This window comes from Bacteroidota bacterium, from assembly GCA_017303975.1.
Lineage (GTDB): Bacteria > Bacteroidota > Bacteroidia > JAFLBG01 > JAFLBG01 > JAFLBG01.
Genome location: JAFLBG010000008.1, coordinates 1 through 104,598, shown reverse-complemented (window position 1 = coordinate 104,598; position 104,598 = coordinate 1). Strand labels below are relative to the sequence as shown.

The window sequence follows — 104,598 nt, the reverse complement described above, 5'->3', positions numbered from 1 at the left end:
AACAGCACCTACAAAAAATTGGCGGTTCAGTGGTTAAATGAAGCTTTGTGCTTCGTATCAAGTTCATTGCTGGCAGACAGTTTAGTACTTCGAAATCGCCAACTTCTTGTAGCTGCAAAACGTTAGCAGTAAGCGGTATAAAGACCGAAACCGAGAAAAGATTTATTGGGAATTATTTGGAGTATATACTTTTAATATATACCTTTGTGCAAAGACCTTAAATCATGAAGACCTTATCTTTAAAACTTGACGATCATATATTTGACGAAACAGAAAAGTTGACCTCTAAGCTAAAAACAGCAAGAAACAGGTATATTAACGAAGCGCTAAGTATATACAATCTGTTCAATAAAAGACGCTTGCTTAAAAAACAACTTACTAAAGAAGCAAAGGCAATTAAAGCGGACTCTTTAGAGGTGTTATCTGAATTTGAAAAGCTAATCGATGAAGATTAAGCAATTTGACATCTGGCTTGCCGACCTAAATCCAAGCCGAGGTACGGAACCTGGAAAAACAAGGCCAGTTGTAATCATTCAAACAAACCTTTTAAATGACGAACACTCATCGACCATAATTTGCCCTGTGACAACCAATGTTAAGACGGACATTGAAATATTACGCGTACACTTAAAAAAAGGACAGTTGGAAAAACCGAGCGACATCCTTGTTGATCAAATTCGTGCAATTGACAATCGCAGACTCATAAAAAAAGTTGGACAACTGACAAAAGACCAAAAAACAAAACTGAAAGAAAATATTAAGGTGGTGTTAGACCTGTTATAGGTAACGCCTGTGGCTAACAACAAACAGCTCCAATAAATTTTGTATATTGACAATTAGACAGCTTGGTAAAATTTACTGGGGCTGTTTGCAAACCGTTAGGTGCAAGACTGTAAGCTTCCCCAACGTTCAGCCAGTTAAAAACACAAAAAAACCAATTGCAACACACAACCAACAAACCATAAAACACTAACTAACAACAACTTAACAGCAATTAGAAACAATTTGCCAAATTACTAACAGTCAATTTTGTTAATTTCTTAAAAAGCCTTATCTTTGCGTTCCTAATAATAAATAGAAATAGATATAAACATGTATTTAACAGCAGACGTAAAGAAGGATATCTTTAAAAAACACGGCAAATCAGAAAAAGACACAGGTACTCCTGAATCTCAAATTGCTTTGTTTACCCACAGAATAGACCATTTAACAGGTCATTTATCTAAGGCGCGTAAAGACGTAAACACACAAAAATCTCTTATAAATTTAGTAAGCAAAAGAAAAAGACTTTTGAATTATCTAAAAGCTAACGATATTGAAAGATACCGTGCTATCCTTAAAAAATTAGACATTAGAAAATAATTATTTTCTACTATTGATTTTGAAAGGGCAATTTTACAAAAGTTGCCCTTTCGTATTAAAAAGCAAATACACAAAATAAATTATACAAACGGTATAATTTGGTTAAGACAGAGAATAAATAAAAACAAGTTAAAAATTAAGTACAATGAAAGGAATTACAAAAACATTTGACATAGGAGACGGCAGAACCATTACTCTGGAAACAGGTAAGCTGGCTAAACAAGCAGATGGATCGGTAGTTGTAAAACATGGCAACACCATGTTGTTAGCAACTGTAGTATCTAGCCCAAAAGCAAAAGAAGGAGTTGATTTTTTACCTCTTTCTGTAGATTACCAAGAAAAATTTGCAGCTACAGGTCGCTTCCCAGGTGGATTTTTTAAACGTGAAGCAAAATTATCGGATTACGAAGTATTAATAAGCCGTTTAGTAGATAGAGCGCTACGTCCGCAATTTCCTGAAGATTACCACGCAGATACACAAGTAATGATTTCCTTAATATCTGCCGACAGAAATATTATGCCCGATGCATTGGCTTGTTTAGCAGCCTGTGCTGCACTAACGGTATCAGATATTCCATTTAATGGTCCGGTATCGGAAGTAAGAGTTGGTAGAATTGATGGCAAATTCAAAATAAATCCTACCATATCCGACATGGAAAAATCAGACATGGATATGATTGTTGCCGCTTCTCCTACAGATATTGTAATGGTTGAAGGAGAAATGAAAGAAGTATCGGAAGCTGATATGCTTGCTGCAATTAAATTTGCACACGAAGCTATAAAGGTTCAATGTAAGGCACTTGTTGAGTTTGCTGAACAAGTAGGCAAAAAACCGGTACGTGCATACGAAAAAACAATAGTAAACGAAGAACTTAAAGAGCGTGTTCGCAAGGCAACTTACGATAAAATATATAAAGTTGCTGCACAAGGAAACCCAAACAAAAACGAACGTAAAGTTGCATTTACAGCTGTTTTAGACGAATTTATGGCTTCACTTTCTGAAGAAGAAAAAGAAGAAATAGGTGGAACATGCGAAAAATATTTTTACGATTTGCAATGGGAAGCTGTTCGCAGAGCTATTTTAGATGAAGGAAAACGTTTAGATGGTCGTAAAACCGTTGATATTAGACCTATTTGGAGCGAAGTAGATTATTTACCTGCTGCACACGGATCGGCTATTTTTACACGTGGCGAAACGCAATCGCTTACTACCGTTACATTAGGAACTAAACTAGATTCACAAACTATTGATGGTGCTATATTTCAAGGCAACACCAACTTTTTGTTACACTACAATTTCCCTGGATTCTCTACTGGCGAAGTAAAGCCAAACAGAGGTGTAGGTCGTAGAGAAGTAGGACACGGAAATTTAGCATTGCGTGCATTAAAAAATATTTTGCCAAAAGAGTCGCCTTATACCATACGTATTGTTTCTGATATTTTAGAATCAAACGGATCATCTTCTATGGCTACGGTATGTGCCGGAACATTGGCATTGATGGATGCAGGTATAAAAATAAGCAAACCGGTTGCAGGTATTGCAATGGGATTGATTACCGACAACAAAGGAAAAAACGCTGTATTGTCTGATATCCTAGGTGATGAAGATCATTTGGGTGATATGGATTTTAAAGTAACCGGAACTACCGATGGTATTACAGCTTGCCAAATGGATTTAAAAGTATATGGCTTACCATACGAAGTTATGGAGCAAGCTCTAGAACAAGCGCGCAAAGGACGTTTACATATTTTAGGAGAAATGGCAAAAACTATTACTGCTCCTAAATCAGAATTCAAGGCACACGCTCCTCGTGTAGAACAAATTATTGTAGCTAAAGAATTTATTGGTGCTATAATTGGTCCGGGAGGAAAAATTATCCAAGAAATGCAACGTGAAACCGGTGCTACTATTACCATAGAAGAAGTAAATGGCACAGGTGTAGTTGATATTTTCTGTGATAACGCAGAAGGCTTAGAAAAAGCAAAATCAAAAATCAAAGGAATTGTTGCTATACCTGAAATTGGAGAAACATACCATGGCACCGTAAAATCAATTCAAGCGTATGGTGCTTTTGTTGAGTTTATGCCTGGTAAAGACGCACTATTGCATATTTCCGAGATTGATTGGAAGCGTGTAGATAATGTTTCAGAATATTTGAAAGAGGGAGATAAATTACACGTAAAACTAATTGGTGTAGATGAAAAAACCGGAAAATTCAAATTATCTCGCAGAGCGTTGATTTCAAAGCCACAAGAAGCGTAAAAGTTAAAATAGTAATAAAAAAGGCGAGAGGAAAATTTTCTTCTCGCCTTTTTTTATTGGGATTCTTTGGCTTGCCGTTTGCTTAGTTCATTGATTACCTCATCGTAAACTGCCACCATTTCGACTGGATGTTGCGCATAGTAGGCCAATGCATCTTCGTAATATTTCTTTGTTATTCCGTTCTTTTTGTAAATATTTTCAACTTGGTTAGAATCGCCTTCCTGCTTAAGTAAACCCAATGTTAACTGAGCTTCTAAAATATGAATATCAACCATTGTGTTAACAATTGTATCCTTACTAAAAGTAGGTTTTTGTTCGTTCACTGTATCGGAATTGCTGCACGCAATTAAAACAACCGAAAGAATTCCTACAAAAAATAATTTATGCACTATTTTCATCAGTTTTATTTTACGTAAATGGTCTTTATACCTGATTCAAAATTAATATATTTGAGCTACTAATCATATTTATAGGAATATAACCTACAAAGCATCTAACAAATTTGAAATCTAGTTTTAAAAATAAAGTTGTTTGGATAACCGGTGCGTCATCAGGCATTGGAGAGGCACTGGCAAAGGAATTAGCAACTCGTGGAGCAAAACTGGTACTTTCTGCCAGAAATACTCAAACATTAAATGCAATTAAAAAACAATTGCAGTTAGACGACTCGCGATGTATTGTTCTTAAAATCGATTTAGAACACGAAAGTAATTTTTCTAATCATGTACTAACTGTTGTAAATAATTTAGGTGCAATAGATATTCTAATAAACAATGCAGGTATTAGTCAACGCTCATTTGCCGTAGAAACGTCAATTGAGGTAGATAAAAAAATAATGCAAGTAAATTATTTTGGTACAGTTACCCTAACCAAAGCAATTTTACCTCACATGATAAAAAACAACTCGGGGCATATTGTTGCAATTAGTAGTATTGCCGGAAAAATCGGGTACTTTTTACGCACCTCCTACTCTGCTTCAAAACATGCGCTACACGGATTCTTCGATTCGTTACGCATGGAAGTTTATAAAAACAACGTAAAAGTATTACTAGTTTGCCCGGGCAAAATAAAAACAAATATTTCTGTTAATGCGCTTACCGGCACAGGCGAAAAGCACAATATAATGGATGATTCGCATTTACGAAAAGGTGTGATTTCTGCGGAAGATTGTGCAAATCAAATTTTGGCTGCTATTGAAAAAGGGAAAGAAGAAATTTATATTGGAGATGCTCGAGGCAAATTAGGTTTACTCTTAAAAAGACTTATACCAGCTACATTTTCGAAAATAATTCGCAAGCAAAAAATTGAATAGCGGAACTAATTTCTAATTTTTGCACCAAATTTTTCCTCGTACACTTTCATCAATTTTGACATTACAGCCTCTGTTTTAGCATCGGTAAGAGTTGCCTCTTCATCTTGTAATACAAAATTTAGTGCATACGATTTTTTTCCTTCTTCTATATTCTTTCCCTTGTACACATCAAATATATTCACACTTTTGAGCATCTTTTTCTCTACTTGAAAAGCAGCCTCTTTCAATTGATTAAACAACACATGTTCATCAACCACCAATGCTAAATCTCTTTTCACTTCCGGGAATTTAGGTAAGTCTTTAAAAAATTCTGTTTTAGTTGGAATGTTTTTCAACAACTCATCTACATGAATTGTTGCGTAAAAAACAGACTGCTTAATATCAAATTTCTTCAACATTTCAGCCGGCACAGAGATTACTGACGCAACCTCCTTTGATTTTACCGTATATGCAATTTTATCTACACCGGAATCCGTTTGCTGTACATGCTTAGAATAGGTAACCCTAAGTGAAGCGATAAGTTTCTCGAGCACTCCTACCAAATGAAAAAAAGTAACCTGCTTTGAAGGAGAATTCCAATTTACTTCAGCCACATTACCACACATAAAAAAGGAAAGATGCTCTTCTTCTACATACGCCCACTTTTCGGAGGATGATTTTTGATATATTTTTCCCAACTCAAATAGTTTCAAATCCGTATTCTTTCTGTTTTGATTATATGCTATAGTCTCTAAGCCACTATACAATAAATTATTTCTCAATATGTCTAAATCCGCACTCATTGGATTAGCAAGCTTTACAGCTTTTTCTAAATCGCTTGCTGAATAATACTTGGAAGATGTTAATGAGGTGCACATAATTTCCGAAAAGCCCCACCCTACCAATAAATCGTTTATTTTAGATACCAGTTGCTGCTTATTCGGTTTCACAGAAAACGAAACGGAAGAATTTAATTTTGTAGGCAATTCAATATTATTAATTCCATAAATACGGATTACTTCTTCTATCAAATCTATTTCTCTTGTTACATCGGCTTTGTTGGTTGGGGCTGTAACTAACAAGGCATCTGTTCCCTCCGAAAGTATTGCCACACCAATACTTTTAAAAATATTTTTTATTGTGCTTCGTTCTAATTCTTTCCCCAATTTTGCATCGCAGCTTTTGTAAGAAAAGCCAATTTTTATTGGCTCTATTATTGAAGGGTACACATCTGTAATAGTATCTACAACAGTTCCTTCTGCCAATTCCGAAAGTAGAAATGCTGCACGTTGTAATGCTTTAACAGTTATATTAGGATCGGCACCACGTTCGTATCTAAATGCAGCATCTGTTTTTAAGTTGTGCTGCTTTGCTGTTTTACGAATTGATACCGGATTAAAATACGCGCTCTCCAAAAATAAATTTTTTGTTTCGGTTGTAATTCCTGAATGCAATCCTCCAAACACACCGGCTATACACATAGGCTCAGATTCATTACATATAAGCAACTCTTCTCCACTTAGCGTACGCTCTACACTATCCAGAGTGGTAAACTTAGAACTTACATTTGCTCTTTTTACAACAATTTTATTTCCGCTTATTTTATCAGCATCAAAAGCGTGCAATGGTTGCCCATATTCAAACAGCACATAATTAGTAATATCTACAATATTATTTATAGGCTTTAAACCAATAGATTTCAAGCTATTTTTAAGCCATTCGGGGGATTCTTTAACTTGAATATTTCTTACATACAATCCACTGTATCTAGGACAAAGCTCGGTATCGGCTATTTCTATTTCAATTGGGAGAACTCCTTTGTTTACCGGAATATTTAATAACTGAGGCTCTGTAATTTCAAAATTACCTAAGCCTCTACAACTAATTGCAGCCGCTAAATCCCTTGCTACGCCCATATGCGAAGTTGCATCCGATCTGTTTGCGGTAAGTCCAATTTCAAATACAAAATCACTTTCTAACTTAAAGTAAGAAGCTGCAGGAGTACCAATGGCCACTTCATTAGGCAACACCATAATACCATCGTGTGAGTTTCCTAATCCAATTTCATCTTCAGCACAAATCATTCCTTCGGAATTTTGACCACGAATTTTTGATTTTTTTATTTTAAAGGGCTCGCCACTAACGGGATACAACGTAGCGCCAATAGTAGCTACCACAACTTTTTGTCCTGCAGCAACATTAGATGCTCCACATACAATTTGCAGTAATTCCGATCCACCAACATCAACGGTTGTAATACTAAGTTTATCGGCATCCGGGTGTTTCTCTTTTGTTTTAACCTCACCAATTACAATTCCTTGTAAGCCTCCAGGTACTGTTTCAAATTTCTCTACACTTTCTACTTCCAAGCCAATATCGGTAAGTAACTCCGATATCTGTTGTACCGATAATGAGGTGTTTATATATTTTCTAAGCCAGTTGTACGAAATACGCATAAATAGTATGTTCTAAGTAAATAAGAGAAGATGAATATAAATTTAAAAATGGAAATAGGCAAAATTGAACTTGCTATTTCCCGGCTACGGTAGCCTCTACATCAAATGCAAAATTCTCGGGAATTTTAGCCTGACTCGGATTGTAAAATGTTGCTATTTCTTGCAAATCTGCTTTCATATTTCCGCTTGGGTAAATAAGCTTGTGAATAGTAGTTCTTTTATTCTTGTAATCGCAAACACCAACAGCTATAGGAACTTTAGCTTTTACGGCAATATGGTAAAACCCTGTTTTCCATTTAGGATTGCGGCTTCTTGTTCCTTCCGGAGTAATGCAAATAATTAGCTCTTCGTGTTTGTTATACAGCTCCACAATTGAATCAACTAAACTTACCTTCTTTAACTTATTTTTTCCTCTATCCACACCAATAGCTCCTACACTGAGCATCATTTTTTTAAATGGAAATTTAAGCCAATCGTTTTTTATTGCAAATCGAACAGGTACTTTCATCATATAAAACGAAGTAAGGGCATAATACATATCCCAATTACTAGTGTGGGGCACTGCTATTAACAAATACTTTTTGGCCTCTTTTGGCAGTTTATTTTCAAATGTCCACCCTCCTAATTTAAAAGAAAGAAAAGTGAAAAATTTTATCAGTAATTTAATCATTGTATTTCAAGATAAATTTATTCCCCGTTCAACTGCGATTCAAGAATTTCATACGTCCAACGTTTAGCATTTTCCTTATCAAACACCTCAATCTTAACAACTCGTTTTTTATCTGCATTGCTATAAACACTAATTTTTCCATAATTCTGATCTGAAACCAATGTGTTTTCAATGCGTCCAGGTTTATTAAGTTCAGGTCCGCCTTTTATATTATACGCCCCTGAAGATACAGGAGAGCAGGTAAATTCATAAAAAGATTTACCGGTAAATGTTTTTATTTTCAATAGTTCTGTCAAATGTCTATCCCCGGAAATAAAAACCAAGCCTTTAATATTTTTTTCGGAAATAAAATTTATGAATTCGTTGTAATCATTTTCATACATGCCCAAACATTCCTTTTTAGCCATACCAATCGTATCAAGCATTTGACCTCCGGCAATGATAAACTTAAATTTAGAAGTAGAGGATGCTATATTATTCTTTAACCAATTAAGTTGCTCCTTACCCAATTGAGTAGTGGCCAATTTGTTTTTTTCAGGAGTACGATAATACCTGTTATCTACAAGAAAAAAATCTGCATCGGCATACGAAAATTTTGAATAAACACCTTTGTTGTCCGCTTCTCCATAGGTTTGGTTTCCCCAAAAATCCTTAAACAACTCCAACGAAGCTTCTTTCAAAGGAAATTCTCTATTGGCATCATTCGGACCAAAATCATGGTCATCCCAAATGGCGTAATTAGGTCTAGCATAAAATATTTTTTTCATCAACGGATGTTTGCGAGCATGAATGTATCTATATTCCATACCACTATTGGAACTATAGTCAACCTCGCGCAAATAAATATTATCACCAGTCCAAATCATAAAGTCTGCGGGCTGTTCAGCTATATGATCAAAAATTGCACTTTCAACACCGTAAGGTCTTCCCGGACGATCATATATAGAATCATTTAAATAAAAACAGGATGCAACAATAAAAGAAAAGTCGGGAGCAGGTTTTCGCCACTCCCACAAATCCTTTGTTGTAAGGCTATATACACCAGTCACAGTCTCCTTATCTATATTCAACTTGTAATTATACGTAGTGTTCATATCCAATAAAGGAAGGATAAACTTCACGGATATCGTTGTTCTATAAGGATTAAAAAATGCTGGTTGTTGATTTACTATACAAACTACAGTGGAAGTGTCCTTGGCTCCGGGCTTCCAATAACGAATAATGGCTTTCTCTGCCCTTCTATCCACCAAAAGCCACACACAAGCCTCTCTATGCTGTACATATCCAAGCATTGGTCCGGCTATATATTTTGATGGTGCTTTCTTTTTTTGAGCAGCAATTGAATTAGAAAAAAGAAAAAGTGTAGCTAGAAAAAAAAGGATTATTCTCACAAAATAAATTTTTAAAAGTTAAAGCCCACAAAGCTACACAGATATTATTAGTATGAAAAACGGCATTGCATTATTTCTATATTATTTTATCTCTTGACACAACTCCACCAATATTCCGTTGGTAGTTTTTGGGTGCAAAAAGCAAATAATCTTATTGTCTGCCCCGATTAATGGTTCTTTCGATAGAAGCTGAAAACCTAATGATTCTAAGCGCTTCATTTCACTTCTAATATCTGCCACTTCAAAAGCAAGATGATGAATCCCTTCGCCTTTTTTTTCAATAAACTTTGAAATAGCACTATCGTTTTTTGTGGCTTCTAACAACTCGATTTTAGTTTCTCCAATTTGAAAAAAAGAAGTGGTAACGCTCTCCCGCTCAACCGACTCTTGCTTATAAAAATTTTTATCAAACAGCTTTGCTATTAAGGTATTTGCTTCATTCAAATTTTTTACCGCTATACCAATGTGTTCCACTTTTAAAAACATAACATTCTTTATTAAAAAATTAGATTTTGTTTAGAAGGCAAGGCATTCACAGGCACAGCCATCGCCATTAATACAAAAGGAATTTCAATTAAATCCTTAATTAATTCTTTCTCGTTTTCCTTGGACATCGAACCTTTTACAAGCAAAAAAAAGTCCATTTGCTTTTGCTCCGGAATTAAATTCTTTCTTCCACACTTATTGCGAACCAAAAAAAACTCTTTATAATTCAACTCATCTACAAACGAAAACAGTGAAAAATGAAATACAGAATTTGACTTGGTATGAATTTCGATATCCTTATCTTTTACAAGTTGTAAATTAAATTTCTTATTGATAGCCCAAGAAATCCTGTAATCAGGCTCATGACATACAATCCCCGCCAAAAAAAAATCGTAATCGTAATCTATTTCAAGTTTGAATTTATTCATGGAAGAATTACAACGTACAAGTTACAATATTGATAATAGTTAAAACTTAACGGCATAATACATTGTACCTATTACATTGTACATATATTTAAATTTCCAATTTAAAGGAAGCAATCTCCGCAGCAAGTTGTTCTGCTTTTTTCTTGGATCTATTCATGGTTTCAGCCATCACTTGGTTGTCTACTTTTACTCGTATATAGAATAATTTATCCAATCCTTGTCCTTCCTCTCTTACCAACTCAAACAATACTTGTCTTTTGTTCTTTTGACCCCATTCAATAATTCTGCTTTTGTAATTATCCTCTGTAGTTACAACTTCATTAATATCGATATGCTTATCAACTAAATTTTTGAGAATAAAATCTCTTGACTTCACAAAACCCCTATCCAAATAAACAGCGCCTACCAATGCTTCTAGTGCATTTCCGTAAATATCCACACTTTCTTCCCTACGCACACTCACTTCTACCAATTCACTCAATCCAATGGTGGTAGACAACTGGTTTAACGAATTTCTACTCACAATGCGGGAGCGCATTTTACTCAAAAAACCTTCATCTTTATCAGGAAAAAGTTTGAACAAATGATCGGCAATTATCGAGCCTAAAATAGCATCGCCCAAAAACTCCAGGCGTTCGTTGCTATCTCGCTGTCCTTTTTGCGATTCTCTTTTTCCGGCAGTTGAAATATGTTTAAGTGCAGATTGATATATAGAAATATCATTAGGGGAAAAACCTAAAATTTTTTTCAGCTTTTCTCTAAGTATTTTTTCGTTTGCAGATGTTTTTGAAAATAAACGTTTAAACAAAACCTATCAATATTTTTTTACAATAATGGATGCATTGTGTCCGCCAAATCCAAAAGTATTACTTAAGGCAGCGCGAACGGTGCGTTTCTGGGTTTTGTTAAAGGTTAAGTTTAATTGATTATTTAATTCAGGATCGTCTGTAAAATGATTAATTGTAGGAGGAATGGCATCGTTCTTTACCGCCAACACACTAGCAATAGCCTCTATTGCACCTGCAGCTCCCAACAAATGACCTGTCATGGATTTGGTGCTGCTTATGTTTAGTTTATAGGCATGCTCTCCAAACACAGTTACAATTGCTTTTGTTTCGGCAATATCGCCTAGAGGAGTGGATGTACCATGAACATTGATATAGTCAATTTGGTCAGCAGACATTTCGGCATCTTGTAATGCTTGTTTCATCACATTAATCGCACCTAATCCTTCTGGATGAGGAGCCGTAAGATGATGCGCATCTGCAGTCATTCCACCACCTACAATTTCTGCATATATTTTTGCACCGCGTTTTAAAGCATGCTCCAACTCCTCTACAATCAACGCTCCCGCACCTTCTCCCAATACAAAACCATCGCGGTCTTTATCAAATGGGCGTGAAGCTGTTTCCGGAGAGTCGTTTCGCTCGGATAGTGCGTGCATAGCATTAAATCCACCAATGCCGGCTTCATTAACTGCTGCTTCTGAACCACCAGCCACAATTATATCAGCTTTACCCAAACGAATATAGTTAAAAGCATCTATAAGCGCGTTGGTTGAAGATGCGCATGCCGAAACGGTAGTAAAATTAGGCCCTCTAAAGCCAAATCGCATAGATATATGCCCTGAGCAAATATCTGCAATCATTTTAGGAATAAAGAAAGGATTAAATCTTGGGGTACCGTCTCCTTTTGCAAATCCAATACTTTCGGTAAGAAAAGTATCCAACCCACCAATTCCCGAGCCCCAAATAACACCCACTCTATCGTGATTAAAATTAGTAAGGTCTAAGCCACAATCTACAACTGCTTGATGAGCTGCTGCAATGCCGTATTGAGAATACGCATCTAACTTTCGCACATCCTTTCGCTCGAAATAATCCTCTGGCTTAAAACCTTTTACTTCGCATGCAAAGCGAGTTTTAAACTTGGATGCATCAAATCGAGTTATGGGCGCTGCTCCACTTTTGCCGGATAACAAAGACTCCCAAAATTCTGTTACAGAATTTCCTAATGGAGTAATTGCACCAAGCCCAGTAACGACTGCTCGTTTTAAGATCATGTGGCTAATTTTCTTTGAGAAAAATTACTTGATATTTGCTTCAATGTAGCTAATTGCTTCACCTACTGTACTGATTTTCTCAGCTTGATCGTCTGGTATCGCAATGTTGAATTCTTTTTCAAATTCCATGATTAGCTCAACAGTATCTAAAGAATCTGCTCCTAAATCGTTAGTAAAGCTTGCTTGTGGAGTAACTTCTTTTGCATCAACACCTAATTTGTCTACTATGATAGATGTAACTTTTGTTGAGATTTCTGCTGTTTTCATTATTTTAGTTTATATAATTTAGACTGCAAATATATATTTATAAAGCAAATTGAAAAAATTAAATTATCAACCTTTTAAACAACTGAAAAACAATTAATTATGGGTTAAAAAGTTGAATAGTTAATCTACAATTACTTCATTTTAACAATAATAAACTCTGTACGTCTGTTCAATTGATGCTCTTCTTCAGAGCATGTAGATTTAACAGCACCCTCACAAGCACAACCATTTATCAATTTACTTTCGCCATATCCTTTTCCGTAAATTCGACTTTGCTCAATACCCTTTGATACAATGTATGCAGCAGAAGATTTAGCACGTCTGTCGGATAGCGACATATTGTATTGCTTAGTAGCGCGACAATCTGTGTGAGATCCTAACTCAATAACCATTCCCGGATATTCTTTCATGGCCGCAACAATCTTATCTAATTCTAATGCAGCATCCGGACGAATGTTAGATTTATTTAAGTCGAAATAAATTGGTTTAATATCTATCATTTTTCCTAAATCGAGACCAACTTCAGGCTTTCCAAGCAACTCGATAAATTTATTATCGCCACCAACAAATTTATTTTCAAGCACGGATGTTTTAGGTAAATAATCTTTTTTTACCATATCTACTTTGTAGCTGTAGGCATCTCCAACCTTCGCAGTTGGAATTGATTTTCTTACTTGGCCATTTTCATCCGTTGTATCGTTTAAAATAATTAATCCGGAGTTTTTATCGTGTACAGTTACTTCCACATCTTTAAGTGGCGCACCGGTTTTTAAATCTTTTACTGTTCCTACTAATGCTATTGCATAATCTAAGTACAAGTCTTTTTTAATTTCCTCTCCGTCTTTTAAAGTATTGGTATTAAAAGGATTCTTTTGAGTTAAATAATCTGCTTTAGAACCTTCCAATTCATATTCTTTCTTAGGTTCAATATCAAAAGTATAATCGCCATTTTCTTTGGTAACAACTTCTCCAAGATTCACACCTGCTTTATCTTTTAATTGAACTTTTGTATTTGCCAACGGCTTTTTTGTAGCGTTATCGTATGCCACACCTTTAAGAATACAAGCTGGTTGTATCGGACGTAACGGAAGAATTGAATATATATCGTCATTCCCTTTTCCGCCATCTCTGTTGGAAGAAACGTATCCGTTGTCTTCGCTTCTAGATAACACAAAAGCAAAATCATCAGCCCCTGAATTGATTGGAATACCAAGATTGATAAGCTTTCTGAATCCACCTTTTCTATTAAACGGAGCCATGAAGATATCCATTTGTCCTAATCCGGCATGACCATTGGAAGAAAAATACAAGTTTCCATCTTCGTCCATGTACGGAAACATTTCGTTACCCTCTGTATTTATCCCGTTACCTAAATTTTCAGGAGTACCGATTGTCCCATCTTCTTTCAGCTCTGCTTTATAAATGTCTGTCCCGCCTTGTCCACCCGGCATATCCGAAATGAAATAAATAACCTTTTCATTATTGCTTAAGGTGGCATGCCCAACACTGTATTCGTTGCTATTTATTGCCAATTTCTCTTCTTTCCAATTTCCATCTACCATCTTGGCTCTATACAACTGCAAATTATTTACACCTTCGGTCGATTTTTTTGATTTCTTTTTATAATAATTATTTCTGGTGAAATACATGGTTTGACCATCGTTGGTAAAACACACCGGACCTTCGTGAAATTTAGAATTAATTTTTCCTTTTACTTTAACCGGATCAACTAAATTAAGCTTATCGTCTTTTGAAGACATGTATAAATCAAGGAAAGGACGCTCATTCCAAACATAGGTATTTTTTACGGTTGGATTCGGACTTCTGTTGGAAGAGAAAAACACTTTGTCGTTATAAAAAACAGCACCAAAATCATCAAATGCAGAGTTGCCATCTACATTCTTTATTTCAAAATAAGGATCTTGATTTTTTAATGTTGCTACAATATCTCTGTTGTTAGAAAAAGAAATTGCTCTGGTATCTTTATTATTTAGCGAATAAAATTTTTGCAATACCGCATCAGCACCGGTATATTTTTCATTTGCTTTTAAACACTGTGCATAGTTGTACAACTCCTCATTAGTCAATTTATTTTCGTCATACATTTTTTTGTACCAAATCTCAGCATTCTTAGAGTCTTTTATTTTAAAATAGCAATCCGCTAAACGTCTTACACTTTGCTCACTTGTAACATTATTCTTTATTAATTTTTCATATAAGCGAGCCGCTTCAACGTATGCAAAAGATTCATAATATTTATCGGCTCTTTTTTCTTTTGCTGATTGAGCATTAGCAAAAGCGCACAGTAAACTAAGTAATACTATTACTAAATAGGGTTTTATTGTTTTCATAAAGTGGTTAAGTTCTTTCTACTAGAAGTATCTTGGAGATTTGTATTTGTAACGGTTGTAAACAAAATCGTAACGAAGCATTAACTCGAAAGTTCCATTGTTTACTTTATTCAATCGTGTAATTGTAAAGTCGTATGCACAACCAACCCAAAACTGCTTAGTAATATTATAGTTTAACAATGCGCCAAAAGAATCTTTCCAACGGTGCATTAATCCTACACCTAATTGATCGTAAAACAAGGCTTCTAAACTTCCATCAATAGACACTGGCGCATTTTTTACTATCTTAACCAAGGTAGTAGGTTTTAGTTTTATTACATCGGTTATGCGCACTACAGCACCTGCAATTGCAAAGTAGTGTCTTCTTTCTAAAGCTGTTTGTTGTGCAGAAATAGTAGAAGTTTTAACTTTTGTTTGCAACATATGAGGACTGCTCAATCCCAAATACCAATGCTTTGTGTAGTAATAGGCTCCAAATCCGATATTGGGTTTTATGCTTCGCTCTACATTGCTGTTTACAAAAGAGGGATCGTTTCCTGCAATTGTTTTTACTCCAGCCAACTGTGGTTGGAATAAATTTAAACTTCCTTTTGCTCCGAAAGCTAACGTGTTGTTTTCGTTGAAACGAACGCTGTATGAATAATCTACATTAACATTTGTTTCATTAACAGGACCAATTTTATCATTTACCACAGACAAGCCCAAACCCATGTTCATTATTTTTAAAGGTGTGTGGGCAAAAAATGTTTGCGATGTTGGAGCTCCTGCTAATCCAACCCATTGGCTGCGGTGCAGCAAACCTAGTGACAATGCTCCTCTGCTTCCTGCATAAGCAGGGTTAACAGAAATAGTATTGTACATATATTGGGTGTAATGTGCTTGCTGTTGCGCTTTTGCAGTAAGAGCTGTAAGTACAACTAAACCTGCTATTATTATTTGCTTTTTCATGGTTATCAATTTTTATTTATCAATCACAATTCAACATTCAAAATTTTATTTAGCTCCGTCTCTATTTACATATACGTATCCACTTAGCTTCATCAACTCGCTATCTTCAGTTACTCTATAAAATATAACATAGAAGTATGTGCCCTCAGGTACAAATCCATCGCCTGTTCCAAAGCTATTGTTGTTTGTGCCATCCCACTTCACTTTGTTGTTGTCATATTGCTTGCCTTCGAATACAATATTACCCCAACGATTAAAGATGGTTACCTCATTTCTTGGGAATGATTCTATGCCTTTTAATTGGAAATAATCATTTATACCATCACCGTTTGGAGAGAATCCCTCAGGAACAATTATTTTATTGTTTTTATCTCTCCAATCTAATTCGGTTGTAGCGCTATTTACAAGTGGGAATGTAGAAGATGTTGGAGGACCATCATTGTTTGCAACATTAGGGATAGCATTTGCAGCTATTGTTCCGTCTATGTTATCATACGCATCGTCCAAACCATCATTATCAGCATCATTACCGGTAGCAAGATCGTCCGGAGCTCCATCTCCATCAAAATCATTTCCTTCGATAATATCTGAAAAATAATCTCCATCCGTGTCTAAGTCTAAATAATCAGGCTTGTCCATTCCATCTGTATTGGTAGGTGTTAAACCAGAACCACCAAAACCAACATAATTATCATACGAATTTAAAATTCCGTCATAGTCTGTATCATTTGTAGATGGCGCTACATAGCCTGTAGTTGTTTGTGCTTCTATATTATCAACAATACCATCGTTATCCGCATCTATATCTAAATAATTAGGAATTGGATCTGAATCGCTATTGGTAAGTGTTAGTGGTGTTCCTCCGGTTGTAGGGTCAACTAAATCTGCTAAACCATCGTCATTAGAATCAGGAATACCTGTGCCTGTTCCTGAACCAATTTGTCCATTATTATCTGGATCTGTTCCCCCAGCCTCAACGACATCAGTGATACCATCGTTATCGCTGTCTAAATCAATTAAATCAGGAGTTCCGTCTTTATCAGTGTCCTTGTTAGGAGTATTAGTTCCTGTGATAGGATTTTCTGCTGTATCCGGAATTCCATCGTTATCATCATCTAAATCGGTATTATTCGGATTTCCATCTCCATCTGTATCAAAAACATCTCTCCAATCTAACTCTGCACTACCTCCATCAACATTCGGGAACTTAGAAGATGTTGGAGGTCCATCGTTATTAGAAACATTTCCTAGTGGGTTAGAGCTTGCAACTACATTATCGTACGAATCGTCTATACCATCGTTATCAGCATCATTACCGGAAGGCAGCACATCCGGAACGTTGTCGCCATTAAAGTCGTTTCCTTCTGTTAAATCAGGATAGTTATCGTTGTCGCTATCTAAATCTAAATAATCCGGAAGATCTGTAGCATCTGTATTAACAGGTGTTACACCCGAGCCACCAAATCCGCTAAAATTATCATACACATCTAAAAGACCATCTTTATCTGCATCGGTAGCAGTTGGCAGAATGTATCCAGTTGTTGATTGTGCTTCAATATTATCAGCAATACCATCGTTATCGGCATCTAAATCTAAATAATTCGGCACATTATCTGAATCACTATTTGGATATGTTAATGGAGTTCCTCCTGTTGTAGGGTCAACCAAATCAGCCAATCCATCGTTATCAGAATCCGGAATACCGGTACCTGTGCCCGAACCAATTTGTCCGTTGTTATCAGGATCTGAACCTCCATTCTCCACAACATCTGTCATTCCATCATTATCACTGTCTATATCAGAACTATTGATTATACCATCTCCGTCAGTATCCATTGTTGCACACACACCTTTGGCATTCAACGTACAAAATCCAGGGTCTTGATAATTAGGAACTCCATCATTATCTGCATCTCCATGCGGATCGGCACCACCAATACAACTAAAGCTAGTTGCTCCAACACCACAAATCTCAACAACATCAGGAACACCATCGTTATCGTCATCTAAATCTATAATGTCATCTTCCCCATCGCCATCTATATCACACGCTACTGATGTAATTCCAATTGTAACAGTATCTGAACAGCCTGTATAGGCTTTGTAATATGCGTAATAAGTACCTACCGATGGAATTGCAGCAATTGTGTTAGTAAGTGCAGCGTTCGAGTAAAAAGTATAACCTACTAATGTTGGAAACTGTGTAGCAAAAAGTGTTCCAGGGCAAGTTTTAATATTTGAGATATTTGCAGGTTTTGTGCATGAATTCTGAATAGTAAGCGTGGTTACATTTGAAACAGGACAATTACTAGAATTTTTTAATCCTGATGTACTACCATGTTTTTGGAAATTACCTGATATCTGCCCAATGCCATAAGCCCATGCCCTATTGGTTATTGTGTTGTTACACAAAAGTGCAACACAATTAGTTGTAACTACTGTTTTATATACAAATACCGTACTATCTGTTCCACCTGAAGAGTTTAACACATCTCCGCCACTTGTAGCATTTGCACCTGTTCCAATACGAACACGCACAACTCTACTAGAAGTAATGTATTCAGCCTGATCGTCTGATGAAACATCTGTTTTAGGGCCACTGTTTGGACCATAAGTAATATTAATAGACCCCGGAACAAATGTTTGATTTTGTGCCACGCTATCACGCACGTATGAGTTAACAGAAACATCGTTCCCGTTATTGTAGGTTACTACGGTATAAATTAATGTATCTCCGGGATTTAGATTTCCACCATTTGCATCTTTAATGCGCACTACAGAATGCAAATCAGGCTCGTAAATATCTACAGCCATAGAAACCATTTGAGTTAGATAACCCTCTACCACTGTTCTTAAACGCAGCGTTGCAGATGTATCATTGTTTGAAATGTATTGTTTTGATGCATTATTTGGTAAGAATATAGAAGCATCAAACCCAAGCGTATTGCTATAATTAGGTATCGTGTAAGGACTAAGAACTCCATTATAACTTAAACAGCTATTAAAAATATTTCCTGCATTATGAGATGCATCCGAAACAGCTTTAAAGCTGGTACTGCTTGTTCCCTTAAACAAAAGAGAATCTTGAGTATAATCTCTATCGCCATCAAAAGACATATGCCCAATTTCAAAATTTACAGCTCCGGAAGGAGGTGTAAAAATCCCGTTCAAATTTATATCAGTTGTTGGATTGGTGCTCATTACATGAGATAAACCACCAAATACAGTAAGATTGCGCAATGGCTTTGTATTGTTTTTGTATACAACCACCAAGTTCCAGCCTCCAAATCGGTTACCTACACCACCACGCGCAGTAACATCAGCAACGGTAATACGTGCATTACCACCTACAGGCTGCATAAGAGATGTTATGTCTTTAAAGCAATGGTAGCTAGTAAAAGTCAATACGTTATCTAGTAAACTATCTGCGGTTAGATTAATATAAGAACCGTTGTTAATCTTAATTTTAACATCTCCTCTGGTTGCATAATAGGGCGATCCGGAAAATGTTTCTCCCCCCCAAAATAATCCAGCCCAGGAAATTTCGCTACATGCCGGTAGATACAAGCTATCCGAAGAAGACATAAATGTAGACGGGTCTCCATCTATATCAATAAAGTTGTTGTTAAAATCGTTGTTTTTACCGGTTCCGGCAGGAGGAACCTCATTTTGAGCTGCGCAACCGCCATCGCAAGTGGTAGCCGAATTTGCAACGTACTTTATACCACCTCGTTGATTGGTTTGGTAATAAATTTTAAATGGATCTACTAATTGAGAATACGTAGTTTTGGTTAAGGTTACAAAACCAATAATTAAATATACTGCCAACAACGGCAGTATTGCTCTCTGGGTAAGTTTCATACTGTGTGGTTAAGAAAATTTATGCAAATATAACCTCAAATGCATCAAAAGTCAACCTATTTCACAGATATAATAAGTAGTTTGCTGAGCAACAAAGACTTAAAGTTCGTTTACCTTACAAACGAGTTCCGCTAATCGAGCCGAATATCCCGATTCATTATCGTACCAACCCATTACTTTTACCATATTACCTACAATTGAGGTAAACTCAGCATCATAAATACACGAATTAGGATTATTAACAATGTCGATTGATACAATTGGATCTTCGGTATATTCCAATACTCCTTTCAAATTACCTGCAGCGGCTAATTTAAATGCCTCATTTATCTCTTTAACAGTAGGTGTTTTTTTAAGGACGCAAGTAATGTCGGTTAACGATCCATCCGGAACGGGAACGCGAACACCACACCCTCCTAATTTTCCTTCTAAATGAGGAAAAATTTTAGTAATTGCTTTAGCAGCTCCGGTAGAAGTAGGCACAATAGACAATGCTGCTGCTCGGGCTCTTCGCAAGTCTTTATGTGGTGAGTCGTGCAAACGCTGATCTCCGGTATAGGAGTGAACAGTAGTTATATATCCGTCTTCAATACCCCAATGCTCATCTAACACTTTAATCATAGGCGCTGCACAATTTGTGGTGCAGGAGGCATTTGATATAATAGTGTCGCCTTTCTCTAAAATAGCATCATTTACTCCAATTACGATTGCCTTTATGGTATTATCTGTTGGAGGGGCTGATAACACAACCTTTCTAGCTCCTGCATCAATATGTTTTTGCGCACCAATCCTATCTAAAAATAAACCGGTACATTCTACCAATACATCAATTTTCAACTCGTTCCAAGGCAGCACCGAAGGGTCTTTTTGTGAAATAATCTTTATTCTTTTGTTATCCACAATCAGCTCCTTTTCTTCAAAAGTGATAGTATCTTTTTTATAAGAGCCATGTATAGAATCGTACTTTAGCAGATGCGCCAATGTCTTAGCGTCTGTTAAATCATTAATAGCTACAACATCTACAAGTGGATTGGCAAATAACTCTCGAAAGGTTATTCTACCAATTCGTCCGAATCCGTTTATGGCAACTCTAATTTTTTGCATATTTTTTGGGTTGGTTATATTTAGTATAATTGTTAAATTTACGAAAATCAAACGTTTTATTTATGGGATTCTTAAAAACAACAACAAGCGATGACGGAGCAGGGACATTTGCTGTGGTATATGTTATATTTGCCATTATGTGCCTGCTTGCAATTGTAATTTTTGGATAATTTTAATGTTTGATGGATGTTAACTAAATCCACAAACATTACTAAAAAAAACATTTACTCAACAACTCATTTTCGCTTTTTACGAAGCGGGGATGAGTTTTTCTATTTTTTGCACGAACTAATTACCAATGCTAAAAACGAAATACACTTACAGTTTTACATTTGGGAAGACGATGAAACCGGCAATTTTTTAATACCACCCCTATTAGATGCCATCAAACGAGGAGTTAAAATTTATATTGTTTTGGATGCATATGGCTCTTCCGGGTTTTCCGGAGAAATTAGAAACAAGTTAGAATCTGCAGGTGTAATCATAAAACTTTATTCGCGCATTTTTTCAAAAAAAAGAATTCAGCTAGGCAGGCGCATGCATCAAAAAATTGTGGTGGTAGACGGAATCCATGCACTGGTTGGAGGAATTAACATTTCTAACAACTACAAAGGAACCTCCCAAAGCACCGCTTGGCTAGATTTTGCGGCTTATACAAGAGGCGAGGTTTCTATTGCCATTAGAAATGATTGTATTAAAAAATGGAAACTTGCTGAACAAAAAAAATTATTTACCGACAACTATACCAAAAACACATCGATAGAAAAAGGCTCGATATCTATTTCTTTACTAGAAAACGATTGGCTAAAAGGGAAGCTAGAAATATCTAGATATTACAGACAATTAATCAGGGAATCAAAGCAGGAGCTTATTCTAGTTGCCAGCTATTTTTTACCGGGAATTCGCTTAAAACGCTTACTAAAAAAGGCTGCTAAACGTGGTGTTAAAATTTGCTTTATTGTTCCTTCCAAATCAGATGTGGCAATTGTTGAATATGCAACAGAATACTTTTACGCATGGATGATTAAAAATAATTTTTCTATTTACAAATGGAAAAACGGTATGGTACATGGAAAAGTAGCTATTGCGGACACAACCTCTGTTACCATTGGCTCCTACAATATAAACTGGCTAAGTGATTATGGGAGTTTGGAATACAACATAGTACTGCACAATCAAGAGGAAATACTAAGTGTAAAAAATCAATTGCAAGAAATTATAAAAAACGAGTGTGTTGAAATTAAAAACACAGAAGTAGAATTTACATATTTTAAAAAAATAAAAAATTGGATTTCGTTCTTATTGGTTCGCCTTTCGCTGAATGTACTAATGCTAGTTATTAAAAAACCTGCAAAAAAACTATCAAAAAAATAATTTATTTTCCCTTATTAAAAAGCGGGAGCGCTATTAACGAAAAAGCTCCAATAACCAACACAAGTGCTACTTGTGCTGCCCATGCAATCCAAGCAAAGGCAAAGGCAATAACAAACGGGACAGAAAATATTGCCAATGTTTCGATTACCAATTTCTGATACGCACCGGCACCACCCGGAACAAACATAATTCCAAGACTTCCGAATATCAATACACACAATGCCTCCAGTATACCCAAGTGTTTTGTTTCTTCGAAAGACAAGAAACAAATATGAAGTGCTCCATAATACAAACCCCAAATCAAAATTGAATAAAAGCCAAAAAGCACCGGATGCTTTATTTTTTTAATTGCTACCAACCCTTGCATAAATCCTTTTATCATTCCTCTAAACTTATCTACCAACGTAGCTTTTGAGGCATCTGTACTTTTCTTTGCGAATAAAAATTTATACACAACAAAAATCAATGCGACTGTAATTAAAAGAAAAACAACTAATGCAATAGGATTAGAAGTAAACCTATCTATTTTTTGCAAAGCTGGATTAATCAACTTTTCGGAGGCAAACGAATACAATATTTGCGCTTTCAATAACAAAGTAATTGCCGTTATAACAACTAAACAAATTACATCAACTGCTCTCTCAGCCACGACTGTTCCAAACGATTCGTTAAATGGAATTTTTTCGTACTTCGTTAAAACACCGCACCGAGAAGCTTCTCCGAGCCTTGGCAATGCTAAATTTGCTAGATAACCAACCATTACAGAAAAAAACATATTGCTCCCTTTGGGATTATAACCAAGTGGTTGCAATAACATCTTCCAACGTACAGCCCTAACAACATGGCTCAAAATACCAATTATAATGGAGGCTCCAATCCATGTATAGTCTGCCTTTTCAAAGGCTATGTATATTGATTTTTTTTCTTCAGCCGTTATATCCTTTACCACTAACCATACCAAGAGCACACTTAAGGAAATAAAAAAAAGGACTTTTACTACGGATGAAATTTTAGTATTCAACTTAGTTCAGCTTGTTGGTTTCGCTATTGGGGAATATTTGGGTTGGCGTAAACTTTTTAGCCTCCTCAAAATCCATAGAGGCGTATGAAATAATTATAACAATGTCGCCAACTTCTCCTTTTCGTGCAGCAGGACCATTGAGACAAATAATACCAGAACCTCTTTTCCCCTTTATAACATAGGTTTCTAGGCGCTCGCCATTATTAAGATTTACTACTTGAACCTTTTCGTGTTCAATTAAATTGGCGGCATCCATTAAATCCTCGTCAACTGTTATACTGCCAATATAATGTAATTCAGCCTGTGTAATTTTTACACGGTGAATTTTAGATTTTAAAATTTGAGTTTGCATAGCACTATAAAACTAAGAAAAAATCGGGAATATAGAACGCTAGATTGCTTTTCTCAAATCAACTTATTTTTTGTTTTTTTGCATAAACATTCATTCATTATGGAAAAGCAAACAATCAAGCAGTTATTACAATCTACAGATTACAATACAGAAGTATCTATAAAAGGGTGGGTTCGTACCAAACGTGGGAATAAAAACGTTGCTTTTATAGCATTGAATGATGGCTCAACTATTAACAATCTGCAACTTGTAGTTGATTTTACTGCTATTTCGGAAGATGTTTTAAAACCTATAAATACAGGGGCTTGCGTAAGTGCTTCGGGAACGCTGGTTAAATCGCAAGGACAAGGTCAAACAGTGGAAATACAAGCTAAATCTATTGAGTTATTGGGCGGTGCAGACGAAAGCTTTCCTTTGCAAAAAAAGGGACACACATTGGAATTCCTAAGAGAAATTGCACATTTAAGACCACGCACCAATACCTTTGGCGCTGTGCTTCGCATTCGACACAACATGTCCTATGCTATTCACAAATTTTTTAACGACAAAGGCTTTTTTAATTTACACACTCCAATCATAACCGGATCTGATGCAGAGGGTGCAGGCGAGATGTTTCGAGTTACTACACTTGATTTGAATAATCTTCCAAAAAACGAAGATGGATCTGTAAACTATACCGAAGATTTTTTTGGAAAGGTAACAAACCTTACTGTTTCCGGACAATTAGAAGGAGAATTAGGAGCTTTAGCACTCGGAAAAATATATACATTTGGCCCAACCTTTAGAGCAGAAAACTCAAACACTCCACGCCATTTGGCTGAATTTTGGATGATTGAGCCGGAAGTAGCTTTTAATGATTTAGAAGACAACATGAACCTTGCGGAGGAAATGTTGAAGTACCTGGTTAAATACGCATTAGACAATTGTTTAGAAGACCTTACCTTCTTAAACACCATGTATGATAAGCAATTGCTAGAACGATTAAATTTTGTAGTAACCAATCCGTTTAAACGTATTACCTATACGCAGGCCATTGAAACATTGACTTCTTCCGGAAAAAAATTCGAATTTAAAGCCGAGTGGGGAAGCGACTTGCAAAAGGAACACGAAAACTATTTAGTAGATCATTTTAAAGCTCCTGTTATAGTTACCAATTACCCTAAAGACATCAAAGCTTTTTACATGAAGCAAGATGCTGACGGGAAAACGGTTCGTGCAATGGACATTTTATTCCCATACATTGGCGAGATTATTGGTGGCTCGCAGCGAGAAGACGATTACACAAAATTACATACACGTGTAAAAGAAATGGGTATTCACGAAGAAACATTATGGTGGTATTTAGAAACCAGAAAATTTGGCTCATGTCCTCACAGTGGATTTGGTCTTGGATTCGAACGATTAATGCTATTTGTTACCGGAATGACCAATATTCGTGATGTAATTCCATTCCCTCGTTTTCCAAAGAGTGCTGAGTTTTAAAATTGCAGAACTTGATTCTAAGTTGTATTTTTAAATATCATCATGCTTTGACTCTGCTTGGCATGACAAATCTAAATGTTACCCTGAGCAGAGGTTAAAGGATAATACCAATTTACTATGAGCCAACCATTATTAGAAGTTAGAAATCTGGTAACAGAATTTAAAACAGAAGATGAAATTGTAAAAGCTGTAAACGACATTAGCTTTACTCTAAATAAAGGCGAAACTATTGGTATTGTTGGCGAATCTGGTTCCGGAAAATCAGTTACCTCGCTTTCTACGATGCGATTAATTCCAAATCCTCCGGGAAGAATTGCCTCAGGAGAAATTATATTTCATTCCAAAACAAAAGGCACTGTTGATTTAACCAAACTATCGGAAAAAGAAATGCGCAGCCTGCGAGGCAATGAAATTGCAATGATTTTCCAGGAGCCAATGACATCGCTTAATCCTGTATATACTTGCGGAGATCAAGTAATGGAAGCTATTATATTACACCAAAAGGTTTCAAAAAAAGAAGCAAAACAACGCACAATAGATTTATTCAAAGAAGTACAATTACCTAGACCAGAGGCTATTTTCGATACCTATCCACATCAAATTTCAGGCGGGCAAAAGCAACGTGTAATGATAGCCATGGCCATGTCGTGCAACCCATCTCTATTAATAGCAGATGAGCCCACAACAGCGTTGGATGTTACGGTTCAAGCAACCATATTAGAGTTAATGCAAAAACTACAATTGCAACACGATATGGGCATCATGTTTATTACCCACGATTTAGGCGTAATTGCAGAGCTTGCTGACAAAGTAGTAGTAATGTACAAAGGTAAAATTGTTGAGCAAGGAAGTGTGTGGGATATTTTCTCGAACCCTCAACACCCTTATACCAAAGGTCTTTTAGCCTGCAGACCTAAACTAGGAAGACGTTTGCATTGGCTACCCACCGTTCCGGATTTTATGAAAACCGATGAACAAGGAGGTCTTACACAAACTAATTTTTCTATTGAGGAAGTAATTAAAAAGCATACCGTAACAACTGAAGAGCGCACCGAAGCTCATAAAAAACTATATGCACAAGAGCCGCTGCTGCAAATCAAAAACATAAAAACCTACTTCCCTATTAGTAGTGGATTATTTGGCAATGTAAAAGATTATGTACGCGCAGTTGACGATGTAAGCTTTGATGTATATCCCGGTGAAACGCTAGGTTTGGTGGGAGAATCCGGATGTGGAAAAACTACCCTAGGAAGAACTATTTTACGTTTAATTGAGCCTACCGAAGGACAAATAATTTTCAAAGGTCAAGACATAACCAACCTTACCACGGCTGAAATGCGCAAGTTGCGCCAAAACATGCAAATTATTTTCCAAGACCCATATTCTTCTTTAAACCCGCGAATTACAATAGGCGAAGCCATTATGGAACCTATGAAAGTTCATAAGGTGCTGAATAACGACAGCGAGCGAAAAGAAAAGGTAATGCAATTGCTTAAAAGAGTAAATATGCAGGAAGCCCACTTCTACCGATATCCACACGAATTTTCAGGAGGACAACGTCAACGTATTTGTATTGCGAGAGCATTGTCGCTCAATCCTCAGTTTATTATTTGTGACGAGTCTGTTTCTGCACTGGATGTATCTATTCAAGCACAAGTACTAAACTTGCTGAATGAATTAAAAAAAGAGTTTCAATTTACCTATATCTTCATTTCACACGACTTATCGGTGGTTAAATTCATGTCGGACAGAATGGTTGTAATGAACAAAGGGAAAATAGAGGAAATGGGAGATGCCGATACCATCTACGCAAATCCACAAACAGAATACACTAAAAAATTAATTGGTGCTATTCCTACAGGAGAACTGGAGGACATTAAGGAGTCGATGGAAAAGAAGAAAAATAAAAAGGTGGAAGAATATACAGGAGACAATTCTCAAAATAAAGCATAGCAATTACAACAATTTACTCGTATGTAGTGCTTATAATATGGGATTGAGCCAATGAATTAAAGTAGGAAAAGTTTGCTTTCCCAGAACCGTTTGCTCTTATTAAAATAAAAATCTGCACTAAATAAAACATTATACCCTCGCTGTTTTTGTTAGCACACAAAAGATGAAAAATATTTTCAGAATTGAAATTGATACGAACAGAGTATTGGGGCTAGACATATTAAGAGCACTCGCTATTTTTTTTGTAGTACTAGGCCACGGGGGGCATTTACTCTCTGAAAAATGGCAACGCCTAAATTCTTACTTTATATTTGATGGTGTATCTATTTTTTTTGTCTTAAGCGGTTTTCTTGTGGGCGGATTGTTGATAAAACAACTCGAACAAAAAGAATTTAACAAACGTGCACTTTTTAATTTTTGGACAAGAAGATGGTTTAGAACACTCCCCAACTACTTTCTAATTTTAGTAGTATTATGTCTTCTAAATTTTTTCTTTACTCCCAACTTTTCAATTAAAAGCACATTCAAGTATTTCATTTTTTCTCAAAATTTTTTTGAGCCACATCCTTCTAATTTTTTTCCGGAGGCTTGGAGCTTGAGTGTAGAAGAATGGTTTTATTTGCTATTACCCATTTGCATCGGCACTTTTTCAATTGTATTCAAAGTTACCCACAAGAAAGGTGTATTAACAACCATTATACTCGTTATTATACTTACTACAACAGTTCGTTATTACAGATATTCAACCGGTGTAATAGACGGAATAAAAGACTGGGATTTACTATTTAGAAAACAAGTAATTACTCGGCTCGATAGTCTTATGTTTGGTGTAATTGGAGCCTATATTCAATATTACCATTTACCCTTATGGCTAAAACATAAACACAAATTACTGCTATTGGGTATCTTTCTTTTTGTTTTGAGCAGATACCTTCTTCCAAACATCACATCAATTAATGGATTGTACTCTACCGTATTTAGCTTTAGCTTAATTGCAATTGCCACACTGCTTATACTGCCCTACTTAAGTGATCTTAAAACGAATAAAAGTGTTCTTTACAAACCCATTACCTATTTAAGTTTGATTTCATACTCCATGTACCTCTTAAACCTTTCAATCCTGCAGCATTGGATATTAAACAAAATTCCATGGAATTACCTTACAACCAATAACAACATTACCATGGCAATAAATTATTCACTTTACTGGAGTGTTTTAATTTTGCTTTCCATCTTACTTTACAAGTATTTTGAATTACCCATTACCAAACTTAGAGACCGTATAAAATTGCAAAAACAATACTAATACATTCTTCGATTTGCACATTCTTTCAGTATAATTCTATCTACTCGACTCCGCTAACCGCATTCTATAAAGAAACCCTAATCACTACAGTAAAAAAAACAAATGTGTGAATAATGTAAATTATTTAAATAATCCTATAAGTACACCTTACTTGTATCTATGTAGTTTTGATTGTTACTAAAATAATTTCAGTATAGTTTGGAACGTAACATAGCGTATTAGATAATTAATTCTTGCGGGATACTTCATAAATAATAAATTCTACTTTGTCACCTACAAGTACGATGAACGTTAAATGAGCAAAGTAAAAAATGTACTTAAAGTTTTCATTATCTCATGTACAATTTTTATAGTTGTGGTAATACTATTTATATCTCCACTTACAAAATTTTTAATTGAAAAATATGATGTAAAATATTTTGGGCGAGAAATAAAAATGGATTGGGTTTATGTAAATCCATTCTCCGGATATATTCATTTCAGTAATCTAAAAATATACGCGCTCCAAAGCGACAGTATTTTCTTTTCTGCAAAAAGGTTAAACGCGAATTTGAAGATGAATAAACTGCTTTCTCAAACATATGAATTTAGCTCCCTAACATTAGATTATCCTAAAGGACATATTTTTCAAAATAAAGAATATTTCAATTTTAATGATTTGATTGCAAAATTCTCTTCGAAAGAAAATTCAAAGTCAAAAAAAGAACCACTACACTTTAGCATTCTTAATATAAAAATACATAATGGCGAATTTCATTATCGTGAAATTGTAACTCCCATAAATTACTTCATTAAAAACGTAAATATTGAAAGCAAAGGTTTTCGCTGGAATGTTGATACTATTCCTATTTCATTTTCGTTTTTATCTGGCATAGGAACTGGATCAACGAAAGGGGATTTTGTAATTAATTCGAAAAACAAAAATTACACATTGGCAACTTGATTAGCCTTATTGATATATACTATTAACCTAATCATAACACTTTTAAGTTATTTGCAAATAACTTAAAAGATCAATGAATAAAAATTAATCGCATAAAATTTGAAATTTAATATAACAATTTTATGCGATATAAAATGTGTTAATCATTAATAAAATTATAACCAAGCAAAATAGGGTAAGCACTCCTCCAATTTTCAAGAAGTCAGATATTTTGTACTTACCCGGCCCAAGCACAAGTAGTGATGCTGGCTCAAACGGTGTAACCATTGAAATTGAAGCAGACAAAATAACCGCAATTGCAAAATATCGCGGGTTGGCGTTTATGTTTACTGCTGTTTGAATTGCTATTGGTAAAACAACAAGAGCGGCAGCAGCATTGCTCATGGGTTGCGTTAATAAAACCGTTAATACCATTAAACTAAAAAGTATTGTGGAGTGGTTAGCATTTTTAAATATATCGGTAACTAAATTTGCTAAATAAATATCTGCACCGGTTTTTTTTATTGCTGTTCCAAAAGCAGTCATTCCTCCAATCAAAATGATTAATCGCCAATCTACCTTTGAATATACTGCACTACTGGGCAAGACATTAAATGATAAAATCAATAAAACTGCTGTCAAAAATGATATGCTAATTGGTAGAATCCCTATTGTACCTGTTATTATTGCTAATAAAAATATTGCCAACGCAATAAATCCTCGTTTTAAATTAGGCAAATTGGAATTACCAGTGTTTGTTAAAATGATAAAGTCATTTCTGTGTTTTATCTTAGAAATATCACTTTCTAATCCTTCAACTACTATGATGTCTCCTGTTTTAATTGTTGCTTCATTAACGTTTTTTGAAAATGTATGACTCTTTCTAAATAAGCCGATTGGACTCAATCCTGTTTTTATGCAAAATTCTGATTCAATAATAGTAGAGTTGGTAATAAACGAACTTGGCAGTACCATTAATTCAGCCACTCCTATTTTATTATTTTTTACAGAATGCGTAGATTGAAGAATTGAATATTTGCTGTAAAATAATTTTAATGATTCACTGGTTGCCTCTATATATAGCTCATCATTTTCAGAAATAACAATATTGCCATCCGCAATTTTTTCTACACCAGATTGAACAATTTTTAAAAAAGAAATGTCTTTTTCTTTTAGTTCACCAATAGCTTTGCCTATAAAATATTTAGAATTCCCTACATTAAAATGTGAGTAAAACAATCTGTTGATTTCCACTTTTGGGGAATTATCACTTCTAATGCCATTCGGAAGTATTTTATTCCCAAAAAAAACAAAAAAGAGTGTGCAAAATAGTAAAAGCGTAATTCCGATTGGCAGTAATTCAAACATCCCAATGGGTTCTATTCCATTAGAAATTAAAAAATTGTTTCCTGCAATATTTGTGGAAGTGCCAATGAGTGTACAAGTACCACCTAACAAGGAAGCGAATGCCATTGGCATTAAAAATTTGGACGGTAATTTGCCCATTTTTTCAGCCATGCCAAGTATAGGAAGTATCATCACTGCTGCAACTGTTGTATTATTCATAAAAGCGGATAGCAAACCAACAGGTATCATTATTAATAGTATTGTTAAGCCATAATTTTTTATACCAACACTGGTTAGCTTACTGCTCAAATATTCCATTACCCCATTGTGTTGTAACGAAGCACTTATGATAAAAATAGAGGAAAGCATTATAATAAAATCGTTACCGAATCCCTTGAATGCTTCACTGGGAGTTAAAATACCAGTTGCTACAAGGATTATTAATGAAACCAATACAATAGAGTCGGCTGGAAATTTATCAATTGAAAACAAAACAACTATTGCAATAATTAAAAGAAATACGATTATCATAATTAGTTACAATTTATTTATAGAAACTACTTGATGTGGCGCTGGCATTACAATACTATTTTTACGCAATTCTTTTAATATTAGCAGGCGAATATCACCCAACATTCTACCCACCGCCAATACTTCTTCTGACCAAAATAAAAGTCTTAACTCAACTGCGTATTCTGTAAATCTCTCAATCCTTACGTATGGCTCAGGAGTTGCAATTACTTTAGGGTGTACCTTTATTGTAGTTAAAATTAAATCCATAGCTCTTTCAACATCTTTTTCTAAAACCTGTAACTCAACGTAGTGCCGATTGATGTTTTTTTGATTGGACCAATTAATTATTTCATTCTTGGTTAAAAAGGAGTTCGGTAATATAACTTCCTTTTCCTCTCTTGTTTTAACAACGGAAGTTCTAAAGCGAATAGATAATACCTCTACCCGTTTATCTCCGATTTGTAATACATTACCTACTTTAATAGTGCCATCCACGAGCAGTATTATTCCGGAAATAAAATCATAAAATAAACTTTGTAATCCTAATCCTATCCCGACAAATAGGGCAGCTGAACCAGCTACTAATACAGAAATATCTATTCCCAGAAACTTAAGCACAGCAGATATAGCAAATACGTATAAAAAATATTTTACAATCGTATATGCTGTAAATTTCTGCCCCTCGTCAAATTTTGTATACTTTGCCAGTACTTTCTTAATCACTTTTAATATAACCCACAGAAATAGGAGAAGCCCTATTATATAAACAATCCGTGAAAAGGTGAGACTATATTCTCCTAATTTTAATACTTCAAATTCAAATATCGTTTTCATCTTTTTATTACGTTAAAACTATATCAGCGCATCTAATTCATTTAAATATATCGTCTTGGCGGGTAATTTTTTTCGGAATGGTTAAAACAGGTATAATACATGACTTACTAATTGTTTTACTGTATTTCCCCAAGAAACATTTTTTCAGATTTTTCTTCCACTGAGACATTAGTAAAGCTAGGCTTAAAATTTGTTGATTCTATAATTGTTTTCATATTATTTTTTAAGTTAATTAATAAGATGCTGTTACAGGGTTGTAATACTTGATAAGTTTGGGGTTGTATTTAACTGGCACACTTAATACTGGTATTTTGGAATGATTTACCAATTGTTGTGCATAGGGGCCTGAAATATACTGACTCAAACCATAGTCCCTCTGCGCCATTATAGTTATTAAATCCGCTTTTCTTTTTTCAGCGAATTTTAATATTTGCTGTATATAATTCGCACCGCAAATAATAGTTATTCTGCACTTTATATTATTTGATTTTAAATACTTTTCTACTTGCTTTGCATAGGCATTTACCTTCCTTAATTCTCCTGTATTATCAATTCTACTTACATAAGCGGCTATATGAACAAATGAGTCGTACTTTTTAGCTATTTGAACTATATAAAGGACTTTCTCTCTTGAATGTTTAGCAATACGAACGGGCAAGACAATAGTTTTAAAAGTCTGATTACGTGTTTCATTCAACAGCTTTAGTGATGTTTTTCTATCAGCAGGATGTCCTTTATCTTTTCTTGCATTAGAGGCTTTTATTAATATGGCAGGCGCATCATTCTTTTTACCTCCTTTAGGATGAATTGTAATTACAGGGCAGTGCGATTGGTTAACTACACCATACGAATTACTGCCTATAAAAAACTCCTTTATACCTGTAACTCCGTGAGTCCCCATTATGATTAAGTCTGTATTGGATGATTTAGCATAATCCACTATTGCACCTTGCACGTAATCATTTTTTACTATAGTTTTTACTTTTAACAAGAATTTACTTAGTATTTCATCTTGCAACTCTTTCATTTTGATTTGTGCTCTTTTTAAATCTTCCTTTTGAGCAAGCAGATAATAACCAGCTATATCATGTCCCAAGTTAGGAATATATGGAACCACATGCATTAATGTTAATTTAGCCTTGTGTGTCCATGCTAATTCAATAGCATATTTCATAGCATTTTGAGCCGTTTTGGAAAAATCAGTTGGCATTAATATTTTTTTAATTTGATTCATCTTCATAGTTTCTTTTGTTTAAAGGTTAAACAATTGTTATATCTCATTTTTGGTATCATTCTCGTTATAAACAATTCTATATAAATCTGTTCTGCGGTCATTCCAAGTTTGAACGCTTCCATGTTCCCGATTGCGTTTTAATAGATTCATATCTAAATCCTGAAATATCATTGTCTCTGTATTTGGCGAGGCTTGTGTTGCAATGGCTTCACGCGAAAACTCTGCATCCGATGGAGTAAATATTGCCGATTCAGCAAAATGTATGTCAAGATTTTCAACACCCGGCAAATTGCCTACGCAACCTGAAATAACTGTATAAAGCTGATTTTCAATAGCTCGTGCTTGTGAACAATAACGAACTCTTAAGTATCCTCTTCTATCATCAGTATTAAAAGGAACAAAAATTATTTTAGCTCCTTTGGAAGCAGCAATTCTGGCTAACTCAGGAAATTCAACATCGTAGCAAATTAGTATAGCTACCTTACCCATATCTGTGTCAAAAACTTCCACTTTACTTCCAGCTTGCACTCCCCACCATTTTTTTTCATGAGGCGTTATATGAATTTTATATTGTTTTCCTATTGTCCCATCCCTTCTAAATAAGTAGGATGCATTGTATAGGTCATCATTTTCTATAACAAAATGAGACCCTCCAATAATGTTTACATTATATTTGACTGCCAATTTTGAAAACATCTTGGTATATGACGGTGTAAATTGGTCTAAAGTTCTTATTGCATCAACTGGTCTTTTTTTGGGTAAAAATGTGAGTAGCTGCATTGTTAACATTTCAGGGAAAACAACAAAATCACTTCTGTAATCAGATGCTATATCAACAAAATACTCACAGCTTTTTGAAAAATCAGTAAAGCCTTTTATCATTCGCATCTCATATTGAACTACAGAAGTGCGAACATAAGGGGATACTAATCGTTTAGAGGGACTTTTTCCATCATACAAAAAATTAGTCCATTCCAAGTAAGTTGCAAATCCACATGATTCCTTGTCATTAGGTAAATAATCCGGGAGAATTTTTTTTAATGTAAATCCATTTGACAGTTGAGCCGTAAGAACTGGATCAAAAATCTTTTTATCAATCACTCTTTTTACATAGTCGTATGCATCCATCTTATCCGAATATTTGCAATAGTTTGGTAATCTACCTCCTACTGCAATTGTTTTAAGATTAAATTTTACTGCTAATTTTTTTCTTGCTTCATAAAGTCTCCGAGAAAGTTTCATATCTCTATAATCAGGATCAACCATTATTTCTGCACCATATAGCGTGTCGCCTTTTAATGTATGCGTGGTAAAACGGCCGTTATCAGTAATTTCACTCTAAGTTGAGTTTTCTGAAAAATTTTCACTACTAATAATTAAACTACAACAAGAAGCTACGAGTTTCCCTTTATATTCTATAGCTAACTGCCCTTCCGGAAAAGTTGTTAAAACGCTTGTAAATTGTATTTCACTCCAAGGTTTCATGCTTGGAAAGCATTTTAACTGTATCTCTTGAATTACGGGCAAATCAGTTAACTTTAACTTTCTAAGTCTAATTTTTTTTAATTCACTTTTTTCTTTTGTTTCTGACATAAATACCTCCTGTTTATAAATAATTTTTACAATTGATTTATAACAAAGGTCGGGATACAAAAAAACATTTGCATTGACTTTAGTCAAATCGAACCCACTAAGAATTTGTGGATTTGTGCTTAATTGAGAGATAATCTTTCAATGGGATACCAATTCGATTCCGAATATATTTTTTCTTAATTATCGAATGGCAAGTTCATGAAATCATTTGTTATTTCTTTTTGCAACAAGAGAAAAAGAATCCACTACAATAAATTACTCAGAATAAATGTTTACGGCAAACATTATTTCGGTTCAATAAAAACCTTTACCTCCCTAATAGAAGTCTTCACTCTAATCCAATCTTCGAGCTGACTCACTTTAATATTTGGAATGCCATTTAGAGTTTGTATATAAACACATACAGTTGTATCGCGTGAAGATGGGGTTGAATAAACAGGAGCTATATAAACAGAAAGCCTTTGTGGTTTGCCATAGATTGCTTCAAATTCCTTAAAAAATATTGAATCCATTATGTTTAATTTGGAGGCTTGCTTAATTTTATTTTCCAATTGACTTATCTGCTTTTCTTTCTCACCCATTTCCTCCTCCCGTTTTAAATATATTTCCTCCAAAACTCCTGATTTAATTTCTGATAAATTTTCCCTGTAATTATTATCTCCCAATTGATTAATCATTATATCTGCCGTTCCCAATTTGTATTTATCTTTTTTCGAAATCATTATTTTATACAAAGAATTGGATTCTTTTTCACCAAGCACCGAAATTTTTATTTTTTTATTTTCAGGACTAATGTTCTTTTCAAGAACAACAACGTTTGCCATCTTTAATTCATCATGAATAAATTTCTCTGCTCTTTGTATAAAGATTTCATTAGATACAAACCTGTAAGCCAAGTAAATACTTGGAAGCATAGTGAAAACTACTATAGTCCAAATAATTTTTTTTATTCTAATTTCAAATCCCTTGTCAATAAATTGAATTGGTTTAAATTTCAGAAACCGTATCATTAAAAAAGTAGCGAGGCTTATAAAAACACAATTTATTAAATACAGGTAAAATGCTCCTGAGAAATAGCTTAAATTGCCCATGCTTAAACCATATCCGGCAGTGCAAAGCGGTGGCATCAATGCTGTAGCAATTGCAACACCCGGAATAACATTACTTATATTTTTTCTTGAGTTTGCAACAATACCTGCTAAACCACCAAAAAATGCAATTAATACATCCCAAATGGTAGGCGAGGTTCTTGCCAACAGCTCAGACTGTGCGGTGTGTAAAGGACTTATAAAAAAATAGATGGCAGAGGAAAGTAATCCAATAATTGTTGCTATCAATAAATTTTTTGCTGCATATTTTATTAGTTCAAAATCAAATACTCCAGCACCCAGACCTATACCCATTATTGGTCCCATTAGCGGTGATATTAACATAGCGCCAATAATAACTGCTGTAGAATTTACATTTAAACCGACTGAAGCAATAATTATAGCAAAGATTAAAGTCCATAGGTTCGTACCTCTAAATTCAACACCCTTCCTTATCGCAGAAACTACGTCATCTTCATTCCCACTATCGTCATCTAGGTTGAAACGATACTTGATAATATTTTTAACGGCCTGAACTAAAGTATTTTCATTCATTGCTATTGCTTTAAATGTACTGAGCTAATTCAATTAGCTTTTCCCTATTTATAATTGATATTTTTGCCCTGTCAGATTTAATATATTTCTGAACTTTCAACTTTTTTAATGCTCTTACAAGTGGTTCTATAGATGTCCCTACGTATGAGGCCAAATCACCTCTTGACATAGTAATTTCAATCGGCTTATTTAATATTGTCTCGGGCTTATATTTTTCATTCAAAATTAACAGGGCCAAAGCTAGCCGAGACATTAATGATTTTGTACCAAATGCGGAAATTCGATTTACCCATACCATATATTCATAACTAATGTTCTTTAAAAGTTCGTTTGAAAAATTAATTGATGTACTTAGAAGCTTATTAAACTCACTTTTAGGTATATAAAGTAATGTGCAGTTTTCTAAAGCCTGCGCGGTAACCGGATGCTTTTCTGAACAAAGAAGTGGTCGAAAACCAAAAGATTCATTTTTTGTATATATATATACAATCTGAACATTTCCATTAAAATCAGTTTGGTATATCTTTACTTTACCTTTTAATACCTGATAAAATCCTTTAGGATATGTACCATCTGTGAATAATATTTCTCCCTTTTCAAAGTTTACTTTCTCCGAAGTGTCTAAAAGTTGCTTTTTTTCGACCAAATTAAGCACATCTAATATTGGCTTGGATAAGAAGTAGTATTTTTTTATATCGAACTCCATTTATAATAAAAGTTTGGGCAAATTTACACGTATAAACGTTTATTTTAGTATATTTTTACCTTTTATGTCTTAATACTATGCACACAGCTATAATTATAGTTTTTATTTTAGGATACTTACTAATTGTGGCAGAACACTTTACAAAGATTAACAAGGCCGCTCCAGCCTTATTAACGGGTGTTCTGTGTTGGACAATTTATATTCTTAGCGAAAACGACATTCACCTTGTTTCGGAAAATTTAATGGAGCACTTATCCGAAATTTCAGGAATATTGTTTTTTCTGATGGGGGCTATGGCAATAGTTGAACTAATAGATGCACACGATGGATTCCAAATAATTACAGATTTAATTAAAACAAATAAAACAAGAAAATTACTTTGGATAATTTCTTTTATTGCATTTTTTCTTTCAGCAGTTCTTGACAATCTAACTGCAACTATTGTTGTAGTTTCACTATTAAAAAAACTTATTTCCAATACTCAAAGAAGGTTGTTTTTTGTTGGTATTGTTGTTATTGCTGCAAATGCAGGAGGAGCGTGGTCTCCAATAGGTGATGTAACAACAACCATGCTATGGATCGGAGGGCAAGTTACAAGCGCTAACATTATTGCGAAATTAATTTTGCCAAGTATTGTCTGCTTACTTGTTCCGTTAACCATCATCTCATTTAAAATCAAAGGGAATTTTATTAAACCAGACTTAGCTAAAGAAGACCTTAAGCTGGCGAGTAAATTTGATAGGAACGTAATATTTTTTTCAGGCGTTGGAGTCTTATTGTTTGTTCCAATATTCAAATCAGCAACACACTTGCCTCCCTTTATGGGAATGTTATTTGGATTAGGATTATTGTGGATTATCTCAGAACTTCTTCATAAGGATAAGGATGAAGCGGACAAAAATGTATACTCAGTAGTATATGCATTGCGAAAAATTGATGTTCCGAGTATATTGTTTTTTCTGGGAATTTTAGTTTCAGTTGGGGCATTGCAATCAACTGGACAATTAACAGACTTAGCTTCATTGATGTCTGAAAAAATTGGCAATATGAATATTATTGTGTTGAGTATTGGATTGCTTTCTGCTATAATTGACAATGTACCACTTGTTGCCGCATCAATGGGAATGTATGATCTATCAGTATATCCTACTAACCATTATTTTTGGGAATTTCTTGCTTATTGTGCCGGTACTGGTGGAAGTGCTTTAATCATTGGTTCTGCTGCTGGAGTTGCTGCTATGGGGATTGAAAAAATTGAGTTTTTTGGGTATCTCAAAAAAATATCATGGCTTGCTTTGCTTGGATATATAGTTGGAGCACTGACTTATATACTTCAATCTAATATTTAACACAAAGCATTTACCTATCTTTTGTAGAGTTGTACGAGAATAGTTCAGAAATATCTACGTCACACGACAAACTAATTAATACTTACAAAAACCTTGATTTTGCTTAATATTCCCTAAAATGTTCGTTTTTTTAGAATAATCAAATTCGAACCTCAAAATTTAATGAGATAATTAACCAAATTGCCAACAAAATTAACAAATCCAAAGGCAATAAAAAAGGGCGACAATCTTTTTATCAATTGTCGCCCTGTAGTGTGGGAGCTACAGGGTTCGAACCTGTGACCCCCTGCTTGTAAGGCAGGTGCTCTGAACCAGCTGAGCTAAGCTCCCAATATTTTACTAGAACGGGTTGCAAATATATATACTTTTTATTTTTAAAAAAATTATTTTCATTCTTTTTAAATTTTCTGTTAGCACAACCGGTCGTTTCCTTCTACTGAGGCTTGATTTGAGGCTTCTTTTCAATTGAAAATAAATTACAAAAGTTATCGAAATACAACTGTTGAAATCTGCTCAGAAAAAATATATAAAATAATTAGGAGGCAATATACCAAGTTCCGTAACTTAGAAAGTTATGACTTTAATTACAAAAGACACCGTACTACAAGCGCTAAAAAATGTAGATGATCCTGATTTAAAAAAGGATATTGTTACACTTGGAATGGTTAAGGATGTTGCTATTGACGGCTTATCAATTTCTTTCACAGTAGAACTTACAACTCCTGCATGCCCCATGAAAGATGTAATTCAGAGGGCTTGCGAAAATGCAATTTTATACTACGTTGACAAAAATGCCACTGTAAACATAACTATGACGGCTCGTGTTACCAGTACCAGAGCAGGTTCAAAACTTCCGAACATAAAAAATATTATTGCTGTCGCCTCCGGAAAAGGAGGTGTAGGAAAATCTACCGTAGCCTCTAATTTAGCAGTAGCGTTGGTAAAACAAGGTGCTAGCGTTGGGTTAGTAGATGCAGACATCTATGGTCCATCTCAACCTATCATGTTTGATGTTGAAAATGTGAAACCTAATATTACCACTATTGACGGCAAAAACTATATTGTTCCGGTAGAAAATTACGGGGTTAAACTTTTGTCTATTGGTTTTTTTGCTGACCCTTCTCAAGCTGTGGTATGGCGAGGACCGATGGCCTCCAAGGCGCTGACACAATTATTTTTTGATGCCAATTGGGGCGATTTAGATTATATGATAATTGATTTGCCTCCTGGCACAGGTGATATTCATTTGTCTCTGGTTCAATCGGTACCGCTTACGGGTGCTATAATCGTAACCACCCCACAACAAGTGGCATTAGCGGATGCAAAAAAAGGAATTGCCATGTTTGATATGCCCATGATAAAAGTACCGGTGCTTGGCGTGGTAGAAAATATGGCCTATTTTACGCCTGCAGAATTACCATCCAACAAATATTACATTTTTGGTCGTGATGGAGGGAAACAACTTGCAGAAAAACTAGAGGTACCCTTTTTAGGCGAAATCCCTATTGTACAAAGCATTTGCGAAGCAGGAGACGCAGGTCGGCCTGTTGTGCTGCAGAACAATACCCCTCAAGCAAAAGCCTTTGAAAACATTGCACAGCTGGTGGCACAACAAGTAGCAATTTCCAACGCTAATAAATCTGGTAAAAAAGAAGCAATTATAAGTTAATCTATATGCAAACCAACGCTCATCTTGTCGAAAAAATTGAAGAGGTATTAACTCAGATAAGACCCTATTTACAAGCCGATGGAGGCGATGTGTCTTTTGTGGAAATAACAAACGACAAACGAGTTATTTTAAAACTGCTAGGTGCTTGCCAAACGTGCAACATGAGTCACATGACCATGAAAGCCGGAATTGAAGATGCTATTAAAAAATCTATACCCGAAATAAAATCAGTGGAATCATTAACTACTCTAGCTTCCGTTTAAAGTAAAGTAATCCCCCATGAAACGTATTTTACCAATTATTATTTTTAATTTTTGCGCAGCAGGCTGTTTCCTCTTTGCTCAAAATCCATTTCAACAATATACCTTTTACCCGCTTGATTCCCTTGCAGGATTTGATTTTCAGCAATGTTGGAGCAATGCAGTTGAAAAAAATATTTTAACAAAAGATATTCCCGGATACTTTAAAAAAGAACAAAAAAAATTTCTTCAACAAAAATACCCATACCAATACCCTTCTAACTCTAACACTACTAAAAAACACACACTTCCTACCCCACAGGCGTCCTGCACCAATATGGGATTTGAGTCGGGCTCATTCAGTGGCTGGACAGGCTACTCAGGTAACAACAACGACTCACAACTCCCATTATCAAATCTAACACCAGGCTTGGTTCCCAGTCCCGGAGGAGCTGTTAATCAACCTGCCGGCACATGCGGCAATAGACATACACTAGTTGATGCTTCACTTGGAACAGATGGGTGTGGAGGATTTTCAGTAGTTTCACCATTAACAGGGAGTTATTCCGCTATGTTAAATGACAATTGTAGTGGAGATCAAGGATCTGTATTAGAACAAACATTTACCGTAAGCAATCTAAACACCATGCTTACCATTGCTTATGCTGTTGTGTTAGAGGACGGTGGTCATACACAAAACGAGCAGCCCTACTTTAGAGCAGAAGTGCTCGACCAAAACGGAAATCCAATTAATTGTTTGGTTTATACCATAATTGCCCAAAATGGATCTACACCAGGATTCTTTCAAAGTACAACTTGTGGGATTGATTATTACTATAAACCATGGACAACATCTTCTTTTAATGTTGCTGGATATGTTGGTCAGAATATTACAGTGCGCTTCACAGTCTCTAATTGTTCACAAATGGGGCATTATGGCTACGCCTATGTAGATGCAATGTGTGGGCCAATGGCGATGTTATCTTCCTCGCCTGCTGTATGTGGCACCAATCAAGTAACACTAACAGCCCCTCCGGGCGCTCAATCGTACCAATGGAGCACCGTAAATGGTCTTGGAAATATTGTTGGGACTACAACGAATCAAACAGTAATAATTAACCAAGGGGGACACTATCAAGTTACAGTAACACCAACAACAGGCGCAGCATGCGCTTATACATTAGATTCTATTATTCCAGGAATTCCTACTGCACCGGTAGCTAACTTTCAAGCAACTACCGTTTGCCAAGGGCAACCTACCCTATTTACAGACAATTCAACACCACTTGGTCTCTTAACTTCATGGGATTGGGATTTTAATAACAATGGTAGTTCTGACGATAACACTCAAAACCCTTCGCATACATTTCCAAATTCAGGCACTATTCCTGTAAAGCTCACTGTTTCGGCTTCAGGAGGATTGTGCGTAAAAGACACGGTTATTAGTGTTACAGTTAATTCCGGTCCAAATATTCAAGCAAACAACAATGGTCCATTCTGCGCAGGAACAACTGTGCAGTTAACTGCAAATGGCGGTGTTTCTTACCAATGGACTGGGCCCAATGGATTTACATCAACTAATCAAAATGATTCTATAGTAAACCCAACGCTTGCTAGTTCCGGCAACTACACGGTTGTAGGTACAAATGCAAGCGGTTGCAGCACTAGCGATGTAACTAGTGTTTCAATTTCCTCTAGCAATTTTGCTACCGCCTCTAACGATCCGGGCACGTATTGTGAAGGAGAAACAGTTACACTAAATTCTTCCGGAGGCGTGAGTTATTCATGGACAGGCCCATCCGGATATACCTCTGCTCAACAAAATGCAACTATAACGGGTGTGCTTCAAACACAAGCCGGTACCTTTTCTGTAGTCGTTACCGATGCAAATGGATGTCAAGGTGTGGCAACAACAAATATTAGTGTAATGCCGGCCCCTACTGCCCAGTTTACCGCTTCTGATGTATGTATTGGCACTCCAGTTCAATTTACAAATACCAGCACCACTGGAACTTCCAGCGCATGGACTTTTGGAGATGGCAATGCATCTATACAAAACAATCCATCACACAATTACAATAGTGCCGGAAATCAAACAGTTTCACTAACTGTTACAGATCCTGCAGGATGTAGCAATACGGCAACACAGCAAGTATTGGTTCACGACAACCCCACAGTAACTTTTACTTCCGACAAAATTTCAGGATGCCCCGAACTGTGTGTTAATTTTTTAAATACATCTAGCGTTAATTATGGCGACCAAGTGGCATCTCAAACTTGGTTGTTTGAAAATGGAGAAACAAGTACACTTCCTAATCCTGCTATTTGCTTTGACAGTACAGGTTTTTATAATGTATCTTTGTCTGTTGTGTCGGACGCAGGCTGCTCCTCCTCTTCAACAATCAACAACTACATTCAAGTATATCCCGTTCCGGTAGCCGATTTTAATGCAAATCCAAACAACACATCTATTTTAACACCTCTTATTACATTTATTAATAAATCTGATAATATTTCCGGATTTACCTGGTATTTTGGAGATGGCAAAACTGAAAATACGGAAGAAAATCCAACACATGAATATTCAGAAACCGGCACCTATTATGCATCGTTGGTTGTAATAAATGAAAACGGCTGCAAAGACTCCACCAGCAGACGAATTCAAATAAACCCCGATTGGATTCTATATGCTCCCAATACATTTACCCCTAACGGAGATGGTATAAATGACGAATTTAGATTTTCTAATTATGGCGTTAAGGAGGCTGAGTATTTTATTTACGACCGATGGGGAATTTTGATTTTTAAGAGCAATGATATCAATACCGCTTGGAATGGGAAAGTACAAGGCAAGTCAGACTTAGCGCAAGTTGATGTATATATTTGCAAACTACGATTTACCGATGTTTTTGGCCGTGCACACTCTCAGGTGCTGGATATAAATCTTATTCGGTAATATTTTTTATCCTAAACACGCAATATCCGAAATAGATGTTTTTACAAAATACTGGCAAACAGCCTATTGTGATATAAAACTCCCCTTTTATTTGAAACAAAACACCCATTTTGTGATTGACAGCAATCTGTTGTAATAATACATTTGCAAAAAAACACATTAACAGGGGTTACTTTACTAAATTTCAGGTGTAGTAGAGGTTAAAACAACCTTAATTTAACTTGATTGGTATGCTAATTTATAATAAATTTGGACGTTAATCTTATTGGCTTCATGTATGTAAAACTTAAATCTATCGCTTTTTTCCTTTGTGTTTCATTAACACTTAGTGCAAACCTATTTAACATAGCCAATATAGATAGTGTACCTGGTTTTAACTTAGATTCCTGCATAGCAGAAATGAAAGCGCAAAACATTTCTGCTGTTGACTATAATGGCTACATAAATAGACAAAAAGCACTTTTTTTGACAAAAAATGCCTCCCCGTACTTTAAAACAAATAACTCTAATTCGCATCTGCTTCCACAAGCAATGCCACCATGTACAAACATTGACTTTGAAACAGGTAATTTTACCGGTTGGACTGCTTATGAGGGATACAATAGTAATTCACTTAGCCCATTGACATCGGTAGTAACTGGCCTTAAACCAGCTCCCAATGGAGCATTTAATCAGCCACCCAGTACCGGCTGTTCTGGTTGGGGTAATAGTGGGAATAGACATACCATAGTTACCTCTGCATTGGGAAATGATGCTTATGGTGGATTTCCCGTTACATCTCCATTAGCAGGAAATCATTCAGTACTTCTTAACAATGATTGCACAGGTGGGTATGGCTCATTTATAGAACAGCAATTTTCTGTTTCTACAACAAACTCCATGCTTACAATTGCGTATGCAATTGTATTGGAAGATGGAGGTCATGATTCAACATCTCAACCTTATTTCAGAGCAGAGGTATTAGACCAAAATGGCAATCCTATCCAATGTTTAGCATACGATGTAGTTATAAATAGTGGGGGCGGGAATACTGGCTTCATTAAAAGCACAAGTGCTACCTGTGGAACATGGTGTGATACATATTACAAACCTTGGACAGTTAGCGCTTTTAACCTTTCTGCTTACATAGGACAAAATGTGACCGTTCGATTTACGGTGGCTGACTGCGCATTTAGCGGACATTATGGATATGCTTATGTAGATGCTAGATGCGGTCCAATGAGTCTTTTGACATCTTCCCCCGCAGTATGCGGGAACAAAACAGTTACAATTACAGGTCCAGCTGGAATGCAGTCGTATCAATGGGCTGTACTTAATGGACAAGGAAACATAATAGGCTCTACGACTAACCAAACCTTATTAATCAACCAAGGTGGGCACTATCAAGTTACAGTTACTCCTGTAACCGGATCTGGCTGTGCATATACAATAGATAGCATTATACCGGGAATACCAATAAGCCCAACGGCACAATTTGTTACAGATACAGTATGCTTTGGGAAAACCACTTCTTTTACTGATTTATCGTTACCAACAGCAAGTGTTACCGCATGGCTATGGGATTTTGACAACAATGGAACAAACGATGCCTCTATTCAAAATCCAACTTATCAATACAGCGTTACCGGAGTGCAGCCCGTTAAACTTACAATTACAGCCGGACCGTGTGTAATTGACACTACAATTGACGTTCTGGTCGATACCATACCCAAGCCCGTCATAAGCAATGGTGGTACCTATTGTGAGGGAAAAACAGTTGCACTAAGTACTAGTGGTTCGCCAGTTTATAGCTGGAAAGGTCCTGGCACATTTACCTCCTCCGATTCCGTATTAATTTTTTCGCCTGGAATGGCAGCTAATTCGGGAGTATATAGCCTTACTGTTACCGACCCTACCGGCTGTAAAGCAATTGCGAGCCAAACACTTCAATTTAACGTAAATAACTTTGCTACAGCATCAAGCAGCCCTGCAGTTTTGTGTGCTGGGGCAACAATTAGCTTATCTTCATCAGGAGGCGTTACTTATAGCTGGACAGGCCCTGGAGGCTATACAAGTACGCAACAAAATCCAATATTTGTTAACGCAGCCTTTTCTAATTCTGGTACATATACTGTAGTAGCTACAGATGCTAATGGTTGTATAAGTAAGGCATCTACGTATGCTCAAATTAATCCTGTGCCAGTTGCTTCGTTTACCCCAGGCATAACGTGCTCCGGAGACCCAATGCCTCATACTAATTTATCCACTGGTCAAGGAAATACCTACCAATGGAGATTTAGTGATGGCGCCTCCTCAACACAAGTTAGCCCATTACACAACTATACTACACCTGGAGCTGTTTCTACAACACTAATTGCCACCAATATTTTTGGATGTAAAGACACTGCAATACAAAATACATTTGTTCACCCTTTACCTACAATTCTTTATACATCCGATATAGATTCGGGGTGTACGGATTTGTGTGTTAATTTTATCAATCAATCGTCTATTGCTTTAAACGAAACAATTGCTAGTTATTATTGGCAATTTGGAGATTCATTAAAATCAACATCAACACAAGCAAATCCTAATTTCTGTTATACCCAAAGTGGTTTTTATACAGTTTCGTTAACCGCAGTATCTGCGTATGGTTGTAGAGATAGCAGTTTTATACCGAACATGATTTTTGCGTATCCCGGTATTATTGCCGATTACGTGCTTGCTCCACAAACTGCTACAATATTAAGTCCGTTAATTACATTCTATAACTATACACTTGATACAACTGCCTACCACTGGTATTTTGGAGATGGTACGGAAAGCACCTCTATTTTAGAGCCAAGACACGAGTACCAAAATATTGGAACCTACGACACCAAATTGGTGGTAACAAACCAATATGGCTGTATGGACTCTTTATCGCAAAGAGTTTATATAGAAGGCGATTGGTCGTTTTATGTTCCTAATACATTTACTCCTAATAACGATACTAAGAATGATAAATTTGAAATTGAATCGTATGGCTTAAAAGACCTTAGCTATAAGATTTACAATAGGTGGGGCGAAATTATTTTTGAAGGACAAAACATAACCGCAACTTGGGATGGAACTACTGCCGGAAAAGAAGCGAAAATTGGAGTTTATATTTGCAGAATAAATTACACAGACGCGTTTGGGAAACCTCATGAAGTAACTACACACATTACGTTGTTGAGATAAGAAAACATAGAAAACTAAAACAAGAATGACTCTTGAAAATTGATTTCAAGAGTCATTCTTGTTTTTATATCGAATACATTTTTCCGGGCAATGATCTTACTACTCCCGCAAACTCTAAATTTAAAAGTAGTGTAGAAAGTTTATATACAGGTATACTTGAATAGTAGGCTAAGTCGTCTATTCCGGTGTTGCCTTTTTCTTGTAATATTTTTACAAGCACCTCTTCTTCAGGAGATAAATTAGCAAATAGAGGTATTTGTTTTGTGGGTGGTTTTTTTTCTTTTTTTTGCCAACCTAATTGGTAAATTAAATCTTCTGCACTTTCTATTAATCCTGCTCTATTGGTTTTTATCAAATGGTTACATCCTTGCGAATATACATCGGTAGCTTTTCCGGGAAACGCAAACACATCTCGGCTATAGGATACTGCAATATTCGCTGTAATAAGCGACCCTCCCTCCTTTTTAGATTCTACCACAACTACCGCATCGCAAATTCCGGCAACTATTCTATTTCGTTTCGGAAAATTCTCTTTGTTGGCAATCGTCTCACTTTTAAAATCTGTTAGCAAACCACCTCCATTTTCAATCATTTTTTTTGCAACGGATTTATGAACAGCAGGATACATTTTATCCAAACCATGTGCTAAAACGGCTATTGTAGGCAACTCATTATCCAATGCAGCCTGATGAGCATGAACATCAATTCCGTAGGCCAATCCACTTATAATTACAGGATTCAATTCTTTTAAATCAGCAACTAATTTTTCGCATTGTTGTTTACCGTAATTGGTAGCATTCCGAGTACCAATTATACTTATTATTTTATCACTATTTAGCACATTTTCGCCCTTATAATATAACATTACAGGACCATCGTTACATTGCTTTAATCGATTTGGATAATCCTTATCTAGGTAAAACAGAGGTGTGATTCCGTATTTCATAATGAACTCCAACTCTTGCTCCGCTCTTATTAACACATCGTTCTCTACAATGGATTTTGCAGCAGATTGTCCAATCCCAGGTATTTTTAAAAGCGCATCCTTTTTCTCTTTAAATACAGCTTCACTACTACCACAATAGGCTACTAAATTCTTAGCCAATACATCGCCAATCTTGGGAATTAGTGTTAGTGCTATGTTGTACAGAGTATTCATTCAACAAAAACCGAAATTAAGAATTAAGTCTGCAATAAAAATAGAATAAAAAAATTATGGCTTTTAAAATTATTAAAAATCTAATGTTTATAAACTACAACCCACTTATAGCTAAATTGACCGATAATTAGTATTTTCAAGGAAGTTTATCCTTTTAATTTTTATACAGGCATGAGAAAATATATACTTAATATTTTATTAAATTTTTTTATAGTAGTTATTGGGCATTCGGCTGTAGTTGCAACTTTTACTTCTAATGTTTCTTCTGGGTGCGCCTCTCTTACTGTTAATTTCCAAGATTTATCAACCGGAAACCCAACTTCATGGACATGGAGCTTTGGAAATGGAAACACATCGACTTTGCAAAATGCCAGTGCAATTTACAATACTCCAGGAGTTTATTCTGTAACACTTACTGTGTCTGACGGAACTACTACAGATACTGAGATAAAAACAATAACAGTGCATAGCAACCCGGTTGCTAATTTTTCAACAGTACCACAAGTACCGTGCTCTGGTAAATCTGTTTTATTTACAGATAATTCTACTTTAGGAAGTGCCGCAATTACAACATGGTTGTGGGATTACGGTGATGGCAATAGTCAAACAATAGCAACAAATACCTCAACACATACCTACACATCCGGAACTTATCCTGTAACCCTTATTGTTACGGATGCAAATGGATGCACTGGCTCAGTTATTAAAACCACAACCGTGGTACCTGCGCCAACAGCTAATTTCACAGGCAGTCCTGCATCAAGCTGTACCGCACCTTTAACCACAAATTTCAGCAGCACATCAACAATAAATGGAACCGCAACCTACGCATGGACGTTTGGAGACGGAGGCACATCTACTGCTCAAAATCCTGCACATACCTATGTTGCAAACGGGAGCTACACCGTTAAACTAGTCGTGAATCAAGGTGGCTGTATAGATTCTGTAGTCAAAACTAATTTTGTAGTTGTAAATAAAATTGCTGCTAATTTTTCTGTCCCTTCTCAAACTGTTTGTGTTGGTCAAAGCGTAAACTTTACAGATGCGTCACTTCCACTTGCTTCTACCGCAGGGTGGCAGTTTGGCGATGGCAGCACATCTACATCTTTAAACCCTTCATATGCATACAATGCAGCGGGAGTTTATTCTGTAACTTTTGTAGCTACAGATGCAAGCGGTTGCTCCGACACCATTGTTAAACCAAACTTCATTACCGTAAATGCAAACCCTGTAGCTTCTTTTACGGCAACCTCTACACAAGGCTGCTCTAAACCACATTCGGTAAATTTTACGGATGCATCTACCGGTGCAGTAGCTTGGCAGTGGGATTTTGGTGATGGCGGAGGAACATCAACACAACAAAACCCTGTTTATTCCTATACTGCAGAGGGCTCATTCAATGTTTCATTAATTGTTACAAATGCAAATGGATGTACCGCAAGTTCCTCAATTAGTAGTTTGGTAAACATTTCAGTTCCTGTAATTAATTTTTCAGCTACACCCCTATTAGGATGTATTCCATTGCCTGTAACTTTTACGAGTTCTAGTACAAGCACTGCTGTGCCTATCACATCGTATGCTTGGACATTTGGAGATGGGAATACACAAACCACTGCTGCTACAACAGCTACTAATACGTATAATACTCAAGGATTTTTTACGGTAAAGCTAGTTGTAACTACAGCTACTGGCTGTAAAGACAGTCTTGTTCAAAATTCCTATGTAAAAGCAGGGACAAAGCCTGTGGCAGATTTTTCTGTTACACCTACAACTGTATGTTTTGGCTTTCCGGTGCAGTTTGCAGACCTTACTAATATTGCCGATGAATGGCAATGGTCTTTTGGAGATGGAGGAAGTTCTACTATCAAAAATCCTTTATACGTATATGGTGATACCGGAACCTTTGATGTACGCTTAGTTGCGTTAAATAATGGTTGTGCAGACACCATAGATTATTTGAATTTAATGACCGTTAATCCTCCTAAACCTAACTTTACTTATACATTGAGTTGTACAAATTACTACAATGTAAATTTCACAAACACATCTGCTGCTGCAACATCTGTGCAATGGGATTTTGGTGATGGAACATTTGATTTAACAAATAACAACACTCCCACACACACGTATGCTGCTCGCGGTTTATATACTGTTTCCATTACCGCTACTAATACCGTAACCGGTTGTACTTTTTCTAGAACACAGTCATTTACCATTGCAGAGCCTATAGCCGATTTTACGTATGGACCAAACCCGGCAAAGGGTTGTGTTCCTTTAAATGTAACGTTTAACTCTGCGGCATCTCAAGATGCAAGTACATATTTATGGGATTTTGGAAGTACAGCAGTAGCATCTTCTAACCAAGCTTCTCCTACTGCATCCTATACAGCAAAAGGATTGTTCTCGCCTACATTAACAATTACCGATGTAAATGGATGTACAAGCGTAAAAGCACTTTCTAATATTATTAATGCATATGGAATTACGCAAGCTAATTATGTTGCATCTCCTACTTCAGGATGCGCTCCACTGGGAGTTACATTTAAAGATTTGTCTCTTGCAGATTCATTAATCATCAATAGAATTTGGAATTTTGGTGATGGAAATATTGACACTACTTCTATCGATAGTATTTTTCATGTGTATCCTACACGTGGGGCATACACGGTTACATTAACAGTACAAGATGCCAATGGATGTTTTCTTCCGGAAATTAAACTCAGTTACATAAACGCGACAAAACCATACCCCGCTTTAGTTGTAGATACGTTCCGTTGCAAAAACGATGTAATTACTTTTGACGCGAGCACTAGCTCTGTAGCAACACCTGCAACGTATGCATGGAATTTTGGCGATGGCTCGGTATTCTCTAGTACACTAGCTACTACCACACACAGCTATACTGTTGACAATGTATATACAGCAACATTAACGATTACTGATGTAAATGGTTGTGACAGTAGCATCACACACACTATCCGAATTTTAAAGCCTACAGCAGGATATAGAGACTCTATCTTGTCCTATGGTTGCGGAACCATGCAAGTACAATTTACCGATACCTCTAAAGGTTTTGTAAATGGATGGCAATGGAATTTTGGAAATGGCGCAACCTCCACTTTAAAAAATCCATCTTATACTTATACAAGTCCAGGCTCTTATAGTATAACGCTTATAGTAACGAATGTTGGTGGATGTACCGACACCATTGTAAAAAACAACATAGTAGTTCCTGGACCAGTTGGTTCATTTTCGTTTACTCCATCTATAGGTTGCGTTCCATTTACAGTTACATTTAATGCAACTAGTAATAATGCTGACTACTATACATGGGACTTTGGAGATGGAACTTTATTATCTCAAACAAATCAATCTACGGTAGTACACACGTATTCAAATAATATTTCGGTTACACCAATTTTACTTATCGGAGATCCGCTTCCAAATGGCAATCCGTGTGAGTTGCCTGCAAATAATTTAACAGGTAGTGTTATAGCTGCTACATTATTTGATGTGCAGGTTACGCCACCGAGCCCGGTAAGTATTACAGAAGATCAAATGGTACAATTAAATACAGTTATAACAGGTACTGTGGTTGGTAATCTTTCTTATGCATGGACATCTACAGGAAATATAAGTTGCACCAATTGCTCCGACCCTATTATAACATCTAATGGGCAAGGCGCTATGTATATTGTTACTGTTACTGATTTAGGCTCGGGAGGATGCTATGCATCAGACACCGCAACAGTTGTGTTTGTTCCTTGCGAATCGTTAGAAGTAGAAGTTCCAAATGTATTTTCTCCTAATTATGATGGCGTGAACGATATATTTAACGTTGCAAATATTTGTAAGAGTTACGACTATTTATTCACGGTATACGACAGATGGGGTGTAGAAATGTTCTCGACCAATTTACGTAAAAATGGCTGGGATGGCAGAACTACAGCAGGAGAGCCTGTTCCAGATGGGACATACTATTACACCATAAAAGCGGCAGACAAAAACTTGAAAGGATTTATTCAAGTAATAAGATAATAGAGAAAACTGTTTGGTTCTCTTCCATTTAAAAAAAAGGAATTCTGCTGCTACATAGTAATCCTAAACGGAGTGTACACTGTATAAAAAAATCTGACAAATTTAAAATTGTAGCTATCCGCAGTAATTACTCAAAATGTCTTTATTTGCAACGAATTCCGCAGTTCGATAACTATTGATTAATATCCATTTATAAAAACCACACACAGTTTCTAATAATCAATTATGAAAAAAAATTTTACTTGGATCGCTGTTTTACTCTGCTGTAGTAATTACAATTCGAATTGCTTTCGTTCAAGAAAAATACCTTTATGGACATTCAAGTAGTACCAAAATATGGGAATTCTTACTTGCAATTGTTTTGCTTCCTGCATTAATTGGCTTCATTTATTTTTTACGAACTTCAAAAAAAGATAAATCTATTGGGATTGGTGCATTATTCTTATTAACTGGATTTCTAGGGCTTTTAGGGTCAACTTTTATTGTAAAAACAAAGGCTTCCGGAGAGCTGGATAAAAACGGATTAAAAACAAAAGGTGTAGTTGATTACGTTTATACGTCAAGGTCGGGTTCCAAATCAGTTAAAATTCGTTATGAATTCTTAGTAAAATTTAATGTTGGAAACCAAATTTATTATTCGTTGCCAGGTATTACTGATGATGAAATTTATTTTGAGGGAGATACAATAGACGTTACGTATCTAGAAAGAAATCCATTTTTAAATCGTATATCTTATAAAAAGGAATAAATGGAATGCTACTTCTTTAAATTTCAATAAGTGTATTGGCAAACTACATGTGCCCATTCTATTTGATATGAGATTGCCTTATAAATAGCTACTCATTTCGTTTCTGTTTTGCTTTGGTAATACTGTAATGGTCGTAAACGGTACGTATAAATGTTAAAATCAACCCTAGTCCAATTACAATATAGATCATATTAAAAATTTTCCCAATATCCGTTTTGGGGGTTAAATCTCCATATCCTATAGTGGTAAGGGTAATTACACAGAAGTAAACTGAATCTAGAATAGACCATCCTTCTAAATAGTGAAAAGTACCTGCACCTATTGCCAATACAAGAACTGTAGTAGTTAGTAGCTCTCTATAATCTTTATCCTTTAAGAAATCGAAAATTACTCGCCAAATTAACATAATTACAACAGGTTAAAATAGGTAAGAAGTAAGCAATTCAAACGCATGTGAAAATGATAAATCGATAAAAATTATTCTACCGGATAGTAAATTTTTGTAAGCCACTTCGTACTATCCTTTTCCATTACAGGATCTGTAATGTAAACTTCTCTTGGCGATCCATTTACTTTTTTGGAATTATGGTTTATCCAATCGTTTATTTTAGCGTGTGCTTCGGATAATTTCGAATATGGTCCATAATAATCGTACATAACAGCTTTTATAGGCTGCAATTGCGTTGCTTTAATTCGACCCTCTGCCTTTGCAGGAAAATCAGCAACCGGAATACATGTTTCCAAATCAATTTCATTTTCGGATTGACCATGATACAAAGCAAATACAGGTCCTGCAAGCTGCAACTTGTTAGTTTGAGTAAATGTCATTAGTTCTCCGAAAAATTCGCCCATTTTACTTGATATCTCGGCATCTTTTACCTCTTCGCGAATACTAACTACTTTGGTGCCGGGTATATTTTCTTCTGTCATTTCTATACTTGGCGTCATTGGCATACTTTCCGAAATGCTTTTTAATGATTTTAATCCGGTCTCGAAATCTGAGCCAATCATCTTATCCATAAATACACCAACTATTTTTGCAACAGGATTCATTCCCATTTCAAAATCAATCCACCAAGTAACTTTTACACCTTCGGCTTCTTTTGCAAAAGCGTATCCACCAAGCGCAGTGCCTTGATCGGCAAAAATGAGTTCTGTATTTATAGTGTCGGATGGGATGCTGTGTATAATTGTAAGTTTACCTTGTCCAACATTCCTGTTTTTACTATCCCATGAATAAGAAGCTCCAGTTCCAGCAACCGGACCTGAATATGTTTTAATCATTGCAGTATCAATCTTATGCCATGGAGACCATAAATCCCATTGTTTTAAATTATTTACTAACTCAAATGGAGTCTCTTTATTGGTGTTGATAATAATAGACCTTTCAACGTGCGCATTTTTAGGCAAAAACAAAGAAATGATTGTTACCAGAAGAACAAGTCCTAAAACTATTAATCCAATTCGCTTAACTATTTTCATCTGAATGGTTTGTTTTAATTTTGTACCAAATCTAAAAAATATATTGCAGATAGAATTATTAATTAACATTAGAAATTGTCATTCGAAAACTATAGATGATTTTATAAAATTAATTTATTACGTTAAACACTTGTTTAAACGAGTATGTAATTGAAATAACTATATCTTTGATAGCAAAAAAAAGCCATCTACAAAAGCGCACAAATACTAATGAATAAAATGGCTATACCATACAACAATAAAAAATAAAAACATTTACAGATGAAACTGTTATATTCCTACTTAAAAAATTATTGGCAATTAGTACTTCTAGCCTTGCTTCTTGCTGCTATTAATCAAATATTTTCGTTGCTCGACCCATTGGTTTTTAAACATATTGTGGATGATTATGCCTTTGGAGCGCATGATTATACTAAAGCAGAATATATAAAAGGTGTAGGCGGATTGATTCTACTATCTATGGGCGTTGCAATGGTTTCGCGTATTGCAAAAAATTTTCAAGACTATTATGTAAATGTGATTGTGCAACGCTTAGGCGCACAAATTTATTCCGATGGACTAAAGCATTCTTTAGAGCTTCCCTACTCTGTATTTGAGGATCAGCGCAGCGGAGAAACCTTAGGTAAACTACAAAAAGTACGGACCGATGTAGAGAAATTGATTTCTGCTTTTGTAAATATTTTATTTACATCGTTGGTAGGAGTTGTGTTTGTAATGATTTATGCTATAAAAATTGATTGGATTATTGCTGTAGTTTATTTTGGCTCTGTGCCGATATTAGGCTTTATAACATCTGTATTAAGTAAGCGAATAAAAACTATTCAGAAAAAAATTGTTGTCGAAACAACTGCATTGGCGGGCTCTACCACAGAGTCGTTGCGCAATATTGAATTGGTAAAAAGTTTAGGTCTTGCTCAACAAGAGATTGGAAGATTGAACGGAATAACCATTAAAATTTTAGGATTAGAATTAAAAAAGGTTCGCTACATACGTAGTATAAGCTTTATACAAGGCACGTTTGTAAACTTGTTGAGAAGCAGTATTCTGTTTTTGTTGTTGTATTTAATTTTTGCCGAGAATATGACCTTGGGAGAATTATTCTCTCTTCAAATTTATTCTTTCTTTATTTTTGGGCCTTTACAAGAATTGGGCAATATCATTAATATATACCGAGAAGCCGAAGTATCACTCACCAATTTTAGTGACATATTAAATACACCTAAAGAACCACAACCACAAAAACCTATTATACTTGACAAATTGGAGAGAGTAGAGTTTAAAAATGTAGTTTTTAAACATCAATCTTCTGTATCAAATGCTCTTGAGAATATCAGTTTTCAAGTTAAAAAAGGAGAAACAATTGCTTTTGTTGGTCCATCCGGCTCGGGAAAAACTACGCTTATAAAGCTGTTGGTGGGATTGTACAGACCTTTAAATGGTGAGGTTTCGTACAACAATCATTCAATTAATGAGGTTGACTTAAATTATTTTAGAGAGCAAATTGGTTTGGTAACTCAGGATACACAATTGTTTTCGGGCACTATAAAAGAGAATTTACTGTTTGTAGCACCAAATGCAACTGATGCGGAATGTATGGATGTGTTGCAAAAAGCGGCTTGTGCTAATTTGTTGGCGCGTGCAGACAAGGGTATTGATACCGTAATTGGCGAAGGTGGCGTAAAAGTATCAGGCGGAGAAAAGCAGCGTTTGTCTATTGCACGTGCATTATTACGAAAGCCATCTATTTTGGTTTTTGATGAGGCCACCTCTGCATTAGATTCCATAACAGAAGAAGAAATAACCAAAACGGTACGAGACATTTCTCAAAACAAACATCATATAACCATAATGGTTGCACACCGCTTATCTACAATCATGCATGCGGATAAAATATTTGTATTAGAAAAAGGAAATATTGTGGAAGTTGGTAAGCACGAAGATTTACTGGCAGAAAAAGGCTTGTACTACGCAATGTGGAGACAACAGATTGGGGAAAGAAAGTAACGGCTAAAATGCCATCGCAAAATAGGGTGACTCTTTAAACAAAACTTTTTTCTTTTTAAAAGTAGCAAGCTTATTGTCATACACTAAAAGGTAATTTCCACTATCAAGGTATGTAATATCAAGGCTGTTGGCAAAGCCTTGTGCAAGCACATCGCCATACATGTTGTAGAGAACAAAGAAGGTGTTGTTCGAAAATTCTACAACTCTGTTCGACTGCACTATTTTGTAATTTATTTCTTCCGTTTCACTCACAAACGTAACCGCTTCGGAGTAACGTGCAATTCTATCGTATCCTTTTTGTTTGACTCTAAATTTATTTATCCCAGCATGATAAACTATATTATAGGAATAGGAGTTGGCCTCAACTGTGCCCATTCCCATTACTTGCCCAATTTTTACCCATCTATCAAATTGATATTGTTCTATAATAAATGGTAATGACCCTGTTTCATTCAATGTGGTCCAGTTTATCATTCCATCTGCTGTAAGATGAATAGATTTTATTTTAAAGGTGGCAACAATTTGGTTTGCATTTTCGCTATCCTTCGCTTCTACATAGCATTTCTCAGCTTTTGTTACAAAGCAAACACTCACTAAAAAATAAAATAGGTATGTTGTTAGTTTAGCTTGCATCAGAAACAAAATTACTTTAAGCAGCTGCCCGATTTGTTAATATCTATGCGCGTTTATTAACATCGAATTGTTTGTATCTATACAATTAATTGACAATCAAAACCTTATTGCTGTAACAATATTAACAATATTTGACATTGCATGTTGATATATCATTGGCGATAAATTATTATTTCGAACTTAATAATCCGAATAAACAGAATTTTTCATATCAGGACTATTCACAACTTCATGTCTAAAAGCATTGATTTTGAAATTATTGCAAGAGACATTGCCCTAAATTTGAGTTACACTTTATTATAAATTAGTTTGAGTACATCTGTTTTTGCATTACCTTTGCGCCAACTTAACCAAATTTAACCCAAATGAAAAAATCACTACTGTCAGTTAGTGCATTGCTAGGCATTGTATTAACTACCAATCAAACATTTTCACAAGCCACCATTTCTTGGAAACAACAATTTGCAGGTTCACCGCTTAGTACATTCGATGAGGCCGGTGCTTTTACAACTACAATTCTTGATACAACCGGCAAGAATATGTATTACCTATCTGAGCTGTACCAAGGAGAAACTACAGATTTTGATCCTTCAACAAAGAAGGCTAATCTAACGGGGGCAATTAATGCAATTAAATTCCCTACACTTGATGATGCAGAGGATTTTGCCTATGGCCATCTAACAGGCATTCCTACGTTATCTGCTTACGACCTGAATACAGGTGCATACAAGTGGGCTAAAAAAATGGAGCTACTTACAAATGATAGCTATGTAGCAGTAAGCGACATTTTAACTCTTAATAACAAGAGTGGCTTATATGTTGTTTGTCGTTTTGCAGGTAAGTTGAAGTTTAATAGTGTTGTTTATACGTCTTCCCAATCCACTAATTTATATGCAGACATTCTTGTTCTTCGTTTAAGTGCTAACGGAACAACATTAAAATCGGCTATTATAAAAGCATCTGCAAACAGCAAGCCATACCTTAATATTCAAGATGCAACCACCGATATGAATGGTTCTTTGTTACTAGCAGTAGAAAATCACGGTGTTAATGGGAAAATAGATGCAAATCCATCAACCGCTATTAAAGACGTAGCTTTAAATACAAGCGACATTGCCATAATAAAATTGGACTCTGATTTAAAATATTTAAATCATGGTAAGATTGATGCGAACGGTAACAACGTTTACATTTCTAACATGATTATTGATGCCTCTAAGAACATAGTTATTTCGGCAAACGTATACGGAACTGAAGCCGGAGGTGCTAATGGAGTTGATTTTGATTTGGCATCAACACAAAAATTGTTTGGTCAAAATACATTAAGTTCAGAGACTGCTGATTTGGTAATTGTAAAATACAATCCATTGATGCAATATTCTTGGATGAAAAAAATTAACCAAGTAAACGGGCGTGCTACGATTATGTCGGATAAAATGGGTAACATACATACCGTTTCTACTTTATTAGGAGATTTAGAGACAATTCAATTTGGTGGTGGTGATACCTATAACGGACAAGACAATAAAACTACCATTGTGTTTGGAAAGTTTGATAAGAACGGAAATTTCTTGGCTTCCTTTTCTGATGTTAAGGTTGGATATAATGAGTTTGGAATAAGCACTTTTATGGATAAGAATTCCAATATTTATTATGCAACAACAATTACAGGGGCAAATAGCAATAGCAATATTTATACTTCCGATATTTATATGGCTAAACTTAAAACTACCGGAAACTATTCTTTGCTTTGGAAAAACAGAATTACTGCAGTAACAGGAAATGCAAGTGCTGCTGCCATTACTGCGTATAACAACGAGGTTGTAGTTACAGGGGTAGCTACTAAAGGAACCTATAAAATGTTAGTTTCAAGTCCAACTAACAAAATGGTTGTGAATACACTTGATTATGGTGTAAGCTTTTTTGTTAAATATAAATTAAGTGGTGTAGCTTTAGCACCTGAAGAACAAGCGGAAGAGAATAATTTCAATAATTCATTCAAAACTTCAATGGAAGAAAACTCTTTATCGCTGGCAGTATATCCTAATCCAGCTAAAGACGAACTTACTGTAAAAACTACACTAAGTGAAGAAGAAACTGCAGTGCTTACTATTTACAACTACAGTGGAGTGGTAGTTAAAACAGTTACACTAAATTCTGCAGAAACTAAATTGGCTATTTCTGAATTGGTTTCAGGAATATATTTTGTAGAACTAGTTTCTAATGAAGGAAAAGAAGTTCAAAAATTGATTAAAGAATAACTTCAAGTTACATAGTTTATAAAAAATGGGGCGGGGCAAGTATAATATACTTGCCCCGCCCCATTTTTATGCATAAATCTAGAATAGTTACCTTTGCGAGGTCATACTAAGAAAAAAATTATGAAAATCGGAATTGTTTGTTATCCAACATACGGAGGAAGTGGCGTTGTAGCCACTGAATTAGGCAAAGCATTAGCTGCCAAAGGACATCAGGTTCACTTTATTACCTATAGTCAGCCGGTAAAATTAGATGTGTTTACTCCAAATATATTTTATCACGAGGTAATTGTTTCTGATTATCCATTGTTTGAATATGCGCCTTACGAAGTTGTTTTGTCGAGTAAAATGGTAGATGTTGTAAAATACGAAAAACTAGATGTGCTGCACGTACACTATGCCATACCACATGCATCTGCGGCATATATGGCAAAACAAATTCTTGCTTCGCAAGGAATTCATATTCCATTTATTACCACATTACATGGTACAGATATCACGTTGTTGGGTAAAGACGCATCTTTCGAACCTGCTATCACTTTTGCAATGAATCAAAGCGATGCCATTACAGCAGTGTCGGAAAACTTGAAGGCAGACACGTATAAATATTTTAGCATAAAAAAAGATATTCATGTAATACCCAATTTTATAAGCTTTGAAAAGTATACCAACGAAAAAAATGAGTGCAGCAAAAAAATGTATGCTCCTTATGGCGAAAAAATTTTGATTCATGTTTCAAATTTTAGGAAAGTAAAACGAGTAGAAGATGTGTTACGTATTTTTCAAAAGGTAAGTGCCGAGATTCCTTCTAAACTCTTGTTGGTAGGAGATGGACCGGAACGATCCAATATTGAAAAATTGTGCCGTGAATTAAACACATGTGGCAATATTATATGGCTAGGAAAACTGCGTGACACCGAACAAGTATTGCGCATAGCCGATTTATTTTTACTTACTTCCGAAACAGAAAGTTTTGGGTTGGCAGCACTAGAAGCTATGGCTAGTAAAGTGCCTGTTGTATCTACCAACACAGGTGGAATTCCGGAAGTTAATATTCACAACTATTCCGGAACGCTCAGCAATGTAGGCGATGTGGATGATATGGCAAAGAATGCTATTTATATTTTATCGGACGAAAAGCGACTGGAGCAGTTTAAGGAAAATGCATTTACCCAAGCCCAAAAATTTGACATAGAAAAAATATTGCCTATCTACGAATCGCTCTATTTACAAGTAGTTGAAGTGCATAAAAAAAATAATTTACAAAACGCGTAAAGACTATTTTCGTCTAAATTCAGCATCCGTTAAGCTTTCTAAAAAGTGTAGTAAATCTTGTTTTTCTTGTGCAGTAAAATGAATGGGTTGTTTTACCAAAGAATCTACAAATAGTGGCTTGGCAATAAACTGATAAGGATTTGAATAATACTCAATAACCTCTGCCAATGTTTTAAACATACCATTGTGCATGTATGGCGCTGTTACAGCTACATTACGCAAGCCAGGCACTTTGAATTTGCCAATATCGTTACTGTCTTTGGTTACAGAAAATCTTCCTACATCCGTATAGGTTATGCCATCGTACAAGCCAATGTTTTTAAATTCATCCGCTGTAAAATCCGGGCTAAAATGACACTCAAAACATTTCGCTCTGTCGCTTACAAATAGCTTGTGCCCTCTTTTTGCCGATGCACTAATCGCAGAGGTGTCTCCTCGCTGGTATTTATCAAACGAAGTGCCGGGGCTTTCAAGTGTTCGTTCGTAAGCCGCAATTGCGGACGTTACAGTGGCTTTGGTTGCCGATGATTTATATATTTTCTTAAATAACTTTCTGTAGGTTGCATCGCTGTTAAGCCTTTTTACCACCTCTTCTAAAAGTACATTCATTTCATTTTTGTCTTCTATCGGAAAATGGACTTGGTCTTCTAATGTTGTGGCTCTGCCGTCATAAAAAAAACTACTGCGGGCAGACATATTCATTACAGAGGGCGTATTTCTCAATCCTAATTTATTATTTACACCTTTGCTAAATGCAACCGTATCTGCAAAAGCAAATTGTGGTATGTGGCACGATGCACAGCTGATGGAGCTATCTTTGGAGAGTGCTGTTTCGAAAAAAAGTTTCTTGCCTAATGCCTCTTCTGTATCTATAATAGGGGGCATTCTAAAAGAGTTGCCAACTACAAATATGCCGACAATTGCAAAAAGGATATAAAGTGTTTTTTTCATTATATACAATAAATCCGCTACTAAATTAGTTTATTACAAACACACTATCAACTAACATAGTATTGTTTATAACTACACGCACAAACAAATAACTTACCACAGAAGCTTTTTAAATTAGTACGTTATAAAATCTATACTATGTTTACTACTCTTTTGCAAATTACCAATCCGGCTGCAACCACCACTGTAGCAGATACGTTGACACAAACAGCTCAGGTCGTAGTGCCAACTGCACCTACAGAAGATTCGTTTCAATTAATTGAATTAATCATGAAAGGTGGTCCTATTATGATTCCGATTGGGTTGTTGTCTGTGCTAACCATTTATATTTTGATAGAACGTTTTATGACTATTCGTAAAGCTTCTAAAATAGATCCTTTGTTTATGCACAATATCAAAGATCTTATTCATAACGGGAATATGGATGCCGCAAAAGCTACATGCAAAGCCACTTACGGCCCTTTAGCGAGAATGGTAGAAAAGGGTATTTCTAGAATTGGTAAACCAATCAAGGAAATTGAAGCGGCTATGGAGAGTGTTGGTAAAGCAGAAGTGTATAAATTAGAGAAAAACACAAGCATCCTCAGCATCATTGGGAAAATAGCTCCAATACTAGGTTTCGTAGGTACCATTATGGGCGTAATTGTTATTTTTTACGATATTGGATTAACAGGAGACATTGCGATAAAAACAATTTCGAAAGGGTTGTACCAAAAAATGATAACAAGTGCATCTGGTCTAGTAGTTGGGCTTTTGTCTTACATTTCGTATTATATCATAAATACCATGTTAGACAAGGCAATACAAAACATGGAACTTGGAGCAGCTGAATTTATTGATTTATTGCAAGAACCTACAAAATAAGGCACCATGAATTTGAAACGAAAACACCGTGAAGCAGCGGAAGTAAGCACAGAGTCGTTGAACGACATTATGTTCTTTCTGCTTTTGTTTTTTCTTATTTTGTCAACATTAGCAAATCCAAATATCATAAAGCTTACGTTGCCTAATTCGTCTCACTCCGATCAGTTACCTAAGCAAAAAATTACGATTGAAGTAACTGCCGACAGAAATTATTATATAAATAATACGCCAATTCCATTCAGCGATATGGAGAATGCGCTAAAAATTCTAACAGAAAAAGTAAAAGATCCGGTTGTTATTCTTAGGCTAGATAACACACTTGCTGTTCAGGACTTGGCAGATGTATTGCAAATAGGTTATAAGCTAAACATTAAAATGGTATTGGCTACAAAACCACCCAACGGATAATTAGCATATTATGACAAATCCGGAAACAAAGAACAAAACTATTGCAGCCGCTGTAACCATTGGGTTGCACGCAGCGCTATTTTTGTATTTGTTCTTTAAAATTATTGTAACACCACTGCCGCCTTTTCCAATAGAAGAAGGTGGTATTGAGTTGGGTGTTATGGATTTTGGAAATTTAACGGAAGGCACCGGCAATACGGAGGATGTAAATATGGGAGAAGCTAAGACTACTGAAAATAGTACCCCTCAAAAAACAAATCAAGCCTCGCAGCCCGAAGGAGAAAATGTACTGACAAGCGATGCAGAGCCTATCGATGTTAGTGTTGTAAAAAACACGAAAGCTATTAAAGTTAAGAATAATGTAGAAGCTCCTGTGGTAAAACCTGTAGAAGAAGCTCCTAGCAGCGATTTGCTGAATGCGCTGAATAAAATGAAGAACAAGAAAAGCGGAAGCTCGGGAGGCGATGGGAATTCCGGTAAGCCCGGAAATGAAGGCGATCCAAATGGAAAGCCGGGTGGCGAAGGACTTGGAGATTCAGGACCCGGAAAAGGTGCATTCAAGTACGATTTAAAAGGAAGAAGAATTGTAAGAGCACCTGATATCATTGATGATTCGCAAGAAGAAGGGAAAGTAGTGGTAGAAATCATGGTGGATGAAACAGGAAAGGTTGTTAAGGCAACTCCCGGTGGACGAGGCTCTACAACCACAAGCGCATTGCTTTATGCAAAAGCCAGACAAGCTGCACTAGGTACCAAATTTAATTCTAGTACAGATGGTATGAAAGAGCAGTCCGGCTCTATTACATTTGTGTTTATTCTGAATTGATTTCTTTCGCTCTATTTAGTATTGCGCAACTTACATCAATTTACTCCAACGATTAATTAACTCTTCGTATTCTGCATAACAGTTAGAGCTGAATGTTTCTAGGCTTTGTAGCGTGTAGTCTTTGCTCAACAATTCGTTTTCTTGTGTAATAAATTTATGTTGAAGTGCTGTGCGTTCCTCGTTTATAAGAGCCTTTCTCTTTTTGTAATCTTTACAAATCCATTGATGAATTTTTTCTGCTCTCCACCACAATGAGTTGTCAGCTGTAGCAGAAGGAGATGGAATTTTATGCATCGAATTTGTTCCAAAGAAAAATGGAATATAAATAGATAAGCATGGCATAGAAGTACCGGTTAGCCAAATGGTATATGCACCTTGCTTTCTAATCTTGGCGATCATACTTCCTGTTGTGGAGCTAGGATTTAAAAGGCTTGTGCGGTGCATGCAAATGGAACCGGTGTTCGCTTTTGATGGCTTAAATGTGCTTTCTTCTATGTTGTGTGTTTGTAGAATCGAAATACAATCAGCAATGGTTAGTTGTCCGTTTTTTTTCATTCCTAGCTCCATTGTGCACGCTTGCCGTTTTGCAGCTCTGCCAACAGTAGTATAAAGCCAGTCGGAATAATTCTTTTGAAAATCGAATGCAGATTTTCCATCCCACCATTTATTTTGCTGCGCAAAGGTTTTCGCTTCCGAACTCAATTGGTCAGCATTAGTGGAAATACTTAATTTATTAGAAATGCTGCGAATATCTTTTACCCTTTCTAGCGCCCATTCATTGCCTGCTGTTTCAAGCACCCAAGCATCTTTGGTGTCTGCAATAATAAAACTATTGTGGTAATAAAAATTTTTATTCTTGTACCCTCCGTTTGCATTTTGACCGTGTGTAGCTAGCAGTGAGGTAATGCAATCAATTGCCTCTTTTGCATTTTTGCAGCGCTCCAGCGCAAGCCGCAGTAAGTCCATTCCGGTTAATCCAACTTTTTTCTTGTCAAATTTTACTTTTGTAAAAACAGCTTCGTTGCCAATTGCTAGTCCATGCGCATTTACACCCATTTCTGCACCCCACATTTGAAAAGGTTTAGATAAGATGCATTCGTAGGTTTCTGAAACTTGTGGTATAGAAATATAAGTGCACTGGAGAGTTTTTTCCGTATTCTTTTTTTGTGGAATATGTATAATCGCCTGCGCCTCGTCCGGCTCTCTGTCAGAGTTTTTCGAAAGAATTAAACTGCCATCGGTCGTAGCCTTTGGCAGAGCAACAAAAGTATCACACATAATTTATTTATTTAAAAACATACATTCCAAATTCCGGCCTTTGCAGAGCTTTTTACATCCTGCAATTTTCCTTCTCTTACAATAAAAGGATTTCCATCCGCGCCTAAATCCCACAATTCTCCTTTAAGAAATACATTTACACCAAGCGGAGTTTTTGTACTGCTTATCCTTCCCGGCATAGCATACTTTATCCAGGCTTGCTGTTCGGTAATTTTTCCAAGGTCTGATTTTTCAACATCGGCAGGATTTTCGGAGCCATTGTATCCATTCCAAACTGCATTCATTGTTTTATTGCCAACACAGAAAGAGCCCACCAAAACTATTTCGGGCATTAGTTTGTTTAGCTGCTCATAGCTTTCGGGATACCATGAATCGGCACATATAAGTACGCTGGTTTTTCCTATAGGTAAGTTGTATATCGGAAGTTGATTGATAGGATGTGCTTGCAAAAACGATAATTCGCTATCAATTAAAAAAGATTTTTTTACAATTTGTGGATCGATAGTTCCGTTTGCATTGAATACAAAGCTGCAATTGTAAAGTGGTTGTGTAATGTCTACATTTATTTCGTTTTCGTTTTTAATAGTTGGAGACGGAAGTACGATAGAGCCTGCACTAATGGCAACTTGGTATTTGCTAGCCAATGTTTTAAATACATTGCAATAGATTGCAGACATAGTAGTGGCTTTCATTTTAAAAATTGCAGCTGCAAATGCATCTTTTTCGCCTTTGCCATTAAAAAGAGAACGAATAAATTTTATTGGATTGCTCAAAACCATTATGGTCATTGCATTAGTAACGGTTGTTGCATGCAATGCACTTTTTTTCTCTCCATTTACAACAAGCCAGGTGCCTAGGTATTCCGGTAGCACTACAACTGTTTTTTCGTTAAAGTAACCAGCCTCTTGAGCAGCTTCAAAATAGGTATTTAGTTTTTCGTAAAAATGTTTTTCCGAAGCATAATCAGTTGTAAGCATGTAAGGTTGTATGCCTACAATGTGCCTGCTACATGAGGAATCTAGCGTAATTGACTCTTGCTGCTCAATGAATGATTTAGATTCTGTCCATTCTTCTGAACGTCCTATGGTTGCCCAAAATATCCATACTCCAATAACAAGTACTATTATAATTAAAATCTTTTTCATGTATTGTATCGTTTTACTTTTCAGTCTGCATTTTGAAACTTGTTGTTATGGGCTGCAACAAGGCTAAATAAATTTTTTCAATAATTTAAAAAACTTAAACGGCACGTATTTAAAAGGTAAGTCAATCCAAGTAGGTGTGCTCACAATTCCTTTTGCATTGCTAAAAGCTAAAAAACTTTCTTTGCCGTGGTATTTATTTAAGCCGCTGTTTCCTACTCCCCCAAAAGGTAAGTGGTGATTGGCAATATGCATCATGGTGTCGTTAATGCAAACACCTCCGGCAGTAGTTTTTGAAAGCACTTCGTTTGCTTTTTTTGTTGCTCCAAAATAATAAAGTGCCAACGGTTTTTCTTTAGAGTTAATATATGTTACTACTTCGCTTATGTTTTCAAATGCAAGTATTGGTAATACAGGGCCGAAAATCTCTTCCTGCATTATTGGGGACTCCGGCTTACAATTATCTAAGAGAGTAGGTTCGATAAACTTATCGTTTCTGTCTGTTCTTCCACCAAATAAAATGGTTCCTTGGGTTATTAATTTTTCAATGCGATCAAATGCCTCTACAGTAACAATGCGAGGATAGTGCTTGCTTTCTTGGATATTTTTTCCAAACATTTTGTGGATGTGCTCCACCATTTTCTTTACCAATTCTTCTTTTACTGATTGATGTACAAATACATAATCAGGCGCAATGCAAGATTGACCGGCATTAATTGTTTTGCCCCAAATAATTCGTTTAGCCGCCAAATCAATATTTGCCTCTTTATCTACAATACAGGGACTTTTTCCTCCAAGCTCTAATACAACTGGAGTAAGGTGTTGGGCTGCAGCCTTCATCACAACTTTTCCAACCGCACTGCTTCCTGTAAAAAATATAGTATCAAACTTTTGTTCGAGCAACATTTCATTTACTTCTCTTCCACCTTGCACAACAGCTACATAATTAGCCGGAAAAATTTCTTTTAACAAGTCTTCCATCACTTTTGCGGTATGCGGAGCATGAGGAGAAGGTTTTAAAATAGCACAACATCCGGCAGAGATAGCACCAACAAGAGGATTCATCAACAATTGAAAAGGGTAATTCCACGGAGCAATTACAAGCGCAACACCTAAAGGTTCGTATTGTATTTTACTACTAGAAGGAAATAAATAAAATGGAGTTGAAACTCCTTTGGGAGACGACCAGTAGCCTATATTCTTTATATGATTTGTAATTTCTTCTAAAACAATGCTTATTTCTGTTAAGTAAGCCTCTTCAAATGATTTGCGCAAGTCTTTCGAAAGTGCATCTGCAATTTTCGATTCGTATTTTATAATAGCATTTTTTAGTTTTTTTAATGCTTCAACTCTAAATGCACAATTCTTTGTTTGATGCGTAGCAAAAAATGCACGTTGCTGTTGTAAAACATATTCAATATCCTTTCGAGTTATATCTTCCATGCGAAAAGCGCTTAAAATTTAAGTAACAAAAATACAACTAATCTTGTTGCTCCTGCAAATGTTTTATAGTAGATCTATTTCATAATTTAAGGCGAATAAAGCGTTGAAAGTATTTAAAATATTGAACTTTAGGGCTGTCATCCTGAGCCTGTCGAAGGATTTGGGAAAGCTTACCCACACACTTCAGTGTGACCAATACCTTATAAGTTGATTAAAAAATGTTGTATTGAATTATGACGGAAGTCTATTATAGGACTGGGGAGACTTGAAAGGCAAACGAATTGTAAACGCAACTAATTGTATGGATAACTCGTAAAAAGAAGGAAAAGTAGTAGTAGAAGTTGGGCTGGAGGAAACCGGAAGAATGAGAACTAATAATACACCTAAACTTCTTTTAAGCTCCCCGAGCAGCAAAAAAAATAATGATACCCGTTGATTATTTATACTAGAAAGGGCTATATTTAAAAATAAATAACAGCTAGTGAGTAGCGGCAATCTACCAAATTTAGGAGAGCTTTGCGAAATAAAGTTTCGGGTATAACGAAGTTAGACGTCATTCTGGAACGTATAGAGCAAACAATGACCAATATTGCTAAATATTGACTTTTAATGCTAACTTCGAAACTTATTTTTTTGACAGAATTGAACAAAAGACAAGTTACAAAGCATATTCGAACATTAAGAACAATGCACACAAATATTAAGATGAAATGAAACAAAATGAGTTGCTAAAAGAAATAGTTATATATTTTGAAAAAAATATTTTTGAGAACCATGTAAATGCTTCTTTAAAAACTCATTCAAAATTGAAATCTTACAATATAAATCCAATTGTTGTAAAGTATTTATCCAAAGTTTTAGAAGGTAACTATAGTCCTGAAGGAGTTGCTAAAGCTCTTTATTATCCTAGAGTATTAGGCACATCAATAAACACATCATTTGGAACAAGAATTCAAAATATGTTTGTTGAATTGGAAATTGCTGAAGGTTCAAAAATTAAAGGTATGGACATTGAGTTTATTGATAAAATAGACAAAAGAAGAAAATGGTGTCAACTTAAATCAGGACCTAATACAATTAATTCTGAAGATGTTCAGCCACTCATAAAAAAGTTTACAACTACAATTAATTTAGCAAGAACCAATAAATCTCTTAAAGGAATTAGTAATAATGATTTTATTGTAGGTGTGCTTTATGGTGAAAGTGCTGAATTAAGTATGCATTACAAAGAAATTGACAAAACCCATCCTGTTATAATTGGAAAAGAATTTTGGCACCGAGTTACTGGTTTTCCAAATTTCTATAATGGTTTGGTAGCAGAACTTCATAAAAGCATTAACAGTCTTGATACAAAAGATTTTATAAATAAAGGTTGCGAAGAACTTGCTGAAGAAATCAGAAAATCTCCACTATTTACGTTTTAACTTTGAATAATATTCATTCAGAAATTTTACGATAGAAAGACCAACTTCTTTTCCTAAGTTAACGGGAACTGCATTGCCAATTTGTTTATATTGCTGTGCTAATGAACCTTCAAATCTCCAATCATCTGGAAATGTTTGAATTCTTGCATATTCACGAACAGTAAAAGGACGGGTTTCTTCGGGATGACATCTTTCTGTTTGTTTTTGTGCTGGGCTGCAAGTAAGTGTTAGACAGGGTTCGTCCCAACCAATTCTCCTTGCAATACCTGTTTTCCCACCACCTAAATAAAAACTTCCGCCCATAAATTCTTTTTGAATTTTCAGAGGCAAGTCTCTCCAATAACCCTTTTGAGGAACTAAATCTAAAACATCTTTTTTGTTTTTTGGGTATTTTGCACCTGGAGATTTTGGAACATTGCAATCAAATAATTCGCCTTTTTTCAATGCATCTTTCAAGGTGTAAATTTTTTTATATGGTTTTGGATATTCATATTGCAAATCAATATCTTTTCTAATTCCTACCAAAATTAATCTTTCTCTTTTCTGAGGTACTTTAAAATTAATAGCTTTTAAAACTTGAACAGGAACAACATTGTACCCAATTTCATCTAAAACAGAAATCATGCCTTGTAATGTTTTGCCGTTTTCGTGGCTTAACAAGCCACGAACATTTTCACCAATACAAATCGGAGGATTGACCTGCCTTACAACTCTTGCAAATTCATAAAAAAGTGTTCCTCTTGCATCTGCAAGACCTAATTTTTTTCCTGCGTAACTAAATGCTTGACAAGGAAAGCCACCAGTAACGACATCAATTTTGTTTTTGTATTCAGAAAAATCAAAAGACTTTATATCACCTTCTAATACCTTCCAATGCGGACGATTTTTTCGCAAAGTTTGACAAGCCCATTTATCAATTTCATTCAATGCGACACATTTCAATCCCGCTTTTTCCATACCGACAGCAAGACCACCAGCTCCAGCAAACAATTCTAAAACTGAATAATCATTATGGGGCTCGACATGATTAGAAACATCACTTTTCACGTCTTTACTAACAAAGTCTGCAAAAAGCATTTCGACCTCCTCCCTTTTATAAACTCTATAGTTACTCATTGGTTCACGAACAGCCGACAATTTCCCATCTCTATCCCAACGTCTGAGAGTTTCTTTACTTTTACCAATGAGTTCAGATGCTTCTGAAAGCGTTAAATATTTATCCATAACCAAATAGATTAACATTATACAATGGTTACAAATTTAAAACTTAGAATGACATTAACAACCCTGACCGAAAAAAAAGAAAGAACGCCTAACACCACCTAAGTAAGATGCGGAGTTCGTGCAAGTCGCAAATGTTTATTAAAGCGGTATAACTTTATTTCTAAGCATTTGCCAGTTCCTTGAGTCCTTTTAATTTATATTTGTTTAGCAGACTAGTTAGCGTAAGTAATAATAAACCCGCATCGTGCTTAGCTGCGGAACGTTAGTAGGATTATCAACAATTTCCCATAAACAGAAGATACTATTTGAGAAGCCCCCCCTAAAGAAATATCACTCCTTTACTTTATTTTATCTAACACACTCTTTAGCTGGTTAAATATTCGTTCAAATAAACGAAGATCATCCGTTACTATATCCGCAGCGCCTGCCATTTCTTGTTTAAACTCCAGCTCTTTGTGATACGTAGTCATCAATCCATTGGCAAGCTCAATATCTAATAAATACTGCCCATTACGAGGCACTTTAGAAATGCTTACAATCTTGCCTTCTACCACCCCATATTCATTGTGCGGATATCCTTCAAACTTAACACGCACCAATTGCCCTAGCTTAACCTTTCCTGAGCCTAATGATGATAACAATACCTTACCTTTAATTTTATCTGAGTTAGAAACAACAGTCATTATTTCTTCGTTTGCATTCACAAACTGATTCTCGCTCCAATATTTAAATAACGAAACATATCCATCCGTTGGGGCTATCATAATATAGGTTTGCTCCCACTGCGCTATTTGCGATAGCATTCTGCTGTAAGCCTCACGAACAGAAGACAGCACAGTTCGTTTACGCTCTATCTCTTGTTGCTTTAAATCTAAAATTGCCTTTTTGTATTCTTCTTGTTGCACGGTATTCGAAATAATATTAATGGTAATATTTTCGAATGAATATTTTTTCTGTAAATAACCGGATTGTTTATTCAGGTATTCTACTTCGCTTACAGCCTTGTTGTCATAGAGCTTTTGGTCTTTGTTAAATAAATTTTGTGTAATGGAAAAATCTTCTGCCAGTATGCGCTTTTGCTGCACCAGCTTTTCATTCATTACATAGTAATTGTTTATTTGATTCTGAATTGCTGCAATTTTTTGCCCATAATAATCATTCGAAAAAATATCAATCGCCTCATACACATAGCGCTGAAAAGCTGAATAATCAGGCTGCAGTTCGCCCAAAAACAAATTGGAATCAAGCGCAACAGCTTGGTAATTCATTGGAGTAGAAAGCACGGACTCAAACTCTTTCAGTTTGGTTTTAAGCTTGGCTACATCGTCAATATTTACAATAGTTTTAAAGGCTGCCAAGTACTCTCCTTTTTTTACTTTTTGATTTTCTTTAACAAACAATCTACTGAGCTCTCCGCTGGTTCGTGCCACAACTCGTGCAGGTGGCTGATCGGAAGTAAGCGTAAATTGTGCAGTAATAATATCCGGATAACGAATAAACCATGTTCCAACTAATAAACCAACAATGATTAAAAAAATTACCGTGATACCTGCGCGTATTATCCATGCGGGTGTTTTAGTCAATACCTCCTGAACCGCCTCGCTTCTTACTTCGAGACGTCTGTCTTCCACTTCCATTTTTTCTATTGGCGACATCTTAGTTTCCTAGCTCCAGTTGGTTTTTAACTAAATTAAAATATGCACCGCGCAAACGCACCAATTCTTCATGTGTTCCGCGTTCAATAATTACACCCTTTTCAATCACCAGTATTTGGTCGGCTTTCTTCACTGTACTTAGCCTATGTGCCACTACAACCACCGTTCGGCCTTTGAAGAAATTATCCAAATTCTCCATAATCACTTTCTCGTTATTCGCATCCAACGCATTGGTAGCCTCATCTAAGAAAATATATTCCGGATTTTTATATACAGCACGAGCAATTAAAATTCGTTGCCGCTGCCCCATACTCAAGCCATGCCCATCTGCTCCAATCTTTTGGTTATACGCCATTGGCAAGCCTTCTACAAACTCTTGAATATTGGCAACCTTTACAGCCCACAGCAATCGCTCTTTGTCGATGATTTCTTCGCCTACCGCAATATTTTTAGCAATAGTATCGGAAAAAATAAATCCGTCTTGCATTACAACACCTACGCGCCTGCGCCATTGGCTGCTACTAAAGTTTTCCAAATTTATATCGCCTACTTTTATTTCTCCCTCCGCAGGTTTGTAAAACTTCAAGAGCATTTTAAGGATTGTCGTCTTGCCACTGCCACTAGTGCCAACAATGGCAGTTACCTTGCCTTCGGGGATATGCACGTTCACATTCTTCAACACCATTTCGGAATGTTTTCCTTCGTATTGAAATGCAACATTGTTCAGTTGCAACGACTTGTTCTCCGGGAATATATTATTGGCAAGCTGTTCAGGCGTTTCTTCGTCTTCTTTGTTGTGAATTTCACTTAATCGCTCCAAACTCATTTTTGCATCTTGTGCAGATTGAATAAACCCAATCAATTGATTAATGGGCATATTCAGCTGCCCTAGAATGTAGGACACCGACATCATCATACCCAATGTCATATTCCCGTCAATTACTTCCTTCGCAGAAATAAAACTGATGATAATATTTTTCAGCTCGTTTATAAGCAAAGAGCCCGCTTGCTGGTATTGCCCAATAGTCAAGCCTCTTACGCTTAGTTTAAATAATTTAACCTGTATGTGTTCCCATTCCCAACGTTTCTGGCGTTCGCAGTTTTGCAATTTTATTTCTTGCATGCCACCAATCAACTGTATCATGTTATTTTGATTCTCCGACATTTCGCTAAAGCGCTTGTAATCCAACTCTTTTCTGAATCGCAGGAAGAACACAACCCACAAGGCATACAGAATACTTCCAATAAAAAAGATGGTTAATATTTTCATGCTGTAATAGGCCATTATAACACCAAACACAATAAAATTAATCATCGAAAAAAGTGTGTTTAACGTAGAAGATGTCATGAACTGCTCTATTCTACTGTGATCTCCGATGCGCTGCATGATGTCCCCTGTCATCTTTGCATCAAAATACGAGATAGGTAAACGCATTAATTTCGCCAAGAAATCAGACACAATAGAAATATTTATTCGAGAACTGATGTGCAGTAATATCCAACTCCTAATAAATTCAACCGATGCGCTGCTTAGTGTTAGCACCAATTGCGCAATAAGTATCATGTACACAAAATTTATATTTTGATTCCCTACACCATAATCCACCAACGATTGCGTTAAGAACGGAAGTATTAATTGCAGCAAAGTGCCTACCAACAAGCCAATAAAGAGCTGAATAAAGTATTTTTTATAATTCAATAAATACTTAAACAAAAAAGAAAAACCTCGTTTATTGTCTTTAGCAATATCTTTTTCGTTTTTCTCATGAAACTCGGGAGTAGTCTCAAACAAAAGCAATACGCCTTGTTCACCCGGCAAACTAACCCAATACTTTTTAAATTCTTCTTTGGTGTAGGTTATCATTCCATGCGCAGGATCGGCAACATAGACTTTATCCTTCTTAATTTTATGAACCACCACAAAGTGGTTCAGCCTCCAATGCGCAATACAAGGCAATGGTAAATTATCGGCCAATTGCTCAAAGGTTACGCGTACACCAAGTGTCCTAAAACCAATAGACTCCGCTAAATCGCTTATTCCTAGTAGATTAACACCCTCTCGTGTTAAATACGCGCGTTCCCTCAAAAACGGCATTGGGTAAGTCTTTCCATAATATTTGCTTATCATGGAAACACACGTAGGACCACAATCCTTTTGATCTAATTGTTTTTGAAAAGGAAAACTTTTAAGCATCTAACGCATAGTATTTCAGCCAATTAAGTTACTTATTAATAGATGCTAATTGTTTGTGGTCGAATAATGATATTAACGCAACATAGTTGATAACCCACTTGCATCCAAATTTTGGTGTATCTTATACCTAATCAGCATCTTAGGAAATAAAATTGACTTCTTGTTTTGTTGAAAGTATATTTGCAACAACAACCTAAACCATGAATGCAAATAACACAAAAAAAACTACTATAAAACCATTGAGTCCGTTTTATAACATATCTAATCATCCCAAAATTTTTGTTTACAAACCCGAACAATCGGAAGACAAACGAAAACAAATACGAGTTGATTTTGAACTCCCCAAGCACTTTTTGAATTAAACACGCAACCTTATTTTATTTTTCCAAAACACTTATTTTTGCTCACTAGCAAGAGTTTTGCTCGTTTCAATAAAATAAAATACATTTAGTGTATAATTCGAGTTTATGGAATATCACACAAGTTTACCACATTTAATATTACCAGAATACGGCAGAAATATTCAACGAATGGTTGATTTTGCCATTACCGTAGAGGATAAAGAAGAGCGAGCTAAAGTAGCAAAAGCAATTATTTATGTAATGGGGCAACTAAACCCGCACTTAAGAGATGTGGCGGATTTTAAACATAAGCTTTGGGATCACTTATATATTATTTCTGATTTTAAATTGGATGTTGAGTCGCCTTACCCAAAGCCATCAAAAGAAACATTTCAAACAAAACCCGACAAAGTTCTTTATCCTTCGCACAACGTAAGGTATAGACATTATGGCAATACGGTAGAGCGTTTAATTGAGAAAGCAAGTACATACGAAGAAGGCGATGAAAAAAACGCATTAATTGCATCTATTGCAAACCTAATGAAAAGATGTTACCTGACTTGGAACCAAGAAACAGTGGAAGATGTAGTTATACTGCAACAGTTGGAAGAATTGTCGAAAGGCAAACTAAAAGTGCAAGAGTCATTCCGTTTGCATAACACTAACGACATTTTAGCTCGAAACAAAAAAAGACCGAACGAAAGAACGGAAAGAAATGACCGAAATGATAGGAATAACAACGGTCGTAATAGGAATAACAATAATAATAGATTTCATAAAAGGAAATATTAATATTTTCTTTCATTTATCAACGTTCAAATTTTAAATTTCCAGTGGCACATTTTGAGATAATTGGCGGTAAAAGACTAAAAGGAGAACTTACTCCGCAAGGCGCCAAAAACGAAGCTTTACAAATATTATGCGCAGTATTACTTACTCCCGAAAAGGTGGTAATAAGCAATGTGCCCGACATTATTGATGTAAATAAATTAATTGATTTACTAAAAGAATTAGGAGTTAAAGTAGAGAAAACAGCGCACGAACAATTTACATTTCAGGCAGATGACGTAGATGTAGATTACTTAAATTCGCCTGAGTTTAAAAAGAAAGGCTCTGCTCTTCGAGGCTCTATCATGATTGTAGGTCCGCTATTAGCGCGTTTTGGAAGAGGTTATATTCCTAAGCCGGGCGGAGACAAAATAGGCAGAAGACGTTTAGACACCCATTTTATTGGCTTTGAAAAATTAGGAGCAAAGTTTAACTACGATACCGATAGTGAATTTTACAAAGTAGAGTCGCCAAAGTTGAAAGGCGCGTATATGTTATTAGACGAGGCCTCTGTAACAGGCACCGCAAACATTGTAATGGCAGCTGTTTTAGCAGAAGGCGTTACAACTATATACAATGCCGCTTGCGAGCCATACATACAACAGCTTTGCAAAATGCTAAACAGCATGGGCGCAAAAATTTCCGGCATTGGGTCTAATTTGCTTACAATAGAAGGTGTTAATTCTTTGAAAGGGTGCGAACATCGTATGCTGCCCGACATGATTGAAGTAGGTAGCTTTATTGGCTTGGCAGCCATGACACAATCTGAAATTACCATCAAAAATGTTGGGTATGAACATTTAGGAATTATTCCGAATGTATTTCAGCGCTTAGGAATAAAAATGGAACGCAGAGGCGATGATATATTTATTCCTGAACAAGAATCGTACGAAATAGATACGTTTATTGATGGTTCTATACTTACTATTGCTGATGCTATATGGCCGGGCTTTACACCGGATTTATTAAGTATTGTATTAGTTGTGGCAACACAAGCTAAAGGCAGCGTACTCATCCATCAAAAAATGTTTGAAAGTCGATTGTTTTTTGTTGACAAGCTTATAGACATGGGCGCACAAATTATATTGTGTGATCCACATCGTGCAAATGTAATTGGACTTAACAGAGAACATGCATTAAAGGGGATTTCTATGACATCACCCGATATTAGAGCCGGGGTGTCCCTTTTAATTGCTGCCTTATCGGCAAAAGGGAAAAGTACCATATACAATATAGAGCAGATAGACAGAGGATATCAGCATATTGATGAACGTTTGCGAAAACTTGGCGCGGAAATTGTAAGAAAGTAAATATCCCTACTACATTTTGTATGTGGGGATTAATAAATGTCAAATTTTTAAAAGAATACGATTATGAGAAAAATAGCAGCTTTAGTAACAGTACTTGCTGGAGTAATGTGCTTTGCATTTATTCCTAAAAAAAACAAGCAAGAAGACAAATCGCCATCCGGAAGTGTTGTAGGCGTTAATATAGGCAACAAAGCTCCGGAAATAAAATTCAAAAGTCCGGAAGGGAAGGAAATTGCACTGTCCGATTTAAAAGGGAAAGTGGTATTAATTGATTTTTGGGCGTCTTGGTGCGGTCCTTGCCGACATGAAAATCCTGCTGTGGTTGCAGCGTACAATAAATTTAAAGATGTTAAGTTTAAAAATGGAAAAGGATTTGAGGTTTACAGTGTTTCCCTTGATCAAAACAAAGATGCTTGGATAGCTGCCATTAAGAAGGACAATCTAACTTGGCCATATCATGTAAGCGATTTAAAAGGATGGCAATCAGAGGCAGGTGCCTTGTATCGTGTAAATTCAATACCAACTAATTTTTTAATTGATGGTAAGGGTATAATTATTGCAAAAAATTTAAGAGGAGCCGCTTTAGAATCTAGTCTAAACGAGTTTGTAAATCCCTCTAAAAAATAATACAAATCTCACTCAAATATCCTCGTTTAACGCAGTGTAACGAGGATGCTTGAGTTTAGCGTTTGCAACGCGATCCTTAAATAATCTTTGTAATATTTACCTGGCCTTTCCCATCTGCATAATCGATGGCACTGCTAAAAATATAATTGTCCGGGTTTTGCATACAATCATTTCACGAACATAATTTTTGCGTTGGGGCTTCCTGTTTAGGAGTGGAATCCCTATCTATTTATAAAAATTTTTCTAGTCGATTTAAAATCCGCTGAAAGCATAGATATAAAATAAGTGCCATTTGTTAAGTGCTTTAAATCTATACTTGTATTTAAGCTTGATAGCGTAGAAACATACACAACTTCACCAAGTACATTTTCAACAATTAATTTACTGTTTGTAGTATTCAAATTATTCAGCACAACATTGAACTCGCCACTACTTGGATTTGGGTAGACTACAAAAACAGTTTCGTTTATTTGATTAGCAATTCCGGTGCAAATTTCAACGGTAATCAACACACTATCTTGTTTGGTACAACCCCATAAATCGCTAGCTGTTGCTATGTATGCAGTTGTATTTGTAGGTGACACAGTAAACGTATTTGCTAATAAACTGCCAAGAGACCAAGTGTAGTTAAATGCTCCCGTGCCTCCAGTCGCAGTTACAGTAATAGTGGTACTTGCCCCGAGACAAATAGTATCCGGATTGCTAAGCGAAATAGAAATTGCCGGGTTTACTTTAATTATTAAACTATCGCTGGCCACACATCCTAAGCTATCTGAAACACTAACAATATAAACGGTAGTGCTATCAGGATTTACATTTTGAGTATTTCCCGCTAAATTACCCGGAGCCCAAGCGTACGTGTAATTTCCGTGGCCACCGTTTGCTGTTGCACTAATCTGTGTGGTGTCGCCATAACAAATTGAGTCATTGCTACTCACATTAACACTAAGAGGGGAAGCGTAGCTTGCATTTACGGACGCTTGAGCAATTGCCCCTTTTGTGTTTAAAATGGTAATCGTATAATTACCGCTCTGATTTATCTTTATCTTTTGAGTTGTTGCCCCGGTATTCCATAGATACACGTAACCCACTCCACCTCCATTAACATTTGCAACAAGTGTATCTCCGGTGCAGCTTGCTATTTTCGAAATGCTAACGGTCATATATTCTATCAAACTAGATGAAGGCTGCCCGCAATAGCCTGTTGTTTCGTCAAATTGAACTACGTTGGAGTAGTTGCCATTTAGCGAGCACTTAAATAGTACACCCTTGTCATTGATTCCACCATTTGGAGTAACCCCATACAACAAACTATCACTTGCCTGAAGTAAACTTCCCGAAGGGTATTTTCCATCATTGGATGTAAAACTGTAAACAGTGCTCGCAGCTCCATTTATGCTGCACTTAAATATAGTTCCGAAATTATTGCTTCCTCCGGCAGATGTAGTTCCATACAAATTACTATCAGAAGCAAGAATTAAATCTACAAATGGATTCATCCCGTCATTTGCGTTTGTTCCAAAGCTGTACAGTACTTGGATATTTCCATCAATGCTACATTTATAAATGCAACCCATATCATTTGCTCCACCATATTGTGTTAATCCATATAAGGTATCGCTAACAGCGATAAAACTACCGGTAGAATAACGTGGCATTCCGGGCAAACCACCAAAATGATTTAAAATTGAAAAATTTCCTGACAATGTAATTCTGTAAATTGTTCCATCGCCATTATCGCCCCCAACATATGTAGTTCCGTAAATAGTATCATTCATAGCAAATAAGCTACTCATAGGATACATCCCATCATTACCAAGCGATCCAAAGCTATGCATTACCTGATGTTGTCCGGAGAAACTACATTTAAAAATTGTACCCATATCATAATCGCCACCCATCGTGGTAATTCCATAGAGGGTATCATTTATTTCTATCAATCCCCCTTGTGAAGGTCTTCCATCTGCAAGATTTTTAAAATGATAAATAGTTGAAATAGTTCCGGTTGGGGTAACTTTAAAAATAGTACCAAAGCCAAAATCTCCGCCTGCAGAATTCATTCCATACATATTTCCATCACTCGCCTGCAACAACGTATTAAAAGGCGAATAGCCCATCGAATTGGTTCCAAATTCGTGCAGTAATGAAAAACTTCCAGAGGTAGTAATAGAAAATAATGTACCTTCTGTAGTTGCTCCACCTCCACCGGTAAAGCCATACAGGGTATCATTAACCGGAAGAAGTGTGCAACGAGGGGCGTTTCCGGCAGTATCATTAAAAAAATGAATGTTGCTAATTGTACCAATTAATGGGCATTTGAAAACACTTCCATAGTTAAAAGGTGTTGTTCCGTATAGCGTATCATTAATTAAAGCTAAACCACATTCCGGATTAGCATAGGCTCCAACAAAATGATCTACCACACTTAAGTTCCCCGTAAAACTACATTTGATAATACTTCCACCATTTGTTCCTGGACCTCTTAAAGAAGTAGTTCCGTATAACGTGTCATTAACTACAATTAAACTTCCTTTAGGATTAGAGCCGGTTGCAACAATAAAAGATACAAGCACAGATTCCTGCATCGTATTTAAATCGTACTTAAAAATTGTTCCTAAATTATTTGTCCCCCCCAATTCGGTTGTGCCATACAATGCATTATTGTGGTAAACTACAGAAGCCCATGGATTAGCTCCATCAGAGCCGTTACCAAAATCATGAAGCTTTGTAAACACACCCGAAAAAGAAATTTTGAATAACGTTCCCTTCCCGTAGGCACCACCATCTTTTGTTAAACCGTATAGTGCATTGTTGTACTCAATTAGTTTTCCATAGGGATTATAGCCATCGTTGTTGGTGGTATTTAAACTATATAATACAGCAGTATTTCCATTAAGATCGGATTTATAAATTGTTCCCTTACCAAATGCTCCTCCGCTCGAAGTCATACCATATAAGGTATCGTTGCTTGCTTGAATAAGTCCTGCTTTGGGCAGTTTCCCAATTAAAGTATCTTCAAAATAACAAATAGATTTATATTGATTCGTTGTTGGGTTGTACCGGAATATTGTTCCGTTGTTTTTTATGCCACCGTACGATGTTGTACCATACAAATTACCATCATTTGCCTTTAGCAGATTTTCATGCAAAGGAGCAATTCCATCTCTTGAAAAAGAATGTACCACAGAATTATTTCCGGATACTGAGCTATATTTTATGATAGAACCACCTATACTATCCCCAGCATAGGGCAGTGCACCCCATAAATTGCCCATTGTTTGGCTGTTTACAGCAGAGGTATAAAAAAGAGTTAAAAATGCAGCTAATGCAACAAGTAGACGTTTTTTCATTTTTTTGTTTTTACTTGCAATGAAAATAACATTTTGTATTTCAAAAAAAAAATCAATCTACACTGCTATTATTGCATTCGTTGATATCTCTTTTTAGTATAGTAACTGGATAGTTAAAAAAAGCCGGTAGAGATTTCCCCTTTACTCATTCTCGTTTAACGTAGTGTAACGAGGATGTTTTAGTTTAGCATTTGCAACAGAAACGGCACTAAGAAAATCTTAGCACCTACTGGGGGCAAGGTTACTGTTTATTAGCAAGGGTTATAGAAAAAAATTTATTTACAAAAACACCTGCAAGCTCTTTTGAAAAATATTCAATTTCACTTTTTTCTTGATCTTGCCATTTTCCAATGCCTACATCGGTTATATAGTTAAATCTAAAAATTTCAATTGGTTTTATTTCGGCAAAAGCGTCAGCATAACCATCTTTATCAAAAAAGCCTTGAAAGGTAGAGAACGCAAGATAATTGAGATGTTGTGAATTCGCTTTGTAAAGTTGAACACATAATGTATAGTTGTTACAAAAAATATCTATACCACTATGTTTATTAAGAGTTGTCCAACACTGAAATAAATTACCTTCCAAAATCTTTTTTCTCGTAAGACTATCTACAATTTCATTCATACTTGAAACCAATAATCTCATTTCGTCATCAATTGTTTGCATCATACTTCTTTTAGAGATTACTAAGCCCTACCAATCAAATGCCGGGCTTCATCTTATCGCCTACTGGGTAAAATTATTTTTTTTGTTGCGCAGAAAGTTCACTCCACCAATCAGTTTTAGATTTAGAGCTTTTTAGCCCATCTAAAAAAGATAATACATCAACATCGGACAATTGATTTATCCATGCAATTAAATTAAGTTTTGTTTTATTTAATTCTGCTGTACTCATGTTACAAATTTACCAAATTGTTGGTAGTGTGGCAATAATGCTGTTGTATTTAACTCATCCTCGTTTAACGCAGTGTAACGAGGATGCTTGAGTTTAGCGTTTGTAACGCGACTCCTAAATAATCTTTGTAATATTTACCACCCCTTTCCCATCTGCATAATCGATGGCGCTGCTAAAAATATAATCTTCCGGATTACTTACTATCATTTGCCGAACAGGATTCTGATGAATATAATTCAGCCTTTGCAAAATCCAATCGGTCTCTTTTAGACAAATAGCATGGTTATCATCTCTCCACAATTTATAATACGTTGCCCTACCTATGCGCTGTGCTTCAAATGCAAACTTATCTAACAACCATTCTCTTCTACTTTCGCCAATTTCTAAAATCTTTGTCGTTATTTCTTTAGATGTAAATTTTTTTAAATCTCTAATTATGTCCGACAAACTAAAACCCTCTTTTGCCCTTGCTATCAAATGCACATGATTACTCATAATAACATACGCAAAAACCTCTAATCCTTTTTTCTCAATACAAAAATTTAGTGAATCGGTAATTATTATTTTGTAATCCTTCCTAGTAAAAATATCTATCCAATTAACTACCGTAAATGTTAGAAAGTATACCTCTTGTTGATCTGCAATTTTATAATTATCACCACTCATTAATTTAAAAATAGTAGTTTTTGCGTTACAAACGCACTATTCAAACATCCTCGTTGCAAACGAGGATGAGGCGGGGTGAGAGGATTTGTGGTTAAATTTATTTTTCAATAATATTAACCAATTGCAATATCTGTTTATTAGAAATAGAGCTTTGTTCTGATTTATCATAAATTGCCAACAAATAAACGGTTGAGCCAGTAATGTGAATGTGAGTAATAATTCTTGCACCACCACTTTTCCCTTTTCCTTTACTAGAAATAGCCAAACGAATTTTATAGCAATTATTTAAAAGCAAACTTCCTTGAAATGGATTTTGCTCCAATTCATTTCCTAGATTATTAAGATCGTTAATTAATGATGGATATTTCTTAGCTAAACGTTTTAACTGTTTATCAAAAGGATAGATGGTTAGTATCTTATAGCTCACGCAACAAATCCTTTAATGGTTTTGCTTTTAGTTTTCCCTTTTTAGCCAAATTAACATTATGTACCGCCTCTTTGAGCTCTTCTACAAATAAACTTTCCTCTTCCGAAATAGGTTTAGCTTTTACAAAGGAAAAGTTTTTTAACACCTCCATAAAAAAAGCAGCCTTACTGTCTTTTATATCTAATAGTATTTTCATTGTAATTAAATCTAGTACAAATTTACCAAATTGTTGGTAGTGTAGCAATAATGCCATTGGAAATGTAAGCACAGCTTAGTAACAGTTACAACCTAAGCCCTTACACGCTTACCCTTCACGTCAGCTTAGCTCGTACTGGGGGGGTAATTGCTAATTATGAAAGAGGTATACTTTCTTGTCAAATCCTCCAATAGGTTGGATCTGATCATTTACAACCAAGCTTTCCAGGCCACACCAAAAATGACTCCCAAGCATATCTCGTCCGCCAAAGACACCATACTCAAAACCATATATTTTTTTAACAGGTTCATTTTTTAGCTTAATGAATAATGTGTCTGTAAGTAATATTTTTTGATTTAGATTGTAGCAAATACGTATATCTTTCTCTTCTTGATTTATAATTTTTTTTCTAATAGTGTCGATTTTACATTCTTGTTTTCCGCTAACAGATTTTATACAAATAAACAAGGAGTCTATATCTTCTGGTAAATAGTCACAGAAAACAAAATCTAAATTTTCAATTGATGTCATTTCTTTACACATTTTCTCTGTTTTGGCTTTTTTTGATTGGTAACTTTCAGTGTCGCATGATATCAAACCAAACATAAATAACAAAATAACTAAAATGTGTATTTTCATAATTTAGAATAAATTCAAAAAATATAGTAATTTATACTGATTTAAATTGAGATCGGAAAATCTAGATTTTCTGTTTTTACTCTCACAATACCGCCCAAACCACTTGCGTGATTCGGGCGGTATTTTTTTTCTATTTACTTATGTCTAATTACCAACTACTCTCCTAGCTTCCACACGCCTCGCACCCTTCCGGGTTATCGAGTGAGCAAGAAATGTTTGCCATGTTACACACCCAAAGGTTTTAGTTTGCTTTCTTTTAATTTTTGCTCAATATACTTTTTAAGCTCCTCAAAAGTCATGTCTGCTGTTTCTGCGCTTATTTTATCACGAATATCACGCATCATTTTTACAGCATCAAATCCATCTTTCTTATTAGTTTTATTCGTTTCCATAATTTATTAAATCTTTAGGGCTTCTTATTTCTATCATTGAGTATCCTTCTCTTAAATTAATAGAATTATACCCCTTTATTCGCTCTAAGTTTACTATATGTTTAAAATTCCAACTTGCTAAAACGTCAACTTTGTTTATGGTAGCTAAGGCAATATGTCTACAATCTTCTAAGCTCGTTTTACCAACTACTTTTTCTGCAATGTACAAATCTCCCAATTTTATCGCTTCATCCGTCACGGTAACTCTTTCAAAATTTTCAGTAGAATAATTGTATAGTAATTCCCTAACATGAATTGGAGCATTTGCTAATTCTAACTCCAGTAAATCAGATACCACAAATACAACTTCTTTATTTTCTAATCTATTAAAAAGCGCAACACTCTCCTCTTTAAATTCAGAATCAAAATAACCTCCAATCACAGAAGTGTCAATGTAAATACGCAATTTCTTCACTACTAAATATATCCTTTTTTTGTATGAATGTCAAATATCTATTCCTTATAAGCAAAGCCGAAACTTTCGCCCCGGCTTCACTTATTAAATTATTTATTCTTTTCCTTCTAGAACACCACGCCTCACATTTCGATACGTTCAGACTGAAATACGTCTGAACACTCAATGTGACAACGCGCGCGTTAGCCTACGACCCACACGCCTCACACCCCTCTGGATTATCCAACGAGCAAGAAATGTTTGCCATGTTTTCGTCAGCAGCAGTTTGTGCAGCTGTTATGTCTTCTACAGTCATGGTAGATACTTGTTGCTCTGCAGCAGCTGTTGGTTGTTGCAGAGAGAAACGATTACCAGTAAAGGCATTAAAGTTACAGGTTATATTGTTTTTTTACCTTTTCACGAAATGCTTCGTATGAAATGCCCTCTCCGTTATCTAATTGGATAATTCCTTCTTCAATAGCTTCTTTTAATTTAAGAGGTAAGCTGTTATAATCATCAATGCGCTTGTTTTTTGTTGTTAATGAAGAAAGCAATGCATATGCTTTGGATAACATGCTTTTATCTTCACTAGTATCAATTATGTTATGTAAACTATATTTTAATTCTGCTGTACTCATGTTACAAATTTACCAAATTGTTGGCAGCGTGGCAATATGGCTATTGGAAATGTAAGCACAGCTTACAAAAACAATTACAACCTAAGCCCTTAAACGCTTACCCTTCACGTCAGCTTAGCTCGTACTGGGGAATTAACCTTTATCTAAATTTCTGATTTGTAGTCTTATTATTTGCCTACCAGCAGTATCCATATTACAAGTGGCACTTATTAAATAATTTCGATCCTCTTCTTTATAGTAAATTTTCAACAACTCAAATTGCTCCATGATTGGGTCTTTGCTGTATTCGCATTTTAGATATTCTGCATTATCTGTTTTTAATTGCTTTAATTCTTGCAACATATAAGAAAACTCTACTGGATCCCATCCATCCTTCTTGCATATCTTTTTTAACTCTAAAGTATCATATGTAGTAATCATTTTAAATAACTCTTCTGGAAAAGAATTATAGCTTAACTTTTCATCTTGCTTGTTTTCTATTTTACTATCTATACTAGTGCAACCTATTAAACATACGATAAGGATTATATATAGTTTTCTAAATTCCATTTTTTATTATTTTAAATTATACCTGACTAGAAAATTTTTGTTCTCAAAAAATTCACGAATATACATTTTCCATAATACTATTTTCGTTTTGGAGATTAATCACAATAGTTTTCACATCACTCACTTCGTATTGAAACAAATAGTGCCTATAAATTGAAAAACAAATCCAAGAATTAGTAGTCCCAAACCAACATTCGCAAATATTTTAATTCTTCGATTCCCAATATGATCAGGCTCGCGTTCTGTGACACGTCTATCCCCTTGATCAACTTTACTAGGTAGGCCAAACCTTAATATTATTACTCCTCCTAAAATATCTAAAATTAAACCCATTTGAGTTAAACAGGTACTACTCATCGGCTTGGGCTTTAATTAGTATTCTATTTGTTTTCACTCCACCGCCCGAACCACTTGCGTAGCCCGGGCGGCACTTTTTTATTATTTACTTATATCTTATTACTTACTCCTTCTCACTTAACTCCCTCATGCCTCGCACCCTTCCGGATTATCGAGCGAGCAAGAGATGTTTGCTATGTTAAACACCCAAAGGCTTTAATTTACTTTCTTTTAATTTTTGCTCAATATACTTTTTAAGCTCTTCAAAAGTCATATCTGCTGTTTCTGCGCTTATTTTATCACGAATATCGCGCATCATTTTCACAGCATCAAATCCATCTTTCTTATTTTTTTTATTCGTTTCCATAATTTATTAAATCTTTAGGGCTTCTAATTTCTATCATGGAGTATCCTTCTCTTAAATTGATAGAATTATATCCTTTTATTCGTTCTAAGTTTACAATATGTTTAAAGTTCCAACTTGCTAAAACATCCACTTTGTTTATTGTGGCTAGGGCAATATGTCTACAATCCTCTAAGCTAGTTTTACCAACCACTTTTTCTGCAATATATAAATCTCCTAATTTTATCGCTTCATCTGTTAAGGGAACCCTTTCAAAACTCTCAGTAGAATAATTGTATAATAATTCCCTAACATGAATTGGAGCATTTGTTAATTCTAACTCCAGTAAATCAGATACCACAAATACAACTTCTCTATTTTCTAATCTATTAAAAAGGGCAACACTCTCCTCTTTAAATTCAGAATCAAAATAACCTCCAATTACAGATGTGTCAATATAAATACGCAATTTCTTCACTAGTAAATATATCCCTTTTTTATATGAATGTCAAACATCTATTCTATCACCGCACCGCCCGAGCCATTTGCGTGGTCGGGCGGTGCTTTTTTATTATTTACTTATATCTTATTATTTACTCCTTCTCACTTAACTCCCGCATGCCTCACACCCTTCCGGATTATCCAGTGAGCAAGAAATGTTTGCCATGTTTTCGTCAGTAGTAGTTTGTGCAGCTGTTATTTCTTCTACAGTCATAGTAGATACTTGTTGCTCTGCAGCAGCTGTTGGTTGTTGCAGAGAAGCGGTATCAACTGTAAATTTAATAGCATCAGCAGCAGCTTTGGTTCTCAAGTAATACATACCTGTTTTCAAGCCTTTTTTCCAAGCATAAAAATGCATAGAAGTTATTTTTGCTGCATTCGGGTTTTGTATAAACAAGTTCATCGATTGGCTTTGGCAAATGTATGCACCGCGGTCGGCAGCCATGTCAATAATATCTTTTTGAGAAATTTCCCAAACTGTTTTGTAAATGTCTTTTATGTTTTGTGGTATCTCCGGAATGCTTTGTACAGAGCCGTTTGCTGCCACAATCTTGTTTTTCAAATTGTCGTTCCACATTCCTAGTTTTACTAAGTCTTTTAGTAAGTGTTTGTTTACTACCACAAACTCACCTGATAATACTCTGCGCGAATAAATGTTTGATGTGTATGGCTCAAAACATTCGTTGTTGCCTAATATTTGCGATGTGCTTGCAGTAGGCATTGGAGCTAACAATAAGGAGTTACGTACTCCGTGTTGTTTAATTTCTTCGCGCAATACATCCCACTCCCAACGGTTTGTAGGTGTTACACCCCACATATCAAATTGGAATATACCTTGCGATATTGGTGAGCCTGCATACGTTTCGTAAGCACCTTCTACTTTTGCTAAATCTTTACTAGCTGTTAACGCAGCATAATAAATAGTTTCGTGAATTTCTTTGTTCAATTGTTTAGCTTCCGGAGAATCGAACGCTTGGCGCATTAAAATAAATGCATCGGCCAATCCTTGCACACCAATACCTATTGGGCGGTGACGTAAGTTGCTACGTTTTGCTTCTGCTACCGGATAGTAGTTTCTGTCGATGATTCTGTTTAAATTTTTTGTAATTACATACGTAATCTCAAACAATTTTTGGTGGTCGAATACTCCGTTCTCAATAAAACGAGGCAATGCGATAGACGCTAAATTACAAACTGCAATCTCGTCCGGTGCTGTGTACTCAATAATTTCGGTACATAAGTTAGAAGACTTGATAGTACCTAAATTCTTTTGGTTTGATTTTTCGTTACATGCATCTTTGTACAAAATGTACGGATTGCCTGTTTCTATTTGCGATTGAATAATTGCATTCCACACATCACGCGCAGGAACTGTTCTTCTTGCTCTTCCTTCTTCTTCGTATTTAGTATACAATGCTTCAAACTCTTTGCCGTACGTTTCCGGTAAGCCGGGTGCTTCGTTCGGGCAGAATAATGACCAGCTTTCGTTAGCCTCTACACGCTTCATAAACAAATCGCACATCCACATAGCCAAGAACAAATCACGTGCACGGTTTTCTTCTTTACCGTTGTTTTTACGTAAATCTAAAAAGTCGAAAATATCTGCATGCCAAGGCTCTAAATAGATTGCAAATGAACCTTTGCGTTTTCCTCCACCTTGATCTACATAACGTGCAGTATCGTTATACACGCGAAGCATTGGAATAATTCCGTTTGATGTTCCGTTTGTTCCTTTGATGTAAGAACCTGTAGCGCGAATGTTGTGTATGCTCAACCCGATACCACCAGCCGACTGAGAAATTTTAGCACAGCTTTTTAGAGTATCATAAATACCATCAATACTGTCGTCTTTTACAGTTAATAAAAAGCAAGACGACATTTGTGGTTTTGGTGTACCTGCGTTAAACAATGTTGGTGTAGCATGTGTAAACCAACGCTCGCTCATTAAGTTGTATGTTTCAATAGCAGCATCAATATCATCTTTGTGAATACCAACAGCTACACGCATCAACATATGTTGAGGGCGCTCTGCTATTTTGTTATTCATTTTTAATAAGTATGATTTTTCTAGTGTTTTAAATCCAAAAAAGTCATACCCAAAATCTCTGTCATAAATAATGCTAGAGTCTAGTAACTGTGCATTCGCCATGATAATATCATATACATCATCAGCAATTAATGATGCTTTTTGGCGAGTACGTGGGTCTATATAGTTGTGTAAATCTTCTATTGTTTTAGAAAAAGATTTGTTGGTATTCTTATGTAAGTTAGAAACCGCAATACGAGAAGCCAACAATGCATAGTCAGGATGTTTAGCGGTCATGGATGCAGCAGTTTCTGCAGCAAGGTTATCCAGCTGGCTTGTGCTAACGCCCTCGTAAATACCTTCAATAACCTTCATTGCCACTTGAATTGGGCTTACATGAACCGGATCTAAACCATAACAAAGTTTTTGGATGCGGGCAGTAACCTTATCAAACTTGATAGATTCTTTTCTGCCATCTCTTTTAATTACATACATAGTGAATAGGTTTTAGTGGGGTTGAACAATCAGTCTTTTCTAAATTTTGTAAAATATCTTTATATTTTTCGGCCACCCTCTTGTTTCTTATTAACGAAACATCTGTTGAAAAGTTGCCTTTTTTATGCTTTCTTTTGTCTATCAGTTGTTTATGTTTTCGCGCTCGACACCTTATCTGTCATACCCGTGCAAACAGGTATCTCTATTTGTTGGGGAGGAGATTCCCGCTTTCGCGGGAATGACACCAATCCCAGTATTTTCAATAAATTTTGTGAGTTAAAAATCCTCGTCTAGACTAAAAACGTTGTTTTCTTTGCTAGTACCCATCACACCGGCCTTTTGGTATTCGGCTACACGTTTTTCAAAGAAATTGGTTTTCCCTTGTAAAGAAATTAATTCCATAAAGTCGAATGGATTGGTTGCATTGTAAACCTTGTCGCAACCAAGTGCCACCAAAAGTCTGTCTGCAACAAACTCAATATATTGGCGCATCATATCTGCATTCATCCCTATCAGTCGCACCGGTAGTGCATCTGTAACAAATTCTTTTTCAATATCAACAGCGTTTGTAATAACTTCAGTTACTTTTTCTTTAGGCAATTTATTTGTCAATTGCGAATACAACAAGCACGCAAAGTCGCAATGCAAGCCCTCGTCACGAGATATTAATTCGTTAGAGAAACTCAATCCCGGCATTAATCCTCTTTTCTTCAACCAAAAAATAGAGCAAAAGCTTCCTGAAAAGAAAATTCCTTCGACAGCCGCAAATGCAACTAATCTTTCAGCAAACGAGCCGCTTCCTATCCATTTCATTGCCCATTCAGCCTTTTTGCTTACACACGGAACTGTATCTAAGGCATGGAACAATCCATCTTTTTCTTTTGGATCTTTTATGTAAGTGTCTATTAAAAGCGAATACGTTTCAGAGTGAATATTTTCAATCATTATTTGGTATCCGTAAAAGCAGCGAGCTTCCGGATACTGCACTTCGCGCATGAAGTTAACAGCTAGGTTTTCGTTAACAATTCCATCGCTGGCAGCAAAAAATGCCAATACGTGTTTTATAAAATGTTTTTCATCGGCATTTAATTTATTCTCCCAATCTTGTTGGTCTGGCGAAAGGTCAATCTCCTCTGCAGTCCAAAAGCTGGCTTCTGCCTTTTTGTACATATCCCACATCTCTTTGTGCTTAATTGGGAATAGTACAAATCTGTCTTTGTTTTCTTGTAAAATTGGTTCTGTGTTTTGCATCCTTTTAAATCTCTTTCTTTTTCTTATTGGTTAACAATCTATAAACTAATACCAAAAACCAAGGGCGATATTTTCCTGTAAGAGGGGACTAAAAACCTCTTAAAATAACTATTTACACTAAAGCTCTTGATTGTTTAATCAGGCACTACAAAGATTCATAAAAAAACGTCTTTAGTCAAGACTTTTAAATTAACATTTACATAAAGTAATCAACATAATTAACATGTTGATAGTTTGTTAATTTCCCTTGCCAGTCTTGGCTTGTATGCAATACAGAGGTTATTAACGAGATGTGAAAAAAATAATTTCTGTTTTATAGAAAAAAATTTGCTTTTATACGTTTTTTACCAATTAGCCAATGTCGTTAATTTAACTACCGAACGCATTACTTCTAGCTACAGACCAAAGTGGGTTTGCGCAACTTGTTGATATGTAAAAAAACAGGTAATTTTACCAGATACCAACAATTGCGGGCTTGCCGAAAAACAACACTATTTATTATTCATGCGCTTTGCTTTTTTGTATGTTTTTCGATTTTTCGCTGAAAGCTCAACGAGAGACAAACATGTGGTACTTTGGAGCAAAAGCCGCACTAGACTTTAATTCTGGCACTCCGGTTGCATTGATGAATAGCACCATGACCACTAGCGAGGGATGTGCAAGTATTGCAGATGCAAACGGGAATTTACTTTTTTATACAAATGGGGTATTTGTGTACGACAGAACCCACCAACAAATGCCAAACGGGGCAGGATTATTGGGAGATGCCTCCTCCACCCAATCAAGCGCAATAGTGCTTAAACCTGGCAGCAGTACATTGTATTATATTTTTACAACTACCGCTAGCGGAGGGCCGGACGGCCTTAAATACTCTGAGGTAGATATGACCCTTAATGGTGGTAATGGAGATATAACCACTACAAAAAACATATCTATGTATGCTCCCACAGCAGAAAAATTAATTGCAGTAAAACACTGCAACAATACTGATTATTGGGTGGTTACGCACGAATGGAATAGCAATATTTTCAGGTCTTATTTAGTTACAGCAGCGGGTGTTTCAACTACACCTGTTTTAAGCAGTGTGGGCTCCAGCCACAGCGGTGTAACAGACCACACTTTAGGGCAACTAAAAATTAGCACAGACGGTTCTAGATTAGCATGTGCTGTATATGAATTTGGAGGAGGATTTGTAGAGGTTTTTAATTTCGACAACTCAACGGGAATAGCCTCAACACCCCTTACCATAACCAATACAAGTGATTGCTACGGACTAGAGTTTTCTCCTGATGGTCGTTTATTATATGTAGTAGAGTCGAATATAGATGTACTACAATATAATTTATGTGCGGGGAATAACGCAGCTATTATGGCATCTAAAACAATTTTGTACTCTTCTTCCACTATGGATGGTCAGATGCAATTAGCCAGCAATGGCAAGCTTTATGTGGCGGAAATGATAAATACTTCTATTCATGAAATAAGCAATCCCAATATAGTTGGTGTGGGGTGCGGCTTTGTAGCCAATGCAGTTTCACTAGCTCCAAAAAAATCGAGATGGGGGCTCCCTAATTTTAGTCCGCATTATTTTATACCTCCAACACCCACCTATAGCTATACAGCAAATTGCGCAGCCTATTCATTCTCTTTACAACCCAACTCAGCAAGCACAGGAGCATGTGCTGCAGCTAATTATTCCGTTCAATCGGTTTCATGGAATTTTGATGATGTGGGATCAGGTAGCAATAATACATCCTCCGGATTAACTACTACACATACATTTTCAGCAGCGGGAACCCACTCTGTTGTAGCTATTATTTATTACAAATGTTATTCTGACACATTATCACAATTGATAAATGTTACATTCTGCGCCCCAACTATTTTGATACAACCTGTAACCACATGCCCGCAAGCATGTGCACTTATAACACCAACAGTAAGCGGAGGAACACCACCCTATCAATATAGCTGGAACACAGGATTAACAACAAGCAGTGCAAGCATTTGTACACTTACTACAAGCGTATGCAGCGTAACGGTTACAGATGCATTATTATCAAGCGCTGTAGCAACCACCACAGTTTATGTCGATACCAATTCAGTTATCCTAACGCCTAAAGCTAGTACCTGTTTTTCCTGTGACGATGGTTCTATTGATGCGCTTTGTGTCAATTGCACATTGCCGGTAACCTATAATTGGAGTACCAATGACACAACAAATCCGCTATCAAACTTAGCTCCGGGTATTTATTCGGTAACAGTTACCGATGCCAATGGTTGCGTAACAATAGCGCAAGAGGAAGTTACAGGAGATAATCTGTTTTTTATATCTAATTCTTTTACCCCTAATAACGATGGATTAAACGATAGCTTTCAACCTAGCTTTTTGGGACTTCCCCCTAACAACTATGTATTTAGAGTTTTTAGTCGGTGGGGAGAGTTGTTTTTTGAAACCAATGATTATACGCAAGGTTGGGATGGAAAATGGAATAACGTGCTTGTACAAGAAGACACGTATATCTGGCAAATTAAATATACCAACACAAACTCCGAAGAAGAAAAGTACACGGGAAACATAAATGTTATTAGATAAGCAGTTGCAAGCAACAACTTGCTTATTTGCTTTTAGCTTGTTTAGGATTCCAAAGTTTTGCTGTATTATCTAATTCATTATACCAACCTTCTCCATACTTACGTACAATGGGCTCTTTAAGGAATTTATATACGGGCACTTGTAATTTTTCTCCGCATTTACAGGCTGGCTTACACACATTCCAGGTGTGGTAATTTACAGCATCGTAGTCTTTATACTTTGTAATTCTAATTGGATACAAATGACACGAGATGGGTTTTTTAAATTTAATTTTACCTTCTAAATAGGCTTTCTCTATACTGCATTGTGCATATCCATCTTTGGTAAAATGTGTAAATGAACAGTATTTTTTTTTGCCCGGAACTAAAGGAATTGTAAAATCTCCGTCTTCGTCAATCACACAAAAGCCTTCTTTTTCGATTGTTTTAATGCCTTCGCGTGTCATGTATGGTTTTGCGAACTCATATACATCTTCCACAATTTTTATTTCCTCCTCTTCCATGGGTGCACCGGAATCTCCTTCTACGCAACAAGCTCCTTTGCATGCAGCTAAATCGCAGACAAACTTTTTTTCAATAATATCTTCCGAAACAAGAGTTTTTTGTATGGCTAACATAAATGGAAATTAAAAATCGATTTGAGAGATTATTATTTGTATTCAGACTAATTCTCCCAAAGCCAAACATCTTGATTTAACTGGCGTGCAGAGGATATTTGAGCGAATGCATTTTCTTTAGAAGAAAAATCGCCTATACTTACCATGTGCAATCCATCTGCATTTTGACCAATTATTTTTGCATCCAAGTTTTTTGAACTTAATTGAGATACAAACTTTTGAGCATTTTCAAGCACTTTAAAGCAACCTGCAATTACATGGTAATTACCGGAAACAGAGGAAATAGTATTTACAACTACCTTTGTGGTATCCGCTTCGGCAATTTGTGTATCCGCTACAACAGGCTTCTGTTCTAATTTTACAGGAATAGAAACGCCATCCGAAAGTTTTAACAACGAATTTTCAACAGTGGCAGAATTAACGGAATTATTATCGGTAGTAGTTAAAGTAGTTAATTTATCGCTCAAATCACTAATACGCTGTGTGTATAGACTTAGCTCTTTATTTGCAAACGGATTAAGCGATGAGTAATTAATGTTCTTAAACATTTCGGTTTTGTAAGGAACCCAAATTAACGACACAACCGCGGGAATCAAAATTGCCAAGCCTACATATTTTCTGATATTCAACTTTCGTTTTGGCAACTCAGAAACAGAAGGAATTCTATCTTTAAACTGTTTTTCTATTCTATGCACATGCCCATCACGTCTAATAGCAGCCGACTGAACAGGACTTAAACCAAACGCAGCAGTTAAATGATTAATTTCTTTGCTAGGTTCAAATTGAAGATTCTTTTCGACATCATAAAAAAGTGTGCCTACATTTTCAATTACAATTTTATTTCCAAGTGCAAGCTCTCGCAAATAATACTGAACACAATTTTCTATTATTTTACCCGCTTCCGAAAACACAATGCCTTGTTTTACTGCAATTTCATTCGCTAACAGACCATCATTGTTATTTAAATTAATATTAAAAACAATTTTTTTTGATGGAGGGGTAAAATAATGCTGTGTAGCATGAATAGTAGCAGGCGCATAATTGGCAACAAAGCCGCCAAATCCGGGTACTATTACGCAATCGTGAAAATAAAGTAATGAATTTATGTGTTGATCGATTCGAAGCATGATGTGCTGCAAATTTAGCAAAAAAGGCACGTGTTGCTAATGAAATAACTAAAGATTCGTAAATATTTTGACTATCAAGTATTTAAAAATGCTTGCACCGCTTTTTCTGATTCCGCGAAGGCATTTTCGAGTTTATCGTTGTGAATAATTATATCAAATTGAGGCGCAGTAAGCAATTCTTTTTCGGCTTTGGCAATTCTTCGTGCAATACTTTCTTCGTTTTCTGTTTCTCTCTTTTTTAAGCGCTCTTCAAGGCTTTGTATGGATGGAGGCATTACAAATACAGCTAAAGCCTTATCGCCAAATTGTTTTTTCAGGTTTAACCCTCCCATCACATCTACATCAAAAATAACGTGCTTCCCTAAACTCCAAATTCTATTTATTTCAGACTTTAACGTGCCATAAAAATTGTTGGTATAAACCTCTTCCCACTCAATAAATTCATCGTTTTTTATTTTTTTCTTGAAATCGGCTACGCTCATAAAATAATAATCAACGGCCTCAATCTCACTTGCACGCTTAGGCCTACTGCATGCCGAAACGGAAAATTCCAAACTTGAAATTTTTGCCAATAGGTAATGCACTATGGTAGTTTTACCTGCACCAGAAGGTGCCGAAAATATGATAGCCTTGCCATCCATTATGCAAAGATAGTGATTATTAGGACTTTACCATTTATTTGCGAAAAAAATTTAGAAGTGGGAAAACATAGAAAAAAAACAAGCGTCTGACATTCAAACAATTAAATAGTATCGACCACACGAAAACAAATATTAACGGGATAAAAAATACTGTTGTCAGTTGCTTAAAAATCACTACATTTGCGGGCTTAAAAGATTAAAGTGGACGCACCGGTAAAAATATTTTCAGGAAATGTATCAAAGAAATTAGCCGAACAAATTGCGGTTAAATATGGCCAACATTTAGGCAAAATTTCGTTCATGCAATTTAGTGATGGCGAGTTTCAAACTTCGTACGAAGAAACTGTGCGGGGGTCTGTTATATTTATTATTCAATCGACCACACCTCCATCCGACAATTTGATGGAAATGCTTTTGATGGTAGATGCGGCACGCAGAGCATCGGCCAAGCAAATTGTAGCAGTACTTCCGTATTTTGGGTTTGCACGACAAGACAGAAAAGACCAGCCACGTGTGGCAATTGGGGCTAAGTTAGTTGCCAATTTATTATCTGCTGCCGGAGTTACACGCATTATAACCATGGATTTGCATGCCGATCAAATTCAAGGATTTTTCGATGTTCCGGTTGATCATCTATATGCTTCTTCTATTTTTATTCCTTATATACGTAGTTTGAATTTAAAGAATTTGACAATTGCTGCACCGGATGTAGGCGGCTCTAAAAGGGCAAACTCTTATTCAAAGCACTTGAATTGCGACATGGTAATTTGCTACAAACAAAGAGCCAAGGCCAATGTAGTTGGCAGCATGACGGTAATTGGTGATGTAGAAGGAAAAGACATTGTTTTAATTGACGATTTAGTAGACACAGGAGGAACGCTAGCAAAAGCCGCTAACATGATGATGGAGCGTGGAGCAAACAGTGTTAGAGCTATTTGTACGCATGGAGTATTATCCGGAGATGCATATGAAAATATTGAAAAATCTGCATTGCAAGAGTTGATAATTACAGATACCATTCCATTAAAAAAAGAAAGCAAAAAAATTAAAGTACTTTCTGTTGCCGATTTATTTGCAGATGTATTTCACAGTGTAATTGAATTTAAATCAATTAGTGAGCATTTTATAAGTTCTTAATCTCGCATGTATAATAAATAAAACGATATGTGGGTGTATAAGCGAGGCGCCTGAATTATCGAAAAAAAACAAAATGAAAACACTAACAATTAGCGGTTCACCAAGAGTGAGCGAAGGAACAAAAGGCGCACAAGGTTTGAGGGCGAAAGGACATGTGCCATGTGTTATTTATGGCGGAAAAGAGCAGGTTTTATTTTCTGCTGAAGAACGTCAATTTACCAAATTGGTTTACACACCGGAAGTACATTTAGTAAAACTAGATGTAGGTGGTCGTCAGTTTGAAGCAATTATGGGAGAAATTCAATTCCATAAGGTAAATGATAAAATTTTACACATTGATTTCGTTGAAGTAATTCCCGGGAAAGATGTAGTAATGGACATCCCTGTTAAATTAGAAGGCGCTGCTGCAGGTGTAAAAGCTGGTGGTAAGCTTATCAAAAAACAAAGAACAGTAAAAGTAAAAGGTCCGGTAAATAAAATTCCAGACAACATTACACTTAACGTAGAGCCTCTAAATATTGGCAGCGCTATAAAAATTGGTGATGTAAAAATAGATGGATTACAACTTTTAGATAAACCTCAAAATACAATTGTATCTGTACAAATTACAAGAAACGTGGTTGAGGAACCTAAAGCAGCAGCAGCAACTCCGGCAGCGGGTGCAGCAGCAGCAGCAACTCCGGCAGCGGGTGCAGCAGCAGCTAAGGCAGGTGCTCCAGCAGCAGCAGCAAAAAAGCCTGATGCAAAAAAATAGTTTAATCTAAATTAAATTATAAAAAAGAGGCGGCTGTTTAGTCGCCTCTTTTTGTTTACACATTCATTATTTATATACAGAACACACTACATTTCTGCTAGTGTTAACACATAAACTTTTGTATATTCAACTAAGAATATAACTGTTATGAAATACAAACAAATAAACTCGAAATTATTTATTGAAAACAGAATACGTTTTTCAAAACATATTAAGCCAAATGGATTGGCGGTTTTCAACAGCAACGATATTATGCCTACCAATGCAGATGGCACCATGAAATTTGTGCAAAACACAGATTTATTTTGGCTTAGTGGTATAGATCAAGAAGAAACAATTCTCTTAATTTTTCCTGGGGCAAAAACAGCTGAACAAAAAGAAATTTTATTTATAAAAGAAACAAACGAGGAGATTGCTATTTGGGAAGGTGCTAAGCTTACCAAAGAACAAGCAAAATCGGTATCGGGAATACAAACCATTTATTGGCTGTCGGATTTTCAAAGAATATTTCATCAATTGATGTGTGAATGCGAACGTGTTTACCTAAATACAAACGAACACAAACGCTTGTCTAATTTGGTGGAGAATAGCGACATGCGGTTTATTAAATGGTGCCAATCTGCTTATCCATTGCATAAATACCATCGCTCTGCTCCTATCATGCATCTATTGCGTGCAATAAAATCAGATATCGAAATTGATTTGATTAGAAAAGCATGCCAAATAACAGAAAAAGGATTTAGAAGAGTGCTGCAATTTGTAAAGCCCGGTGTTTGGGAAAATGAAATTGAAGCAGAATTTGCACATGAATTTATTCGCAATCGCTCATCCAGATTTGCGTATAGTCCAATCATTGCATCGGGTTTTAATTCGTGCGTATTGCACTACATTGAAAATAATAAGCAATGTAAAGATGGCGATATGCTTTTGTTAGATGTTGCGGCAGAATATGCAAACTACAACTCTGACTTAACACGCGCTATTCCGGTAAGCGGAAAATATACAAAGAGACAAAAAGATGTTTACAACTCGGTTTTAAGAGTAATGAGAGCAGCTACTAAAATGCTTGTTCCCGGCAACTCGTTTACCGAATATAATAAAGCAGTTGGAAAATTAATGGAGGAAGAACTAATTAAACTAGGTCTTTTAAAATTGGCTGATGTAAAAAAACAAAATCCCAAAAATCCGCTATACAAAAAATATTTTATGCATGGCACGTCTCACTTTTTAGGATTGGATGTGCATGATGTAGGCGATATGCACCGTAAATTTGAAGCAGGAATGGTATTTACCTGCGAGCCCGGAATTTATATTCGAGAAGAGTCGATTGGAATTAGAATTGAAAACAATATTTTAATTACTAAAAAAACTCCGGAAGATTTAATGAAAACAATTCCAATTGAAATAGAAGAAATTGAAACATTGATGAATGAGTAAAACTTATATTTCATTTTGACATAACAAGTTTATTCACTTTTCATCATCATGGCCACCTCCAAATTTATTGAATTTAAAAACACTCCAATTAGATATACCAGCTCTGGAAAAGGCAGAGCTGTTGTATTGCTGCATGGTTTTTTAGAGTCGAGCGCTATGTGGACTGATGTTGTAAAAAAACTAGCAAGAACAAACAGAGTAATTACAATTGATTTGTTGGGGCATGGCGAAACTCCTTCTATTGGCTATGTGCACACTATGGAATTAATAGCCGCAAGCGTAAAACATGTGCTTGACAAATTAAAGCTACGCAAATATGTATTAATTGGTCATTCTATGGGAGGCTATGTAGCGCTTGCATTTGCAGAGTTGCACTCAAATAACTTAGCCGGAATTGGACTGTTTCATTCTACCGGGCAACCGGACACAGAAGAAAAAAAGAAAAATAGAGATAGGGCAATTGCTGCGGTAAAAGCCAATCACATTCATTTTATAGATGCTTTTTTTGCAAATTTATTTGCACCGGAAAATGTCGATAGACTAGCAATAGAAATAAGCAAAATGTCAAAAGAAGCTCAAAACATGAGCAAACAATCCATCGTAAATGCGTTGGAGGGAATGAAAATTAGAAAATCAAGAGAGCATGTTTTAAAAAACAGCACACTCCCTATTTTATTTATACTTGGCAAACAAGACTCACGCATTGATTACGAAGAAGGTTTAAAAGAAGTTAGGAAATTAAAAAACACAACTCTTCTTTCTTTAGAAAATGCAGGACACATGGGCTTTTTAGAAGCGAAAGAAGAATGTATTTCAGCAATTAAAAAATTTGTAAGTAAGTGTTATAAAGCTTAGTCATATCGAGCGGAGTCATATCGAGCGGAGTCATATCGAGCGGAGTCGAGATAGGTGCGTTGGCATTTACCGATACTATAAAAACCAAATAACTTCTTACTTTACCCAACCTTACAATCCCAGTTAAAATCGAAGAAGCGCTAGCCTTGCACGCAGCGCCCTGCAACCTGCGTATTTATACTTATTTGTTTGTTAGGCTATTTTTAATAAATTGAAATAAAAAAAGGCGATCTACCAAAGGCGGACCACCTTAAATGTTTTCACAACGGACCGAAGTCCTTATTGTGATTTGCTTCAAAATGTGATACGAATATATAAAAATATATACATGAAAAAAATTTTAGGATTGGATTTAGGAGTAACATCAATTGGATGGGCTCTAATAAATGAAGAAGAAAATAAAAAAGAAATACTTGGAATGGGAAGCAGAATCATTCCTCTAAGCACAGATGAAAAAGATGAGTTTTCCTCAGGAAATAAAATTTCTAAAAATCAAAAAAGAACCGCCAAGCGAACACAGCGGAAAGGATATGATCGTTATCAATTAAGAAGAAAATCACTTACGAACGAGCTACTTAAAAATAACATGTTCGATGAAAATCTATTTAAACTCAATTCGCTCGAACTATGGGGAATAAGAGCAAGGGCTGTTACAGAAAGAATTGAACTTAAAGAATTAGGTCGTATTCTTTACCACTTAAACCAGAAGCGAGGTTATAAAAGCAGTAGAAGCGATGCTAATATGGATAAGAAGGATAATGACTCTGATTATGTTGCAAAGGTAAAAGGGAGGCATCAGCAAATAAAAGAAAAGGGAATAACCATTGGTCAACATTTTCACTTTGAACTACAAAACAACCAATATTACAGAACTAAGGAACAGGTATATCCGAGAGAGGCTTATATTGAGGAGTTTGATGCAATTATAAATCAACAACGAAAACATCACCCTACTATTCTAACGGAAGGTTTAATCTTCAGGCTTCGAAATGAAATTATCTATTATCAGAGAAACCTTAAATCTCAAAAAGGATTAGTTAGTGTATGTGAGTTTGAAGGATTTTGGACAAAAACAAAAGAGGGAAAAGATATTTATGCCGGACCAAGGGTTGCGCCCAAAACATCTCCTTTATTTCAGCTATGCAAAATATGGGAAGCGGTTAATAACATTAACTTAAAAATTAAAAATCCGGAAGGTTCAAAGTATAAATGGAGCGATCGGATTCCATCACAAGAAGAAAAACAAAAAATTGCCGACCATTTATTTCAAAATGCTGGATTAAGTTTTAATGAACTATTAAAAATATTGGGATTAAAAAAAGATGCGGTTTATGCAAACAAACAAATTTTAAAGGGTATTCAAGGCAATATTACGTATTCTGAAATTCATAAAATTATTGGTAATAGCGACCACTTCAAATTTAACTTATTTGTAATTCCATCTAAACATTCCTCCATACTTGTTGATACTAGTACAGGAGAAATAATTGAAGAAAAGGAGTCATTACAAATCGATGCTAAAATAGAACAAGAACCCTTTTATCAACTTTGGCATATTATTTACTCTATTAAAGATACTATTGAGTGTAAAAATGCATTACTAAAGCGCTTTGGGTTTAAGGAAGAAACTGCTGAAAAACTTGCTCAACTTGATTTTAATAAACAGGCTTTCGGAAATAAATCAAATAAAGCGATGAGAAAAACTCTTCCTTATTTGATGCAAGGCTATAACTATTCACAATCATGCAGCTTTGCTGGTTACAACCATAGCAATAGTTTATCAAAAGAAGAACAGGCAGCACAAAAAACAGAGGATAAATTACAGTTATTGGATAAAAATAGTTTGCGACAGCCCGTTGTAGAAAAAATTCTCAATCAAATGATAAATTTGGTTAATGCGCTTATTGAGAAACATGGGAAACCTGATGAAATACGAATTGAACTTGCCCGTGAATTAAAGCAAAGTAAAGATGAGCGCAACGATGCCGACAAATACAATTCAGCAAACAAAAAACTAAACGAGGAAATAACAAAAAGATTGAAAGAGTTGGGACTTCCAACTACAAAAAAAGTGATACAGAAATATAAATTTGTATTTGCTGCTAAAAATGCACAGGTGGTAAATCAATGCATTTATTGTGGAGAAACATTTAACCTAACTGAAGCTCTTAGTGGCGACAATTTTGATGTAGATCATATTGTTCCAAAGGCATTATTATTTGACGACTCTCAAACAAATAAAGTTTTGGTGCATAGAAGTTGTAATGCAAAAAAAACGAATCAAACAGCATACGATTATATATCTAAGAAAGGAGAATTAGAGCTGCAAAATTACATTGATAGAGTAGATGATTGGTTTAAATTAGGCATCATCTCTTATAGCAAAATGCAGCGCCTTAAGGTTTCGTATGAAGAATATACAGAAAGAAAAAAACAGAAAAAAGAAACGGAAACAGATAAAAAACTTTGGGAAAATTTTATTGATAGGCAGCTTAGAGAAACTCAATACATTGCCCGAAAATCTAAAGAAATTCTACAAACAATTTGCAACTCAGTTACAACTACCGAAGGTACTGTTACAGCAAAGCTTCGCAAATTATGGGGGTGGGACGATGTTTTAATGAATCTGCAACTACCCAAATACAAAGAGCTTGGACAAACCAAAATCAGGGAATGGTCTAGTGAGCATGGTAAGCGAACACACAAAAAGGAAGAAATAATAAACTGGACAAAACGAGACGACCACAGGCACCACGCTATTGATGCATTAGTAGTAGCCTGCACAAAACAAGGTTTTATACAACGCATAAACACCTTAAATGCAAGCGATGTAAGAGATGAGATGAAAAAAACGGTAGACCATGCCAAGCAAGAATTTGAAGAACGATTATCCTTGCTCGAAAAATATTTAATTACTCAAACGCCTTTCTCTACAAAAGAAGTAGAGGATGAAGCTTCCAAAATTTTAGTATCGTTTAAATCAGGAAAAAAAGTAGCAACATATGGTGTTAGGAAGGTAAAACAAAATGGAAAAAAGCAAGTGGTTCAACAAGGAATAGTTATCCCAAGAGGACCACTGAGCGAAGAGAGTGTTTATGGCAAAATAAAAACAATAGAAAAAAACAAACCAATAAAATACTTATTTGAAAACCCCAACTTAATTTTTAAAGGTTATATCAAAGATTTTGTTCTAAATAGATTGTCACTCCATAATAACGATAGTAAAAAAGCAATTGCTTCGTTAAAGAAAGATCCAATCTACTTAGATGACGAAAAAACAAAAGTGTTACAATTTGGCACTTGCTATAAAGAGGAGTATGTTATAAAATATCCTATTGGCAGTATAAAGGCAAAAGATACTGAATACATCATAGACGAAAAAGTTAAAGAGCTTATACAGGAAAGGCTGAAAGAGCATAATAACAAGGAAAAAGAAGCATTTAAAACTCCATTATATTATGACAAAGAGTATAAAATGCCTATTAAATCTGTACGTATGTTTACAGGATTATCATCTGTTGAACCCGTAAGTAAAAATGAAAAGGGCGAAAATATTGGTTTTGTGAAACCGGGCAACAATCATCACATAGCTTTTTATATTAATGAGAACGGTGAAAAAGTAGAGCACTGCTGTACATTTTGGCATGCTGTAGAACGTAAAAAGTATAACATACCTGCAATTATTAAAGACCCGAAAGAAGTTTGGGATAAAATTTTATTGAATAAGGACACCTACCCTCAAAATTTATTAGAAAAGCTGCCTAATGATAAATGGGCTTACCATGAAAGTCTGCAGCAAAATGAAATATTTATACTTGGATTGGAAAAAGAGTTACTCTCGAAAGCCTTAGAGGAAAAAGATAAAAATACACTAAGCAAGTATTTATATCGGGTTCAAAAACTAACTATTGTAAATTCCAGTATAAATATTTGGTTTAGGCATCATTTAGAAACGCAAATTAACGACTCGAATGAGGCAAAAACCTCCAAACGATTTTATAATGTTCAAAGTATTGGAGCCTTTGAAAAATTAAATCCAACGAAAATTAGAATAAATACAATTGGAGAAATTAAAATCTAGCTTTTCCAAAGTTTAAAACTTTGAAAAAACTTGCGATATGATTAAACGCACCTTATACTTTGGCAATCCCGCTTATCTCAACTTAAGAGATAATCAATTGGTAGTTCGACTACCCGAAATAGAAAAAAATGATAATTTACCCGAATCGTTTAAAAAAGAGGCTTCCGCAAGCATACCCATTGAAGATATTGGCATAGTGGTGCTCGACAATAAACAAATAACCCTTACACAAGGCTTGTTAGGTGCATTGCTTGCAAATAATACGGTAGTAACCACTTGCGATGCTACCCACCACCCTACGGGTTTACTCATGCCACTTAGTGGAAACACGATACAAAACGAGCGTTTTAGAGCACAACTGGATGCCAGCGAACCTCTTAAGAAAAACTTGTGGGCGCAAACGGTAGAACAAAAAATAAAAAATCAAAGCGAGCATCTTAAACTGCGGGGCATTAAGCACGAATACCTTATACCCGTTTACAAAAACATTAAAAGCGGAGACAGTGATAATGCCGAAGGCACAGCCGCAGCCTATTATTGGAAAAACCTCTCTCCTGCCCTACTGCACAACAATGCCGAATTTCGCAGACACCGAGAGGGTGCGTCTCCCAACAATTATTTAAACTACGCCTATGCGTTGCTTCGGGCTACCATGGCACGCAGTATTGTAGGAGCAGGCTTACTGCCTACGTTAGGTATATTTCACAGAAACAGGTACAATGCCTACTGCCTGGCAGATGATTTGATGGAACCCTATCGCCCTTTGGTGGACAAGGTAGTATGCGACCTACTGCATACACAACCCTTAAACGAAGATATACCAAAAGAAATAAAAATAGAACTATTAAAAATACCCGCCATGGATGTAGTAATGGAAGGAGAAAAAAGTCCGCTGATGGTTGCTACACAACGCACCGCAGCAAGCCTGGTTAAATGCTTTAATGGAGAACAACGAAAACTTATTTATCCCGAAATGTAACCCCTGTCAGTTCGAGCGGAGTCGAGAACGTACGACAGAGCAACAACGCACCATCTCGACTCCGCTCGATGAGACTGCAATCGCTCTCCCCAATATATCGGAACTCGAACTGACAACAAACACAAAAACCAATTAATATGAAAATAGAACTACTAAAAATATATGTAATGAATATATTTAAGAAAAAAGAAATTATACCCACTGTCAGTTCGAGCGGAGTCGAGAACGTACAACAGACCAATAACGCACCATCTCGACTCCGCTCGATGAGACTGCAATCGCTCTCCCCAATATATCGGAACTCGAACTGACAACAAACACAAAAACCAATTAATATGAAAATAGAACTACTAAAAATATATGCAATGAATATATTTAAGAAAAAAGAAATTATACCCACTGTCAGTTCGAGCGGAGTCGAGAACGTACAACAGACCAATAACGCACCATCTCGACTCCGCTCGATGAGACTGCAATCGCTCTCCCCAATA

Annotated in this window: 83 protein-coding genes, 1 tRNA gene and 1 pseudogene; 34 read left to right on the top strand and 51 right to left on the bottom strand. The window is 35.8% G+C overall.

Annotation, left to right across the window (positions count from 1 at the left end):
- Positions 1-224 precede the first annotated feature (224 nt).
- The 4 genes from J0M08_04900 (at position 225) to pnp (ending at position 3,625) form a co-directional block, all read left to right on the top strand.
- Positions 225-455 (top strand): hypothetical protein, encoded by a 231-nt coding sequence (locus J0M08_04900; GenBank protein ID MBN8702378.1) that lies wholly within the window; start codon positions 225-227, stop codon positions 453-455.
- Positions 445-783: a type II toxin-antitoxin system PemK/MazF family toxin gene (locus tag J0M08_04895; protein ID MBN8702377.1), complete on the top strand. Its 339-nt coding sequence runs from the start codon at positions 445-447 to the stop codon at positions 781-783. Before J0M08_04900 ends, J0M08_04895 begins: the two co-directional genes overlap by 11 nt.
- Before the next feature lie 309 nt (positions 784-1,092).
- Complete coding sequence (rpsO, locus tag J0M08_04890; protein MBN8702376.1) at positions 1,093-1,362, top strand: 30S ribosomal protein S15; 270 nt, start codon at positions 1,093-1,095, stop codon at positions 1,360-1,362.
- 145 nt (positions 1,363-1,507) lie between these two features.
- Positions 1,508-3,625 (top strand): polyribonucleotide nucleotidyltransferase, encoded by a 2,118-nt coding sequence (pnp, locus tag J0M08_04885; GenBank protein ID MBN8702375.1) that lies wholly within the window; start codon positions 1,508-1,510, stop codon positions 3,623-3,625.
- 53 nt (positions 3,626-3,678) lie between these two features.
- Here pnp and J0M08_04880 read toward each other — a convergent pair whose 3' ends face one another.
- Positions 3,679-4,023, bottom strand: coding sequence for a DUF4296 domain-containing protein (locus J0M08_04880; protein ID MBN8702374.1), 345 nt, complete (start codon positions 4,021-4,023; stop codon positions 3,679-3,681).
- A 104-nt stretch (positions 4,024-4,127) separates the two neighbouring features.
- Between J0M08_04880 and J0M08_04875 the strand changes: the two genes are divergently transcribed.
- Positions 4,128-4,937, top strand: a complete 810-nt coding sequence (locus tag J0M08_04875; protein MBN8702373.1) for an SDR family oxidoreductase — start codon at positions 4,128-4,130, stop codon at positions 4,935-4,937.
- Positions 4,938-4,942: 5 nt separating this feature from the next.
- Here the strand turns inward: J0M08_04875 and J0M08_04870 are convergent, their stop codons facing one another.
- From J0M08_04870 to gap, 12 genes are all read right to left on the bottom strand, one after another.
- Entirely contained in the window at positions 4,943-7,372 is a 2,430-nt protein-coding gene (locus tag J0M08_04870) for a phenylalanine--tRNA ligase subunit beta (protein MBN8702372.1), read from the bottom strand.
- Positions 7,373-7,445: 73 nt separating this feature from the next.
- Positions 7,446-8,042, bottom strand: coding sequence for a 1-acyl-sn-glycerol-3-phosphate acyltransferase (locus J0M08_04865; protein MBN8702371.1), 597 nt, complete (start codon positions 8,040-8,042; stop codon positions 7,446-7,448).
- Between the two features lie 17 nt (positions 8,043-8,059).
- Complete coding sequence (locus tag J0M08_04860) at positions 8,060-9,433, bottom strand: alkaline phosphatase family protein (protein ID MBN8702370.1); 1,374 nt, start codon at positions 9,431-9,433, stop codon at positions 8,060-8,062.
- Between the two features lie 81 nt (positions 9,434-9,514).
- Positions 9,515-9,919, bottom strand: a complete 405-nt coding sequence (gene mce, locus J0M08_04855; protein ID MBN8702369.1) for a methylmalonyl-CoA epimerase — start codon at positions 9,917-9,919, stop codon at positions 9,515-9,517.
- An 11-nt stretch (positions 9,920-9,930) separates the two neighbouring features.
- A complete protein-coding gene (locus J0M08_04850) occupies positions 9,931-10,347 on the bottom strand; it encodes an IPExxxVDY family protein (protein ID MBN8702368.1) in 417 nt (138 codons plus the stop codon).
- Between the two features lie 88 nt (positions 10,348-10,435).
- Entirely contained in the window at positions 10,436-11,155 is a 720-nt protein-coding gene (gene rnc / locus J0M08_04845) for a ribonuclease III (protein MBN8702367.1), read from the bottom strand.
- Between the two features lie 6 nt (positions 11,156-11,161).
- Positions 11,162-12,409 carry a beta-ketoacyl-ACP synthase II gene (gene fabF, locus J0M08_04840; protein MBN8702366.1) on the bottom strand — a complete coding sequence of 416 codons (1,248 nt, stop codon included), beginning with the start codon at positions 12,407-12,409 and terminating at the stop codon, positions 11,162-11,164.
- Between the two features lie 24 nt (positions 12,410-12,433).
- A complete protein-coding gene (locus tag J0M08_04835) occupies positions 12,434-12,676 on the bottom strand; it encodes an acyl carrier protein (protein MBN8702365.1) in 243 nt (80 codons plus the stop codon).
- Between the two features lie 131 nt (positions 12,677-12,807).
- Positions 12,808-15,027, bottom strand: coding sequence for an OmpA family protein (locus tag J0M08_04830; GenBank protein ID MBN8702364.1), 2,220 nt, complete (start codon positions 15,025-15,027; stop codon positions 12,808-12,810).
- A gap of 21 nt (positions 15,028-15,048) precedes the next feature.
- Positions 15,049-15,975: a type IX secretion system membrane protein PorP/SprF gene (locus tag J0M08_04825; GenBank protein MBN8702363.1), complete on the bottom strand. Its 927-nt coding sequence runs from the start codon at positions 15,973-15,975 to the stop codon at positions 15,049-15,051.
- A gap of 45 nt (positions 15,976-16,020) precedes the next feature.
- The gene (locus tag J0M08_04820; protein MBN8702362.1) at positions 16,021-19,836 is read right to left on the bottom strand and encodes a gliding motility-associated C-terminal domain-containing protein; all 3,816 of its coding nucleotides are present in this window, start codon (positions 19,834-19,836) and stop codon (positions 16,021-16,023) included.
- A 99-nt stretch (positions 19,837-19,935) separates the two neighbouring features.
- Complete coding sequence (gene gap / locus J0M08_04815; protein MBN8702361.1) at positions 19,936-20,940, bottom strand: type I glyceraldehyde-3-phosphate dehydrogenase; 1,005 nt, start codon at positions 20,938-20,940, stop codon at positions 19,936-19,938.
- A 186-nt stretch (positions 20,941-21,126) separates the two neighbouring features.
- Between gap and J0M08_04810 the strand changes: the two genes are divergently transcribed.
- A complete protein-coding gene (locus J0M08_04810) occupies positions 21,127-22,314 on the top strand; it encodes a hypothetical protein (GenBank protein MBN8702360.1) in 1,188 nt (395 codons plus the stop codon).
- Between the two features lies 1 nt (position 22,315).
- Here J0M08_04810 and J0M08_04805 read toward each other — a convergent pair whose 3' ends face one another.
- Positions 22,316-23,335, bottom strand: a complete 1,020-nt coding sequence (locus J0M08_04805; GenBank protein MBN8702359.1) for a flippase-like domain-containing protein — start codon at positions 23,333-23,335, stop codon at positions 22,316-22,318.
- Between the two features lies 1 nt (position 23,336).
- Positions 23,337-23,687, bottom strand: coding sequence for an aspartate 1-decarboxylase (locus tag J0M08_04800; protein ID MBN8702358.1), 351 nt, complete (start codon positions 23,685-23,687; stop codon positions 23,337-23,339).
- A 99-nt stretch (positions 23,688-23,786) separates the two neighbouring features.
- Here J0M08_04800 and asnS point away from each other — a divergent pair, with 99 nt between their 5' ends.
- The 4 genes from asnS (at position 23,787) to J0M08_04780 (ending at position 29,371) form a co-directional block, all read left to right on the top strand.
- Entirely contained in the window at positions 23,787-25,169 is a 1,383-nt protein-coding gene (gene asnS, locus J0M08_04795) for an asparagine--tRNA ligase (GenBank protein MBN8702357.1), read from the top strand.
- A 117-nt stretch (positions 25,170-25,286) separates the two neighbouring features.
- Entirely contained in the window at positions 25,287-27,122 is a 1,836-nt protein-coding gene (locus tag J0M08_04790) for an ABC transporter ATP-binding protein (GenBank protein ID MBN8702356.1), read from the top strand.
- A gap of 163 nt (positions 27,123-27,285) precedes the next feature.
- The gene (locus tag J0M08_04785; GenBank protein ID MBN8702355.1) at positions 27,286-28,428 is read left to right on the top strand and encodes an acyltransferase; all 1,143 of its coding nucleotides are present in this window, start codon (positions 27,286-27,288) and stop codon (positions 28,426-28,428) included.
- A 295-nt stretch (positions 28,429-28,723) separates the two neighbouring features.
- Complete coding sequence (locus tag J0M08_04780; GenBank protein MBN8702354.1) at positions 28,724-29,371, top strand: hypothetical protein; 648 nt, start codon at positions 28,724-28,726, stop codon at positions 29,369-29,371.
- Positions 29,372-29,491: 120 nt separating this feature from the next.
- Here J0M08_04780 and J0M08_04775 read toward each other — a convergent pair whose 3' ends face one another.
- From J0M08_04775 to J0M08_04750, 6 genes and pseudogenes are all read right to left on the bottom strand, one after another.
- Positions 29,492-31,228, bottom strand: a complete 1,737-nt coding sequence (locus J0M08_04775) for an SLC13/DASS family transporter (GenBank protein MBN8702353.1) — start codon at positions 31,226-31,228, stop codon at positions 29,492-29,494.
- A gap of 6 nt (positions 31,229-31,234) precedes the next feature.
- Positions 31,235-32,044, bottom strand: a complete 810-nt coding sequence (locus tag J0M08_04770) for a mechanosensitive ion channel (protein MBN8702352.1) — start codon at positions 32,042-32,044, stop codon at positions 31,235-31,237.
- A gap of 232 nt (positions 32,045-32,276) precedes the next feature.
- Positions 32,277-33,278 carry a universal stress protein gene (locus J0M08_04765; protein ID MBN8702351.1) on the bottom strand — a complete coding sequence of 334 codons (1,002 nt, stop codon included), beginning with the start codon at positions 33,276-33,278 and terminating at the stop codon, positions 32,277-32,279.
- Positions 33,279-33,314: 36 nt separating this feature from the next.
- A pseudogene (locus J0M08_04760) lies at positions 33,315-34,871 on the bottom strand (carbon-nitrogen hydrolase family protein).
- A gap of 284 nt (positions 34,872-35,155) precedes the next feature.
- Positions 35,156-36,514, bottom strand: coding sequence for a DUF389 domain-containing protein (locus J0M08_04755; protein MBN8702350.1), 1,359 nt, complete (start codon positions 36,512-36,514; stop codon positions 35,156-35,158).
- A gap of 10 nt (positions 36,515-36,524) precedes the next feature.
- Positions 36,525-37,220, bottom strand: a complete 696-nt coding sequence (locus J0M08_04750; protein MBN8702349.1) for a Crp/Fnr family transcriptional regulator — start codon at positions 37,218-37,220, stop codon at positions 36,525-36,527.
- A 77-nt stretch (positions 37,221-37,297) separates the two neighbouring features.
- On the opposite strand from J0M08_04750, the gene nhaD reads away from it, so the two are divergent.
- A complete protein-coding gene (gene nhaD / locus J0M08_04745; protein MBN8702348.1) occupies positions 37,298-38,569 on the top strand; it encodes a sodium:proton antiporter NhaD in 1,272 nt (423 codons plus the stop codon).
- A gap of 255 nt (positions 38,570-38,824) precedes the next feature.
- Here the strand turns inward: nhaD and J0M08_04740 are convergent.
- Positions 38,825-38,899 (bottom strand) — tRNA-Val (locus tag J0M08_04740).
- Between the two features lie 244 nt (positions 38,900-39,143).
- Between J0M08_04740 and J0M08_04735 the strand changes: the two genes are divergently transcribed.
- The 4 genes from J0M08_04735 to J0M08_04720 all read left to right on the top strand — a co-directional run bounded on the left by J0M08_04735 (position 39,144) and on the right by J0M08_04720 (position 46,634).
- Entirely contained in the window at positions 39,144-40,238 is a 1,095-nt protein-coding gene (locus J0M08_04735) for an Mrp/NBP35 family ATP-binding protein (GenBank protein MBN8702347.1), read from the top strand.
- 5 nt (positions 40,239-40,243) lie between these two features.
- Positions 40,244-40,501 (top strand): NifU family protein, encoded by a 258-nt coding sequence (locus J0M08_04730; GenBank protein MBN8702346.1) that lies wholly within the window; start codon positions 40,244-40,246, stop codon positions 40,499-40,501.
- A 16-nt stretch (positions 40,502-40,517) separates the two neighbouring features.
- The gene (locus tag J0M08_04725) at positions 40,518-43,433 is read left to right on the top strand and encodes a PKD domain-containing protein (GenBank protein ID MBN8702345.1); all 2,916 of its coding nucleotides are present in this window, start codon (positions 40,518-40,520) and stop codon (positions 43,431-43,433) included.
- Positions 43,434-43,682: 249 nt separating this feature from the next.
- The gene (locus tag J0M08_04720) at positions 43,683-46,634 is read left to right on the top strand and encodes a PKD domain-containing protein (GenBank protein ID MBN8702344.1); all 2,952 of its coding nucleotides are present in this window, start codon (positions 43,683-43,685) and stop codon (positions 46,632-46,634) included.
- 64 nt (positions 46,635-46,698) lie between these two features.
- Here J0M08_04720 and dprA read toward each other — a convergent pair whose 3' ends face one another.
- Positions 46,699-47,793, bottom strand: a complete 1,095-nt coding sequence (dprA, locus tag J0M08_04715) for a DNA-processing protein DprA (GenBank protein ID MBN8702343.1) — start codon at positions 47,791-47,793, stop codon at positions 46,699-46,701.
- 171 nt (positions 47,794-47,964) lie between these two features.
- Between dprA and J0M08_04710 the strand changes: the two genes are divergently transcribed.
- Positions 47,965-51,831, top strand: a complete 3,867-nt coding sequence (locus tag J0M08_04710) for a PKD domain-containing protein (GenBank protein MBN8702342.1) — start codon at positions 47,965-47,967, stop codon at positions 51,829-51,831.
- Positions 51,832-52,192: 361 nt separating this feature from the next.
- Entirely contained in the window at positions 52,193-52,579 is a 387-nt protein-coding gene (locus J0M08_04705) for a hypothetical protein (GenBank protein ID MBN8702341.1), read from the top strand.
- Positions 52,580-52,667: 88 nt separating this feature from the next.
- Here J0M08_04705 and J0M08_04700 read toward each other — a convergent pair whose 3' ends face one another.
- Both J0M08_04700 and J0M08_04695 read right to left on the bottom strand, forming a co-directional pair.
- A complete protein-coding gene (locus J0M08_04700; protein MBN8702340.1) occupies positions 52,668-52,985 on the bottom strand; it encodes a two pore domain potassium channel family protein in 318 nt (105 codons plus the stop codon).
- Positions 52,986-53,056: 71 nt separating this feature from the next.
- Complete coding sequence (locus J0M08_04695) at positions 53,057-54,061, bottom strand: SRPBCC family protein (protein ID MBN8702339.1); 1,005 nt, start codon at positions 54,059-54,061, stop codon at positions 53,057-53,059.
- A 261-nt stretch (positions 54,062-54,322) separates the two neighbouring features.
- Between J0M08_04695 and J0M08_04690 the strand changes: the two genes are divergently transcribed.
- Positions 54,323-56,065, top strand: a complete 1,743-nt coding sequence (locus J0M08_04690; protein ID MBN8702338.1) for an ABC transporter ATP-binding protein — start codon at positions 54,323-54,325, stop codon at positions 56,063-56,065.
- A 3-nt stretch (positions 56,066-56,068) separates the two neighbouring features.
- On the opposite strand, the gene J0M08_04685 is transcribed toward J0M08_04690, so the two are convergent.
- Positions 56,069-56,698, bottom strand: coding sequence for a hypothetical protein (locus J0M08_04685; protein MBN8702337.1), 630 nt, complete (start codon positions 56,696-56,698; stop codon positions 56,069-56,071).
- Between the two features lie 365 nt (positions 56,699-57,063).
- Here J0M08_04685 and J0M08_04680 point away from each other — a divergent pair, with 365 nt between their 5' ends.
- Both J0M08_04680 and bshA read left to right on the top strand, forming a co-directional pair.
- Positions 57,064-58,959 carry a T9SS type A sorting domain-containing protein gene (locus J0M08_04680; protein MBN8702336.1) on the top strand — a complete coding sequence of 632 codons (1,896 nt, stop codon included), beginning with the start codon at positions 57,064-57,066 and terminating at the stop codon, positions 58,957-58,959.
- Between the two features lie 120 nt (positions 58,960-59,079).
- Positions 59,080-60,231, top strand: a complete 1,152-nt coding sequence (gene bshA, locus J0M08_04675) for an N-acetyl-alpha-D-glucosaminyl L-malate synthase BshA (protein ID MBN8702335.1) — start codon at positions 59,080-59,082, stop codon at positions 60,229-60,231.
- A gap of 3 nt (positions 60,232-60,234) precedes the next feature.
- On the opposite strand, the gene J0M08_04670 is transcribed toward bshA, so the two are convergent.
- Positions 60,235-61,182, bottom strand: a complete 948-nt coding sequence (locus tag J0M08_04670) for a cytochrome-c peroxidase (protein ID MBN8702334.1) — start codon at positions 61,180-61,182, stop codon at positions 60,235-60,237.
- Between the two features lie 138 nt (positions 61,183-61,320).
- On the opposite strand from J0M08_04670, the gene J0M08_04665 reads away from it, so the two are divergent.
- Genes J0M08_04665 through J0M08_04655 form a run of 3 tightly spaced genes read left to right on the top strand, consistent with a single transcriptional unit; the run spans position 61,321 to position 63,280 of the window.
- A complete protein-coding gene (locus tag J0M08_04665; protein ID MBN8702333.1) occupies positions 61,321-62,046 on the top strand; it encodes a MotA/TolQ/ExbB proton channel family protein in 726 nt (241 codons plus the stop codon).
- A gap of 6 nt (positions 62,047-62,052) precedes the next feature.
- Complete coding sequence (locus J0M08_04660; GenBank protein ID MBN8702332.1) at positions 62,053-62,454, top strand: biopolymer transporter ExbD; 402 nt, start codon at positions 62,053-62,055, stop codon at positions 62,452-62,454.
- A gap of 10 nt (positions 62,455-62,464) precedes the next feature.
- Complete coding sequence (locus J0M08_04655; GenBank protein ID MBN8702331.1) at positions 62,465-63,280, top strand: hypothetical protein; 816 nt, start codon at positions 62,465-62,467, stop codon at positions 63,278-63,280.
- Positions 63,281-63,310: 30 nt separating this feature from the next.
- On the opposite strand, the gene J0M08_04650 is transcribed toward J0M08_04655, so the two are convergent.
- The 3 genes from J0M08_04650 to J0M08_04640 all read right to left on the bottom strand — a co-directional run bounded on the left by J0M08_04650 (position 63,311) and on the right by J0M08_04640 (position 67,143).
- Positions 63,311-64,558, bottom strand: a complete 1,248-nt coding sequence (locus J0M08_04650) for a C69 family dipeptidase (protein MBN8702330.1) — start codon at positions 64,556-64,558, stop codon at positions 63,311-63,313.
- A gap of 11 nt (positions 64,559-64,569) precedes the next feature.
- Entirely contained in the window at positions 64,570-65,703 is a 1,134-nt protein-coding gene (locus J0M08_04645; GenBank protein ID MBN8702329.1) for a carbon-nitrogen hydrolase, read from the bottom strand.
- Between the two features lie 63 nt (positions 65,704-65,766).
- Positions 65,767-67,143 (bottom strand): aldehyde dehydrogenase, encoded by a 1,377-nt coding sequence (locus J0M08_04640; protein ID MBN8702328.1) that lies wholly within the window; start codon positions 67,141-67,143, stop codon positions 65,767-65,769.
- Positions 67,144-67,853: 710 nt separating this feature from the next.
- On the opposite strand from J0M08_04640, the gene J0M08_04635 reads away from it, so the two are divergent.
- Entirely contained in the window at positions 67,854-68,567 is a 714-nt protein-coding gene (locus J0M08_04635) for a restriction endonuclease (GenBank protein MBN8702327.1), read from the top strand.
- Here J0M08_04635 and dcm read toward each other — a convergent pair.
- The 3 genes from dcm to J0M08_04620 all read right to left on the bottom strand — a co-directional run bounded on the left by dcm (position 68,553) and on the right by J0M08_04620 (position 73,640).
- Positions 68,553-69,791 carry a DNA (cytosine-5-)-methyltransferase gene (dcm, locus tag J0M08_04630; GenBank protein MBN8702326.1) on the bottom strand — a complete coding sequence of 413 codons (1,239 nt, stop codon included), beginning with the start codon at positions 69,789-69,791 and terminating at the stop codon, positions 68,553-68,555. The genes J0M08_04635 and dcm overlap by 15 nt on opposite strands.
- A 338-nt stretch (positions 69,792-70,129) precedes the next feature.
- Complete coding sequence (locus J0M08_04625) at positions 70,130-71,446, bottom strand: HlyD family efflux transporter periplasmic adaptor subunit (protein ID MBN8702325.1); 1,317 nt, start codon at positions 71,444-71,446, stop codon at positions 70,130-70,132.
- A gap of 1 nt (position 71,447) precedes the next feature.
- A complete protein-coding gene (locus J0M08_04620; GenBank protein ID MBN8702324.1) occupies positions 71,448-73,640 on the bottom strand; it encodes a peptidase domain-containing ABC transporter in 2,193 nt (730 codons plus the stop codon).
- A gap of 467 nt (positions 73,641-74,107) precedes the next feature.
- Here J0M08_04620 and J0M08_04615 point away from each other — a divergent pair, with 467 nt between their 5' ends.
- The 3 genes from J0M08_04615 to J0M08_04605 all read left to right on the top strand — a co-directional run bounded on the left by J0M08_04615 (position 74,108) and on the right by J0M08_04605 (position 76,746).
- Complete coding sequence (locus J0M08_04615; GenBank protein ID MBN8702323.1) at positions 74,108-74,773, top strand: DUF4290 domain-containing protein; 666 nt, start codon at positions 74,108-74,110, stop codon at positions 74,771-74,773.
- Between the two features lie 41 nt (positions 74,774-74,814).
- Entirely contained in the window at positions 74,815-76,119 is a 1,305-nt protein-coding gene (gene murA / locus J0M08_04610) for a UDP-N-acetylglucosamine 1-carboxyvinyltransferase (GenBank protein ID MBN8702322.1), read from the top strand.
- Positions 76,120-76,182: 63 nt separating this feature from the next.
- Positions 76,183-76,746, top strand: coding sequence for a TlpA family protein disulfide reductase (locus tag J0M08_04605; protein MBN8702321.1), 564 nt, complete (start codon positions 76,183-76,185; stop codon positions 76,744-76,746).
- Positions 76,747-76,967: 221 nt separating this feature from the next.
- Here J0M08_04605 and J0M08_04600 read toward each other — a convergent pair whose 3' ends face one another.
- The 15 genes from J0M08_04600 to J0M08_04530 form a co-directional block, all read right to left on the bottom strand.
- Positions 76,968-80,096, bottom strand: a complete 3,129-nt coding sequence (locus J0M08_04600) for a T9SS type A sorting domain-containing protein (GenBank protein MBN8702320.1) — start codon at positions 80,094-80,096, stop codon at positions 76,968-76,970.
- Positions 80,097-80,337: 241 nt separating this feature from the next.
- Positions 80,338-80,766 (bottom strand): hypothetical protein, encoded by a 429-nt coding sequence (locus tag J0M08_04595; protein ID MBN8702319.1) that lies wholly within the window; start codon positions 80,764-80,766, stop codon positions 80,338-80,340.
- Between the two features lie 70 nt (positions 80,767-80,836).
- Positions 80,837-80,992 carry a hypothetical protein gene (locus J0M08_04590; GenBank protein MBN8702318.1) on the bottom strand — a complete coding sequence of 52 codons (156 nt, stop codon included), beginning with the start codon at positions 80,990-80,992 and terminating at the stop codon, positions 80,837-80,839.
- Positions 80,993-81,106: 114 nt separating this feature from the next.
- Positions 81,107-81,658 carry a transposase gene (locus tag J0M08_04585; GenBank protein MBN8702317.1) on the bottom strand — a complete coding sequence of 184 codons (552 nt, stop codon included), beginning with the start codon at positions 81,656-81,658 and terminating at the stop codon, positions 81,107-81,109.
- A 97-nt stretch (positions 81,659-81,755) separates the two neighbouring features.
- Positions 81,756-82,085: a hypothetical protein gene (locus tag J0M08_04580; protein ID MBN8702316.1), complete on the bottom strand. Its 330-nt coding sequence runs from the start codon at positions 82,083-82,085 to the stop codon at positions 81,756-81,758.
- Complete coding sequence (locus J0M08_04575; protein ID MBN8702315.1) at positions 82,075-82,281, bottom strand: hypothetical protein; 207 nt, start codon at positions 82,279-82,281, stop codon at positions 82,075-82,077. Before J0M08_04575 ends, J0M08_04580 begins: the two co-directional genes overlap by 11 nt.
- 150 nt (positions 82,282-82,431) lie before the next feature.
- Positions 82,432-82,920, bottom strand: coding sequence for a hypothetical protein (locus J0M08_04570; protein MBN8702314.1), 489 nt, complete (start codon positions 82,918-82,920; stop codon positions 82,432-82,434).
- Positions 82,921-83,144: 224 nt separating this feature from the next.
- Positions 83,145-83,312 (bottom strand): hypothetical protein, encoded by a 168-nt coding sequence (locus tag J0M08_04565; GenBank protein ID MBN8702313.1) that lies wholly within the window; start codon positions 83,310-83,312, stop codon positions 83,145-83,147.
- The gene (locus J0M08_04560; protein MBN8702312.1) at positions 83,299-83,778 is read right to left on the bottom strand and encodes a PIN domain protein; all 480 of its coding nucleotides are present in this window, start codon (positions 83,776-83,778) and stop codon (positions 83,299-83,301) included. The genes J0M08_04565 and J0M08_04560 overlap by 14 nt, the downstream gene beginning before the upstream one ends.
- Before the next feature lie 356 nt (positions 83,779-84,134).
- Positions 84,135-84,383: a hypothetical protein gene (locus J0M08_04555; GenBank protein MBN8702311.1), complete on the bottom strand. Its 249-nt coding sequence runs from the start codon at positions 84,381-84,383 to the stop codon at positions 84,135-84,137.
- Positions 84,384-84,515: 132 nt separating this feature from the next.
- Positions 84,516-84,932: a hypothetical protein gene (locus tag J0M08_04550; protein MBN8702310.1), complete on the bottom strand. Its 417-nt coding sequence runs from the start codon at positions 84,930-84,932 to the stop codon at positions 84,516-84,518.
- 535 nt (positions 84,933-85,467) lie between these two features.
- A complete protein-coding gene (locus J0M08_04545) occupies positions 85,468-85,635 on the bottom strand; it encodes a hypothetical protein (protein ID MBN8702309.1) in 168 nt (55 codons plus the stop codon).
- Positions 85,622-86,101, bottom strand: coding sequence for a PIN domain protein (locus J0M08_04540; GenBank protein ID MBN8702308.1), 480 nt, complete (start codon positions 86,099-86,101; stop codon positions 85,622-85,624). The genes J0M08_04545 and J0M08_04540 overlap by 14 nt, the downstream gene beginning before the upstream one ends.
- A gap of 117 nt (positions 86,102-86,218) precedes the next feature.
- Positions 86,219-88,633 (bottom strand): ribonucleoside-diphosphate reductase subunit alpha, encoded by a 2,415-nt coding sequence (locus tag J0M08_04535; protein ID MBN8702307.1) that lies wholly within the window; start codon positions 88,631-88,633, stop codon positions 86,219-86,221.
- A 276-nt stretch (positions 88,634-88,909) separates the two neighbouring features.
- Complete coding sequence (locus tag J0M08_04530; GenBank protein MBN8702306.1) at positions 88,910-89,884, bottom strand: ribonucleotide-diphosphate reductase subunit beta; 975 nt, start codon at positions 89,882-89,884, stop codon at positions 88,910-88,912.
- A gap of 523 nt (positions 89,885-90,407) precedes the next feature.
- On the opposite strand from J0M08_04530, the gene J0M08_04525 reads away from it, so the two are divergent.
- Positions 90,408-92,480 carry a gliding motility-associated C-terminal domain-containing protein gene (locus J0M08_04525; GenBank protein ID MBN8702305.1) on the top strand — a complete coding sequence of 691 codons (2,073 nt, stop codon included), beginning with the start codon at positions 90,408-90,410 and terminating at the stop codon, positions 92,478-92,480.
- A gap of 22 nt (positions 92,481-92,502) precedes the next feature.
- Here the strand turns inward: J0M08_04525 and J0M08_04520 are convergent, their stop codons facing one another.
- The 3 genes from J0M08_04520 to gmk all read right to left on the bottom strand — a co-directional run bounded on the left by J0M08_04520 (position 92,503) and on the right by gmk (position 94,867).
- On the bottom strand, positions 92,503-93,096 hold the full coding sequence (locus J0M08_04520; protein MBN8702304.1) for a DUF3109 family protein: 594 nt from the start codon (positions 93,094-93,096) through the stop codon (positions 92,503-92,505).
- A 47-nt stretch (positions 93,097-93,143) separates the two neighbouring features.
- A complete protein-coding gene (locus tag J0M08_04515) occupies positions 93,144-94,223 on the bottom strand; it encodes an SPOR domain-containing protein (GenBank protein ID MBN8702303.1) in 1,080 nt (359 codons plus the stop codon).
- Positions 94,224-94,297: 74 nt separating this feature from the next.
- Positions 94,298-94,867 (bottom strand): guanylate kinase, encoded by a 570-nt coding sequence (gene gmk, locus J0M08_04510; protein MBN8702302.1) that lies wholly within the window; start codon positions 94,865-94,867, stop codon positions 94,298-94,300.
- A gap of 192 nt (positions 94,868-95,059) precedes the next feature.
- Here gmk and J0M08_04505 point away from each other — a divergent pair, with 192 nt between their 5' ends.
- The 6 genes from J0M08_04505 (at position 95,060) to cas1 (ending at position 104,107) form a co-directional block, all read left to right on the top strand.
- Positions 95,060-96,001, top strand: a complete 942-nt coding sequence (locus tag J0M08_04505; GenBank protein MBN8702301.1) for a ribose-phosphate pyrophosphokinase — start codon at positions 95,060-95,062, stop codon at positions 95,999-96,001.
- 73 nt (positions 96,002-96,074) lie between these two features.
- Positions 96,075-96,755 carry a 50S ribosomal protein L25 gene (locus J0M08_04500; protein MBN8702300.1) on the top strand — a complete coding sequence of 227 codons (681 nt, stop codon included), beginning with the start codon at positions 96,075-96,077 and terminating at the stop codon, positions 96,753-96,755.
- 147 nt (positions 96,756-96,902) lie between these two features.
- The gene (locus J0M08_04495; GenBank protein MBN8702299.1) at positions 96,903-98,192 is read left to right on the top strand and encodes an aminopeptidase P family protein; all 1,290 of its coding nucleotides are present in this window, start codon (positions 96,903-96,905) and stop codon (positions 98,190-98,192) included.
- Positions 98,193-98,240: 48 nt separating this feature from the next.
- Positions 98,241-99,047, top strand: a complete 807-nt coding sequence (locus J0M08_04490) for an alpha/beta hydrolase (protein MBN8702298.1) — start codon at positions 98,241-98,243, stop codon at positions 99,045-99,047.
- 328 nt (positions 99,048-99,375) lie between these two features.
- Positions 99,376-103,128 (top strand): type II CRISPR RNA-guided endonuclease Cas9, encoded by a 3,753-nt coding sequence (gene cas9 / locus J0M08_04485; protein ID MBN8702297.1) that lies wholly within the window; start codon positions 99,376-99,378, stop codon positions 103,126-103,128.
- Positions 103,129-103,165: 37 nt separating this feature from the next.
- On the top strand, positions 103,166-104,107 hold the full coding sequence (cas1, locus tag J0M08_04480; GenBank protein MBN8702296.1) for a type II CRISPR-associated endonuclease Cas1: 942 nt from the start codon (positions 103,166-103,168) through the stop codon (positions 104,105-104,107).
- The last annotated feature ends 491 nt before the right edge of the window (positions 104,108-104,598 follow it).

Coding starts and splice junctions, on each gene's coding strand:
- J0M08_04900 (MBN8702378.1), top strand. CDS start 225: ATGAAGACCTTATCTTTAAAACTTGACGATCATATATTTGACGAAACA.
- J0M08_04895 (MBN8702377.1), top strand. CDS start 445: ATGAAGATTAAGCAATTTGACATCTGGCTTGCCGACCTAAATCCAAGC.
- rpsO (MBN8702376.1), top strand. CDS start 1,093: ATGTATTTAACAGCAGACGTAAAGAAGGATATCTTTAAAAAACACGGC.
- pnp (MBN8702375.1), top strand. CDS start 1,508: ATGAAAGGAATTACAAAAACATTTGACATAGGAGACGGCAGAACCATT.
- J0M08_04880 (MBN8702374.1), bottom strand. CDS start 4,023: ATGAAAATAGTGCATAAATTATTTTTTGTAGGAATTCTTTCGGTTGTT.
- J0M08_04870 (MBN8702372.1), bottom strand. CDS start 7,372: ATGCGTATTTCGTACAACTGGCTTAGAAAATATATAAACACCTCATTA.
- J0M08_04865 (MBN8702371.1), bottom strand. CDS start 8,042: ATGATTAAATTACTGATAAAATTTTTCACTTTTCTTTCTTTTAAATTA.
- mce (MBN8702369.1), bottom strand. CDS start 9,919: ATGTTTTTAAAAGTGGAACACATTGGTATAGCGGTAAAAAATTTGAAT.
- J0M08_04850 (MBN8702368.1), bottom strand. CDS start 10,347: ATGAATAAATTCAAACTTGAAATAGATTACGATTACGATTTTTTTTTG.
- fabF (MBN8702366.1), bottom strand. CDS start 12,409: ATGATCTTAAAACGAGCAGTCGTTACTGGGCTTGGTGCAATTACTCCA.
- J0M08_04835 (MBN8702365.1), bottom strand. CDS start 12,676: ATGAAAACAGCAGAAATCTCAACAAAAGTTACATCTATCATAGTAGAC.
- J0M08_04830 (MBN8702364.1), bottom strand. CDS start 15,027: ATGAAAACAATAAAACCCTATTTAGTAATAGTATTACTTAGTTTACTG.
- J0M08_04825 (MBN8702363.1), bottom strand. CDS start 15,975: ATGAAAAAGCAAATAATAATAGCAGGTTTAGTTGTACTTACAGCTCTT.
- J0M08_04820 (MBN8702362.1), bottom strand. CDS start 19,836: ATGAAACTTACCCAGAGAGCAATACTGCCGTTGTTGGCAGTATATTTA.
- gap (MBN8702361.1), bottom strand. CDS start 20,940: ATGCAAAAAATTAGAGTTGCCATAAACGGATTCGGACGAATTGGTAGA.
- J0M08_04810 (MBN8702360.1), top strand. CDS start 21,127: ATGTTAACTAAATCCACAAACATTACTAAAAAAAACATTTACTCAACA.
- J0M08_04800 (MBN8702358.1), bottom strand. CDS start 23,687: ATGCAAACTCAAATTTTAAAATCTAAAATTCACCGTGTAAAAATTACA.
- asnS (MBN8702357.1), top strand. CDS start 23,787: ATGGAAAAGCAAACAATCAAGCAGTTATTACAATCTACAGATTACAAT.
- J0M08_04790 (MBN8702356.1), top strand. CDS start 25,287: ATGAGCCAACCATTATTAGAAGTTAGAAATCTGGTAACAGAATTTAAA.
- J0M08_04785 (MBN8702355.1), top strand. CDS start 27,286: ATGAAAAATATTTTCAGAATTGAAATTGATACGAACAGAGTATTGGGG.
- J0M08_04780 (MBN8702354.1), top strand. CDS start 28,724: ATGAGCAAAGTAAAAAATGTACTTAAAGTTTTCATTATCTCATGTACA.
- J0M08_04775 (MBN8702353.1), bottom strand. CDS start 31,228: ATGATAATCGTATTTCTTTTAATTATTGCAATAGTTGTTTTGTTTTCA.
- J0M08_04770 (MBN8702352.1), bottom strand. CDS start 32,044: ATGAAAACGATATTTGAATTTGAAGTATTAAAATTAGGAGAATATAGT.
- J0M08_04765 (MBN8702351.1), bottom strand. CDS start 33,278: ATGAATCAAATTAAAAAAATATTAATGCCAACTGATTTTTCCAAAACG.
- J0M08_04755 (MBN8702350.1), bottom strand. CDS start 36,514: ATGAATGAAAATACTTTAGTTCAGGCCGTTAAAAATATTATCAAGTAT.
- J0M08_04750 (MBN8702349.1), bottom strand. CDS start 37,220: ATGGAGTTCGATATAAAAAAATACTACTTCTTATCCAAGCCAATATTA.
- nhaD (MBN8702348.1), top strand. CDS start 37,298: ATGCACACAGCTATAATTATAGTTTTTATTTTAGGATACTTACTAATT.
- J0M08_04735 (MBN8702347.1), top strand. CDS start 39,144: ATGACTTTAATTACAAAAGACACCGTACTACAAGCGCTAAAAAATGTA.
- J0M08_04730 (MBN8702346.1), top strand. CDS start 40,244: ATGCAAACCAACGCTCATCTTGTCGAAAAAATTGAAGAGGTATTAACT.
- J0M08_04725 (MBN8702345.1), top strand. CDS start 40,518: ATGAAACGTATTTTACCAATTATTATTTTTAATTTTTGCGCAGCAGGC.
- dprA (MBN8702343.1), bottom strand. CDS start 47,793: ATGAATACTCTGTACAACATAGCACTAACACTAATTCCCAAGATTGGC.
- J0M08_04710 (MBN8702342.1), top strand. CDS start 47,965: ATGAGAAAATATATACTTAATATTTTATTAAATTTTTTTATAGTAGTT.
- J0M08_04700 (MBN8702340.1), bottom strand. CDS start 52,985: ATGTTAATTTGGCGAGTAATTTTCGATTTCTTAAAGGATAAAGATTAT.
- J0M08_04695 (MBN8702339.1), bottom strand. CDS start 54,061: ATGAAAATAGTTAAGCGAATTGGATTAATAGTTTTAGGACTTGTTCTT.
- J0M08_04690 (MBN8702338.1), top strand. CDS start 54,323: ATGAAACTGTTATATTCCTACTTAAAAAATTATTGGCAATTAGTACTT.
- J0M08_04685 (MBN8702337.1), bottom strand. CDS start 56,698: ATGCAAGCTAAACTAACAACATACCTATTTTATTTTTTAGTGAGTGTT.
- J0M08_04680 (MBN8702336.1), top strand. CDS start 57,064: ATGAAAAAATCACTACTGTCAGTTAGTGCATTGCTAGGCATTGTATTA.
- bshA (MBN8702335.1), top strand. CDS start 59,080: ATGAAAATCGGAATTGTTTGTTATCCAACATACGGAGGAAGTGGCGTT.
- J0M08_04670 (MBN8702334.1), bottom strand. CDS start 61,182: ATGAAAAAAACACTTTATATCCTTTTTGCAATTGTCGGCATATTTGTA.
- J0M08_04665 (MBN8702333.1), top strand. CDS start 61,321: ATGTTTACTACTCTTTTGCAAATTACCAATCCGGCTGCAACCACCACT.
- J0M08_04660 (MBN8702332.1), top strand. CDS start 62,053: ATGAATTTGAAACGAAAACACCGTGAAGCAGCGGAAGTAAGCACAGAG.
- J0M08_04655 (MBN8702331.1), top strand. CDS start 62,465: ATGACAAATCCGGAAACAAAGAACAAAACTATTGCAGCCGCTGTAACC.
- J0M08_04650 (MBN8702330.1), bottom strand. CDS start 64,558: ATGTGTGATACTTTTGTTGCTCTGCCAAAGGCTACGACCGATGGCAGT.
- J0M08_04645 (MBN8702329.1), bottom strand. CDS start 65,703: ATGAAAAAGATTTTAATTATAATAGTACTTGTTATTGGAGTATGGATA.
- J0M08_04640 (MBN8702328.1), bottom strand. CDS start 67,143: ATGGAAGATATAACTCGAAAGGATATTGAATATGTTTTACAACAGCAA.
- J0M08_04635 (MBN8702327.1), top strand. CDS start 67,854: ATGAAACAAAATGAGTTGCTAAAAGAAATAGTTATATATTTTGAAAAA.
- dcm (MBN8702326.1), bottom strand. CDS start 69,791: ATGGATAAATATTTAACGCTTTCAGAAGCATCTGAACTCATTGGTAAA.
- J0M08_04625 (MBN8702325.1), bottom strand. CDS start 71,446: ATGTCGCCAATAGAAAAAATGGAAGTGGAAGACAGACGTCTCGAAGTA.
- J0M08_04620 (MBN8702324.1), bottom strand. CDS start 73,640: ATGCTTAAAAGTTTTCCTTTTCAAAAACAATTAGATCAAAAGGATTGT.
- J0M08_04615 (MBN8702323.1), top strand. CDS start 74,108: ATGGAATATCACACAAGTTTACCACATTTAATATTACCAGAATACGGC.
- J0M08_04605 (MBN8702321.1), top strand. CDS start 76,183: ATGAGAAAAATAGCAGCTTTAGTAACAGTACTTGCTGGAGTAATGTGC.
- J0M08_04600 (MBN8702320.1), bottom strand. CDS start 80,096: ATGAAAAAACGTCTACTTGTTGCATTAGCTGCATTTTTAACTCTTTTT.
- J0M08_04595 (MBN8702319.1), bottom strand. CDS start 80,766: ATGATGCAAACAATTGATGACGAAATGAGATTATTGGTTTCAAGTATG.
- J0M08_04590 (MBN8702318.1), bottom strand. CDS start 80,992: ATGAGTACAGCAGAATTAAATAAAACAAAACTTAATTTAATTGCATGG.
- J0M08_04585 (MBN8702317.1), bottom strand. CDS start 81,658: ATGAGTGGTGATAATTATAAAATTGCAGATCAACAAGAGGTATACTTT.
- J0M08_04575 (MBN8702315.1), bottom strand. CDS start 82,281: ATGAAAATACTATTAGATATAAAAGACAGTAAGGCTGCTTTTTTTATG.
- J0M08_04570 (MBN8702314.1), bottom strand. CDS start 82,920: ATGAAAATACACATTTTAGTTATTTTGTTATTTATGTTTGGTTTGATA.
- J0M08_04565 (MBN8702313.1), bottom strand. CDS start 83,312: ATGGAAACGAATAAAACTAATAAGAAAGATGGATTTGATGCTGTAAAA.
- J0M08_04555 (MBN8702311.1), bottom strand. CDS start 84,383: ATGAGTACAGCAGAATTAAAATATAGTTTACATAACATAATTGATACT.
- J0M08_04550 (MBN8702310.1), bottom strand. CDS start 84,932: ATGGAATTTAGAAAACTATATATAATCCTTATCGTATGTTTAATAGGT.
- J0M08_04545 (MBN8702309.1), bottom strand. CDS start 85,635: ATGGAAACGAATAAAAAAAATAAGAAAGATGGATTTGATGCTGTGAAA.
- J0M08_04535 (MBN8702307.1), bottom strand. CDS start 88,633: ATGTATGTAATTAAAAGAGATGGCAGAAAAGAATCTATCAAGTTTGAT.
- J0M08_04530 (MBN8702306.1), bottom strand. CDS start 89,884: ATGCAAAACACAGAACCAATTTTACAAGAAAACAAAGACAGATTTGTA.
- J0M08_04525 (MBN8702305.1), top strand. CDS start 90,408: ATGTTTTTCGATTTTTCGCTGAAAGCTCAACGAGAGACAAACATGTGG.
- J0M08_04520 (MBN8702304.1), bottom strand. CDS start 93,096: ATGTTAGCCATACAAAAAACTCTTGTTTCGGAAGATATTATTGAAAAA.
- J0M08_04515 (MBN8702303.1), bottom strand. CDS start 94,223: ATGCTTCGAATCGATCAACACATAAATTCATTACTTTATTTTCACGAT.
- J0M08_04500 (MBN8702300.1), top strand. CDS start 96,075: ATGAAAACACTAACAATTAGCGGTTCACCAAGAGTGAGCGAAGGAACA.
- J0M08_04495 (MBN8702299.1), top strand. CDS start 96,903: ATGAAATACAAACAAATAAACTCGAAATTATTTATTGAAAACAGAATA.
- J0M08_04490 (MBN8702298.1), top strand. CDS start 98,241: ATGGCCACCTCCAAATTTATTGAATTTAAAAACACTCCAATTAGATAT.
- cas9 (MBN8702297.1), top strand. CDS start 99,376: ATGAAAAAAATTTTAGGATTGGATTTAGGAGTAACATCAATTGGATGG.
- cas1 (MBN8702296.1), top strand. CDS start 103,166: ATGATTAAACGCACCTTATACTTTGGCAATCCCGCTTATCTCAACTTA.